A 115,343-nucleotide genomic window follows, 5' to 3' on the forward strand; every position below is an offset into this window, starting at 1 on the left:
CGGCCTCCAGGCCCTCGGCGACCACGGCCTCGGTCGGCGCCTGCGCGCCGCCCTCGATCAGCTCGATGACCTTGTCGGTGGCCTCGGCCTCGACCATCATGATCGCGACGTCGCCGGACTCGACCACACGACCCGCGACCACCATGTCGAACACGGCGCCCTCGAGCTGCTCCACGGTCGGGAACGCGACCCACTGGCCATCGATCAGGGCGACGCGCACGCCGCCGACCGGGCCGGAGAACGGCAGGCCCGCGAACTGAGTGGACGCGGACGCGGCGTTGATCGCCACCACGTCGTACAGGTCGTTCGGATCCAAGCTCATGACGGTGACCACGACCTGGATCTCGTTGCGCAGGCCGTCGACGAACGACGGACGCAGCGGCCGGTCGATCAGGCGGCAGGTCAGGATGGCGTCGGTGGACGGGCGGCCCTCGCGGCGGAAGAACGAGCCGGGAATGCGGCCCGCGGCGTACATGCGCTCTTCGACGTCGACCGTCAGCGGGAAGAAGTCGAACTGATCCTTCGGCGCCTTGCTCGCGGTGGTCGCCGACAGCAGCATGGTCTCGTCGTCCAGGTAGGCGACGACCGAACCGGCGGCCTGGCGAGCCAGCCGACCGGTTTCGAAACGTACGGTGCGGGTGCCGAAGGAGCCGTTGTCGATCAGCGCGACGGACTCGAACACACCCGGCTCGACCTCTACGGCCGAGGACTTGCGTTCAGTTGTTTCGGACATTCTCTTCTCTCAACCTCTCGTCTCGCCGGCTCGAGCGCACAGTGGGCGCGATCCGGCTGTCGTCAGCCGTACCCGGGTACGGACGCGCGGCAACCCTCCTGGCTGCGACGCGCACACCCGGCCGAATCCCCTTGGACACGGCGACGCGGAGGCGGTCATCGATCGAAGCCCGCCGGCCGCTGCGCCGGGAGGCCACTACCGAAGACCGACGCCACGCGACGGGTGCATACGGCTGTCCATGTTGTCGTACGACGGGAAGTGGTCAACCCCTCATACACAAATAGCCAACGGGGAGATTGTACGTCTCCCCGTTGGCGATATGACGACCGCCTCTGGCAGGCAGCGTGTCGCACGTCCGGGCTCATCCCCGCGGGCGCGGGGAGCACGACGATATCTGGGGAGCTGGAGTCCCGGGACGTTCGCCGTCCGCGCCCCCCGATCGTTCGATCGCGGGGCGCGGAAGCCGGGAATCAAGCCGCGCCGTGGGCGCGGCGGGAGATCACCTGCGCAGGCCCAAGCGTTCGATCAGCGAGCGGTAACGCTCGATGTCCTTGTCCTGCAGGTACTTCGAGAGGCGCTTGCGACGACCGATCAGCGCCATCAGACCGTGGCGGGTGTGGTGGTCGTGCTTGTGCTTCTTCAGGTGCTCGGTGATGTCGGCGATCCGCTTGGACAGCAGCGCGATCTGCGCCTCCGGCGAACCGGTGTCCTTCTCGTGCAGGCCGTACTCGGCGAGAATCGCCGTCTTCTGCTCGGTGGTCAGCGCCACGTGGCATCCACTCCTGTTTCTCAGTTCCGCGTTCGAGGGTTCCGGTTTCCCGGTCGGGCGCCGCCGCGGACCGCAGCAAACCCGAGGATCCACCTTACCGGAGCACATCGCGCGAACCGAATCGCGGTGCGGCCGCCGGATGGGCGTGCTGCAATCGAGCCATGGATCCCGCCGTACGCGACGTGCTGGACACCCTGGCCCACCAGGACTACGCGGCCCTGCGCCCCCTGCTGCACCCGTACCTGCGGTGGATCGACGGGGCGGACACGATTCGCGGGCGCACCAAGGTGCTCGCCCACCTCGCCGCGAATCCGACCAGCGCGCCGCCCGTCTCCTACGAGCTGCGCGACGGTCAGATCTACCGCTGGACGGTGCCGAGCGAGGACGAGGACGCCGCGCCCGGCGGTCCTGGGGACACCGCGCCCGGCTGAGCGCGAGGCACAGGATCCGACCGAGATCAGGACGCCGCGTCCGACCCGCACTCAGAACCCGCGCTCCGCCGGGAAAGCAGCTTTCGGGCTCGACGCCGGACCGAGCCCCGTTTCGGACCTGACTCGGTGTCCGGCCGAACTCAGGACTCGCTGCCCGACCGGGCTCCCGCGTCGGCGGCGGCGAGCACCTTGCGGGAGTTCTCGACGTCGCGGCCCATCGCCTCGATGAGGTCGTGCATGGTGTCGAACTTGCGCATGCCGCGCAGGTGCTCGACGAAGTCGACCGCGACGTGCTGGCCGTAGAGGTCGGCATCGCCGTCGATGACGTACGCCTCGACGGTGCGGGCACGGCCGGAGAACGTGGGGTTGGTGCCGACCGAGATGGCGGCCATCGCCCGCTCGCCGGGGGTGACGGTGCCGATCGTCGGACCGGGGCCGAGCACCGTGAACCAGCCCGCGTACACGCCGTCGGCCGGGATCGCCGCGTGCATGGGCGGCGCCACGTTGGCGGTGGGGAAGCCCAGTTCGCGTCCACGTCCGTCGCCGTGCACGACCACGCCCTCGACGCGGTGCGGGCGGCCGAGCGCCTCGGCGGCCGCGGCCATGTCGCCCGCGTCCACGCAGGCGCGGATATAGGTGGAGGAGAAGGTCACCGCGTGCTCGCCGAGCAGCTTCACGCCGTCGACCTCGAAGCCGAAGCGCTCGCCGAGTTCGCGCATGGTCTCGACGGTGCCCGCGGCCTTCTTGCCGAAGGTGAAGTTGTCGCCGACCACGACCTCCGTCACGTGCAGCCGCTCGACCAGCAGATCGTGCACGTAGCGACCGGGAGTGAGTTTCATGAATTCCTGGGTGAACGGCATCACGCAGAACACGTCGACGCCCAGTTCCTCGACCAGTTCCGCCCGACGCGTCAGCGTGGTCAGCTGCGCGGGGTGCGAGCCGGGCCGCACCACCTCCATGGGGTGCGGGTCGAAGGTCATCAGTACCGCGGGGACGCCGCGCGCGGCCGCGGACTTCACGGCCCGGCTGATCAATTGCGCGTGGCCGCGGTGCACTCCGTCGAACACACCGATCGTGAGCACGCACCGTCCCCAGTCCGCAGGCACCTCGTCGAGGGATCGCCATCTCTGCACGTTCGCAGCCTACGCAAGTCGGGGTGCGAACAGTATTCGGGCGTACCAGATGTCACAGAACGCTTGCCGCCCCGTCACGCGGACATGTCCGATTCCTTCAAGACTTCCCGGCCCGGCGTGCGATCGAATGGCAGTGCGCACCACCGCCCGGCCGAACCCGGTTGCGGGCGACCCGCTCGAAATGCCCCCTGGGCATCTACGCCGGTTATTTCGCCGACCCGGACGGGCACCTGTGGGAGGTCGTCTACTTCCTGGACGGCACCCGGCCGGCCTGAACATCGAGCGGGCGCTCGGATCAGGATTCGGCGCGCAGATCACCGCCGGAATCGCTGATGCAACCGACCCGGTCCTGACCCGGCCATCGGCTTTCTCGGTCGTGCCGCACCAGATGGCAGCGCTCGTTCCGGCACACGTCGACCTGCGGTTCCGTTCTGCACCTTGCAGGCGGGCGACATGGCCGCGACCGGCGAGAACACGAGCGGTGAACGAGTTCGCCGCATCCCGGTGTCCGACTGTGTGAATCGGGACCGATGTGCATAAGCTCGGGTATGTGCCTGGTAAACGAGACATCGCCACCCGCCGCGAGCTGACCGACAGCACCGCGCCGGGCGAGCCGAGCGGCAGCACCGCGACCCTGGCGCCGGAGCTGACGTCGGTCGCCCAGGACTACCTGAAGGTCATCTGGACCGCACAGGAGTGGTCACAGGAGAAGGTGTCGACCAAGCTGCTGGCCGAGCGCATCGGCGTCTCGGCCTCCACTGTCTCCGAGGCCGTGCGCAAACTCGCCGACCAGGGCTTGGTCGAGCACGCCAGGTACGGCTCGATCACGCTCACCGAGCACGGTCGCCGCGCCGCGGTCGCTATGGTGCGCAGGCACCGGCTGATCGAAACGTTCCTGGTCAACGAGCTCGGCTACGGCTGGGACGAGGTGCACGACGAGGCCGAGGTGCTCGAGCACGCCGTCTCCGAACTGCTCATGGCCCGCATCGACGCGAAACTCGGCTACCCGGACCGCGACCCGCACGGCGACCCCATCCCTTCGGTGGACGGCGCGGTGCCGACGCCGCCCGCGCGCCAGCTCAGCGACTTCCAGGCGGGCCAGTCCGGCCGGGTCGCCCGCATCTCCGATTCCGACCCGGACATGCTGCGCTACTTCGACTCCGTCGGCATCGCGCTGGACACCACCATCGCCGTTGTCGAACGCCGCGACTTCGCGGGCACCATCGCCGTCCGCATCGGCGACGGCAGCGCCACCACCGACCTCGGCCGCCCCGCCGCCGAGGCCATCTGGCTCACGACCTGACCTACTGCCTCGCAAGCCATTTCGACGCCTCGCAGAGGTGGCACCCGCTGCGAGGTGTGTGAAAGCTCTGCGAGGACCACGTCAGGGCGCCGGATCGTTGAAGCGCAGCGTGCCGGTCGCCACCTGACCGGATTCGGTGACGAACAGCGTGTGCATGCCCTCGGGCACCGGGTCGGTGCCGGGCGGCGGATCCATCCGGAATCGGAAACAGCCGACCGGAACCACGAAGGCGGCCCGCCCGTCGTCACCGGTCACCGCGTCCCAGCGCGCGATCTCGGTGGCGCCCAACGGAATATCGCGCTGGGCCGTATCGCACGGCCGCATCCGGTGCACGCTGACCGGAACGTTGGGTACCGCGACGCCGCCGAGCGTGACGGTCTCGATGATGGCGGTGCCGAGCACAGGTGAGGCGGGCGGTTGCGGTGTGGGCGCGGGCGACGGCGGCGCGGGGCGCGGTCGCGGGGAGTTGGGGGCGGCGGGCGCCTCGGCGATCTCGGGCGTGCGGCCCGCGGTGGTCGCGCCCACGCTCACCGTGGCGCTCGCCGCCGGACGATCCGCGTTCTCGGCGTCCCGGCCGCACCCCGCCACGAGCGCGAACACCGCGCACACCACCCCTACGATTCCCACCGCCCGCATCGCCCTAGCCTCCGGATCCAGCCACTGTTACCGACGTATCGACCGGTGAGAAAGGGCGTTAACGCAGGTCAACCAGGGTGTACAGGGTGTTATGACGGTGCGTCGCGACTGTGACCGGACCGTGCCGTACGACCCGGGCCGACGTCCGCGTCGCCTATCTAGCTCGCCGCATCCAAGACGCGGACGGTTGCGGCGGCCGTGAGGGGGTCGCGGTGTTCGGTGAAGAGTTTGGCGACCAGCTCGCCGCGGCTGGTGACGCCGACCTTGTCGAAGATCGACTTCAGGTGGTCACGGACCGTGTGCGGGGAGAGGAACAGCCGCGCGGCGATGTCGGCGGTGGGCAGGCCGCGGGCGACGAGTTCGGTCACCTCGAGTTCCCTCGGGGTGAGTTCGTAGGCGGCGACGATCAGCTCGGCCACCTCCGCAGGCTTGGCCGGCTCGATCACCAGAGCCGTTGTGCCCGTGCGCCCTTCGGCGTCACGCAGGCAGGTCGCGTGGCACACCAACCAGCGACCGGCGGTGCTGCGCACCCGGATCCGCGAGGCCGCTCCGGTGAGCCGGGCCCGCCCCGCCGTGCTGAGGATCCAGACCGGCAGCGGCAGATCGATGCCGAGCGGGGTCGTCGTGGCGGGACCGGGCGGCATCTCGGCCAGCAGCTCGCGCGCCTCGTCGTTGAGGGACAGCAGCTCGCCGCTCGCACCGAACAGCAGCAGGCCTGGGGCGGCGGCGAGCGCGGACGACGGCGTCGCGCCCGGCAGCGCGAAGGCGCGCAAGCGCTGCGCCATCGGCGTGCAGAGGGCTTGGACGAGGGTGATGTCCTCGGCGCGGAACGGCGGCCTGCCCCGCTCGCGGAACAGGCTCAGCTGTCCCCACGGCTGGCCGTCCACTCGGAACACCGCGCGCAACTCGTCGTCGAACCCGCGCGGGCGCATGAAGCTGCGGTACAGCGGGCTCAACGTCGGCCGGTCCCCCGTCACCTCGCGTAGCCCGGCCACCGGTACCTTCGCCAGCGCCAGATCGCGGAACAGATTCACGTGTTCGGCGAAAAGCTCCGACTCCCAGTACGTTCCGCAGCCGCCCTCATGCAGGTTCTCGACCCGCACCGGGGCCGTGGTGAGCCCGTTGACCGGATCGGTGGCCACCCACACTGCGGCGTCGAACGGCGCGATCCGCCGCAGGCGGGCCGACGCGTCGGCGAACAGCGCGTGTGCGTCGGGCGCGCCGGCGATGCTCGCGAGCAGGGCGTCGAGCGTGGTCGTTGGGGTCATGCCTGTCATCCTCGGCCGTTTGTCGCGCGCTCGCCATCCCACATACGAGGGGTAAGCACCAGGCGCGCGACGAAATTCCGGTGCGGTGGTCGCCGCGCCCTAGTGCTTCCGAACCCCTCGATCGCGGGATGTTCCTCATCGTCGAACCCCGCGACGCTGGGTGCCGCACACACGAAACCGAAGGAGCCCCATGCACATCGGAATCATCGGAGCGGGCGCGGCCGCCGTCGCGCTGCTCGACGCGCTTGCCCTCGCGGACGACAAGCCGAGCGGCGTCACCGTGTTCGGCGGCGCGCCCGCGCTGTGGCGGGGCCGCCCGTACCAGCCCGACCTCGACGCGGTGCGGGTGAACGCACCGCCGCCGATCATGTCGATACGCGCGGGCGATCCCGGGCACTACCAGCGCTGGCTGGCGGATCGCGAAGTAGCCGGCTACCTCGACGAAGGGCTCGGGCAGCCGCTCGTCCCACGCGCGGTCTACGGCGAATACCTCGAAGACACCGCGCGCGACGCGATCGCACGACTGGGTCGCGCGGGCTGCCCGGTCCGCGTGGTGCGTTCGGCCGTCACCGGGTTCTCCCGCAATGGGCGAGCCGTACTGCACACTGCGAGTGGCGATCACGTCCCGGTGGACCGGGCCGTCCTTGCGGTCGGCAGCGGTGGACCACGCGATCACTACGGGCTCACCGGCGCACCCGGTTACATCAACGAGCCCTATCCCCTCGCCCGTACCGCGGCCGGACTCCCGTCGCACCACCACGTCGCCGTCATCGGCAGTGGTCTGACCGCGGTGGACATCGCCGTCACCCTGGCGGCGAACGGGCACACCGGGCCGATCACGCTGCTCTCGCGCAGCGGTCAGCTCCCCTTCGTCCAGCAGCGTCCTGCCCGCCTGGACCCGCTGCACCTGACGCCCGCGGCGGCGCGGGACAAGGCGGCCGAGCACGGCGATCTCCCCTTCGCCCACCTGATTTCGCTCATGCGCACCGAACTCAGCGAGCTGGGGCAGGATTTCGACACCCTGGCCGCCGAGATCACCGGCTCCGAGGATCCGGTGGCCCGCCTGCGCCGCCAACTCGACGCTGTCGACGCACGGCACCACGGACGCCGCCTGCTGGCCATGGTCATCCGCACCGTCGGCCCGACCGCGTGGCCGCTGCTGGCCGAGCGGGATCGAGAGATGTTGCGCACCGGCTATTTCCGCATCATCAACAGTCTCAGCTCGCCGATGGTCCCGCACAACGCGCGCATCGTGCTACGCCTGCTCGACTCCGGACAGCTGCGGTTGCGCGCGGGCGTCACCAAGATCGAGGCGTGCTCCGGCGGCGGGTTCACCGTGCACGACGCGCAAAACTGGTCCGCGGACACCGTGTTCAACGCGGTCAACCCGCCCGCCTACACCACGCCCCCGGAAACCCAGCCGCTGATCGGCGCGCTACTCGCCGCGGGAGCCGCCGAATCGCATCCGGCAGGCGGCCTGCGCGCCGAACCGGGCACCCGCCGCCTGCTGGTCGGCGGAACAACCGATCCCAGCTGGCATGTGCTCGGCAATCTCGCGGCCGACTCGATGTTCATCGCGACCAATCCGCCGGGGCTGGCGGCCGAGGCGGCCGGACTGGTCAGGGGCCTGTTCGGCGGGTGACGAGTGGTTTCAGGGTTCCGGGACCGAGCCGGACGGGATCACCGCGCGAGTTCGTCCAGCAGAGCGCGGAATTCGGCTGGTGAGAGGTAGCCGTCGGCATCTCGGTCGGCGGCCGCGAGCAGGTCGGCGGCGGGGACGTCGATGCGGCCCTCGCCGACGTGCCGGATCAGGGATTCGAGTTCCTCGACCGAGATGCGCCCGTCGCCGTTGGTGTCGAAGACGCGGAAGGCGGCGTCGGCGTCGGTCACCTCCAGGCGTCCGGTCACCAGGGCGGCGTCGAATTCGGCCTTGGAGACGAGGAAGTCGCCGTTGGTGTCGGCCGCGGCGACCAGCCGCTCGACGGCGTCGGAATCGACCTCCAGCCCGAGCGCGCGGATGCCATCGGTGATGTCCTGCACGGAGACGAGCCCGTCGCCGTCACGGTCCCACAGCTCGAACGTATCGACCGGTTGTTCACTCATACCCACTGCCTTCCCACGGCCGCCGACGATTTCGAACGACGAACCCACGACCACTGTACGGTTCGCCCTCGATTCGGTTGTCGGCCTGGGCCTTCGGCGTCCGCCGGGACGCCGTCAGTGGAGGGCTCCAGCGGGCACACCGGCCGCCCGCTTGTCGTCGGCGTCGGCCGTCAGAAGTAGCCGGGCAGAAAGACCGACGCGGCGAACAACCTCAGCTCGATGGGCGTTCGAGCACGGTCACCGCGTCACCGAACGGTTCCGGTGCGTCCGCGTCAGTCGACCAGACCGCGTGGGCGGATCACGAAGACCGGCGAGGAGCGCTTGCCCTTCTCCTCGAGCAACGCGATGGCCGTGCCGTCGGCGGTGAGCGCCGCGTGCACGCCCGCGATACCGATCGGGTCCAACCATCGTCCGTCGCGCAGGGATTCGGCTTCGCGGTCGTCGATCGTCCGGTGCGGGAACGCGATTCGGACCGCCTCATCGATGCCGAGGTTCAGGGTGGAATCCTCGGCGAGCTCGTCCAGCGTCCTGGCGTGCTCGAGGGTGAAGGGGCCGACCCTGGTGCGGCGCAGCGCCGTCAGGTGGCCACCGACCTCCAGCGCCGACCCCAGATCGCGGGCCAGCGCGCGCACGTAGGTGCCGGACGAGCATTCGACAACGACCTCGAGATCGACGAACTCGCCGTCCGCGATATCACGCCGGGCGAGCACATCGAAGCGGGAAACGGTGACCGGCCGGGCGGCCAGGCGCACGTCCTCACCCGCGCGGTGGCGGGCGTAGGCGCGCTCGCCGTTCACCTTGATGGCGCTCACCGTGGCGGGCACCTGGTCGATGTCGCCGGTCAGCGCCGCGACCCGCGCGGCGATGTCGGCGTCGGTGAGGTGCAGCGCGGAGGTGGTCGCCAGGGTCTCGCCCTCGGCATCGTCGGTCGTGGTGGACTGGCCGAGCCGGATGGTGGCGGTGTACGCCTTCGTGGTCAGCGTCAGCAGGCCGAGCAGCTTGGTGGCCCGTTCGACGCCGAGCACCAGCACGCCGGTCGCCATCGGGTCGAGCGTGCCTGCGTGCCCGACCTTCTTGGTGCGCAACAACTTCCGGCACTTGGCCACCACGTCGTGACTGGTCCAGCCGCCGTCCTTGTCGACGATCAGCAGGCCGCCGAGCACGTCGGGCCGCTGCGCCTGGGTGGTCGGTCCGGTCATCAGCCGTGCGCGATCGCGGTCAGGATCAGCCCGTCGGCGATCATCCAGCGTCCGTCGAACGAGGTCAGCGGCAGCCCGCCGTCATTGGTCTGGCCCGGCACCAGCAGCTGGCTGTGGAAGGTGCCCGAACCGGTGCCGTCGGCGTTCTCCTCGACGGTGAAGGTGATGTGCGCCTCCTCGAAACCGAGCCAGCGGGTGGTCAGCGGGAACCACGCCTTGTAGGTGGCCTCCTTGGCGCAGAACAACAGCCGATCCAGGTGCAGACGAGAATCGGTGTCGCGCAACCAGTCCCGCTCGGCGGCCAGGCTCACCGAATCGAGCACGCCGTCCGGCAGCGCGCCGTGCGGCTCGGCGTCGATGCCGACCGAGCGGAATCGCATCTTGTGCGCCAGCGCCGCGGCGCGGTAGCCGTCGCAGTGCGTGAGGCTGCCCACGATGCCGCGCGGGAACATCGGCATTCCGCGCTCGCCCTTGCCGATCGCGACCGGCGGCTCGCCGAGCTGCTCGAGGGCCAGCCGGGCGCAGTGCCTGGCGCCGATGAAGTCGCGCCTGCGCTTCTCCACCGACTTGGCGATGAGATGCTCTTCGGCCGGATGCGGCTTCAGATCCTCCGGGTACGCCAACAGCTCGGCCGAGGCGACATCACTGGGCAGAATGTTCTCGATCATCGGCTCCGAGCCTAGTCGAGGCGGACCTCCGCATTCGCTCCAGCCGTTGGCGAGCCCTGTGATCGACTCCGTCCGACACCGTCCGTCGGGGGCCGGTTCAGACGCCGCGGCGGCGCTGGGCGCGGCTGCGCATCTCGGCCGCGGCCGCCTCCATCTCGGGGGTGACCTTGAAGTGGCCGCCCCACTTGTTCAGCGTGCCCGGCGGGTACTCCGGGGCGGGCAGAATCTGGCGCAGCAGCTTGTCCGGCAGGCCGCGGCGCTGCCATTCGCGCGGATAGCCGAGCGAGACCTCCTCGAAGCGGACGCCGTCGTAGTACGAGGTGCGCGGAATGTGCAGGTGCCCGTACACCGAGCACACCACGTTGTAGCTGGTGTGCCAGTCGGCGGTCAGATCGGTGCCGCACCACAGCGCGAACTCGGGGTAGAACAGCACGTCGGTGGGTTCGCGCACCAGCGGGAAATGGTTGATCAACACCAGCGGCGTCTCCGGCGGGAGCGCGTCCAGCTTGCGCTTGGTGACCTGCACGCGGGCGTGGCACCAGGCGTCCCTGGTCAGGTACGGCTCCGGGGAGAGCAGGAATTCGTCGGTGGCGACCACGTTGCGCTCACGCGCGATGGCCAAGCCCTCGGCTTTGGTGGTGGCGCCCGCCGGGAGGAACGAGTAGTCGTAGAGCAGGAACATCGGGGCCAGCGTCACGGCGCCGCCGTGCGCCTCGCTGCCCGCGCCGCGCCACACCGGGAACGGATCCTCGGGCGTGATTACGTCCAGGTCGCGGCAGATCGACACCAGATAGTCGTAGCGCGCGACGCCGTGCATCTGCACGGGATCCTTCGCCGTGGTCCACAGCTCGTGGTTGCCTGGCACCCAGATCACCTGCGCGAACCGGCTGCGCAGCAGTTCCAGCGCCCATCGGATGTCTTCGGTCTTCTCGCCCACGTCACCGGCCACGATCAGCCAGTCCTCCGGCGAGTCCGGCTGGATCTGCTCCACGATCGGCCGATTCCCTTGATGCCCGACGTGTACGTCGCTCACCGCCATCAACTTGGGTATCACCAGACCCACCTTGTCACATCCGAGGCGACCACCGGCCGCCCGCCTCCATCGACACGATTCGTCCCCGATGCGAACACGCCGGGTGCGCGCGGCATTCCGGCGGGCGGCTTCGCGCCAGGACCTGTCTCGAAGTCCGGCCGCCATCTGTGGCTCAGATCGTCGCCGGGGCTGTATCGACGCGGCCAGGCGACGATCTGGGGCTGCGGAGGCGCCGGATGGGCTTCGAGACAGGGCCTAAGCGTGCGTCCAGTGAATCCGGGCATCCGGCGCGAAACCAGCGGCCACGGTGAGCTTGCCGTTGGGTTCACGACGGCACGACGCCACGGCGATGTGGCACGGGCGCGGAAGATCCGGCGGAACCCGGACGCCGCCGTCGATCTCGTACCGCATATTGGTGACCTTCCAGGCGCGCGCCTCCGGCTCGTCCGGCGAGGCCGGTGGACCGTCGGTGCGCGCCACGACCATCACCTCGGTGATTCCCGTCGGCCAGACGAAGGTCAGCAGACCCGCGCGCTCGGCCAGGTCGGTGACCACGGGGATGCCGCTGGGCATCGGATCGTCCTGCGCGACCGGGGACGTCGTGGCTCGCGGCGTGGTCTGTTCCGGCCGTGCGGCGGCAGGATCGGGTCGAGCGACGCCGCGCGGCTCGATGACCGAGCCGGATGACTGTCCGCCAGCGGGATTCGGCTGGTTCGCCTGCCGAGGCGGGAAGGCCGGCTCGGGCTGGGCGACCGTTCCTGGCTCGATCGTCGAACCGCCGGCGCCGACCGCAGCGGTCCGCGCCACCGACCCGGAACGGTCCGTCGCGCCCGAATGGGCAGCCCGGTCCGCATGCGGCTCCGGAGGGGCGTCGGAACGCACGGCGTCGGAGTAACGGCCGGAGGTGGCGGCGGCGACGGCGTAGACCGGGGTTTCGCCGGGCGGGGCTCCGCCGTCTTCGAGCTCCGTGCCGCGAGTGCGGCCGACCACGCGCCAGGAGCCGTCCGGCTGCAAGCGCGTGACGCGGTAGTCCACCTCGTCGGCCGGTGCGGGCGACCACGCCACCCGCACCGAGCCGTTCGCCATGCGAGTGGCCGTCAGGCGGCCGGGGGCGGGGACTGGGGTCGCCGCCAGCGCCTCGCTGGCCCCGGGGTGGTCGACGCACGCGGCTTGGGCGGCGCGCAGTGTGCGCGAACGTTCCGTGGACGGTCCCGCCGCCGCGGCGGCGACCAGACGGTCGGCCTCGGCGACGGCCCGCTCCGCTTCGGCGAGCAGTTCGTCGAGTCCCGCGGTGGACCCGGTGGGTGGCGGCACGTCGGCGGCGGCGCGACGCAGCGCACGGAGATGTTCGAGCGCCTCGACATAGCGGGTGGCCGCGCGCGCCGCGAGGGCGACGCGCCAGTGCAACGCCGCCTCGGCGAGCACCCGTTCCACGTCGTCGGACACCGAGCGAATGGGCGTTGTGCCCTCGTTGTGCGGGTCAAGACCCCTGGCCTCGGCGATGTGGCGCGCGGCCTCCTGCGGACGTCCGTTGCGCAGCGCGGCCCGCGCGGCCTTGAGCGGCTCCTCCCACAGCCGTCGCGGCGGCGCCGGGCTCGGAGCCGACGAGGCCGGAGTGTGCACCGGCGGCGCGGGGCGCGCGGATCCCACGGCGCGCGAACCCAATTCGACGGCGAGGTCTTCGAGCAACCGGCCCGCGGTGTGCGGGTCCATGCCGAGGGCGATCGCCTCGTCGAACAGGAACTCGTAGTCCTCGCCGACCAGTTCGTCCTCGACGAGCACGGCCGCCCGCACCTTGGGCCGCAGTTCCGCGGTGACATCCGCGACGATGGAGGCGACGTACTCGGCCACCACCGGCCCGCCGGGCTCCAGCAGATCCTGCACGTGCACCAGCAGTTCGTCGAGCACCACCCGCATCCGCCCCGGCGGCAGTTCGCGCGCCCGCGCGCGCAACGCGTCGGCGCGGAGCCGGATCTCACCGGTGTGTGTGGCGCGGCTCGGGTCGAGCCCGAGTAGCCCGAGCAGCGTCGGCGCGGGCGGATCCTCCACCAGCCGCCCCCATTCGGCGAGCAGCGCGCGGACCTGGCCGCGTCTCTGGTCGGTCAGCGCGCCGGTGGCCGCGGGCGCGGCCTGCGGCTGCTCGTCCTCGATGATCCGATGGCGGCGCAGGCGGGCGGCGACCTCGGCGGCGTTCAGTCCGCCCATCGCCCCGATCTCTTCCAGTCCGGGCACTTTCGCGGCGGGCACCCCGCCGTGGCGCTGGACCAGCCGGGAGATCGCGGTGTCGAGCATCTCGTAGCGTTCCGCGTCGCGCTGTTCACGCTCCCGCCGGATCCGGATCGCCTCGGCCCGCCGCGCGGACGCGTCGAGCAGCAGGAAGGACAGCCGGTCGTGGTTCTCCACCAGCAGCCCGACGAGCACGCGGTACTTCGGATGGTCGCGCTGGCGCTGCCAGAAGCCCCACACCTCGGCCACCCGGGCGGAGATGTCGGCGTCGCCGAGGGTCTCGGCCTCGTCGAGCGGAATATCGTAGAGCTCGAACGGGTCCGACTGCTCGATGCCGCCGCGGCGGTCGACCGCGGCGAGCACCCGCTTGCGGTAGTCGTTGGGGTCGAAAGCGTGCATGGTGGCTCAGCTGTCGCGGCGGCGGGAGCGCTGCACCTGGTCGAGTTCCCGCGCGACGTCGGCCTGGGACAGGGTGGCCCCGGTCTGCGCGGACAACGTCAGCGGCAGGTCGGCGTCGACGTGGTGCGCTGTCACGTGCAGCACGCCGTCGAAACCCATCTCGAAGGTGACGCGCACCTCGCTGCCCGCGGGATAGCCCGGCGGAATACCGCGAATCCGGCCCTCCACAAGCACTTTCGTGTCCTCGGGACGCACCGAGGCCGCCTGCCCCTGCTGTTCCACGATGGTCAGCTCGATCTGGTCCTGGTCCTCGCGCACGGTGCCGAACGAGCGACGCACCCGCACCGGCAGCGTCTGATTGCGGTGCACCAGCCAGGCGGCCGCCAACCCGTAGTGCGAATCCAGCGCCAGCACACCGAATCCGCGCGACACGACGGTGTCGACCTGGATCTCCAGCATCCGCCGCACCAAGCTCACCGGCTGGCCGAACGACTCCGCGACCCGGGCGATCGACTGGTCCAGATCCGCGGGTGCCGCCTCGTTCAGTCCGGAGCCGTCCCGCAGCCTGCCGCGGGTGACCAGGTCGGCGACGATCAACCGCTCCATCTCGAGCTTCTCGCCGTAGAGCGCCGCGCCGCGGGCCACCGACAGGTCCGGGTCGCGCAGCTCGCCGACGAGGCCGAGTTCCTTCTCCAGTTCCCGGGCGACCATCGGCATCCGGGAGGAGCCGCCGACCAGCAGCAGCCGGTCGACCGACGCGACGCCGCGCTTGCCCGCCGCGGCGAGGCAGTCCCTGGTGAGGTCGAGGGTGCGGCGCATCAGCGAGGCCGTCATCGACTCGAGCTCGTCCCTTGTCAGCGTGATCACGGCGCGCGCGCCGTCGTGCGCGACCACTACCTCGGTGCTCTCCAGATCGCTGAGTTCGCGTTTGGCGCGCTCGGCGGCCAGCACCAGCATCTGCGAACCGGCCGAATCGTCCAGCGGGTCTTCGGCATCGGGGTTGGCCGCGCAGAACCGCTGGGACAGATACAGGGCGATCCGCTCGTCCCAGTCCGCGCCGCCCAGCTGGTGGTCGCCTTCCACGGCGAGCACCGAGATGCGCCGGTCGGCCAGTTCGATGACGGTGGCGTCGAAGGTGCCGCCGCCGAGGTCGTAGACCAGAACGGTCTCGCGCGCACCGGATTTGCCGATGTCCACGCCGCCGTCGAGCCTGCCGAACCCGTAGGAGAACGCCGCCGCGATCGGCTCGGACAGCACGCCAGCGACGTCGAAGCCCGCGTAGCTGCCCGCCTGGATCGTGGCGCGGCGCTCCTCGTCGCCGAAGTACGCGGGCACCGTGATCACGGCCCGCCGCACCGGCTCGCCGCCACCGAATTCCGCGTCGGCGGCGAGACTCTTGAGGATCAGCGCCGACACGGCGGGCGCCGACCAGGTCTCGCCGTGCGCGGCGAATCGCCACTCCGAGTCGCCCATCCGGCGCTTCACCAGCGAGCACACATGCTCGGGATCGAGCCGTGCCTGCCGCCGGGCGCCCTCGCCAACCAGATGATCGAACGCGGATGCGAACAGCACGACGGAGGGAACCGTCGGTTCCCCGTTCATGCCGATCATTACTTCGGGCCGGCCGTCGGCGTCGATCCGCGCGATAGCCGAGTTCGTTGTGCCCAGGTCGATGCCGTAGACCCCCATGGCAGGCGATGGTATCAGCCGGGTCCGACAGCGGCGCAGCGACCGATGGGCGAATCCGGCTGACGCCCAATCCGATAGCCGCGCGGCCCGGCTATGGTGCGATCATGACGGAACCAGTCGCGCAATCGCTCGCTCATCTCGTCGAACGCGTCGACGACCTGTCCCGGGTCGTCGCCCGCCAGGCCGCCACCATCGAGCGGCTCGCCGACGAGGCCAAGGCCCGTGCCCGACAGGACCGCGCGGGCGCCGATCTCCCGCTGGTCGTCGAGCTTTTCGCGCTGCACGGCGACACCGCCGCCTGTGCCGCCACCGCCGAAACACCGAGGGAGCGAGCGGCCTTCGAGGCCATCGCCACGCGCGTCGAACGACTGCTCATCGGTCGCGGAGCGGCGCTCGTCACGCCGCGGCCCGACGACCCGTTCGACTCGCTCACCATGGAGGCCGCCGACGTCACGGCGACCGCCGACCCGGACGCCGACCGCACCGTCGAGGCGCTGGTGCAGCCCGGCCTCACCGTCGCGGGTCGTTCGGTGCGGCCCGCGGGCGTCGTCGTCCGCCGCTTCCGCGCGACCGAAAAGGCCGCGGAACCGGCGTGAGTCAGCGGACCCGCTCGTAGGAGTGTTCGGGCTGTTCGATGCGGCGGTAGTCGTGCACGACGAGCGTCGGCGTACCGTCGCGGTCGCGGCGGGCGCTGTCGGTTTCCACAACGCCGCGCACCTCGAGCCAGGTGTCCTCGTCGAGCCGCTCCTCGATGCCGGTCACGTGCAGCCGGATGTACCTGGCGTCCGCGACGCAACAGGTGATCACCACGCGGGCCAGGTCGATGCCGTAGCCGCGCATGCGGCGCAGCACGAAACCGCTGACGGTGATCTCGCGGCCGTCCAGCGAGCGCGTGGCATCGAGCGTCGCGCGGTTCACCACCTCGCTGATCGAGACAAAAGGCGCGGCCTCGTCGGGCAGCGGCGGATACACGATCAGTTCCGGTTCCGCCACAACGGGATCCGGCGGGCGGATCGCCGAACTGGTCACGGCGGCCCCCGCGCCGAGCGCGGGCGGGGCGACCAGCAGCAGGGTGGCGACCGGCGCCAGCAGCAACCACTGGACGCGCCCGTGCCCGTGGTCGTGGTCGTGCCCGTGGTCGTGGTCGTGGTCCGAGGACGATCCGCGGCGGTACAGGTCGCCGATGACGGCCGCGGTGCCGAGCGCGACGATGACGATCCCGCTGACCAGTAAGAACGGGAAGAGTCCCGGTTTCACGTAGCGCAGGTAGGTGCCGTCGAAGGTGATGCGCAGCACCGCGATTCCGATCAACAGCACCAGCAGATTCTGCGTTTCCCGCCTCATCGCGCACCCCCGAGGAAGACATAGCCCGCCACCGTCGCGCAGACGATCGCGACCAGGAAAGTCGACGGCGCGAACCACAGCGCGAACCGCCGCCCGAACGCGCCCGCCTGCATCGCGAACAGCTTGACGTCCACGGCGGGCCCGACGACGAGGAACACCAGCCGCGGCAGCAGCGGCAGCGTCGACATGCTCGCCGCCACGAACGCGTCGGCCTCCGAGCACAGCGCGAGCACCACCGCAAGCACCGCGAGCACCAGGACGGCCAGCAGCATCTGAGTGGCCAGTTGCTCGAACCACCACGGCGGGACGAGCACGTGCAGCGCAGCCGCGGTGGCCGCGCCGAGCACCAGGAACGCGCCGGCCTGGAGCAGGTCGTGCCTCGCCGCCTCGGCGAACACCTCGGTGCGGGTGCGGCCGGTCACGCAATGGTCGGGCCCGCCGCGCGGCAGCATCCAGGAGGGGCTGCCGAAACGCGACCACAGCAAACCCATCACGAGCGCGGTGGCCAGCGAACCCGCGAACCGTGCTGCCACCATCCCCGGCTCGCCGGGAAACGCGACCGCGGTGGCGACCAGCACCACCGGGTTGATCGCAGGCGCCGACAGCAGGAAGGCCAGCGCCACCGAACTCGGCGCGCCCTGATCGATCAGCCTGCGCGCCACCGGAACCACGCCGCATTCGCAGCCGGGCAGCGCGACACCCGCGAGCCCGCCGACCCCGATCGCGACAGTCTCGTTGCGGGGCAGCACCTTCCGCAGCAGCGCGGGCGAGACGAACGCGGCGATCGCGCCGCTGACCACCACCCCGAGCACCAGGAAGGGGATGGCCTGTACGAAAACTCCGACGAACATCGTCAGCGCGGTCCGCAATCGCACTCGCGCATCGATCACCGCGGCCAGTTGCGCCTGCCAGACGACGCCCGCCACCAGCAATCCGGCCAGCACGTACGTCGACGACACCCGGATTCGTTTGGGGCGCACCGGCAATTGCTCGAGCATTCTCCCATCTTGCCAGCAATGAAAGTCGTTATCGAAGAGCCTCGCCGAACCGGTCAGGCACGACCGCGCGGGATCTCCGCGCCGACCTGCGCCCAGCGTCCCGACAGCGCCCGCCAGACGACCGCCGCCAGGCGCAGCGTCATGAAGGCCACCAGACCGGACCAGATGCCCGCGATGCCCCAATCCAAGGCCAGCGAGAGCCAGATGGCAGGCAGGAAACCGGCGAGCGCCGCACCGAGTGTCGCGGTCCGCAGGAACGCCGCGTCACCGGCGCCGAGCAGTACACCGTCGAGCGCGAACACCACACCGGCGACCGGGATGATCCCCACGAAGAACCACCACACCAGGTGGGTGCGGTCCAGCACCGCCGGATCATCGGTGAACAGTGTCGGGATCAGCGCGTATCCCGCGGCGAACGCACCGGCCAAGGCCACCGCGAAGACCTCCGACCACTGCGTGACACGCCACGCGAGCCGCCGTGCCGCCGTGGCGTTCCCGCCGCCGAGCGCCGCGCCCACCAGGGTCTGCGCGGCGATGGCCAGCGAGTCCAGCGTCAGCGCAAGGAAATTCCACAGTTGCAGGACCAGCTGGTGCGCCGCGACGGAGGCCGCGCCGAACCGCGCCGCCACGGCCGCCGCCGACACGAAACAGGCCTGGAAGGCCAGGCTGCGCACGATCAGATCGCGGCCGAGCACCAACTGAGCGCGCATCACCGACCAGTGCGGCACCAGCGAAACCCGTTCGCGCACCAAGGCTCCGAGGAAGAGCACGGCCGTCACCGTCTGACCAACGACGTTCGCCACCGCCGAGCCGGGCAGCCCCAGCGCGGGCGCGCCGAGCAACCCGTGCACCAGAACCGGGCACAGCACGGCCGAAAGACCGAGACCGGCAACCACATACAGCAGCGGACGACGGGTCTCCTGGACACCGCGCAACCATCCGTTGCCCGCCATGGCGATCAGCACGAGCGGCACACCGAACAGCGCGATCCGCACCCACGGCAGCGCCGCGGCGGCGATGTCCCCGCCGCCCGCGATCGCGTCGGTCAGCGCGCCGGCGAACACCTGCACCGTGATCAGGATCAGCAGACCGACCGAGACCGCCAGCCAGGTGGCCTGCACGCCTTCGGCCACCGCGCCGCGCACGTCCCCGGCGCCGTGCCTGCGCGCGGCCCGCGCGGTCGTCCCATAGGACAGGAAGGTCAGCTGGGTGCTCACCTGGGCGAGGATCAATCCGCCGACCGCGAGCCCGGCCAGCGGCAGCGCGCCGAGCCTGCCCACGACGGCGAGATCGAACAGCAGATAGAGCGGTTCCGCGACGAGCACGCCGAGCGTGGGCAGCGCGAGCCCGAGAATGCGCCGCGGCCCGGCCTCGACGACGTCGTTCCACACCGGTTCGGCGACGACACCCTCGGCGTCGTCGACATCCTGGCTGGTCATCCGCTATCCCAGCGCGGCGAGCAGCGCCCGCACCACGTCCTCGGGACGTCCGTCGGTGGTGTATCCGGCCGCGTACCGGTGCCCGCCGCCGCCGAGCGCGGTCGCCACCTCGGCGACGTCCACGCCGTCGTGCGCGCCCGGCCCTGAGTCACGCGACCGCAGCGACACCGTCCAGCGGCCGTCGACAGTGCGCGATTCCTTGAACACCGCCGCAACCCCGGCCTCGGCCGTGGTGCGGACGATATCGATGACGCTCTCGATCTCCTCCGAGCGCACCAGGGACACGTCGTCGCGCCGCACGAACGCGTACGCCAATCCGGTGCCGCCGCGCGCGCCCGGCTCCAGCCGGGCGGTGCCGAGAACCCTGGAGAGCATCGGCAGCCAGTCGAACGGATGGGTGTCCAGCAGCGTGCGCGCGATCGCCGCGCCGTCGATCCCGGTGGCCAGCAGTCGCTCGGCCAGCCGATGAGTGCCCGGCCGCACCCAGCGGAAGGAGCCGGTATCGGTGACCAATCCCGCGTAAAGACAGTGCGCCACTTCGGAATCGATCGGCACGCCCCAGGCGTCGAGCAGCCGGGCGATCAGGCTGGTCGTCGACTCAGCGCCGGGATCGATCACGTTGATCGCGCCGAAGCGGGTGTTCGAGCGATGATGATCGACCACCAGAGTCGTCGCGGCGCCGGACAGCCGATCGGCCAGCACACCGAGCCGCCCCGCGCTGCCGCAGTCCACCGCGACGAGCAGGTCCACCTCGCGCGGCACTTCCGCGGGCGGCACCAGATGCTCGATACCGGGCAGCGAGCGCATGGAGGCGGGCAGCTCGGCGGGCTCGGCGAACGACACCCACACCGGGATGCCGCGCCGATGCAGCACGAGGGCCAGTGCCAGGCCGCTGCCGATGGTGTCGGCGTCGGGTTGTACGTGGCACAGGATGGTGACCGATCCGGCGGCCGTCAGTGCCGCCACGGCCGCGTCGAGCTCGGCCGTCTTACCGCTCGTCGTCATCCGGGCCGCGCGTCACTCGTCGCTGTCGCGCTCGACCTTGTACGGGTCGGCGTCGCCCGCGTGCCTGGCGTTGGCGGCCGTCCTGGCCACCGCGTCGTCGGCGGCCCTCGCGCGGGCGAGCAGCTCCTCCATCTCGCGCGCGGCGTCGGGCACCTTGTCCAGCGCGAACGCCAGCGTCGGCGTGAACTTCACCCCGGTCCCCGCCCCCACCTTGGAACGCAGCACACCCTTGGCCTTTTCCAGACCGGCGGCCGCGGCCCCGTAATCCGGTTCGGCGTCGAGGGTTTCACCCATCACCGTGTAGTACACCGTGGCCTCGCGCAGATCACCGGTGACCTTCGCGTCGGTGATCGTCACGAAACGCAGCCGCGGATCCTTCACCTCGTATTCGATCGCGGTCGCCACGATCGAGGAAATCCGCTTCGCGAGTCGGCGTGCCCTGGCTTGATCCACCATGGCCGTTTCCTCCTCACTGTTGTCAGTATTCGGTTGGCGCCGCGGGCCTAGTCCTCGGGCCCGAAGATCCGGCGGCGTACCGCCAGCAACTGTAACTCCGGACGCGCCGCGACGTGCCTTTCACATCTGTCGAGCACCTCGGTCAGGTGATCCATGCCCGCGCTGACCATGGCCACCCCCAGCAACGCGCGCCGGTACCGATCATGTTCCCCGCCCTCGGCCGCGCTCACACCGAAGCGTTGCAGCTCGGCGAGCACCGGCCGGATGACCGACCGCTTCTCCTTCAACGAATGCACGTCGCCGAGCAGGATGTCGAATTCCAGTGCACCTAGGTACACCCACACACCTTCCAGTGTCGAAGGCCGAACCGAACACCGCACCTCGCGCCCGGCGCCCCGCCGTACTGGTGGGGCACCGGACGCAGGTGCGGTGTTCGCTAGCTCGGACCGATCAGTCGCGCGGCTTCTCGCGCAGCTCGTACGCCTCGATGACGTCGCCCTCCTTGATATCGGAGTAGGTCAGCGTCATACCGCATTCGTAGCCCTCGCGGACCTCGGTCGCGTCGTCCTTCTCGCGCTTCAGCGAGGAGATCGTCACGGTCTCGGCGATCACCAGGTTGTCGCGCAGCAGACGCGCCTTGGCGTTCCGCTTGACCGACCCGGAGGTGACCATGCAGCCCGCGATGTTGCCGACCTTCGACGAGCGGAAGATGGCCCTGATCTCGGCGCGACCCAGCTCGACCTCTTCGTAGATCGGCTTGAGCATGCCCTTGAGGGCCTTCTCGATCTCGTCGATGGCCTGGTAGATCACCGAGTAGTACCGGATGTCGACGCCCTCGCGGTTGGCCAGCTCGGTCGCCTTGCCCTCGGCGCGCACGTTGAACCCGATGATGATCGCGTTCGACGCCGAGGCCAGGTTGACGTTGGTCTCGGTGACGCCACCGACACCGCGGTCGATGACCCGCAGGCGCACCTCGTCGCCGACCTCGATACCCATGAGGGCCTCTTCGAGGGCCTCGACGGTACCGGAGTTGTCGCCCTTGAGGATCAGGTTCAGCTCCGAAGTCTCCTTCAGCGCGGCATCCAGATCTTCCAGGCTGATCCGCTTGCGGCTGCGCGCGGCCAGCGCGTTGCGCTTGCGCGCGTTGCGGCGGTCGGCGATCTGGCGAGCGATGCGGTCCTCGTCGACGACGAGCAGGTTGTCACCGGCGCCGGGCACCGACGTGAAACCGACGACCTGGACGGGCCGCGACGGCAGCGCCGCCTCGACGTCGTCGCCGTGCTCGTCGACCATGCGGCGCACGCGACCGTAGGCGTCGCCCGCCACGATCGAGTCGCCGACGCGCAGCGTGCCGCGCTGGATGAGCACGGTCGCCACCGGACCGCGGCCGCGGTCGAGGTGCGCCTCGATGGCGACACCCTGGGCGTCCATGTCCGGGTTGGCGCGCAGGTCGAGGGCGGCGTCCGCGGTGAGCAGGACCGCCTCGAGCAGTGCCTCGATGTTGGTGCCCTGCTTGGCGGAGATGTCGACGAACATCGTGTCGCCGCCGTACTCCTCGGCCACCAGGTTGTACTCGGTCAGCTGCTGCCGGATCTTCTCCGGGTTCGCGCCTTCCTTGTCGATCTTGTTGACCGCCACCACGATCGGCACGTCGGCCGCCTGTGCGTGGTTGATCGCCTCCACCGTCTGCGGCATGACGCCGTCGTCGGCGGCGACCACCAGGATCGCGATGTCGGTGGCCTTCGCACCGCGGGCACGCATGGCGGTGAACGCCTCGTGACCCGGGGTGTCGATGAAGGTGATCAGGCGGTCGTCGTCGCCGAGGTGGGTCATCACCTGGTAGGCGCCGATGTGCTGGGTGATGCCACCGGCCTCGCCCTCGCGGACGTTGGCCTTGCGGATCGTGTCCAGCAGTCGGGTCTTACCGTGGTCGACGTGACCCATGACGGTCACCACCGGCGGACGGACCTGCAGGTCCTCCTCGTCGCCCTCGTCCTCGCCGTAGGTGAGGTCGAAGCTCTCCAGCAGCTCGCGGTCCTCGTCCTCGGGGCTGACGACGTGCACGACGTAGTTCATCTCGCTGCCGAGCAGCTCGAGGGTCTCGTCGTTCACCGACTGGGTCGCGGTGACCATCTCGCCGAGGTTGAACAGCGCCTGGACCAAGGCGGCCGGGTTCGCGTCGATCTTCTCCGCGAAGTCCGACAGCGACGCACCGCGGGCGAGCCGGATGATCTCGCCGTTGCCGCGCGGCAGCCGCACGCCGCCGACGGCGGGCGCCTGCATGCTCTCGTACTCGGCGCGCTTCGCCCGCTTCGACTTACGGCCACGACGCGGCGCACCACCGGGACGACCGAACGCACCGGCCGCACCGCCACGGCCACCGGGGCCGCCGGGGCGACCGCCGCCGCCACCGGGACGACCGCGGAAACCACCGGCCGCGGGAGCACCCGCACCCGCACCGGGCGCACCGGTGCCGCCGCCACCGCCGCCGCCGCGGTAGCCGCCGCCACCACCGCCCGGACGACCGGCGCCACCGGCGCCGCCACCCGGACGACCGGGACGACCAGCACCTGCGCCGCCCGGACCCGGGCGGGCCGAACGCTGCGGCATGGCACCGGGATTCGGACGCGGCGGCATCGAGCCGGGGCTCGGACGCGGGCCACCGGGACGGGGGCCGCCACCTTGAGCGGCGGCCGGACGGGGACCACCCTGGCCGGGACCGGGACGCGGGCCGCCCTGGCCGGGACCGGGACGCGGACCACCCTGAGCCGGACCCGGACGCGGACCACCCTGGGCCGGACCGGGACGCGGACCACCCTGGGCCGGACCCGGACGCGGGCCCTGAGCGGGGGCCGGACGCGGCGCGCGCTCGGGCGCGGGCGTCGACGAATAGGGGTTGTTACCGACGCGCGGGGTCTTCGGGCCCGGCTTCGGACCACCGGGACGCGGACCACCCTGCACGGGCGCGCCGGGACGCTGCTGCTGGCCGGGACGCGGACCACCGGGGGTGGGGCGCGGACCGGACGGCGCGGGCGCGGCCTTGGCGGCGGGCGCCGATTCCTGCGCGGGCGTCGCGGGGCCGGGCTTCACCGACGGACCGGGGCGCACACCGTCACCGGGACGGGCGGTGGTGGCCGGCGTCGGCGTCGCGGCGGCCGGGGTCGCGGGTGCGGCCGGGGACGGCGCGGCGGCCTGCGCCGGAGCCGGGGTACGTGGGCCGGGGCGCGGACCGCCCGCGGTGGGCTTCGCGCCCGGACGAGCCGACGAAGCGGGTCCGGGGCGCGCCCCGGACTTGGAGTCTGCCGCCGGCGCGGACTTCGACGCCAGCGACTCACGCAGCCTGCGCGCGACGGGCGCTTCCACCGTCGAGGACGCCGACTTCACGAACTCGCCCTGCTCCTTGAGCGTTGCGAGTAGTTCTTTACTCGTGACACCGAGTTCTTTTGCCAACTCGTGCACGCGGGCCTTGCCTGCCACTGCTCTCCTCACTGAGAGGTCGAGCAGTGCCACCGTTTCAGGGGACGGCGGCCCGCACGACCTCGGGTTATCTCCGATGGACGTTCATCGTTGGTACTTCACGGTGTGCTCATGAGTGCTCGTGCCTGTTCTCGAGGTAATGCTCCAGGGCTGAGATATCCAGATGTCCGGACACTCGTAGTGCTCTGCCGAATGCTCGGCGCCGTTCTGCAGTGCTCAGACAAGACGAAAGGGGGTGCAACCAGGCACCCCTCCCGGGAAGTCTGCGCCGCGGATCGGGAACGATCACGACGATACGGGATCCGTCTCCGGCGTCCCGATCTTGTGCCACGATCCGCAACAGATCGACGGCCAACTCGCGCTTCCGGCATCCGATACACGTCCGCACCGGAGCCGACCGCCGCGTGGACGCGGGATGCTGCTCGGTGGTGCGATCGGGCAAAGATGCCGAAGGCTCGTGCTGAACCTGGGACCACTGTACCGCTGCCCGGCCCCGAACGCCGAACCCCTCCCCCGCGGACGTTATCAACATGTCATCCCCGGGGCGGGATTCCCTGTTCGCGGTGTGAGCTCCGCTCAACTGCGATGCGCCTCCGTCCGCACGCCGCCGCCCACGTCGGGGGCCGCGTCGCTGCGAATATCGATCCGCCAGCCGGTCAGACGCGCGGCCAGACGGGCATTCTGCCCCTCCTTGCCGATCGCGAGCGAGAGCTGGAAGTCGGGCACGACGACACGGGCAGCCCGCGCGTCGGCGTCGACGATAGTGACGGAAACCACTTTCGACGGCGACAGCGCGTTGCCGACGAAGGCGGCCGGATCCTCGGCGTAATCGATGATGTCGATCTTCTCGCCCGCCAGCTCGCTCATCACGTTGCGCACACGCTGACCCATCGGGCCGATGCACGCGCCCTTGGCGTTGACGCCGGGCACGGTGGAGCGCACCGCGATCTTGGAGCGGTGCCCGGCCTCGCGGGCTACCGCGACGATCTCGACCGAGCCGTCGGCGATCTCGGGGACCTCCAGCGCGAACAGTCTGCGCACCAGGTTCGGGTGGGTGCGCGACAGGGTGATCTGCGGTCCGCGCGGGCCGCGGGAGACACCGACCACGTAGCACTTGATGCGGTCGCCGTGCTCGTAGGTCTCGCCGGGCACCTGCTCGGCGGGCGGGATCAGGCCCTCGGTGCCGTGCAGTTCGCTGCCGATGCGGACCACCACGGTGCCGCGGGCGTTGGCGCGCGCATCGCGCTGCACCACGCCGCCGACGATGTCGCCCTCGTGGGTGGAGAACTCGCCGAACGACTTCTCGTTCTCCGCGTCGCGCAACCGCTGCAGCACCACCTGGCGCGCGGTGGTCGCCGCGATGCGGCCGAAACCCTCTGGGGTGTCGTCCCATTCGGAGATCACGTTGCCGTCGGCGTCGAGTTCGCGGGCCATCACCCGCACCACGCCGGTCTTCTGATTGATGTCGATGCGTGCGTTGGGCTGGTGGCCTTCGGTGTGCCGATACGCGGTCAGCAGCGCCGACTCGATCGCGGAGATCACCGTCTCGATCGAGATCCCCTTATCGGCCACGATCGCGCGCAGGGCTTCGATTTCGATGTTCATTCCACGATCCCTTCGGTCGAATCGGACGCTGTTACAGGTAGTGCTTCGGTATTTCCTCGGGCAGCTGCGGCGTCGTCGACCGCGAGGGCATCGTCGTCGCGCCCCGGCTCGGGACGACCGGGCGCCACCCCGCCCGCCAGCTCCAGCTCCCGCCCGCCGGGCGGGGAGAACTCGACCTGAACGACGGCCTCCGCGATATCGGCCAGTGGCACATGCACCCGGTGCGGATTGCGCTTGCCGCCGAACACCAGCGCCACCGAATCCTGCCCGAGCGCGCCCACCCGCGCCTCGAACCGCGCCGAGCCACCGGGCTCCGGTGGCTCGGCCCCCGGTCTCAAGGTGACGCGCACCTTGCGGCCCTGCGCGCGGCGCCAGTGCCGCTCGGCGGTGAGGGGGCGATCGATACCTGGCGTCGTCACCTCGAGCAGGTAGGGCGTCTCACCGAAATCGCCCGCGTCGTCGAGCAGCAGCGAGAGTTCCGAGCTGAGGGTGGCGATGGTGTCGAGATCGGCGGTGCCGTCGCTGTCGACGGTGACCTTGATTTTGGCTTGCGCGTCCGCGTGCCTGCCTGCCGTCGAGATATCGACGCCCTCGAGGTCGAATCCCCGGCGTTCGACGAGTCCAGCAACGAGCTGGCTCACCCTTTCCTCGGTCGGCATCGGCATGTGGGGCGGCTCCTGGTTCAGTTGTGACGCGGTCGGAATTTTCTGTACCGAAGGTCTAGCGTAACGCGCCACGAGAGTGTAAAGGACCAGCGGCCCGCGACAAGCGTCCCGGGTCCGCGGCGCGCGCGGCGGGTCGCGCGGGCCACGCTCGGGATGGTCGGAGCGGTCGGACCGGTCTGGCACGATAGTGCCGTGCCTCTCCGCCTCCCCGCCCCGCCACGCGCCGGGCGCACCTTCGGCAGCCGGGTCGACCGGCACATATCCCAGGACACCGGCGCGCACCGTGTCCCGCCGGTCGACCGTCGCACCGCGCTGCGGCTCGCGGGCGGCGGCGTGGTCGGCGCCCTCGCGCTCGGCGCCGCGGCGGGCTGCGCCGACGAGCCCGTGCACGAGCCCGATCCGCTTGCCGCACAAGAGGTCATGGCCCGCACCGACGCCGCGGCGGCCACCTCGGCGATCGCGCTCGCCCCGCAGCGGCAGACCGCGCTGAGCACGATCGCGAACGAACGCACCGCGCACGCGGACGCGTTGCGCGCGGAGATCGCCCGCGTGGTCGGCGTCTACGGGGACGGGACCACTCCGGCCCGCAAGACCAGGGACCGGGCCGCGCCGTTCGTCGCGAGCACGACCGGCCCCGAGGCGACCGGTACGGCCGTGCCACCGATCTCGCCGCCGAGCGTCGACCAGTTGCGCGAGCAGCTCGCCCGATCGCGTAAGTCCGCGGCCGATCTCGCCGTGACGCAGTCCGCCTACCGCGCGGGGCTGCTCGCCTCGATCAGCGCGGCCTGTGCCGTCCACGCGGGGGTGCTGCTGGCATGACCGACGCCGAACGCCAAGCCCTGCTCGACGCGCTCGCCGCCGAATACGCCGCGGTCTACGCCTACGGCGTGGTCGCCGCCTTCGCCTCGCCCGAACGCGACCGCCTCATCGCCGAGAACACCGCGGCGCACCGAGCCCGCCGCGACACCACCGTCGACGCGCTCCGTGCGGCCGGAACGCCTGCGCCGCCACCCGAACCCGCGTACACCATCCCGTTCCCGGTGGACGATCCCTGGGCCGCCGCCCGGCTGGCCGTCACCGTCGAGAACGACGCCGCCGTCGCCTGGCGCGCGGTGGTCGAGCACGGCGAGTCCGAGGAGATCCGCCGCACCGGAATCGACGGGCTCACCGAATGCGCGCTGCGCGTGGCCGCCTGGCAGGCGATCCTCGGCGCGAACCCGCCGACTTCCGCCTTTCCCGGTAAGCCGTGAGGCCGTTCCGGTAGGCCGCTCGCCCGGCAACGTGCCAGATCGGACAACCGAATTGGGTACGGCCGAATCGAATCCGGCCGTACCCGATAGGTTTACGGGCGCATTTCGTAGGCGCCGTCGTAGGACGCCACCTGCGCCCACACCCGGTCGAAGCGCTCCCGGTCCACGACCGGGGTGCGCAGCGCAGCGACGGCCCATTCCCGCTGCGCCGAGCTGGCCGACGCCTTGCCGTAGAGCGTGGTGGCGTGCGCGTTGAAGTCGCGGATCTGGAAGTCGAAGATCCGGTCGAGCACGTCGCCGTCCAGACCCGTGATCGCGGCCTGCTCGAGGATCAGCTGGCCGTAGACCACCAGGGAGAACAGGTGGCCGACGGTGAGCATGAAGTCCAGGTCCTGCTGCTGGGCCTCGTCCGGAGCCGCCGTGGCCAGCAGCTCGCGCAGCGCCTTGGCCTGTTCGTAGAAGCGCGCCACGTTCGCGACGTCGGAGTGCTTCTCGTACACCGGGTTCCAGTCCGCGAACTGCACCTTGCCCGCGCCGCGCGCCGGGCCCTGCCGCCAGAAGAACTCGTCGTCGGCCGCGTCCTGACGGGTGCCGACCTCGGGGTATTCCTTGGGGTTGAACAGGTAGTTGGGCAGGAACTTGAGGATCTGGCCGACGTTCACGTGCACCGTGCCCTCGAGCCGGGGCAGGGTGTTGATCAGGCGCTGCACCTCGTTGAAGTAGGTGTTCTTCTCGAATCCCTTGGCCGCGAGCACATCCAGCAGCAGGGTCATGACCACTTCGCCCTCGGAGGTCACCTTGGACTTGGTCATCGGGTTGAACAGCAGGTAGCGCCGGTCGTCCAGGCTCGCGGTGCGGAAGTAGTCGACGGCACGGTCGCTGAACAGCTTCATCGCGACGATGCGGGCGTAGGCGTCCACGAAATTGCCGCGCACGTGCGGGAAGTCGGTGACGAGCTTGCCGTAGAGAACGCGGTTGTTGGCGTGCGTGATGGCCTCGTAGAAGGAGTGCTCCACCATGCCGATGCCGCCGTGGCAGAGGTTGAACTTGCCGACGTTGACGGTGTTCAGCGCCGCGGAGAACGCCTCGGGGCCGGTGTGCAGGATGTCCTCGGCGCGCACCGGGTAGTTCTCCAGCCGGAACGTGCTCACGTACATCTGCTCGGCCACGACGTTGTCGATGAGGTGGTAGTTCTCGTGGCGGCTGTCCGCGGCGAACCAGATGTAGCCCTCGGCGCCCTCGATGTCGCCGCGGCGGGAGAACACCGAGACCATGCTTGCCACATTGCCGTTGCCGATGTAGTACTTGGCGCCGTTGGCGCGGAACAGGATTCCGGCTTCCGCGTCGGCGCTGCCCGGCTCGGTCGGGGTGAGCACCATGTCGGTGTTGTAGATGTCGGCACCGTGCGACTGCTCGGACAGACCGAAGGCCATCACCTGCCCGTCGGCGAGGTCGGCGGCCGCGCGGCGCTTGGCCGCCTCGTTGTCGCTCTGCCAGATCGGCCCGAGGCCGAGGATGGTCACCTGCTCCGCGTACCAGTAGGCCAGGCCGTAGAAACCGAAGATCTCCGAGAGCGCGGCGTTGCGCGCGGCGTCCCAGCGGCGGTTCGGGTCGCCGTCGGCGTAGGCGGCGGGGGTCAGGAACGTCGCGAAGAGCTTCTCCTTCGCGGCGAACGCGAGGAAGTCGGCGGTGAACACGGAGTCCTGATCGTCGGCGAGCAGTTGCCGCTTGCCGCGGCTCTCGAACCACTCGATGGTGGCCTTCAGCAGCCGCTTGGTCTCCGCGTCGAAGTGCTGCGGATCGTAGGTGGCCGGGTTGAACAACAACGCCTCGGTGCTTGTCATGGCGGTTAACTTACCAGCGAGTAACAGCAGCGTGTGGCCGGTCTGCCGATTGGTTGACCAGCAAATTCAGCCTACGGAAGAGTAAGGAGAAAGCTACTGCTCCACCTTCTCACGCACGGAGCTGTGCCTGGTCGTCGGAAGCTCGCGCCGCAGCCACACTCGGATGGCAGTGGCCACGCCGCAGCGCTCTACCGCGCAGGTCCGAATCTCGGGTCCGAAAACGACCGCCGCCCCGGTCCGCGTGCGGGACCGGGGCGGCGGAGGAATGCTCGGGCGGATCAGCCGCGGATCTTCGCGACCACCGTCTCGACGGCGGAGGCGGCAGGAATCTCCTCGGCCTCGCCGGTGAAGCGGTTGCGCAGCTCCACCTTGCCCTCGGCCCAGCCGCGCCCGATGACGAGAACCCAAGGCATGCCGAGGAGTTCGGCGTCCTTGAACTTCACGCCGGGCGAAGCAGTGCGATCGTCGAAGAGCACATCCAGGCCGTGGGCGTGCAGACCGGACACCACGTTCTCCGCGCCGGCGCGGGCCGCCTCGTCCTTGTTGGCGATGACGACGTGCACGTCGAACGGCGCGATCTCCGCGGGCCAGCGCAGGCCCTTCTCGTCGTGCTGCTGTTCGGCGACCACCGCGACCATGCGGGACACGCCGACGCCGTAGGAGCCCATGATCAACCGCACCGGCTTGCCGTTCTCGCCGAGCACGTCGACCTCGAAGGCGTCGGTGTACTTGTAGCCGAGCTGGAAGATGTGCCCGATCTCGATGCCGCGCGCCGACACCAGCGTGCCGCGCCCGTCCGGCGAGGGGTCTCCGTCGCGGACCTCGGCGGCCTCGATGGTGCCGTCCGGGGTGAAGTCACGGCCCGCCACCAGGCCGACCACGTGCTTGCCCTCGCTGTCCGCGCCGGTGATCCAGGACGTGCCAGCGACCACCCTGGGGTCGACCAGATAGCGGATGCCGTTCTCCTGCAACGCCTTCGGGCCGATGTAACCCTTCACCAGGAACGGGTTGGCGGCGAAGTCGGCCTCGGTGATCAACTCGACCTCCGCGGGCTCGACCGACGCGCCGAGGCGCTTGTCGTCCACCTCACGGTCGCCGGGGATGCCGATGCCGACGATCTCGGTCTTGCCGTCCGGGTGGCGCAGCTTGACCATCACGTTCTTCAGGGTGTCGGCCGCGGTGACCGGCCTGCCGTACTGCTCGCCGATGCCCGCGGCATTGGCCCAGTCCACCAGCGTGGCGATGGTGGGAGTGCCCGGGGTGTCGTACACGACGGCCGCGGGCTTGCCCTCGATCGGCTGCGCTTCGGGGGCGGGCGTGACCACGGCCTCCACGTTGGCCGCGTAGCCGGATTCGCGGCAGATCACGTAGGTGTCCTCACCGACCGGGCTGTCGGCCAGGAATTCCTCCGACGCGCTGCCGCCCATCGCGCCCGAGGTGGCCGCCACGATCACGTACTGCACGCCGAGCCGGTCGAAGATGCGCTGGTAGGCCTCGCGATGGGCGTTGTAGCTGCGCTTCAGGCCGTCCTCGTCGAGGTCGAAGGAGTAGGAGTCCTTCATGATGAACTCGCGCCCGCGCAGGATGCCCGCCCGCGGCCGCTCCTCGTCGCGGTACTTGGTCTGGATCTGGTACAGCGTGACGGGCAGATCCTTGTACGAGTTGTACTCGCCCTTCACGGTGAGCGCGAACAGCTCCTCGTGGGTGGGACCGAGCAGGTAGTCGCCGCCCTTGCGGTCCTGCAGCCGGAACAGGCCGTCGCCGTATTCGGTCCACCGGTTGGTGGTCTCGTACGGGTCGCGCGGCAGCAGCGCGGGCAGCGAGATCTCCTGCGCGCCGATGGCGTTCATCTCTTCCCGGACGACGTCCTCGATCTTGCGCAGCACCTTCAAGCCCAGCGGCAACCACGAGTACACGCCAGGGGCGACGCGGCGGACGTATCCGGCGCGCACGAGCAGTTTGTGACTGGGCACCTCGGCGTCGGCGGGGTCGTCGCGCAGGGTACGCAGGAAGAGGCGAGAGAGGCGGGTGATCACGGGTGCACAGCGTAGTCGCCGGCCACAGGGCGTCCGCAACGCGTTATCCATTTGGGCCTGCGCCGGAGCAGTGCCAAGATCACGCCGGTACCGTATCGCGTCGTGCTGGTGCTGCTCCCTCCCTCCGAAACCAAGTCCGACGGCGGCGCTGGTCTGCCCCTCGACCTGGACGCCCTCGCGATGCCGCAGCTCACGCCGGTGCGGCACAAGCTGGCGACCGAACTGGCGGGGCTGGCCGCCGATCCGGACGCCTCCCGCGCCGCGCTCGGGCTCGGTAAGGGGGCCGACGCCGAGATCGCCAGGAATGCGGCGCTGCGCACGGCCCCGACCCGCCCCGCGCTGGAGCGCTACACCGGCGTCCTCTACGACGCGCTGGACGCGAAGTCCTTCACCAAGGCACAGCGCGCCAAGGCGTACGCGCGGCTCGGCATCGGCTCGGCGCTGTTCGGCGCGGTGCGCGCGGGTGACCCGATCCCCGCCTACCGGCTCTCCGGCGGCTCCAAGCTTCCGGGTCTGCCCACCCTCTCGGCGGTCTGGCGCGACGTCCTGTCCGACGCCCTGCTGGCCGAGGCCGCAGGCGACCTCGTCGTCGACCTGCGCTCGGGCACCTACCAGCAACTCGGCCGCGTCCCCGGCGCCATCACCGCGAACGTCCTCACCGAGCACCCCGACGGCACCCGCACCGTGGTGAGCCATTTCAACAAGCACCACAAGGGTCTGCTTGCCCGCGCGCTCGTCCTCACCCGCGCCGAGCCGGCCGATATCCGCGCCGTGGCCCGGGTTGCGGAGAAGGCAGGCCTGCGCACGGAAATCGCCTCCCCCACCGAACTTCTCATCCTCACCTGAGCCCCGCCACGCCAGGCCGTACCGCCGAGCCGGGTTGGGTCAGGCTCGCACGGAACGCTCGACCCACGCGTGAAACGCCGCGGCAAGCGCAAGTCTCGCAGACCTTCCCCACGCCTCGCAGAGGCTAGAGAGGCTGCGAGGCGTATGAAGGACCTGCGTACCGTCAGCCGGGCGGCTCTCTGCGCAATCGGGACGAGCCGACATCCGGTTGTACGGACGACCCTGTCAGCGCTTCGCGGCGGCGAGGGCCGTGCGGATTGTCTCGATCGGGGCGGGCGCGGGGTCGTGCTCCCAGAACGGGGCGCCCGCGGCGTAAGGGGTCCCGTAAACCGGCGTGTCCACCTCCGAGCGCCAGCTTTCGCGCAATGGACCGGCGTCGACGGTGTCGTAGCCGAGCGCGTCGAGCAGGTGCCCGACAGCGGCTTTCGCCTCGGGGTCGTCGCCCGCGATCGGCAGCGCGGAACGGTCGTCGGAACCGGCCGGCCGGGCCAGCGCGGCCAGGTGCGAGAACAAGATGTTGTTGAACGCCTTGACCACCTTGGACGTCGGCAGATGCCGTTGCAGCAGCTCGCTCGAGGTCGCCTCGCCCGCATCGAGTTCGGGGATGTTGCCGTCGCGAGCCGGGGCGTAGTTGTTGGTGTCGATCACGACCTTGCCCGCCAACGGCTCCACCGGCACCTGCCGATAGTTCTTGAACGGCACGGTGACCACCACGATGTCGCCCGCCACGGCCGCATCCGCCGCGGTGGCCGCCCGCGCCCGCGGCCCGAGTTCGGCCACCAGATCCGCCAGCGTCTCCGGCCCCCGCGAGTTGCTCAGCACCACATCCAGCCCGGCGTCCACCGCCAATCGCGCCACAGTTCCGCCGATGTGCCCGCTACCGATCAATCCAATCGTCGTCATGCCGACATGAAACCATCTGCGCCCCAACACTGTTCCACAGCGCTGTGGCTCGGCCAACCTCCTGCGCGGGGTCGAGCTCCACGTCCGAGGACATCCGCCCAGTCTTCTCGCCCGCACGGCTGCCGACAACGCTTCCGGCGGTGGAATTCACCACCGCGGCACCACCACCCGCCGAACGCCCGAGCCATCGCGACACACGAGCGGCCGCCGACATGCTCCCCGCGGTGCAATTCGCCACCGTGCCGCACGAAAAACCCACCGTGGCGCTCGACCGGAAAATGGGATGCGGCTCCCGCCATGGCGCCGGTACCGTTGCCGCAGCGACGACGGGGGGTTACCGAAATCTGGCGTCGCGGAAGACGAATCGAGCGATCGACGGCCGAGTACAAGTGTCGTGGCGCGACGGGGAGAACGAATGACCAAGCTGAATCAAATCATCGCGGTGGAGAAGGGCGTCAAGAGTGGCGCGCTGCGCGAGCTCGCCGAGACACAGAACCTGCTGCAGAAGCCGTCCCTGCTGGCCGGCATCTCGCGCGTCTACCAGCCGAAGGACGAAGAGGGCGAACAGCTTCCGCCGGAGGCGACGCGCGTCCAGGTGAAGTCGGAGGAGGTGCTGCGGCAGACCGCCGCCACGCTGACCCGGCTGTTCGACGTGACCGCCACCAAGGACTGGGCGAACCGCACCGCCGCGGCCGACGTGGTGGTGGACGGCGAGACGCTACTGGACGACATCCCGGTGCCGTACCTGCTCTTCCTGGAGAAGCAGCTCGCCGATCTGCTGGCCTTCGTGAAGCGGCTTCCGGTGCTCGACGCCGCCGAGGCCTGGGGGTTCGACGACTCCTCCGACACCTGGCGCACCGAGCCGGTACGCACCATCCGCACCAAGAAGGTGCCGCGCAACCACGTCAAGGCCGAGGCCACCGAGAAGCACCCGGCCCAGGTCGAGGTGTACTACGAGGACATCGCCGTCGGCTACTGGACGACGGTGAAGTTCTCCGGCGCGCTGCCAGCGCGGCGGGTCAACGAGGTGGTCGGGCGGATCGAGAAGCTGGCGCAGGCCGTGAAGTTCGCCCGCGAGGAGGCCAATGCCACGGAGGTCACCGATCGCAAGACCGGCAAGGTGATCTTCGATTACCTGTTCCGCTGATACCCCACGAACTCCCCCGCGGGTGCGGGGGATGCGCGAGAGCGCAAGCTCAACCTGAAGATCAGCCTGAAGCCACGGGCCGGCCGCCGAGCGGGCGGACCGCGGCGCAAACTCAGACTATCGCTCCAGATTGAGTATTCGCCGCCGACGACCGGGTCCCGAGGAGCGGACGCGATGCGACGAGGTGCGGGTTCAAAACCTGCTCTCCGCGCCCATGCGGAGGTGGTCCAAACGTAGGACGCGTCGCGGTGAGAGTGATCCGCTCCCACCGATCCCGGTAGGCGACATGGGCGGCACACCGAGACCCGGGGGCGGGCAAAGCCCCCGGGTCTTCCATGTTCTGGCCCACCGAAACCGTTCCGCGACAAGCAAATAGAGCCCGGACGCGGATTGGGAACACGCCGGGAATGCGCGGGCGCGTCCGGATGTTTCACCGGAGCATGACCGGTACAGCTGTGCTCTCCGATGACCTGAAGAAGTACCTCGACGAGTCGAAGGTGTTCGCCACCGTGGCCACCGTCGGCGCGAACGGGCAACCGCATCTCACCGTGATCTGGCTGAAGCGCGACGGCGACGACCTGCTCTTCTCCACCACGGTGGATCGCCAGCAGGCCAAGAACCTCACCAGGGACCCGCGACTGACCGTGCTGATCAACCCGCCCGAGAACCCCTACGTCTACGCCGAGATCCGCGGCACCGCCACCCTGACGCCGGATCCGGACAAGAGCCTGCCCAACGAGCTCTCGCGTAAGTACACCGGCCGGCTGTACGCCGACTTCAATCCGGCCTCGGTGGACGACGCCGCCCGGGTCATCGTCCGGGTCACCCCGCGCAAGGTCGCCGGGCGGCTCTGAAACCCGGCGCTCAGGCCCGCTGCGCCTCTTCCTGGGCATGGTGGGCCTGCGCGATCTGCTGCGGCGTGAAGCGCAGCGTCAGGGCGACCAACCCGATCACCACCGCGACGCCCGCGCAGACCGCGAGCACCAGTGTGTACCCGCTGCCGAGCGCGTCGATCTCCGCCGAGGTCATGCCGGAGACATTGCCGGTCTTGCCGCCGAGCGACAGCGTCCGCGACACCGCGATCGGGGTCAGCACGCCGATCGCCAGGGGCGTGCCCAGGTTCATGAACATCTGCCCGACGGCGGCCAGCGGGCCGATGTCGTTGGGCGGCACGCCGACCAGCACACACAGCGGCGCCACCACCATCGCGATGCCGACGCCGAAACCGATGACGATCAGCAGGATCAGCAGCGTCGGCAGGTACGTTACGTCGCGGTCGAGCGTCGAACCGAACAGCAGGCCGAGGGCGAGCACCACGGCCGAGCCCGCGAGCAACCAGCGCGGGGCGACCATCATGGCCAGCTTCGAGGCCAGCGCGCCGCCGACGCCGATGCCGACGGTGAACGGGATCGACGCCACGCCCGCCTCCAGCGGCCCGTAGCCGATGACGTTCTGCAGGAACTGCGCGACGAAGTATGTCATCGCGCCGAGCACGCCGCCGGCGAGCAGGATCAGCAGGAAGGTGGTGACGCGGTCGCGGCTGCCGAACAGCGACCACGGCAGCAGCGGGTCGTCGACATTGCGTTCGGCGAGCACGAACACCACGAGCAGCACCAGGCCGCCGATCAGCGAGCCGATGATGGCCGGACTGGTCCAGCCCATCGCGGGTCCTTCGGTGGCCCCGAAGACGATGGCGGCGCAGGCGAGGGTGCCGAGCACGGCGCCGCGCACGTCGAGGGGGACGCGGTGGTGGTCGGTGTCGGCCAGGCAGTAGACCGCCCCGAGCACGATGAGCAGGCCGATCGGCACATTGATCAGGAAGATCCAGCGCCAGGACAGCTGGGTCAGCGCGCCGCCGACCACGAGTCCGCCCACCGAGCCGATGCCGACCATGGATCCGACGATCGCGATCGCCTGGTTCCGCGCCCTACCCGGCGCGAAAGTCGTTGCCACCAGGGCCAATGCGGCAGGAGCCGCGACGGCGGCGCCAGCGCCCTGGACGGCGCGGGAGGCGATCAGCATCGCGGATCCCTGGGCGAGGCCACACGCCAGCGACGCCACTGTGAAGAGGACGACGCCGGTGATCAGCATGCGTTTGCGGCCGAACGCGTCGCCGAGCCTGCCGCCGAGCAGCATGAGCCCGGCGAAGGTGAGGCCGTAGGAGGTGACCGTCCACGCGCTGCCCGCGCTGCCGAGTCCCATCTGATCTTGCAGACGGGGTAGCGCGAAGATCACCACCGTGCCGTCGAGCACGACCATGAGCTGCAACCCGCTCAAAACTAGGATCGCGAGCCCGAAGGCCCGCTGCGTCACCGGGTACTGCATCGTCGCAGCGGGATTCTGGAGCACAGTGAGTCACTGTAATTGATAGCCGATGGGCTCCGTTCCCACGGGCGCGGCCGGACGAAGCCCCCGGGCAGCGCCGCACGCCGCCACCTTCCCTGCCGGACGAAGCCCGTCGACAACCCCGGTACGCCCAAAAGGCGCAGCCGGAAAGTCCGCCCGAAGACCGCGCATGGCCGGAGCGAAGGCGGAGTACGCACAACAGGCGCAGCCGGACGAAGTCCGCCCGAAGACCGCGCATGGCCGGAGCGAAGGCGGAGGTACGCCTAGTTCGCGGCGACCCCGAGCTCCGCGGAGAATCCGGCGGTCGGGCCGATCACCACGATCGCGGGCGGGCGAATGCCTTCCTCGCGGACGCGCGCGGCCACGGTGCCGAGGTCGGCACGCAGCACCCGCTGGGTGCGCAGCGTGCCCTCCTGGATGACGGTCGCCGGGGTGTCGGCGGGGCGTCCGCCGTCCAGCAGCGCGGTGGCGAACTGTTCGATCCGCTCCACCGCCATCATCAATACGAGTGTGCCGCGCAGCCGGGCCAGCGCGGGCCAGTCCACCAGCGAATCCGGGTGATCCGGCGCGACGTGCCCGCTGACCACGACGAACTCGTGCGTGACGCCGCGGTGGGTCACCGGAATGCCGGCGGCGGCGGGCACCGAGATGGGACTGGTGACGCCTGGAACGACGGTCACGGGAATGCCCGCCTCGACGCAAGCCTCCAGCTCCTCGTAACCGCGACCGAATACGTACGGGTCGCCGCCCTTGAGCCGCACCACGAACTTGCCCGCCTTCGCGCCCTCGATGAGCGTGGCGTTGATCGCCTCCTGTGCCATCGCGCGGCCGTAGGGAATCTTGGCCGCGTCGACCACCTCGACGTCGGGTCCGAGCTCGGCCAGCAGTTCCGGGGGCGCGAGGCGGTCGGCGACCACCAGGTTCGCCCGCGCCAGGAGCCTGCGCCCGCGCACGGTGATCAGGTCGGGATCGCCGGGCCCGCCGCCGACCAGCGCGACACCTGGGGTCACCGGCGACGAATCATCGGTCACCACACCGGATTGCAGCGCTTCCAGCAGCGCGTTGCGCACCGCGGCCGAGCGGCGGTGCTGCCCGCTGGCGAGCACGCCGAGGGTGAGACCGTCGTAGCGGGCCGTGGCGGGGGTGACCGCGGTGCCGAGCCGGGCGACGTCGGCGCGCACGCAGAAGACGCGGCGCCGGTTGGCCTCCTCGACGACGGCGGCATTGGTCTCGGGCTCGTCGGTGCAGGCGATCGCGTACCAGGCGCCTTCCAGATCGCCGTCGGCGTAGGCGCGCAGCGTGACGGTGAGTTGCCCGGAGGTGGCCATACCTTCGACCGCCGGGGTGACCTCACGGCTGATGACGTGCACGTCCGCGCCCGAGGCGATGAGCAGGCCGAGCCTGCGCTGGGCCACCGTTCCGCCGCCGACCACGACGACGCGGCGACCGTTCAGATCGAGCCCCACCAGGTAGTTCGGATCGCCTGCGGGCTGGGCGGCAGCGTGGGATTCCACCTGTTCCTCGGTGTTGTCAGACGTGTTCGGCACAGTGTTCGAGCCTACGGCCTGCCCGAAGGGCGTCGGCACGCAGCGCCGCAAACAGCGCCGAATCCGAGCGATAGCTCACCGCGGCGCGTCACTTCCGGTGCGAAAGTCCAGCGCCGGGACGGAATGGCTGTCAATCCTCGCCGCATGATCGCCCCGCGCCGCGCCACGGGCACAGCACGCACCTTCGCCGTCTGGCAATCGCCCCGGCAATCGGGGCGGCACAAGCGGATCCGCAGCTGCATCGACTGAACGCCGGCATCCGAGCGACCCACCTTCGGCCAGGACCGCGGGCCGTGGCCGAGGGACCGGATTCGTCTGCTGCATTCCCTCGACGCGACCGCGCGACGTGACCAGCGTCACCATTACCACGATGCTTCGTCGAAAGAGCCTGGTCAGCAGGCTGTTCCCATGACGCGAACGATCGGAAGCCTCCGAAAACCGGGTGATTCTTGTCAGTGCTGAGCGGAATACTGGCGCGCGCCCGATGAGTTGAGCCGACCGTTCCCGTCAGATCTCGTGTGGCGCCGGAACACGCACGCTGACTCGGCACCGGGCCACATGTCGTCGCACGCTCACGAACCCCACGGAGGTAACCCGATGCCCGCCGTCCCATCCGCCAGTCCGACCGGACGGCGGACGCCGACTGTCATCATGCTGCTGGTGCTCGCGACATTCGTGGTGATCCTGAACGAGACCATCATGATCAACGCGATCCCGCGCCTGATGACCGACCTCGATGTCACCGAGCGGTCGGCCCAGTGGGTGTCCACCGCGTTCATGCTGACCATGGCCGCGGTCATCCCGGCCACCGGCTGGTTCCTCCAGCGGGTCACGACTCGCCACGCCTACACGATCGCGATGGGCGTCTTCCTCGCAGGCACCGCGCTGTCCGCCGTCGCCCCGGCCTTCGAGGTGTTGCTGCTCGGACGGATCATCCAGGCGGGCGGCACCGCGGTCATGATGCCGTTGCTGATGACCACCCTGATGACTGTCGTGCCCGAGCACGACCGCGGCCGGGTCATGGGCAATGTCACCCTCGCCATCTCGGTGGCGCCCGCCATGGGACCGGTGCTGTCCGGAGTGGTGCTACAGGCAGGCTCCTGGCGCTGGCTGTTCGTGATGGTGCTGCCGATCGCCGGTGCGGTCACCTGGCTGGGGCTGAAGCGTCTCGAGAACATCGGCGAACCGCAGACCGGCGCGATCGACGTGTCCAGCGTGGCGTTGGCCGCGGTCGGATTCGGCAGCCTGGTGTACGGCCTCACCCGGTTCGAGTCCGGCAACGCCACCGCCCCCGCGCTGATCGTCGCCGCCGGACTGGCGCTCATCGGCTTGTTCGCCGCGCGCCAGCTGCGCCTGCAGCGCACCGGCACGCCGCTGCTCGACCTGCGCATTCTGCTGATCAGCACGTATGCCAAGGCGCTGATCCTCATGTCGGTCGCGTTCCTCGCGATGCTCGGCTCGATGATCCTGCTGCCGCTGTACCTGCAGAACCTGCGTGGCCTGAGCCCGCTCGAGACCGGCCTGCTCGTCATGCCAGGCGGCCTCGCCATGGGTCTGCTCGGCCCGACCGTCGGCCGCCTGTTCGACCGCTTCGGCGGCCGTGTCCTGGTGATCCCCGGTGCGGTCGGCGTCACCGCGTCCTTGGCCGGTTTCACCCAGATCTCGATGAGCATGCCGTACTGGCAGCTGCTCGGCCTGCACATCCTGCTCATGGTGTCGCTGGCGGCGGCCTTCACGCCCGTCTTCACCCTGGGTCTCGGCGCGCTCCCGTTCCACCTGTACTCGCACGGCAGCTCCATGCTCGGCACGCTGCAGCAGGTCGCCGCGGCTTTCGGTACCGCGCTCGTGGTGACGATCATGTCCACCCGAAGCACCGAGTTGATCAACGACGGCGCCGACCCCGTCGCCGCCCAGCTCGACGGCATGCGCTTGGCCTTCGGGGTCTCCGCGGCGCTGGCGTTGGTCGTGATCGTGATGGCGGTCCTGCTGCCCAGCCGCTCCCACGCACCGGAAGCGGCGTCGGACGAACACGCGCCGGAGGCGGCGTCGGACGAGGTCAAGGACGAGGAGCCCGCAGTCGAGCTGATGAAGGGCTGATCGGACCCCTCCACTCGCCTGAGGCCGGCCCGGATCAGTCCTTCCGGGCCGGCCTCTTCAGTTCAGGTTCGGGATTTCCTGGATCCAGTGGAATCGCTCGCCGCGCAGCGGGAAGTCGTTCAGGTCGAACTCTTCCAGGGCGAGCGTGACCGGCCGGCCGCCAAGATCGCCGCGCAGGGCGAGCCGGTCGGACTCGGGACGTTCGAAAGTGAAGGTCGCCACCCGCGCCGGCTCGGCGTCCGGTGTGGTCGACGGCGCGGTCATGGTGATGGTGCGCGCGGCGGTGTCGACATCGGTGAGAACGGGCACGAACGTGCCGTCCATGCGCTGATAGCTGGTGGCGAACTTGTCGAACACCAGGCGCTGCCACCGGGTCGGCTCGGTGGTCAACGGCGGGAGCGGATGGCCGTCCACGGTGAACTCGGTGACGTTCCAGATACCGTAGAGGGCGGGTTTCGCTGCGCCGTAACCATATTCGTGCCAGGAGTCCCACGCGGTCCAAGCGGCGCCCGAGCACGTCCACAGACCGAGCGCCACCTGCGACACGGCGGCGATCCGGTTCGCCCGCACGGAGCGGAACAGCGACGGCTGCCTAGCCGGTTCCGAAGGCCTTTCCAGCACAAGCACATTCGCCAACCGCCTGGCCTGCGGCGCCAGCACCACCAGCGAGATCAGCATCAGGTGGAAGGACAGGATCTTGACCGGCACGTCGTAGGTCATGTTCAGCACGAAGACCTGCGCCATGCTCACCAAGCTCAGCAACGCTCCCGCCGTCGCGGTGCGCGGCCAGAACAGCAGCAGGCCGCCGAGCACCTCCGCGATGCCGAGCAGCACCTGGTAGGACGGCGACGCGCCGACCTGGTTCCACAGCACTTCGGTCATGCTGAGGTTGCCGTAGGGCTCGAGCAGTCGCGTCAGCGACGGGTAGGGCATCTGGTTCGGCACCGCCTTGGCGAAGCCGTACCAGAGCATCTGCCCGCCGAGGCAGAGCCGCAGGAAGGTGACGAACCACGCGCCGAGGGCGGCGTAACCCGCGCGGCGGCGGTCGAGCACCGTCCAGATCGCGGTGGTGACGGCCGCGACGACCAGCAGGCAGAAGATCAGCACCCAGATGATGGTCTGATCGCCGCTGCCGCTCTCGTGGATCACCGCGTCGACACCGAAGACGCGCTCGCCCGTCCACCGGACCACCGGCTCGACCATGTTCATCTGCCATTGGATCGCCGATTCCGGCAGCCAGCGCACGGCTACCCCGGTGAAGACGAACAGGATCTGCGCGAACGTCAGACAGAACAGCAGCAGATAGGCGAAGCAGAACCGGAAGGCGATCCGCGCGGGCAGCGACCAGCGAAGCGCCTGACCGGCGGTTTCATCGTCTCGTTCGAGCACCTGCGTCCCGATGCTCACAGCAGCACCTCACGGACACTCGGCGCCGTCGTCGGAAGCATGCCTTCGGTTTGCTCCCCGTCCTTCACGACCCGCTCCTCACTCTCTTTGCCGACCTTGCGTGAGCGAAGGTAACCGCGCGGGCCGCCTCGGCGCTTCCGGCGGCATCCCGATTTCCGGCTCCGCCGCGCGGGGTAGCGGCGATACTCCACAAGGATGACGAAGACCCTTGTCAACCCCGGAGTTCGGTCAGCGAACTATTCCCGACGATTCCCCGCGACACCGAATTAGAACGCGTTACAGTCGCGTATCCCGGGCGGAATTGCCGGGTGGTGGGCGGCCCGCCGCCCGACTACAGGAGGACGACGATGGCCGACGAGCCAGATCCGACCGAGCGGCGCCAGCTCACGATCAGCGAACGCGATCTCCAGGGATTGGCCGAGGATTTGTCACGCTGGCTCGCGGGCAAGGTCTCGGCCGACGAGCCGCCGCGCGTGCACGAGCTGACGCTGCCGCAGGGCTCCGGAATGTCGAGCGCCTCAGTGCTCTTCGATGCCGAATGGCGGGTGAACGGCCGGGACGAGGGCGGCTCGTTCGTCGCGCGGCTGGCCCCGAGCGCCGCCGATTTCCCGGTCTTCGAGACCTACGATCTAGCCAAGCAGTACCACGTGATGGCCGGGGTCGCGGCCGCCACCGATGTGCCGGTGCCGCCGCTGTGCTGGCTGGAGACCGACGAAAGCGTGCTCGGCACAACATTTTTCGTAATGCGCCGGATCGAAGGGCGAGTGCCTGCCGACAACCCGCCATACGTCTTCTACGGCTGGCTCTTCGACGCCGAACCCGCCGAACGCGCGCTGCTCACCGCCAACACGCTCGCCGTGATGGCGAAGATCCACGCCATCCCGGACCCGGCGAGCCGGTTCCCGATGCTGGACGGACCTGGCCAGGCGTTGCGCAGGCACGTGGACTGGCATCGCGCGTGGTACCGCTGGGCGCTGGCCGACGACGGATACCCGGTCCCGCTGATCGAGCGCGCCTTCGACTGGCTGGACGCGCACTGGCCGGACGACCCCGGTCCGGACGTGCTGTCCTGGGGCGACTCCCGGCCGGGCAACATCATCTACGACGGATTCGAACCGGTCGCCGTATTGGACTGGGAAATGGCGGGTTTGGGTCCGCGCGAACTCGACATCGCCTGGATCATCTTCATCCACCGTTTCTTTCAGGACCTCGCCACCCGCTTCGATCAGCCGGGTCTGCCGGATTTTCTGCGCCGCTCCGAGGTGGTGGCGAAATACCAAGAGCTGACCGGCTATACGGTGCGTGACCTGGATTTCTACCTGGTCTACGCCGCGCTGCGGCACGCGATCGTGATGGCCAGGGTCAAGCGCAGAATGATCCACTTCGGCGAGGACACCGACACTCCCGACCGGGACGACTACGTGATGCACCGGGCAAGCCTGGAGGCGCTGCTCGACGGAACCTACGACTGGACATGAGGAACACCATGACCGCACCCGCGCCCCTCGACGAATACCCCATCCATCAGACCCCGCTCCCGATGACCAGGGTCGGCAGCAGCGACCGGAACTTCTACGACCGCAGCTATTTCAACGCCCACGACCGCGACGGCGGCACCCTGCTGATCTCCGGGCTCGGCGTCTACCCGAACCTCGGGGTGACCGACGCCTACGTCGCCGTTCGCCGCGGCGACGAGGTGCGCTCGGTGCGCTTCTCGGACGCACTCGGCGGCCGCAGCCTGGACATGAAGGTGGGCGGGTACCGCATCGAGGTGCTCGAACCGCTGCAGCGGGTGCGCGTCGTCTGCGAACACGACGAACTGAGCTGCGATCTCACCTGGACCGGAGCTTTTCCCGCCGTACAGGAACAGCCGCACCTGATCCTGACCGGTGGCAGGCCCATCATCGAGGCGTCCCGCTTCGCGCAGGTCGGTGCGTGGGCGGGGACGCTGAGCGTGGACGGCACCGACATCACGGTCGACCCCGCGGTGTGGACCGGGACCCGCGACCGCTCCTGGGGCATCCGTCCGGTCGGCGAGACGGAGCCGCCGGGACGCGCCGCCGCCGAGCCGTCCGGCGGTTTCTGGTGGCTGTACGTGCCGCTGCGTTTCGACGATTTCGCGATCGTGGTGATCGTGCAGGAGGAACCGGACGGCAGGCGCACCCTCAACGACGCGGTGCGCGTCTGGCCGGACGGTCGCACCGAACAGCTCGGCTGGCCGCGCGTCAGCATCCAATACCGTTCGGGCACCAGGATTCCCGTCGCCGCACGGCTCGATCTCACCACCCCGGACGGCAAGGCGCTCGAGGTAGAGATCACCCCGAGCGCCGGTGTCCCGCTGCACGTCGGCTGCGGCTACGGCGGCGACCCCGACTGGTTGCACGGCCAGTGGAAGGGCCGCGACTGGTCCGAGGCCCGCCGCTACGACCTCACCGACCCGGCGATCGCGGCCCGCGTCCCGTTCGGCGTCATCGATCACGTGGCGCACGCCCGCTGCGGTTCTGCCGAGGGATGGGGCCTGTTCGAACACGCCTCTCTCGGACGACACGATCCCACGGGGTTCGCCGACTGGTCGTCCGTGGCGCCCTGACCCGCCGCGCCGCGTCCTGGCGTGTGTCTGGGCGCGGCCACAGTCCTGATGCCGCCCTGTTCAGCCGATGCGCGCCATTGCCACGGTGACATTTCCGTGAATCTCTTTGGCTCGCATCAGAACTCCCCCGTTCGACCCGAGCACGGCCGCGGCCTCGGCGACACCGGCCGCGCCCACCGCCGACTTGGTGCGGTCCGCCGGCGTGGGCACCGCGACGCCGTCCAGTTCGGCGGCACTGAAGGTGCGCACACGGACGCCCAGTTCTTCGGCGGCCACGCGAAGGCCCGGTTCGTCGGCGCGGCGGTCGATGGTGGCGAGGCAGACCAGGGTCGCGTCACCGAGCACGTGCCGCACGGCGGCCAGGATCGCGGCGGAGGCCGCGCCCGGTCGCATACCGACACCGATCACGACCGGCGCGCGGAACTCAGTGCGGCACACGGGCGTAGTCGGCCGCCGCGGCGAAGAAACGGGCTGTCGCAGCGGGGTTTCCGGCGGGATGGGTATGCAGGTAGGAGGCGTGGACGTGGCCGACGAGCGCGCCATCGCGTACGCGTGCGCCCGCGCCGTCGTGCCAGCCCCAGGCCGGGGCGTCGGTGGCGGCGGTGACGAGTCTGGTGCGGTGGAACTCGTGGCCGCGCACCCGCTCCCCTGCCCGCCACAGCGCGGAGTCGGCCAGCGCGACGGCGTCGCGATAGCCGAGGGTCAGGCGCGGGCCGAATTCGGCGTCGGCGTCGACGACTCCCGCCATGGCGTGGCCGTCGAGGGATCGGGTCAGGTAGAGCAGGCCCGCGCATTCGGCGTGGATCGGTAGCCCGGCGCCTGCGTGCTCGCGGACCGCGGCGAGCAGCGGCGTGTTCGCCGCGAGATCGGCGGCGTGCTCCTCGGGGAATCCGCCGGGCAGCACCAGACCCGCTGTGCCGGTGGGTAGTTCGTCGCGCAGCGGATCGAAGACGCGCACTCGCGCCCCGGCCGCGCTGAGCAGTTCGCGATGCTCGGCGTAGCCGAAGGTGAAGGCGGGACCACCCGCCATGGCGATCACGGGGCCCGACGAGCCCGGCCGGTCCGTCGAGACGGTTCCGTTCGAACCCGAACCCGGGGCCGCGTCCGCCGCGACGGCCTCCCGCACCGCCGCGACCGGATCCCAGGCGACCCCGTCGACCGCCGGTCGCGCGAGCGCCGCCACCGCCGCCAGATCCACGTGAGCGGCAACGAGTTCCGTCATCGCCGCCACCGCCGCCGCGGCCGCCGCACCGTGCTCGACGGCGGGGATGAGCCCGAGGTGGCGGGAGGGCACCTCGAGGGCGTCCATCCGCGGCAGCGAGCCGAGAACGGGCAGGCCGACCCGCGCGCAGGCGGCGCGCAGCACCTGGTCGTGGCGTTCGCTGCCGACGCGATTGAGGATGACGCCGCCGAGCCGCACACCGCTGTCGAAGGTGGCGAAGCCGTGCAGCAGCGCGGCCAGGCTTTGGCTGTGGCCGCGAGCGTCCACCACCAGCACCACGGGCGCGCCGAGCAGGCCGGCCACCTGGGCGGTGGATCCCTCGGCGACAGGGCCGGTTTCGTGCTCGTCGATGCGGCCGTCGAACAGGCCCATCACGCCTTCGACCACGGCGAGATCGCAGCCCGCGGCGCCGTGGTGGTACAGCGGCACGACCCGTTCGGCGCCGACGAGCACCGGGTCGAGGTTGCGTCCCGGCCGTCCCGCCGCGAGCCCGTGGTAGCCGGGGTCGATGTAGTCCGGCCCGACCTTGAACGGCGCCACCCGATGCCCGGCCTGCCGCAGCGCGCCGATCAAACCCGTTGCGAGCGTGGTCTTCCCGCTCCCCGAGGCGGGCGCGGCGACGACGACCGCTGGTACACCGCCCATCACGCCACCGGGCGGCGCGCGACCACGCCGCGACGGTTCACCATTCGATCCCCCGCTGCCCCTTGCGGCCCGCGTCCATCGGGTGCTTGATCTTGGTCATCTCGGTCACCAGGTCGGCGGCGTCGAGCAGCGCCTGCGGCGCGTCGCGGCCGGTGATGACGACGTGCTGGTTGCCCGGCCGTCCGACCAGCGTCTCGACCACCTCGCCCACGTCGACCCAGCCCCACTTGAGCGGATAGGTGAATTCATCGAGCACGTAGAAGCGATGCTGTTCGGCGGCGAGCCTGCGCGCGATCTCCTGCCAGCCGGCCAGGGCGGCCGACGCGTGGTCTTCCTCGGTGCCGTGCTTGCGGGTCCAAGACCAGCCCTCGCCCATCTTGTGCCACTCCACCGCGCCGCCCGCGCCGGTCTCCTCGTGCAGCCGCCCGAGGGCGCGGAACGCCGCCTCCTCGCCCACCTTCCACTTCGCGCTCTTCACGAACTGGAAGACCGCGACGTCGAACCCCTGGTTCCAGGCGCGCAGCGCCATCCCGAACGCCGCGGTCGACTTTCCCTTACCCGGCCCCGTGTGCACCGCGAGCACCGGCTGGTTGCGCCGCTGCCGCGTGGTCAGTCCATCGTCCGGAACCGTCTCCGGCACGCCCTTGGGCATCGAATCTCCTTGTGCCTCAGTTCAACCCTGGCCAGCGCCGGTCAGGCCGCACGCGCGGACCTCGCCGCGGGACCGTCCACGGAACCCGCGCGGACGATGTCCGCGACTGCCGCGCCGGTCAACTCCGCGAGCCGCAGATATCCGCCGCGCAGCGCGCCCGCCAGCTCCGCCGCAAGCCCGAGCCGCACCATGCCGCGCTCGCAGTCCACCACCATCGCCGTGACCGCGTCCTTGGCGAGCAGGGCGGCGGCGGCGCGGGCCCGCGGCACCGGGTCGACGCCGCCGGTGGCGCGACCGTCGGTGAGCAGCACCAGCATCGGGCGCCGGCGCGGGTCGCGCACACGTTCCCGGTGGATCACCTCGCGCGCCTTCAGCAGGCCCGCGGCCAGCGGCGTCTTGCCGCCGGTGCGCAGACCCGCGAGACGTCGGACCGCGATGTCGACCGAGGAAGTCGGGGGCAGCACGAGTTCGGCGTCCTGGCCGCGCACGGTGATCACGGCGACCTTGTCGCGGCGCTGGTACGCGTCGCGCAGCAGGCTCACCACCGCGCCGGTGACGGCCGACAGCCGGTCCCTTGCCGCCATGGAGCCGGATGCGTCGACCACGAAGACCACCAGATTGCCTTCGCGCCCTTCGCGATACGCGCCGCGTAGGTCCTCGGCTTCGAGGGCGAGGGGCCCCTCGACCCGGCCGCGGCCGTGCTGGTGCGGCACGGCGGCGAAGACCGTGCCGAGCAGATGCAGGCCCGAGCTGGTCTCGGTGGTGGAGCGGACGACCCGGCCATGCCTGGTCTGGGCGCGGGACCGGCGGCCCGGCGCGCCTTCGCCGACACCGGGCACCTCCCAGCGCGGCGGCTTCGCGGCGCTGGGATTCGGTGCGCCGGTGCGTCCTTCGCGCGAAGCGGGACCGCCGCCGGGGCCTTCGGGCGGCGCGTCGGGGCCGTCGTGAGGGTCCTCGGGACCGCGATCTCCGTCGGTGCCATCGGTTTCCGGGCGATCGCCGTCGAATTCCGTTGGCGGCGCTGGCTCCTCCGCGCGATCGGCCTGCGCGGCGGCCTCTTCCATGGCTTGGTCGAGTTGCTCTTCGCTGATGCCGGGCTCGTCGAACGGGTCGCGCCGACGCCGGTGCGGCAGTGCGAGTTCCGCGGCGATCCGCACGTCGTCCTCGGTGACGGCGTCGCCGCCGCGCCAGGCCGCGTGCGCCGACGCGGTGCGAGCGACCACGAGATCGGCGCGCATGCCGTCGACGTCGAAGGACGCGCACAGGGCCGCGATCCGCCGCAGCTCCACGTCGTCGAGCGCGACCTCGGGCAGCCGGTCGCGCGCCGCCAGGATGCGCCCGGCGATCTCCCGGTCGGCGGCGGCGTAGCGGGCGGCGAACCCGGCCGGATCGGCCTCGTAGTCGAGCCTGCGGCGCACCACCGCCATCCGTACGTCCACGTCGCGGGATGCGGCCACGTCGACGGTGAGGCCGAACCGGTCGAGCAACTGCGGGCGCAGTTCGCCCTCTTCCGGATTCATGGTGCCGACCAGCACGAAGCGCGCGGGATGCGAATGCGAGACGCCGTCGCGTTCGATGTGCACGCGGCCCATGGCCGCGGCGTCGAGCAGCACGTCCACCAGGTGGTCGTGCAGCAGATTCACCTCGTCGACGTAGAGCACGCCGTGGTGGGCGGCGGCCAGCAGGCCGGGCCGGAACGCCTGCTCGCCGTCACGCAGCACCCGCTCCAGATCCAGCGATCCGACCACGCGATCCTCGGTGGCGCCGACCGGCAGCTCCACCAGCCGCGCGGGCCGCGCGCCCGTCTCGTCCACCACCGGCGGCAACAGGTGCGCCAGCGCGCGAACCACGGTCGACTTCGCGGTCCCCTTCTCGCCGCGCACCAGCACGCCGCCGATACCGGGATGCACCGCGCACAAGATCAACGCCAGCTGCAACCGCTCCTGCCCGACCACCGCCGAGAACGGAAACCCCGCCTCGGCGTCTACCCGAGCGGAACGGGACGGGGGTTCGGTTTCTACACGGGACAAGGACACGCCCCCAGACTAAGCGCGCCCGGCCGTCCGAAGGCGACCCACCCCGCCAGCGACTCCGATACATGGCCATTCATCCTCCGGCCACCACCCGTACCCCGATGGAGATACACATCGCTGGCCGACGGCCACCGACCCGTGCCCAGACCGAGACATGACCACGGGCCACCTCGAACCCCAACGCACTGTCCGCGCATCCCCGACCACCCCCGGGGCGAGTCTTACGAGCCCGTTCGCGGCCCGTCTCGCTTCCGAGCGGTCGAGACGCATGCGCCCCCGGCGCGAGGCTCGACCGCTCGGAAGCGAGACACCAGGGGGCCGCGAACACGCGCGCGCCAGCGCGCCAAAGACTCAGCCCCGCCGCATGGGCACGTGCATGATCCCGTCGTCCTCGAACTCCGCACCGTCCGGCTGGAAACCGTGCTTGGAGTACATGTCGACCAGATAGGTCTGCGCGTTCAACCGCACCGTCGCCGACCCGACCTCGGCGAGCGCCGCCTGGAGCAGCCGTGTGGTGTACCCGTGCCCACGAGCGGGTACGGCGGTACACAGCCGCCCGATGCGGAACGACTTGACGCCGCCCTCGTGCTCTTCCAGCAGGCGCAGGGTGCAGATGACCTCCCCCTCGTCATCGAGCCAGAAGTGCCGGGTCTCCGGCAGCAGATCGCGTCCGTCCAACTCCGGGTAGGCGCACTTCTGTTCGACGACAAAGACTTCGACGCGAAGTTTCAACAGCCGATACAGGGTCGCCGTATCGAGATCTTGCGCCCATGACCGTTTGAGAGCAACCGTTGACATCATCGCGCCTTGCTATCACACCTACGGCGTCAGCGCGACCCCTGCATGCCTGGACGTGTTCGCGTTGGTGAGGTTGAGCGACTTGTTCGTCCAGTCCCACACCTCGTGGAACAGGGCTTTGTCCTCGGAGAGCTTCAGGCCGAGCGACGGGATCATCTCGCGCAGGCGCGGGGTCCAGTCGGCGTACTCGCGCGGGAAGCAGCGCTGCAGCACGTCGAGCATGGCGGTGACGCAGGTGGAGGCGCCCGGCGAGGCGCCGAGCAGACCCGCGATGGAGCCGTCCTTGGCGGCGATGACGGCGGTGCCTAGTTCCAGCACGCCGCCGATACCCTTGCGGCGGATGATCTGCACGCGCTGACCCGCGGTGATGAGTTCCCAGTCGCGGCCGTCGGCCCGCGGAATGAACTCCTCCATGGTGTAGACCTTGCCGGACTGCGATTTGAGCAGCTCCGAAACCAGGTACTTGACCAGGGACAGCTCGGTGACGCCGACGCCGAGCATGGGCGCGAGGTTACCGGGACGGATGGACTTGAACAGGTCGGTGTTGCTGCCGTCCTTGAGGAACTTCGGGGTCCAGCCCGCGTAGGGACCGAACAGCAGACCCGGCTTGCCGTTGATGACGCGAGTGTCCAAGTGCGGCACGGACATCGGCGGCGCGCCGACGGCAGCCTTGCCGTACACCTTGGCCTCGTGCTTGTCGATCAGGTCCGGGTTGGTGCAGCGCAGGAACTGGCCGCTGACCGGGAAGCCTGCGAAGCCCTTGATCTCCTTGATGCCGGACTTCTGCAGCAGCGGCAGCGCGCCGCCGCCCGCGCCGACGAAGACGAACTTGGCCTCGACCGTGCGGGTCTGGCGGGTGCGCAGGTTGCGGACCCGGACCTTCCAGCTGCCGTCGGACTGCTTGTCGATGTCACGCACCTCGTGACCGAAGGCCAGGTCCGCACCGGTGGCGCCGAGGTAGCCGAGCAGTTCCTTGGTGAGCGAACCGAAGTCGATGTCGGTGCCGCCGTCGGTCCAGTTCAGCGCGACCGGGTCGGAGAAGTCGCGGCCCTTGGCCATCAGCGGCAGCCTGCGCGCGAACTCGTCGGGGCTGCCGATGTACTCCATGCCCTCGAACAGCGGGTGCGCGGCCAGCGCCTCGTAGCGCTTGCGCAGGTACTGCACGTCGTCGGCGCCGTGCACGAAGCTGACGTGCGGGATGGGGTTGATGAAGCGCGACGGGTCGCCGAGGACGCCGTTCTCCACCGCGTAGGCCCAGAACTGGCGCGACACCTGGAAGCGCTCGTTGATGTCGATGGCCTTGGTCACGTCGACCGAGCCGTCGGCGTTCTGCGGGCTGTAGTTGAGCTCGCACAGGGCGGAGTGTCCGGTGCCCGCGTTGTTCCAGGGATCGCTGCTCTCCGCCGCCGCGGCGTCCAGCCGCTCGAACAACGAGATCGACCATTCCGGCTGCAGCTGGCGAAGCAGCGCACCGAGGGTGGCACTCATGATCCCGGCACCGATGAGTACTACATCGGTCTTTTCAGTCATGGCAGCGTTCGGCACGGGTAGATCGACTTCCTTGTCACTTCTGGCGCGGCCACCGGCACGGTGGTTCGGCCTGGGCACGGGCGCTATGTGGTTGTTTGCGACGGGCGCTATGCGGTTGTTGCGACGGCGCCGTGTCGTTGTTCGCGACGGGCGCGCGTGTTCGTTTCGAGCCTGGCGTGACTCGGCGGTCGATAAGGTTACCCGCCGTTCACCTATCGCCAATTGTGCACCTCGCGACGTCGCATTCAGGCAACGAACCCGGTGAATGTGACATAGATACCTCCCCCGCTCCAGGTCGCGAGCGATCTTCTTTCCGGGCCGCACCTCGCCTACATTGGGTCTCGTGACGAACGAAACCTCGCTAGACGTGTCCGATATCACGGAGCGGACCGGAGGCAATTGGCGGCCGGATGTCCTGGGAGCGGGGTACGAGCAGCGTTCCATCCCGCTGGGCGCCGACCCCGACGGTGAGGGCGACATCTCGGCAACCCTGGTGCGCTATCTCCCGGATTCCGGCGCGGCCGCCACCGAGTGCGCCGTGATCTACGTACACGGCTTCACCGACTACTTCTTCCAGCAGCATCTCGCCGAGCACTTCGCCGCGCGCGGTCACCGCTTCTACGCCCTCGATCTGCGCAAGTGCGGCCGCTCGCTGCACGACGGCCAGAGCCCGCACTACGTGACCGACCTGGCCTTCTACGACGAGGAGCTGAGCGAGGCGCTGCGTATCGTCCAGGCAGAGGCCGGGGCGGAGGTGCTGCTTGTCGCGCATTCCACCGGCGGGCTGATCGTGCCGCTGTGGCTGGACCGGCTCAACCGGACCGCGGGCGTCGCCGCTTCGGGCATCGTCGGGCTGGTGCTCAACAGCCCCTGGTTCGACCTGCAGGGTCCGGCCTACTACCGGACGATCGGCACGCCGATCATCGGCATGCTCGGCCGGTTCCGTTCGATGCTGGAGCTGCCGGGCGCCTCGATCAGCACCTACGGCGACAGCCTGCACAAGAGCGCGGCGGGCGAGTGGGACTACAACCTGGACTGGAAGCCGCTGGCGGGTGCGCCGGTGCGCTTCGGCTGGCTGCGCGCGATCCGCCGGGGTCAATTCCGGCTGCATCAGGGCCTCGACATCGGGGTGCCCGCGCTGATCCTGCGTTCCCGGCTGACCAAGTTTCTGTCCAAGTACGGTCCGGCCGCCGACGTGGCCGACACGGTGCTCGACGTCAGGCAGATTCAGCGCTGGTCCGGCTGCCTCGGTGACCGCACCAACATCGTGCCGATCGAGGGCGCCCGCCACGACGTGTTCCTCTCCGCGGCCGAGCCGCGTGCCAAGGCCTTCGAGGAGATGGACAACTGGCTCGACTGGCTGGCGGTGTATCGGCGCAAGGCCGAATCACCAGAGGCTGGTGCGTAGCACGATCTCGGTGGCCATTTCGTGGTCGGCTTCGGTGGCGACGTTGTCGACGTCGACCTGCACCACGCGGAATTCGCCGTAGACGAAACGCCCCGAGCCGTCGGCGACCGTCCGCGGCAACCGCTTGGTGACCAGCACGGTCACCGGGAGTTCCAGCGGACGGCAGCCGGGGTCGGCGACGGTGCCGTCGGCCGCGGGCGACGCGGGATGGCCGCGGTCGGCGACCACCAGGCTGATGAACCGCCCGAACGGGCCGGAGCAGGTCTGCCAGGCCACCGCGGCGCCCGCGCCACGCGCCGCAACGTGCGCGTAGGGGACGCCGAGCTGGTCGAGGATCGCGTGCACCCCGGCCGGGTCGAGTCCTTCGACGGACTCGACGGCGAGGGTGCGCAGGTCGGAGGTGTGCAACCGCGCGACGACCTGGTCGTACACGTCCACCGGATCGCCCGCGTCGGGCAAGAGCAATACCGTGTGCCGCGTATCCGGGCCGTCGACCCGCACGGTCCAGGCCCGGTCACCGACCGTGATCCGCCGAGACTCCATGTCCCAGTACGCTACACCGCCGCAACCCGCCCCGGCGGCGTGTCCGCCGGACCGGCTCACACCGGCGACCGCATCCCTGTGATGGTCGCGGCCGCCGGGTTTCATGGTCACGGTGACATCGCATCCCGCCTCCCGCCCGAGTTGTTCGACGAGCGCGTCCTCGAAGTCGGCTCCCTCGGCGCAACGCCGCAGGGCTTGCCGCGCCCTGTCGGTCCGCTCGACCACGATCTCGGCGGAGGCGAGCAGGCGGAGCACGATCTCGGTAACGGTCTCGGCGTCCAGCCAGGTAAGGAGGCCCAGACGCCGGGTCGCTGCCCCGATTGCAGCCGTGCCGGGCCACCGTCGAGCACCAGGCAGCGGGGCGCGGTTCAGGCCTCCCGGCTGGGGATCGCCGCCGAGATCTGGGCAACCAGTTGCCAGGGGCGGTTGGTGTCGCCCGTCGCTTTGCCACTCGTGAGGATGGCGCCGGAGAGGCCGCGGGCGGGGTCGGCCCAGCCGTACTGGGTGGTGAGTCCGCTGCGGCCGAAATGGGTTTCGGTGTGGCGGCCGAACTTCGAACGGCTGCCGCCGAGTTCGTAGCCCGCTACGCTGACCCGGCCCGCCGCCCCTGGTATCCGGCGCGCGGGACGCACTGCCGCACTGAGCGTCTCCGGTCGCATGATCCGGACGCCGTCCAGTTCTCCTCCGCGCGCGAGGATTTCGTAGAAGCGGGAAAGTTCGTAGGCGGTGGTGATCAGATTGCCGGACGGCAGTTCCGCGGCGAGAAAAGCACGGGTCGCCTCGTCGTTCATCGCCCCACCCATGCCGCCGCCGAGTGCCTTGCGCGCCAAGAACTTCCACACCCGTGACGGACCGGGACCGACCGGCACGCTCGGCACCACCTGATCGACCTCCTCCGGCCGTACCCCGAAGTTGGTCCAGCGGAAGCCGAGCGGCGCGAGGATCTGCTCGTGCAGGTGCTCCCGCATCCGCTTTCCCGTGGCCCGCTGCACCAGAAGCCGCTGGATCAAACCGCTGGTCAGCGCGTGGTAGACGCGGAAACGACCGGGCGGCCAACTGGGCCGGAGATCGGCGAGCGCTTGCACCGCCAGTTCCTCGTCGACCACCAGTTGGTAGCCCCGATACGGCGGGGTCACGAACGGCACGCCCGCCGAATGCGACAGCACGTCGCCGATCGTGATGCGCTCTTTGCCGTTGGCGGCGAACTCCGGAATGTATTCGCACACCGGGTCGTTCAGCGCGAATACGCCCTGCTCGGCCAGCATCACCATCAGCGCCGCGGAGACGCCTTTGGCGGTGGAGAATCCGCAGAACGGCAGGTCCGGTGTGGCGAGCACCCGAGCCACGTCAGGCCCGTCCTCCGGCCCGTTGCCCCACCCGTGCCCGATTGCCCGGTTCAGCAGGATCTTCCCGTCGCGCCGCAGGCACACCTGAATCGCCGGTGTGGTCCCCAGGCGATACCAGGCACGCACCGACTCCCACACCGCATCGATCGCGGCGCGGCTCACCCCGGCATCGGCCGGATCGTCTTCCGGGCCGGTCGTCGTCACCGACTCCAGATCCGCGGCGACTGTCACCAACAAGCCAGCAGGCGCATTCATCCTGTCAAGGGTAGTGATGTCCCGAATTTCTGCGTCTAACGCGCCGACCGGGAACCACGATGGAACGAACGAGCGTGCGATGGCACGGTCTCGACAGAATCGAGGGGACGATGAACCACATGGTTCGAGTGGCCACGCTGCTAGCCGCCGCGGCCGCGCTGGCAACAGGCTGTGGCAACGACGACTCGGCGCAACCCACGCCGAGTTCGCAACGGACAACGGTGCCCGCGTCCGCCACCGGAGGAACGACCACGTCCGCGGGACCCACGCCACAGGCGCCCGGTGACACGGCCACGCCCCCGGCGGCCACACCGGCGCCCGTCACGACACCATCGCCCATCGCGACCGAAACATCGCCGCAGCCCGGCCCGACCACCCCGGTCGACACGAAGCCCGCGCCGAGCGACAACATCAGCGGTCCCGGGCGCTGCGTCGACCCCGCGTCGGCGGGTGTGCGCGCCGCGCTGGCCGGACTGGGCGAAGGCTGGGTTGCCACGCAGGCCTCGGCCAACCAGCCGGGTAGCTGCGAGCAGCTGTTGTGGGTGCGAGCCGTGGGCGGAAATTCGGCGGGCGCGCCGATCCACGTCCTGTTCTTCTACGACGGAAAGTACTTGGGGCCGGCAACTTCCGAGCCCTACGCGTTCACGCACGTGGCGGGCTCGAACGGCAACTCGGTCAGCGTGGCGTACCGGTGGCTGGTCGCCGACGAGCCGTTCGCCGCGCCGCAGGGTGGTCCGGTCACGATTACCTACACGTGGACCGGTTCGAGTCTCGTCATGAGCGATCCCCTGCCGAAGGAGGTCACCCAACCGCGCCGCTAGCAGACAGTCCGCCGGTCAGCGATGTTGGCGGCACCGCCGCGCCCAGTCGTCGCCTCTCCGAGGTGGACCGTCGCGCCGCCATTCGGCGGGATGACGAGCCGAATCGCGGTCAACGACCTAGCGCCGGTCCGCCACGTCGAATGTGACGAGGCTCGAGCTGAGCGTGGGCATTCCGTCGGGCGCGCCTCCGGCGATCAGCTTCTCCAGCAGGTCCGTGTCGAGGTGGTTCTCCATCAGGTCCGCGAGCAGGTCGAGTTGCGCGGTGCGCACGGCGGCGACCGAGGTTCCTTCGGCGGCAAGGAAACCCGCGCGGCCCGCGTGCCGCGCGACCTCGCGCAACCAGGCGCGGCGGAAGTCGTCGGATTCCATCAGCCCGTGCAGGTGCGTTCCCCAGATCGCGCCGCGGACGCTGCCCTCCGATTCCCCCGCCGCCGTCAGCCAGGCCCGGTCGCCGCTGCGCGTCACGCGCCCGTGGTGAATCTCGTAGCCGTGCAAGGCAATACCTTCGGTGCCGATCGACGTCACCGGGCTCGGCGCACCGTGACCTTCGGTGCGGCGCAACACCTTCGGCTCGGCGAACTCGACGTCCAGGTCGAGCAGACCGAGTCCGTCGACCGTGCCCGCCGCCGATTCCACGTCGTCGACGATGCGGCGGCCGAGCATCTGGTAGCCGCCGCAGATGCCGAGGATGGGCTTGCCCGCCGCGGCGCGGTCGGCGAGCGCGGCGGCGATTCCGCTGCGCCGCAACCATTCCAGGTCCGACACCGTCGACTTGCTGCCCGGCAGCACCACCAGGTCGGCATCGGCCAGCCGGGAGGGATCGCGCACCCAGCGCACTGCGACACCGGGTTCGCAGGCCAGCGCCTCGACGTCGGTAGAGTTCGAGATGCGAGGCAGCCGGACGGCCGCGACCGTCAGCCATTCCGTTCCCGCGGGCGCGGCCGGGCGACCGACCGGGGCGTCGGCGATCGTGCCGAGCGAATCCTCGGCGTCGAGCCAGAGGTCCTCGGCGAACGGGACGACACCGAGGGTGGGCCGCCCGGTCAGCTCGGTGAGCCGATCCAGGCCCGGCCGCAGCAGCTCGACGTCGCCGCGGAACTTGTTGATCACGAATCCCGAAACGAGTTGCTGGTCGCCGGGTTCCAGGACGGCGAGGGTGCCGAACAGATGCGCGAGCACCCCACCCCGGTCGATGTCGCCGACGACGAGCACCGGCAGCCGCGCGGCCTCGGCCAGTCCCATGTTGGCGAGATCGGTGGCGCGCAGGTTGATTTCGGCGGGCGATCCGGCGCCCTCACAGATCACCACGTCGAATTCGGCGCGCAGCGAGGCGAGTTCGGCGGCGACGACGGCGCGGAGTTCCTGCCGGTGCTGGAAGTAGTCCGCCGCGCCGACGGTGCCGACGGCCTTGCCGCGCACCACGAGTTGCGAGCGGCGGTCGCTGCCCGGCTTCAGCAGCACCGGGTTGAAGCGCACGCTCGGCTCGAGACCGCAGGCACGCGCCTGCAGCGCCTGGGCGCGCCCGATCTCGCCGCCGTCCATCGTGACGACGGAGTTGTTGGACATGTTCTGCGCCTTGAACGGCGCCACCCGCACGCCCTTCCTGGTCAGCATGCGGCAGATGCCCGCCACCACAACGCTTTTCCCGGCGTCGGAGGTGGTGCCCGCGACCAGCAGCGCGCCCCTCATCGCGACCTCTCCCGAGCGCGGCCGGATCGAGCGCGCGCGGCGCTCACGGCAGGGTGAGGATGTCCGCGCCGGTCTCGGTGACGACCAGGGTGTGCTCGAACTGGGCGGTCCACTTGCGGTCCTTGGTGACCACGGTCCAGCCGTCGTCCCAGATCTCGTAGTCGATGCCGCCCAGGTTGATCATCGGCTCGATGGTGAAGGTCATGCCCGGCTCGATGACCGATTCCACGGCGGGCTGGTCGTAGTGCAGGATCACCAGGCCGCTGTGGAAGGTGGGGCCGACACCGTGGCCGGTGAAGTCGCGCACCACGCCGTAACCGAAGCGGTTGGCGTAGGACTCGATGACGCGACCGATCACGTTGAGCGCCCGGCCGGGGCGGACCGCCTTGATGGCCCGCATGGTGGCCTCCTCGGTCCGCTCGACCAGCAGCCGGACCTCCTCGGCCACGTCGCCCGCGAGGAAGGTCTTGTTCGTGTCGCCGTGCACGCCGTCGATGTAGGCGGTCACGTCGATATTGACGATGTCGCCGTCCTCGACGACGGTGGAGTCCGGAATCCCGTGGCAGATCACCTCGTTCAGCGAGGTGCAGCAGGACTTCGGAAAACCCTTGTAGCCCAGCGTCGACGGGTAGGCGCCGTGGTCGCAGAGGAACTCGTGGGCGATGCGGTCCAGTTCGTCGGTGGTGACGCCGGGTGCGACCGCCTTACCGGCCTCTTCGAGCGCCCGCGCCGCGATCTTGCCCGCGATGCGCATCTTCTCGATGGTCTCCGGCGTCTGCACCCAGGGCTCGCGCCCCTCGTTGACGGTCTTCTTCCACGCGTACTCCGGTCGCTCGATGGAGCGCGGCACCTCGCGGGTGGGCGAGAGCGTGCCGGGAACGAGTGGCTTACGGGTACGCACGGACATGGGACAAGAGTATCCGGACCCCGCCGGTGGCACCCGTCCGCCCGCGCGAGGGCGGAATAGGACCGGACCACAGTCCGTTTAGTCTGGCACAGCAACTACACTACGCACGACAGGACTCGAACTGTGGAACTGGGACTGACGACGTTCGCCGAGCTCTATCCGGTCGGCGACCGGCCCGCGCCGAGCGCCGCGCAACGCCTGCGCGAGGTGGTCGAGGAGGCGGTGACGACGGAGCGCGCGGGCCTGGACGTCTACGGCGTCGGCGAACACCACCGCGCCGATTTCGCCGCGTCGGCGCCCGCCGTGGTGCTGGCGGCGATCGCGGCGCGCACCGAGCGCATCCAGCTGACCAGCGCGGTCACCGTGCTCAGCTCCGCCGACCCGGTCCGCGTGTACCAGGACTTCGCGACGCTGGACGGACTGTCGGGCGGGCGCGCCGAGCTGATGGCCGGGCGCGGCTCGTTCACCGAGTCGTTCCCGCTGTTCGGCTACGACCTGGCCGATTACGACGAGCTGTTCGAGGAGAAGCTGGCGCTGCTGCTGCGGCTGCGCGAGGACGCGCCCGTCACCTGGTCCGGGAAGTTCCGCGCCCCGCTGCGCGGCGCGGTGGCCTATCCACGCACCGACGACCGTCCGCTTCCGGTGTGGATCGCGGTCGGCGGCAGCCCGGAGTCGGTGATCCGCGCCGGACTGCTCGGCCTGCCGCTGGCCATCGCGATCATCGGCGGCCAGCCCGCGCGTTTCGCGCCGCTGGTCGACCTGTATCACCGGGCGCTGGCCGAGGGCGGTCACGAGCGGCAGCCGGTAGCGGTGCACGCGCACGGTTATGTAGCCGACACCGACGAAGCGGCCGTCGCCGACTTCTATGAGCCGTACGCGCTGGCCATGAGCACCATCGGCCGCGAGCGCGGCTGGGGCCCGATGACCCGCGAGCAGTTCGACGCCCTGCGCTCGCAGAGCGGTTCGTTGTTCGTCGGCACGCCGGACTATGTCGCCGAGAAGATCGCCGCCGTGCGCGACACCCTCGGCCTGGACCGGTTCATGCTGCACACCAGCGTCGGCACGCTGCCGCACGAGAAGGTGCTGCGCACCATCGAACTGCTCGGCACGAAAGTGGCGCCGCAGCTTCACTGAGCTACTTCGACAGACGCGCCTCGAACGCGATCCGATCGCCGCGATAGAGGGCGCGTACCCGCTCGATGGGCGCGCCCTCCTCGTCGACACTGCGCCGGTGCAGCAACAGCAGCGGCAGCGCCGTCGTGCATTCGAGCAGCGCGGCCTCGCGCGGAGAGGCCAGCACCGTCTCGATGCGCTCGGTGGCGGCCCCGAATTCCACGCCAGAGGCGCGCACCGCGGCGTAGAGCGAGGTCGTCGGGTCGTAGTGGTCGCGAAGTCCGGCGAAGCGGGTCAGCGGCAGGAAGGTGCTCTCCAGTCCGATGCGCTCGCCGTCGGCGAGCAGCACCCGTTCCAGGTGCATGACAGGCGTGCCCGCTGTCAGCCCGAGATCACGGGCGGTGTCCGCGTCGGCAGGGACGTCCTCCCAGCCGACCAGGATGCGGCCGGGCACCCGACCCAGGCTCAGCGCACCCTCGGTGTAGGAGCGCAGCGACAACGGCTGCACCATCTTCGGCCGCGAGACCACCGTCCCCCGGCCCTGCCGCCGAATCCGGCCCTCCACCAAGAGATCCCGCAACGCCTGCCGGACGGTCTCGCGGGCGACCTCGAATCGCAGCGCGAGTTCGCGCTCCGAGGGCACCGGATCGCCCTCGTCCAGCTCGCCGATCATCCCCTCCAGTTCGGTGCGCACCCGATACGACTTCGGCAAGCGCTCCGGAAGGGCCAATTCGGCGCTCCCGCCGGATGTCTCGCCGCGCCGGCCGCGCGTCACCTCCGTTGCTTCCATGCCCGACAGCCTACCCGCAATTGGTCTATACCAATTGTTAACCCGGCGTTCGCACGAGCAACACCCATCGGTCTAGACCATTGCTCACCATGGGTCCCATGCGAGTGGTCATCATCGGCGGTGGAATTCTCGGCACCGCCCACGCCTGGGCCGCGGTCCGCCGCGGACACGAGGTCGTGCAACTGGAGCGTGAGTCCGAGGCGCGCGGTGCGACAGTGCGCAACTTCGGCCTGGTGTGGGTATCCGGGCGGTCCGCAGCGGAGCTCGACCTGACCTTGCGGTCGCGCGAGCTCTGGGAGGAGATCGGCGGCAAGGTTCCCGGCGTCGGTTTCCGCCCGGCCGGGTCCATCACACTGGTGCGCACCCCCGAGGAACTGGCGGTGGCGACCGCGGCGGCGGCGAGCGACACCGCCGAGGCGCGCGGCTTCGATCTGCTCGAACCCGAGCGGGTGCGCGCGATCAACCCCGCGCTGCGCGGCAAGTACCTGGCCGGTCTGCACTGCGCGACCGACGCCGCAGTCGAGTCACGCCAGGCGCTGCCCGCGCTGCGCGCCTATCTCACGGCGACCGGCCGCTACACCTTCCACGCCGCGACCGAAGCCCGCTCGGTCACCGACACCAATTCCGGCGCAACGGTTCTCGACGACCAAGGCCGCGCTTTCACCGCCGACCTTGCGCTGGTCTGCCCCGGCGCAGCACACACCGGGCTGACCAGGGAGCTGGTCGGTGCGATCCCCGTACGCCGGGTCCGGCTCCAGATGATGCAGACCGCGCCGCTGGGCGAGCCGCTGACCACCGCGATCGCCGACGGCGACAGCTTCCGCTACTACCCCGGCTTCGCGGGTCCCGAGGTGGACGCGCTCGAACGCGAGCAGTCCCAGACCGCCACCGCGGCCGAGCACAAGATGCAGTTGCTGTGCGTGCAGCGCCTGCACGGCGGCCTCACCATCGGCGACACCCACGAATACACCGAACCGTTCGCCTTCGACGTGGACGAGGCGCCCTACGAACACCTCACCTCCGTCACCGAGGAACTGCTCGGTCGCAAGCTGCCGCCGATCGTGCGCCGCTGGGCCGGGGTGTACAGCCAGAGCGTCGATCCCGCCGCGATCGTCACCCGCGCCAAGGCCGACGAGCACGTCTGGGTGATCACCGGTCCCGGCGGCCGCGGCATGACGCTCGGCCCCGCGCTCGGCGAGGACACCGCCGACCTGCTCGGACTCTGAGAGGAGACATCATGCCGCACAACACGATCGACCTCGCCGTCCTGGACATGGCTGGCACCACCGTGGCCGACGGCGGCCTGGTGCTGCGCGCCTTCGACACCGCCGCGACCGCCGCGGGACTGGAAACCGAAGGGCCGCAGCGGGAACGAGCCCGGCGCTACGTGCTGGACACCATGGGCCAGTCCAAGATCGCCGTGTTCCGCGCGCTGCTCGGCGACGAGGACCGCGCGCAGACCGCCAACCGCGCCTTCGAGGCCGCCTACGACGACCTGATCGACGAGGTCGACATCGCACCGATTCCCGGTGCGGCCGAGGCCATCTCGGCGCTGCGGGCGGCGGGCGTGCGAGTGGCGCTGACCACGGGCTTCAGCCGGAACACCCAGGACCGGCTGCTCGACGCGCTCGGCTGGCGCGACATCGCCGACCTCACGCTGGCGCCCTCCGACGCCGGTCGCGGCCGCCCCTACCCCGACCTGGTACTCACCGCGCTGCTGCGCCTGCGCATCGACGCCGTCGATCGCGTCGCCGTGCTCGGCGACACCACCAGCGATATCGCCGCGGGGCGCGCCGCGGGCGCACGCATCGTCGCGGGCGCGTTGACCGGCGCGCACGACGAACCGCGGCTGCGCGCCGCGGGCGCCACCCACGTGCTGCCCTCGGTGGTCGAGTTCGCCGAGCTGATCCGCGCCGAGCGCACCTGAGTCACCGCCTGCCACACCGCCCCTTCGACCCAACAGCCCAAACGAAAGTTGCTCCCACCGTGCGTACTTCTCCCACGCGCCTGTCCCGCGTCCTGACCAGGACCGCCCTGCTTGTGGTCACCGCCACCGCGGTCGCCGCCACCGCGGCCTGCGGCGGCACGGGCTCCGGCGGCTCCGGCGGCCAGACGGTCACCGTCTACTCCGCCGACGGCCTCGACGCCTGGTACAAAACCCAGTTCGACAAATTCCGCGCCGAGACCGGCATCGCCGTCGATGTCGTCGCGGCGGGCTCCGGCGAGGTGGTCAACCGCCTCGAGAAGGAGCAGTCCAACCCACAGGCCGATATCGTGGTCACCCTGCCGCCGTTCATCCAGAAAGCCGACGCCGCAGGGCTTTTGCAGCCGCTGGGCGTGGACACCTCGGCCTATCCCGCCACCGAGAGGGACCCGAACGGCAGGTTCGTCAGCCTCGCGGGCAACTACCTGAACTTCATCGCGAACAACTCCGTCGACGCCTCGAAGCTCACCTGGGACGACCTGCTGAAGCCGGAATACCGGGGCAAACTCCAGTATTCGACGCCGGGCCAGGCCGGCGACGGCACCGCCGTGCTGATCCTGCTGCAACAGCTGCGCGGCAAGGACGGCGCGCTGGACTACTTGAAGCGGTTGCAGGTCAACAACGTCGGCCCCTCGGCCTCCACCGGCAAACTGCAGCCCAAGGTAGACAAGGGCGAGCTGCTGATCGCCAACGGCGACATCCAGATGAACATGGAGTCGATCACCTCGAAGGGCTCCGAGTTCGGCATCTTCTTTCCCGCATCGGCCGACGGCGCAAGGCACACCGTCGCGCTGCCCTATTTCATGGGCTTGGCCAAGGGCGCCCCGCACGCCGAGGCCGCCAAGAAGCTGATGGACTACCTGCTGAGCAAGGAGGTGCAGCAGACGCTCGGCCCGGACGCGTTCGCGGTCTCGGCCCGCACCGATCTCGCCGACGCGCCCGCCACCGGCTCCGGCCCGACCCCGGCCGCGCTGCTGCAAGGCGTCCAGGTCGTGCGTCCCGACTGGACCAAGGTCCTCGCCGACCTGAACGGCGATGTGGCCGCCTACGAGAAGGCCATCGGAGGCTGACATGACCCCCGGCTACACGCTCACCGAATCGTCCACCGCCACCGGGTCGGCACGGGCCGGAACCGATGGCGAACCCGCCATCGTGTTCGACCGGGTCGGCGTACGGTACGGCTCCGGCCGCAAGACCACCGTCGCCCTGGCCGATTTCAGTTTGCGCGTCGCCGCGGGCGAGACCGTCGCGCTGCTCGGCCCGAGCGGGTCGGGCAAGTCGACCGCGCTCGCGGCGCTGGCCGGATTCGTCCGGCCGACCTCGGGCGCGGTCCGGCTGGCCGGGCGCGACGTCACCCAGCTGTCCCCGGCCAAGCGCGGCATCGGCGTGGTGGTGCAGTCCTACGCGCTGTTCCCGCACATGACCGTGCACGGCAACGTGGCCTTCGGGCTGAAGGCGCATCGCGTGCCGCGCAACGCCATCGCGGAACGGGTGAGCGAGGCGCTGGCCATGGTGGGCATGACCGGTTACGCCGGGCGGCTGCCGCGCGAACTGTCCGGCGGCCAGCAGCAGCGCGTGGCCATCGCCAGGGCGCTCGCCATCCGGCCCAAGGTGCTGTTGCTCGACGAACCGCTGGCCGCGCTCGACGCCCAGCTGCGCCAGTCCATGCTCGGCGAATTGCGGCAGCTGCGGGAGGCGTTGCCGGACACCGCGATGCTGTACGTCACGCACGATCAGGCCGAGGCGTTGGCCCTCGCCGACCGGATCGCCGTCATGCGCGACGCCCGGCTGGTCGACGTGGACACCGTCGAGAACCTCTGGCAGCGGCCGCCAAGCGATTTCACCGCCGCCTTCCTCGGCGGCGCGAATCTGGTGCCGTGCACGGTGAATCGGGCATCCGGTGGCGCCGCGCTGGTCACCGCGGGCACGCACACGCTGCGCGCCCATGCGCCGGAGCCGACCGTCGGTAGCCTCCCGTGGGACCCGGATTCGGCTGCGCTGCTGTGCATCCGGCCGCACACCGTCACGATCACCACGACCGCCGAGCGAAACGCATTGCGCGGCAAGGTGCTCACCAGCATGTGGCGCGGCGCCTCGACGCGGCTGGAGGTCGGCGTGGACGGGCTGCCGGATCCGCTCGACGTGGACATACCGGGACATGCCACCGTCACGCCAGGATCGGTGGTCGGCGTGCGATTCCCCGATCCGGCGGGCGTGCTCGTCCCGCGCCGAGTCGGTGACGAATCGGCCACCGCCACAGCTACTCCCGGTGAAACGGAGCGCGGGCAATGAGGGGTCCCGCGGTCTCGCCCCGCCGAACAGCCGCGCGAGGAGGAACACGATGAGCGCGATGCTGCTGGATCGCCCCGCGGCGAGTGCCGAAGCCGCCGCACCGGACGCCGGTCGGCGGACCTGGCGCGCGGTGCTCTGGACGCTGCCACCGGTGTTCGTGGTGCTCCTCGTCGCCGGGTATCCGATCCTGCGCGTGCTCACCGAGTCGACGGTCACCCCGGACGGGCGCGGTACCGAGGTGTGGTCCTCGGTACTGAGTTCGTCCTCGTTCCGAAACGCGTTGTGGCGCACTGTTTCCATCGCGTTCGCCTCGACGGCCGGTTGCCTCGTGCTCGGCGTGTTTCTCGCCGTCGTGCTGGCGTTCGTCCCTTTCCCTGGCTCGGCGGTGGTCGGCAGATTGATCGACACCGTACTCACCCTGCCGTCGTTTCTTGTCACGCTCGCGTTCACATTCCTCTACGGCACCGCGGGTGCGGTCAACGCGCTGATCGCCGATCTCACCGGCCGAGAGACTCCCCTACTGAACTTCCTGCACACCCCGTTCGGCGTGATCGCCGCGGAGATCACCTTCTTCACACCGTTCGTGGTGCGGCCGCTGCTCGCCGCCTTCGCCCAGCTGCCCCGCGAACAGCTCGACGTGGCGGCCAGCCTCGGGGCATCGCCGTGGCGGGTGCTGCGTCAGATCGTGCTCCCCGAGGCCTGGCCCGCCATGGCCGCCGGCGGCAGTCTCGTGCTCTTGTTGACGCTCAACGAGTTCGGCATCGTGCTGTTCACCGGCGCCAAGGGCGTGCTCACGCTGCCCGCGCTGATCTACACCCGCGGCATCGTGACCTTCGACCTGCCCGGCGCCGCGGTGCTCGCTTCGGTGCAGGTGGCGCTGTCGCTCACGCTCTACGCCGCCTACCGCTTCGTCTTCGCGCGCGTGACCGCGCGGAAAGGACAGTGACCATGCTGGTGTGGACCCGAACCGGTCGTGCCGCGGTGCTGGCGGTGTTCGGCTTGGTGGTCACGATCGTGTTCGTCGCGCCGATCGCCACGGTCGTCGCGGCGTCGCTGGCCGGTAGCTGGACCGGTCCGCTCCCTTCGGATCTCGGCTTGGCCAACTTCCGGCAGGCGCTGTCGGGTGACGAGGCAGCCAGCCTGTCGGTGAGCTTGCAGACGGCGCTGCTGGCGGGCGCGGGCGCGCTCGTCGTCGGCACCTGGGGCGCACTGGCCGCTCGGGAGACGCCTGCCTGGTGCCGCAGGCTGACCGACGCCGTGTTCCACCTGCCCGTCGCGGTGCCCTCGGTCGCCATCGGTCTCGGCGTGCTCATCGCCTTCAACGAACGCCCGCTGCTGCTCGGCGGTTCCCGGTGGATCGTCATCCTGGCGCACGCGGTACTGGTGCTCGCCTATGCCTTCAGCGCGGTCTCGGCCGCTCTCGACCAGCTCGATCCCGCTTACCGGCAGGCCGCGGAATCTCTTGGCGCGGGACCGGTCCGGGTGCTCTGCCGGGTGACGCTGCCGTTGCTGCTGCCCGCGCTCGGCGCGGCAGCGGGGTTGGCGATCGCGCTGTCGATGGGCGAGCTGGGCGCGACCATCATGGTCTACCCGGCCACCTGGCGCACGCTGCCGGTCACCATCTTCGGGCAGACCGATCGCGGCGACGTGTTCGACGCGGCGGCGGGGACCACGCTGCTGGTGCTGGTCACCCTGGTGGCGCTGGTGCTGCTCGGCAGGGTGAAAGGCCGCGCGGCGCTACGTTGAGTGCGCCGGTGGCGACGCGACAAACCCACTGCCGCATAGGATCACAGGATGTCGCTGCTCCCCCTGATCTTCACCGCGGGCTGGGCCAGCGGTGTCAATGCCTACGCCGTGGTGCTGCTGCTCGGGCTGTTCGGCGTCACAGGACTTTCCGACGACGTGCCGGAGGGTCTGCAACGCACCGATGTGCTCGTCGCCGCGGCAGTGCTGTTCCTCGTCGAAGCGGTGGCCGACAAGATCCCCTACCTCGACACATTCTGGGACACGCTGCATACCGTGGTGCGTCCCGCCGCGGGCGCCGTGGTGGCGGCCCTGCTCGCGGGTTCCGACGATTCGCTGCCACAGCTCGCCGCGGCGGCGGTGGGCGGCACCGCCGCGCTGGTCAGTCACCTCGTCAAGGCGGGCATCCGGATGGCGATCAACACGTCGCCGGAACCCGCCAGCAATATCGTGACCAGTGCGCTGGAGGATCTCGGCGTCGCGGGCGTCATCACGCTCGCGATCTTCCATCCGGTGGCCGCGGCAATGGTCGCTGGCACGTTCCTGCTGATCGGCCTGACCTTGATCGTCTTGCTGGCCAGCCGGATTCGCCGCTATCGTCATCGGCGTCGGGAGCGGCGCCGAGCCCGCGTTACGGCCGCACAACCCGGCTGAGCCGCGCGACCTTGTCGAACTCGCACCCGGTCGTGCTCGGCCGGGCAACCAGCGGGCGTGCCGCGCCAGTCGACCACGCGGCACGCCGGGCGGGGCGCCCCGTTGCGCCCGCCGTCACTACGGGCGGCGACGTTCACATCCGGGCGGACGCACTGGTCGAATGACAGTCCACCCGGGACGTCGCCGTCGTGGCGGTGGCGCGGTACCCCGCCGGCCGGCCTGGAGCAGCTACTGCCCCGGCAGTCGACGACGGCCTCCGGCCACGTCGGTTACCAGATCAGTGTAGCCGTCAACGAGTTCCGCCAAGTGGTACCAGTGTTTATGGGTGTTGTCACTGCGCGGCCCGTCGACGTCGATCGCCTGGTTCGCGTTCACCCAGCTGCGCGCCATGCGGTCCACCACCGCGCCGAGGCTCTCGGTGTGCAGTGAGGCGCCGTTGCGGTGCTGCGGCACCTCTTGCGCGATCCAGTCGTTGATGTCGTCGACGAGTTCGCTTCGTCGACAATCGATTTCGGCGACCAGGTAAGCGTCACGCACCTCAGCGCGCCGAGCGTGCAGCTCGGCGAGCGCGTGCGCGGACCGCAACAGCTCGCGATCCTGGAAACGCCGTCCCTGAAACGCACACAGAATTTGCGGAGCCGTCGGCAGCACCCCCACCGTCGGCGCGCTCATACCTCCACCTCGCTGACGCTCGGCTCCGGCATGCGCGATGCGCGCTGGCACATGATTCGCTCACCGCGTTCGCTCATCGCCACACCCCTGATTCACCCGACACCAACCCTTTATGTACCAACATCATTGGCTCTCGATTCGGTAATCCCGGTCATCGGCTCGGTTGTTCACACCTAGGCTAGCTGGATCATGCTCTTACAGATGCAAGAACACAATATTGCGTTCTCCTTGCTGCATCTGTTGTGTTCTTACGGCGTGCTGCTGACCAGTCCTGCGCCTTCGTGACCTCGACGGCGCCGTTCGGAGAGGCGGAATGCTGTGTGTAAGAGGGGTTTTCAACCGCTTGTTCCGCCCTCCGCAACCTTTCAGCGGATGGCCCCGCAAGCACGGCCTCCGCTTCCTCTACCGATCGTCAAGCCCTCTAGCAATTCGAAGCATCCGACGGTCGCTCCGATGGAGTTGCGTGCGCTTGATGTCCGGGGCAGGTTGTTGGCGAGGCATGTGCTGACAGCGCTGGGGTGGAGCGCCAGCACTTCCTTGAACTGGAGATTGGAGACAGACCACATCGTTCTGTCGCCATCGGAGACTTCCCGAATCCGCCTGGCAGACGGGCGACTATGGCTACCAGCCGCCGCCCGTCGGCGCATGGGACTCGCGGCGGGCCATCGAGTCGTACTTCTCGCCGACGCGGTCGAATTGGAACTGTCGGTCTACCCCGTCGCGGTGGCCGCGAGCCTGCTGCGGTTGCATTCCTCGGTGGAAGGGAGCGGCAACTGATGAGCACGCGCTCGAGCGCGTCACAGGCCGACATCGCCGCCGCAGCCGCCATTCTCGAACGCTTGAACGTTACCGCGGACGACCTCATCTCGGCTGCGACGAACCCGTCCGTCGTGGTACCGACCTTCGCCGACTACGCGCAGCGGGTGTATGCGGCGATGCCGCCGACCCGCACGCGCGACAACTATCGCTCCTACTGGAACAAGATCGCCGCTCTGTGGCCGCACCGGCGCCTGGACGAACCCACCGCCAGCGAACTCGCCGAACTGGTCAACCAGATTCGTCAGCACCGGGTCGTCAGACGAAGCGACCGCGGTGGCCAAGGCGTCGCTCGTGCGGCCGTCGATGCACTGCGTTGCCTGTACCGGCACGCCGTGCGCGACCGGCTTATCGACGCCGCAAACAATCCGACCCTCGAACTCGACCGCAGCGCACCACCACGTCCCAACCGCCGCGCCCTGCCAGACACCCTGCTCGCTGAGATCTACCGTGTAACCGAACAGGGCCCCGACCCGGAGCTTCATCACGTGCTGATCCGCCTGCATGTCGAAACCGCGTGCCGGCGCGGCGGCGTCCTGGCATTACGCCCGCAGGACCTCGACACCGGCGAGTGCTCTATTCGCCTGCGGGAGAAAGGCGGAACCGAACGCTGGCAACCCATCTCCCCCACCCTGATGACCGCACTACAGCACCTCGACAATCAACGCAGACCCGCCCCAATTGACATCCCTAGCCGCGCCCGCAACGGTCGACCAATCAGCCGCGACGCCAGCCAACGACTATTGCGGTATCGCAACGGACATCCCATCACCAGAGGCTGCTACGACGGACTCTGGCGACGAATCCGCACCGAGATCCCCGCTGCCGACACTCTCGGCATCAGCACGCACTGGCTGCGTCACACAACCCTGAAATGGGTCGAACGCAACTTCGGAGTCTCGGTCGCCAAAGCCTATGCCGGACACGCCGACATCCACAGCCACGGAGCGACCTACATCTACACCCGAGCCGAAATCGAAGAAGTCGCCCAAGCACTGTCATGGCTCACCGGTGAGAGGCACCCCCTCGCCCCACCTGCCGATTACGCGACAGACCCACCTCACCGAGCCTGGGCCGCCTGACGAGTATCCCCGGATGAGGGTACCTCTCATCCGGGGCCTCTCGCGCAGACCCAACTCGCCAACCCGGCGGCCGTCCACAGGCTCGAATCGTCGAGGTCGTTGAGATTCTCGCCGGCCCCGGAGGTCCAGCGCTGCCACCGCACATCCGGCACGCCGTCCGCACGGTCGGTGTTGAGATTCTCGCCGGACCCGGAGGTCCAGCGCTGCCTCATCGTTTCCCGCACACTGCGCCTTCCCCGACGCTGTTGAGATTCTCGCCGGACCCGGAGGTCCAGCGCTGCCGCCGACGACTCGCGCCGTCGAAGAGCAGGCCGCGGCCGTTGAGATTCTCGCCGGACCCGGAGGTCCAGCGCTGCCTGCGCCCGGTAACCGACACGGGCCCATTGAATTTGTTGAGATTCTCGCCGGCCCCGGAGGTCCAGCGCTGCCTGCGTTTGATGACGATGCCGCCCGCGATGGGGTCGTTGAGATTCTCGCCGGACCCGGAGGTCCAGCGCTGCAAGCCCAGGCTGCGGCCGATCGGCTTCTCGCTGAGCAGTTGAGATTCTCGCCGGACCCGGAGGTCCAGCGCTGCGATTCGCGCCGCAAGCAACGTCTATTCGGCCTACCTGTTGAGATTCTCGCCGGACCCGGAGGTCCAGCGCTGCCCCCAAATGTCGAGGTGCAGATCCTCGTAGGAGGCGTTGAGATTCTCGCCGGACCCGGAGGTCCAGCGCTGCATCGAGACCCCGGCGTTGATCAGCTCGGTCGCGTGCGTTGAGATTCTCGCCGGACCCGGAGGTCCAGCGCTGCTCGGCCGGTTCGTCACGGAAGGATCGGCCGATCTCGTTGAGATTCTCGCCGGACCCGGAGGTCCAGCGCTGCCACGTCGGCCGGTGACCGCGTCGAGGCGTACGTCGTGTTGAGATTCTCGCCGGACCCGGAGGTCCAGCGCTGCTCCAGGCCGCTGCGGTGGATCGATCAGACGTTGAAGTCGTTGAGATTCTCGCCGGACCCGGAGGTCCAGCGCTGCTCGGGAGGCGGTGCGGGCTTGGATTTCGAGCGAGAGTTGAGATTCTCGCCGGACCCGGAGGTCCAGCGCTGCTGATAGTCAGATCGAGCTGGTAGATCGTCGGCTTGTAGTTGAGATTCTCGCCGGACCCGGAGGTCCAGCGCTGCTCGTGCGGCGTCTCGGGTCGCTCGAGAGACATGGTTGAGATTCTCGCCGGACCCGGAGGTCCAGCGCTGCCGGCCGGCGCGGCATGACGCGCCGTCGTCTCGATATGGTTGAGATTCTCGCCGGACCCGGAGGTCCAGCGCTGCACCTCCTCACTGTTGGATCGGGAACGCCCACAGTTGAGATTCTCGCCGGACCCGGAGGTCCAGCGCTGCGGGATCGGACGCCGCGGCTTGGACCGCCCCGGCGCAGGCAGTTGAGATTCTCGCCGGACCCGGAGGTCCAGCGCTGCCGATTCCGCGCGCAATATGCGAACACCCGACCAACTGTTGAGATTCTCGCCGGACCCGGAGGTCCAGCGCTGCTCGGGAAGGATGAACGACGGAACCGGGCCAGGGTCGTTGAGATTCTCGCCGGACCCGGAGGTCCAGCGCTGCCAGCGCCAAGGCGTCGGCACTCGCGCACGCCGAGCGCGTTGAGATTCTCGCCGGACCCGGAGGTCCAGCGCTGCCAGCGGCATCGGCGACGGTGACCGAAGCTGTTGCAGTCGTTGAGATTCTCGCCGGACCCGGAGGTCCAGCGCTGCTTTTGGGGTGAAGAAACCGATTTGTGGGGTGAGAGTTGAGATTCTCGCCGGACCCGGAGGTCCAGCGCTGCGAGCGAGAGGCCGAGTACCTGGCGCAAGTGGAAGTTGAGATTCTCGCCGGACCCGGAGGTCCAGCGCTGCCACACACCGCATGTGCCTCAGCAGCCCACGACGCCGGTTGAGATTCTCGCCGGACCCGGAGGTCCAGCGCTGCCCCAGCAGCGTGTCCTGCACCTCCTGCATCTCCCCGTTGAGATTCTCGCCGGACCCGGAGGTCCAGCGCTGCCCACGGATTCCACGGCTGGACGCCCGGCAATGTCCTGTTGAGATTCTCGCCGGACCCGGAGGTCCAGCGCTGCCGTCGATGAAGTCGCTGTAGTGCGCGTCCAGGCTGTTGAGATTCTCGCCGGACCCGGAGGTCCAGCGCTGCCACCAGCCCGCCCGTGGATGGTGCGGTCCCGACGTGGTTGAGATTCTCGCCGGACCCGGAGGTCCAGCGCTGCCCGGTCAGGGTCTCGGCGACCCTGACCGCGTGCCGGTTGAGATTCTCGCCGGACCCGGAGGTCCAGCGCTGCCTCGAGGTGGACGTGTTCACCGTGTTCACCGACAACGTTGAGATTCTCGCCGGACCCGGAGGTCCAGCGCTGCGAAACCGGCCCGGTCGAGCCCGCACCGCACCAGCCGTTGAGATTCTCGCCGGACCCGGAGGTCCAGCGCTGCATCCGGGCGCTGGGGCCGGTGTCCACTTCCCCGCGGTCCGTTGAGATTCTCGCCGGACCCGGAGGTCCAGCGCTGCCCGGTCGTGATGAAGTCCCAAACCGACTGCGCGACAAAGAGTTGAGATTCTCGCCGGACCCGGAGGTCCAGCGCTGCCAGTCCGGCGCGCTGGTCTTCCAGCTCCGCGAGCATCGTTGAGATTCTCGCCGGACCCGGAGGTCCAGCGCTGCCGTCGGCCGGTCGGCCGAAGATGCGCACCAGGTGCTGTTGAGATTCTCGCCGGACCCGGAGGTCCAGCGCTGCCCGACGACCCGGACCGTCCCGCGACGACCACCCCGGTTGAGATTCTCGCCGGACCCGGAGGTCCAGCGCTGCCCGATCGGCTCGCGCGCATCGAGGGCCGGATTCGCACCAAGTTGAGATTCTCGCCGGACCCGGAGGTCCAGCGCTGCGGGACCGTGCCGGACGATTCCGCACCCGCGACGCCGTTGAGATTCTCGCCGGACCCGGAGGTCCAGCGCTGCCAGGCCGACACTGACGACGCCGACCGCGACGACGACGTTGAGATTCTCGCCGGACCCGGAGGTCCAGCGCTGCCACCACCAAGGACCGCGAGCTGCACAAGCGTGTGGTGTTGAGATTCTCGCCGGACCCGGAGGTCCAGCGCTGCCTCAGGCGGGACTTGAATCGGCGCGCACGTCGGCTGTTGAGATTCTCGCCGGACCCGGAGGTCCAGCGCTGCTAGGCGGCGGTCAGGTAGTCCAGCCGTCCCTCATGTTGAGATTCTCGCCGGACCCGGAGGTCCAGCGCTGCCCTGAATGAGCTGCGGTTATAGCCCAGCAGACGAAATACCGACGCATGAACGACAACTCATCGACACGATTTTCCCACGTCGCCACTTCGGAACCCTCCAGGGACTTCCATTGCACCCCACGTTCCGAACTCACCACCAACCGGACAACCATCGCACCACCCCCAACCAAACAGCCCGTGCCATCCAAGGGGTTGAAGGCGACTCCGCTGACGCCTTCGCTGCAGACTGTCAATGCCGCCGACGTCTGCCCTCGGAATCGTATTGGCAGCAGCGGACTTAACGACGCACTCGCTGGCTGAGTTTCCGTGACCACGCCGACCAGAAACTGAATGGAGGCAGCGACGGCGACTGCCTTCGCGCTTGTGGCTGTCGTGACCGTCACCAGCAGGTCACCGTAGGGGCGATCTTGGTTGCTGGTGACGGCGTCACCAGCATTGAGCGGGCGGCGCGTTGCTGATATCCGCAGTCACTTGACAACTACGACGTTCATCCACGTGGAAGGAGTTTGCGCATGCCTCGACTCGCCGAAACCTCTCGACAGCCGGTGGCCGAGGGTGTTGGATACCGCACAGAGCTTTCGTTGCAGGTATCAGCACCACACGCGCGCCGCGCGTGGGAGGGGAACACCCGCATGGACCTCGACATCACGTGCCCACGCTGCGGCCGCATCGACTTCGTTCAGAGTGTGCCCGCCTTGCACGCCGATGGCGTCTCGACCACATATGGCACCGGCCAGTACTCCGGACTGGGTGTCACCACCGCAGGGTTGGTACCGGTTGTCGGCACCGCCACAATCGAACACACCCATAGCACTGTTCTGGCACGAAGCCTGGCGAGCGAGCCTCGTCAGATCCCGTCGGGCCGCCTCACGGTAGTGGGCCTGCTGCTACTGGTTCCAGCGCTGCTTGTTCTCGCCCCAGTTATTGCGGCGATCATGGCGACCGACCCCGAGGTACGGACTTGGGGCACATGGATCGGCGCCCTTTCCATACCGGTCGTGTTTGCCATCCCGGGGGTGATCGTCATGGGCGCGGTGGTCCGCCGCGACGTGCGTAACGCCAGGATCAGGCGTGGCCGTCCGAACGCTCATGCGGTGTGGCAGGCGGGTTTCTATTGCCACCGTTGTGGTGTCGGGTACTGGCCGTATTCGCCTGCTCCGGGCATTCCGGCGAGACAGCCCTTCGCGCCGTCACAGTTTCGGTGGTTCGTCTGGAGCGCCGGTGGCTACAACACCGTGTAAGCCACCGGCTTCGAGGTCGACTCCTCGCCCGGGCGCTGCGGGCGGACTTCTACTCCGGCAAGCCGACGTCGGCGGCATCGATCTCGGTACGCAATCCACGCCAGCTGGGATGGCGAAGACTCCCGGCATATTCGCGGTATTCGACCGTGCCGACGAGCCGGGGCTGCACCCAATGCACTGCGGTGGCCAGCTCGTGCGGCGGTGATCGGTCGAACGGCGGCTCGGTGATTGCCAATTCGGCAAGGCGTTCGCGAAGCTCACCGCGGACCGCCGCACTGAACCCGGTGCCTACCTGCCCGACATGGATCAGGCGACCGCTCTGGTCGTAGGCGCCCAAGATCAAGGATGCGAGTGCCCCGCGATGCCCTCTGCTGCTGGAGGCTATCCAGCCCACGATGATCACGTCAGTACTTCTCCGAAGCGGGGTCTTCAGCCACAAGCGTGATCTGGTTCCGGGCCGGTACGCGGAACTGTTGACCGGACTAGCGGACGACACCCCGCTGCCGATGGCCTGAGTTCCTCTGACTGCCCGGTACACCTCTCTCGTCTGATCGAGGAGAAGGTGGTGCGGAGTTGTTCGACGAGATCGCCCGGGACGTGCGGACTATTCAGGTGCCGAAGCGGGGGCGCGTTGTCGAGGTGTCGGGGCCTGTTCCATTCGTCGTCGTCGATGAGACCGGCGCATTGGTGGCGCCGATCCGCCGGTTCCTAGTCGATTTCGTCGCCCAGGGGAACAGCCCGAACTCGGTGCGCAGCTATGCGTTTGCGTTGTTGCGTTGGTGGCGGTGGCTATGTGCGGTCGACGTCGAGTGGGACCAGGCAACAGCGGCCGAGACCCGAGATCTGGTTCTGTGGTTGGGCTTTCACTCGAAGCCGAGAACGTCGCCGCGAACGCGGTCGCTGGCCACGGCCGGAACGGTCAACCCACTGACGCGGAAGCGGTATCTGGATGATCGCTACGCCGCGCGCACGATCAGGCACTCGAACGCGGTCGTGCGTTCGTTCTACGAGTTCTGGATCGAAGTAGGTGAGGGGCCCCTGATCAACCCCGTGCCACTCGCTCGCGGCGGCGGCCGCGCGAACGCACATCACAATCCTCTCGAGCCGTATCGTCCCGGAGGCCGGATCCGCTACAACCCGAAGCTGCCCAAACGCCAGCCCCGTGAGATCCCTGACCCGCAGTGGCAGGCGTTGTTCGCGGCGTTGCGATCGAATCGTGATCGTGCGGTGCTGGCTCTCGCGGTCAGCACCGCTGCGCGAGCACAGGAGATCCTGGGCTTGCGGGTGGCGGACGTGGACTGGGGTGAGCAGCTGGTCCAGGTGATCCGCAAGGGTACGCAATCGAGCCAATGGCTTCCGGCCAGCGCGGAGGCGTTCGTGTGGCTGCGGCTCTATCTCGCCGAGTTCGGTGAACCGTTGGACCCGAACCAGCATCTGTGGCGGACACTGCGGCGCCGCGACCGTGGTGAGGGACCCCACCACCAACCGATGAGCTACGACGCGCTCCGCAAAGTTCTCACCCGCGCCAACGCGGCGTTGGGGACGAACTGGTCGATGCACGACGCCCGGCATACATGCGCGCTGAGGATGGTGCGTGATGAGAATCTGGATGCCCGCGACGTGCAGATCATCCTGGGGCACGCGCATCTGTCGACCACCGCCGACATCTACCTGGTCGAGGACCAGGCTCAGATCGTGCGGCGAGTGCAGCATCATCTCGCCGATCGACGTGCGACACCACCACCGCTGCCGCCTGCCGGTATTCAGGGCTACGACGACAGCGATCTCACGATCTTGTTCGGAGGACAACTGTGAGCGCCAGTACAACTGCGCAGCCGGGCACGGTGAAGCCCTGGCATGCACGTGCCCGTACCCCCAGTTTGGTATGGCACGAGGAACTCGCTGATCTGGGTGTCGGCGGCGGAAACCGCGACCACTTGGCGATCGAAGAGGTACTCGCGCTTCTACCGACCCTGCCCGGATGGGCACAGAACTCCCTGAAATGCCGGGTCATCGACGGGACGAGAACAGTGCTGGACTGGCTGCACACTGCCCCTGGCGACGGATGGCAGGCCTCGTGGATGGCATCCGGCGCCGATAGAGGCACCGACTGGATCGACGGGCTGATCGCTGCTGAGCACCGACTGAAACCGCGCGATCAGCGCTATCAGATCTTCAGCGGTGTTTCGAGCCTGATCCTGTTGCGGATCGTGTTTCCCAGCTACGAGTTTCTCGTGTCTCACGGCTCGTCACGGATCTACGGCAAATACCGCAGCATGTACCGGCCAGACCTGTTCGCACAGATCGAATCACGGGCAGCAGCGATCGGGGTCGGCGCTGATCATCTCCGTGACGCGCTGACCAGCCTCACCAGAATTTGCACCCGCGTGGGCCGCGACCTCGATGAACTCACCGCCACCGACTTGCTGTCCTATCGCGCCTGGAATCGGCGCCGTGGATATCAGGTTCCTGCCGGATTGGCCTTGGCGTGGACACTGCTGTGGGGTATCGCCGACCTCGGTGAGCACGACACCCTGGAGAAGGCGACTCGCAGAGGCCAGCTCACCAGCGCTGAGCTCATCGAGCTCTACCAGGTGGAACCGGCGCCGATCAGGGAGGTGTTCCGACGCTATCTCGATGAGCGCAGGCCCAGTCTCGACTACGTCAGCTGGGCGGCGAACGCCTCGATGCTGCTGGGCGGATTCTGGCATGACATCCACACCCATGAGCCCGACCTGGCCACGTTGCACCTGCCGCGCGAGGTGGTCGAGGCCTGGAAACTCCGGTTGCGCACGGCTCCGACTCGGCGCGGCGTACCCCGCAGCGACGGCAGCTATCTGGGCACGCTGATCACGGTCCGCGCGTTCTACCGCGATGTTCAGGAGTGGGCGTTGCAGGACCCCTACTGGGCACAGTGGAGTTTTCCGAACCCCATCCGCAAAAGCGATACCGCCGGCTCGGCGAAGGCCGAGAAGAAGCGCACCGCGGCAATGCACCAACGCATCCGGGAGCGACTCCCACATTTGCCGGTGCTGGTCGAGACCGCAGAACAGCACCGCAGTGAGCATTTGGCCCTGCTGAGCGCCACCAGAGCCTGCGCGATCGGTGACACCTTCCAGCACCACGGCCGCGGGTACCGGCGAATCACGCCTGTGGCTGAGATCGATTCCGGCTCGCCGCTGGATGCGCCACTGGATCTCATCGAGGACTTGGCGACCGGGGAAAGCATCGAGATCGGCCGCGCCGAGAACGACGCGTTCTGGGCGTGGGCCTCGATCGAAGTGCTGCGCCACACCGGCGTTCGCATCGAGGAACTGGTCGAGATCACTCACCTCGCTCTGGTCGCCTATCGGCTACCCACGACCGGGGAAGTCGTGCCGATGCTGCAGATCGTTCCGTCGAAGAACAACGAGGAGCGGCTGCTGCTGGTCAGCCCTGAACTCGCCAGCGTCCTCGCCTCGATCATCAGCCGGTTGCGCGCCGAGAACATCGGATCGGTCCCGCTCACGAACCGCTACGACCACTTCGAGAAGGTCATCGGCCCGCCACTGCCACATCTGTTCCAGCGCCGCGACGGATGGAGATGGAAGTCGTTCACCTACGGCCTGGTCCAGAAGCTGCTGAGCGATACCCTCGCCCGCACCGGCCTCACCGACGCGGCCGGACAACCGCTGCGCTACACGCCGCACGACTTCCGTCGGCTGTGGGCCACTGACGCGGTCAGCAACGGCCTGCCCGTGCATATCGCCTCGAAGCTGCTGGGACACAAGTCCCTCAGCACCACCCAGATCTACGTAGCCGTGTTCGACGAGGAACTCGTCCGCTCCTACCGGGCGTTCCTCGACGCCCGCCGAGCGCTGCGTCCCGAAGCCGAATACCGTGAACCCACCGCCGAGGAATGGCGAGACTTCCAGCAGCACTTCGAGCTGCGCAAGCTCGAACTCGGCACCTGCGGGCGCCCCTACGGCAGCCCGTGTCGCCATGAGCACGCCTGTATCAGGTGCCCGAGCCTGCGTGTGGAGACCCGTGCCCGAGATCGGCTCGCCGAGATCGCCGCAAACCTGCGTGATCGGATCGCCGAGGCCCGCGCCAACGGCTGGACCGGCGAAGTCGAGGGCCTGCGTGCCAGCCTCAACGCCGCGGCAGCGAAGCTGGCCAGCATCGACCGGATACACCAGCGAACAGGCGAATCCACGCTGACCGTCCTGGGCATGCCGGACACGAAGAGCTCCGCACCGTCGCAGAGCGCGCCGCCGCGCCCGATCGCGCCGAGCTGAGCTCGGGGCCGTTTCGGCGCCGGTGAACTCGACCCCGACGACTTCACCGACGCCCAAGCCGTCGCCGCGGTCGCCCGCATCACCAGCGGCAACTTCCGCCTCCTGCAACGCCTGTTCGCCCAGATCCAGCGCATCAACGAACTTCACACCATCACCGCTGACGTCGTCGAAACCGCCCGCAGCACCCTCGCTATCGGCGCCACCTGACACTGTGAGAACACCGCCATCTACGGCTGCGAGTCACACACCGCCCGAGGGTCGCGGGGTGTCGGAGAACCGAACGATTTATCGACAGTCTGCCGAGGTCGGTGTTGTGGGCGTTTCGCCTTCAGTTGCTCCTGGTTGCGTTGTTCGTCCTGGGTGGCGGCTTTCGGGCGTGTTGTGGCTGTTCGTCCGGTTTCGGGGTGGGGTGGGCCGTAGTTTTGGCTGGTCAGGTTCTATTCCGAGCTGGTCCGGGCAGACAGGGGTATGGGCTTATGACCGATCTGGAGACGACGAGTACGCAGGAGCGCCTGGCGCAGCTGGAGGGGATGCTGGGCGGCACACGCAGTGATTCGCGGACTGCGCAGGCGTTGGCGGGTGCGGGTAAACGCAACGTGTTGATCGGGGCGGCGTTGCATGCCGCGGACCGGCTGCGCCAGGGCAAGGCGGCGACGGATCTGGAGGCCAAGCTGCTGGAGGTGATGCGGGAGCTGGCGTTGCCGGACGCCGAGATCCGGGATTGGGGGCGGGTCTACCGGGAGACGGTGCAACGGCTGGGCGGGCGGATCGACATCCTGCCCGAGCTGATCACCCGCCGCGATGTGGGGACCGGGTTCAGCGTCGCCGATCTGAAGTCGAACTTTCCCGCGGTGGCCGCCGAGCATGCGGCGCGACCGAACCTGGGGGTGCTCGACCGCCAGGCGTGGGCCGCCGGTGGCGCGTTCGACACCACGGCGTTCACCGACGCGGTCCGCGCCACCGGGATGGGCGCCTCCGCGCCCCGCACGCCACCGACGGTGCAGCCGGTCACGCCGCCGACCTACCGGGTGAAGCTCGAGCTGGAGAACTTCTATGTGCAGCGCGCGGTGGGCGACGCCGGTGGCGGCAAAGACGAGATCTATTGGTGTGTCACCTCTTCCAGTGACAAGACCAAGGGCCCGCTGTTCAAGTCCGAGACATTCGGCGCGGTCCAGCAAGGCCAGACCCGCAACTTCTCGACGTCGAACCGGGTGGTGTTCAACGCCTCGGCCGGCGCGGGCGTGGTACTGCATGTGATGGTGTGGGAGTCCGACCAGTCCAGCAGCGAGTGGTACGACAAGCTGCAGCTGGGGATGCAGAAGCTGTGTGACTACCTGTTCAACAGCTACCAGTGGCAGGTCGGCGGGATCATCGGCGACCCGGGCCTGGGCGGTGGCATGCTGCTGGAGATCTTGGGTATGGCCGCGTTCTTCATCAGTATCTGGCGCAACGAGGACGACCTGTCGTGTGAGCGCGCGTTCATCCTCGACCAGTACAGCCTGGCGGTGCTGTCGCACCTGAAGACCACCCAGTGGAATTTCAACGGCGACGGCTACCACAAGCTCAAGGTCAACTACACCGGCGACCCAGTGCCCTTTCCCGCCGGCACCCTGGAATACATCGTCAAATCCTCCGGGGCCGCCAGCTACAGCCAGCCGATCGCGCTGCCGTGGGAATCCATGACAGCACCCGCTTTGGCCTTCCACAACAACCACCTCTACGCGGCGTTCGTCGAACCCGGCACCAAGAAGGTGATGTGGACCCGGCTGGAGAACGGGACCTGGCGGCGACCCGAGCAGATCGGTGGTGACCAAAGCCTGTGGGCGCCCGCGCTGGCCACGGCCCACAACAGGCTCTACTACGCGGTCACCGGCACGAACAACACCGTGTCCACGCGGATATTCACTGACTCGTGGGGCGGTATCAAGGCCTGGAGCTACCGGTCGAACACCTCCCCGTCGCTGGGGTTGTTCCGAAAACAGAACCAGATGTGGTTCACCCATGTCGGCACCGACGAAGTTCTCTACGAACAGCACCACAACGGCACCGCCTGGTCCGACTCCCGCTGGGACAACCTCGACTGGGCCACCCGAAACCCTGTCGCTCTGTGCGCCGAGGGAGACGCCATCGTGCGCGCCGCCCGCTCTCTCGAAGGCGGCCGGGTCACCTTCGGCTGGAACACCGGAGGCGGGTGGCGCAGCGAGGGCGACATCCCAGGCCTCAGCACCAGCCATGGTGTCGCCATGGTCCAAGCCAACGGCGGCCTACACCTCTTCTTCCGCACAGCAGACGGCTTCCTGGCAACCACCACCAAACCCGAGCCCGTCAACCGCTGGACCACTCCGACCCGCGTCAACGACGCGGGCAAGCCGATGGACGAACCCGCCGCCGCATCCCACGACGGCAACCTGTACGTCATGTACCGCCGCTGACACCCCGCCGCGCAGGTGCCCCACAACCCCGCACCACAAGGCACCTGCGCGGCATCAAACCCCTACGCATGTCGATAAATCGGATTGTTTCTCGACACCCGCTGAAGGATGTCAGCTGTGCCGCAAATCCCCACCGGAGTACGGCGCGCGAGCACAGCCCGGCCGCGAGGTGGGTCGGCGCGATCGGGGGTGCGTAACGCGCGTCAGGACTCCGAGTCGAGTTGTGGGTGGCTCTATCGGTCGTGTAGGTAGACGCCGACCTCAATGCGGCGTGGCACCGCGGTGGCCTCGGTCTCGGGGGTTGCGTCCTCGTCCCGGGTGGTGTCGGTCGAGTCCTCGTCGACCGGTTCGGGCGTGGGTTCGGTGCTGGTCATCGGAACTCCTCAGGCTGGCTGTTTCGTCCACGCTGTCGCTTGAACCGTGCCCATCGATCATCACACCCGATGACCGCCGTGGGGGTGCGAATCTCTCTTGGACGAGTGGTCCTGTCCTGCGGCGGCCTCGCCATGTACGCGCACCGCCACCGCTGACCCCCGACCGGGTAGCCGACGTCAGTGGGTGTCTGAGAATCGATCGGTTCTCCGACACCCCGCCGCCCTCGGCGGTGTGGCCTAGAAGCCCAGGTCACGCAGACCGGCAATGTGTCGAAAAAGATTGGTGCCGAACGATTCTTTGTCGCCCCTCCCACGCCCGCTGGCAGCGCCTCGGCCGACCGCCGACAATTCACCCCGAGCGGATCCGCCCGGCCGCGCAATCCTCACCCGACCGGAGGAGACCGTCTCCTCGGTGGCCCGGCTGCTGGGGTCTCCCGCTCGACGATCTGCAAGTACCTACCCGAGCGAGCTGACCAATCGACTTCGGCGCCACTCGCATTCGCTAGCTGTTCCTCGACTCACCCGGCAAAGACTTCCCCCACACCGAAAACCCCTTAGACCCCAGTGAGCCGCCCGAATTCCCTCCATCACGTGGTGGGGCCAAGCGGAGCCGGCAGGTTCGTGACGCGATCTCGCACCCGCGGATGTCCTCTCGGATCACGGGATACTCCGGTCTGGGACGAGGTTCGACCGCCACCCGCGGGACTGTCGGATAGACGGCACTCAACCACAGGGATCCGAACGCGAACCAGCGCACTGATCATGCTATCTACGCCAGAACCCTTCGTATATTGACGGTCAACTACGAGCAGCTGGCGTAATCCAGTTAAGAGTCGATGCGTTTGCTGACCACGCCTTCCAGTCCGTGGGATGCCGCGGTGTCGAGCATGATGTCGACCGAGATTCCGGTCCAGTACGGCGGGGTCTGCACCGATGGCCCCGACAGCCCCAGATCGGCGAGACGCGCACGGCGATCGACGTAGGCCAACACCATGGTGTTCTCGCCGTCGATGCCGAGGAGGTCGAAGACGAAAAGCTGCACCGGCACGGCGCGTCGCAGTTCGACGCTGGGGCGGGTCAGGTGCATGCGCCGCTGGAGGCGGGCGAACGAGGGCGCTCCGGTCGCCGGGTCGGGAGCGGCGATTTCCCCGTCCAGGATCAGATCCCGGCCAGCGCCCAGCTCGCTCATCGCGGGACCGAGTTCGGGGAAACATGAGGTGACGTTGTTGAGGTTGCGGCTGTAGAAGTCGACGCGACCGCTCCGGGTCCGGCAAATGGTGCGCATGCCGTCCCATTTCATCTCGACCGCCCACTGATCTGCACCTTCTGGCGGCGGCCGTCCCGAGGTCGCCAGCATCGGCGCTGGCACAGACACATGTATCAGCGCATCTCAAGCAAATACCGACCTGTCGGTCCGAAACGTTAGGGTCACCACGTGGAGTTCAACAGCGGTGATCTCGTCCGGATCGGTGTCGGCGCGGTGAGCATGTTTCGTGTGCTCGAAGTCGGTGTCGACGGCGATCCGGGCATAGCAAGGATCGAGGCCGTCGGCGAACCGAAACCCGGTATCTATCCGTGGTCGATCCGGGTAGCTCACCTCGTGCCCGCCGCGAATCAGCCTGGCACGCAAGCCGCCGACTAGGGAGCTTCCTGCCTCTCATCAGATGCGGCGTCCTCGCTGCCGGCTTCCGGCACCACGCTTGGCGACGGCCTCGGTGGGGTGCCCGCTCGGAGGTCCGGTGCCGGAACTGCTGCGTCAGCCGACTTCGACGCCTGTTGTGCCCCGACATCGCTGTCGGTGTTCGCGCGGGCGGCGGTGATGAGTTGTCGCGCTTGCTTGGCGCTGATTTCCAATAGTTCGGCGACGTCGTCGTCGGTCTGGCCTTGGTCCCGGATCGCTGCCGCGGCGAGCGCTTGTTGCGCGCGGTGTGCGGCGATCTGTTCGGCGGCCCGCTGGTGCACGCGAGTGATCTGCTGCCGCAACGCCTCGACCTCGCCGTCGCGGGTGGCTTCGCAGACGGTGATGGCTTCCCAGGCGGTGACGTACTGCTTGACCGCCGCGGTGATGCGTTGTTCGCGCTGCCGAGCTTGCTGGCGGCGCGCGCGAACCCGGTCGCGTGAACGTTCCAGGCGTTGACGGACTTCCGGACGACGCCGTGTGCGGGGGGACCGTTTCGGACGTGAGGTGGGCATGAACGAGCTCCAGTTTCTGGGCCCGTCTGCCTGATTCTCCCGAAACCAGCCTATCGCAAACCCCGTGCCTGGGACATCCACCACGGTGACGACATCGGACCTGCCCGAAAGATGGCCCAGCGCCGCGGGTTCCAGTCTCGCCGGGCCGCGTGCCGCCCCCGCGGCGTCGACCCAAAGCCCCCTGGCGAACTCCATGGCCGTCGCACTCGGACACCGCCGTGCTCACGCCAGGCGCGTCGCCCAGCGGCAACATGAGGCCCTTTCCATTTCCCCGACCGAGGAGGCGGTCAATGACAGCGACTGATCTTCTGCGACGCAGTGATCACGTCGTGGCAGCGGTCTGAGCCGCTGCGTGCAGGTAACGGCTGCGATGTCGCACTGCCACCTGGCCCGGAGCTGCTCAGTTATGAGCACTACCTCATCAGCAACAGCGGCGGGAAGGACAGCCGGTGCTGTCTCGATGCCCTCGCCGAACTGTTCGGTGCGGCCTGTGCCGGGCCTTCTGGCCTCACATCGCGTTTCGCCGCATCCGGGGAGCTGGGGCCCGCTTGTCGAAGGGAGCTATCTCATGGTCGAAGCCGAGGGATTGTTCACTCTGCCTGGGCTTTTCGATGACGACGCCGCGCCGGTGTGCTGGTCCTACGGGATGGGTCTCTAGCCAGTTTTCAGCTGTTGCGAGTTCTCGGTACCCAATCCGCAGACACCAGGCCCTCACTTGCGGGCGTCAGCGTAGGTCTTCGCCGAGTCTGGCGACTGCTGATAGGCGGCCCTATTTCCACCCTTCGTGACCGCGCCGGTGTTATGCGACACCCCGCAGCCTGGACATCGTCACCTTGAGGCGCCGACTCGATAACTCCGTTGTCGCGGGTAGTGCGTGTTCGACCATTCGGACGGTGGCATCGCCGGGATGCTCAGGCTCGAAGCGGACCCCCAACCTACGCGGATACCTGTAATCCGGTCATCCACATCATGAGATCCTGCATCACTTCAACATTCGACTTTCCGCTGCCAGATACAGCCAGATCGTTGAGATTAAGCGTAACTACCCGAGATTTCCGCGGATTCAACAGTGTCACTGCCGCTAAGGTCACACCAGAAGCGTACAGCATTGCCGAATATGTCAAGACCTGCCGGAAATCCTTGCTACGAAAAGGCCTTGCGACGGCCTTGATCTCAATCAGCTCAGACCCAGAAAGGGCATCGGCCACGGCCGAATCAACGATTCCGCAACCCGGAATCGAAGGACTGAATTCGACTCCCTTCTTCCAATGAGTGTACTTGATGATTTCGACAGAAAGTTTATGAGCCTCATCCCACTCGGTTTCAGTCAACGCAGTATGAGCCATCTCGGACCGAGGAAGCCGGGTAACGAAATCTCGAGCTTGCCGCTCTATTTCAGTCTGATCCAGCGCGGCGCCCAGCGTATCATACTTCGCCATGAGAAAGGCTACTTCTGAGATAATGGAATGCCGCCCAGGATCGGACTGACCGCGCACCGGACTCCCGAGCGATCTATAATTTTCATTCGCCCATCTAGATACTTCATCAAGCGTCGGCGCAACACGCTCCCAGATAGAATTCTGGCGAGCGAAAGTACCTGCCGAAATCACACCGGAACCTCCCATGCATTTTCCTGCACCTTTTTGGATGCCCAATCCCGTACAACAAGCTCTAATGTTCCCTCGCCGGGTCCGTTCGCCCGCCTCCAATGCTTACCCTCATCACCGAGAGTGTACGACGCAACCCAGAAGGCACGCCTGACCCACGGGTGCGCAGAAGCAATATAGTTTTTTTGATCACTGAGCCAGTAGCTTGTCCGCCAGCGCGCCAGCGTAAGAACTATGTCTCGCTGTATAATAGGCGCTGGCCCACCTCTAAAGCCATGCGATGAATTGAACAGGTTGATTAAAAGCTGTTCATTCTCGAACGATTTCTTCCCAGCTAAAGTCCTGATCATATAAGCAAGATTTAGGTCAACCTTGGAAATGAAATGAGAGTCTTGCACCATTTCTCTCAGGCGATGGGTGACCTCTTCTGAAAACTCGTCGTCCCCTACCTGATCAATAGCCCCCCGGAGGGCAACCATAACCTGCGGCGTCACTGGAACGAGCGTCTCAAGGTTCTCCAATAGCGATAGTGCCGCTTGACGTCTCGGTATGTCATCTAGGTAGCTGAGAGAGGCAACCAGCCTGCGTGTGAGTGCAGTATGGATGCGACCTTTGTCCATTTCAGCTCGAAGAAGTCCGAGGATGTCAAACTCCTCAATCTGATTCTTCAAGTTTTCGTAATCCTCATCGGCTGTTGCAGAGTATGGATCATAGTGCAAATGTAATCCAAGGAAGCGGGCGGCACTACCACGGACAGCAGCGGGCGGATCCAGCGTTGAGAGATACTCCGCTGACGTCATAATTCGGGTCTTGCTCTTCTGCAGCGAAAGGCCTTCGTTGCGAAGAAGCTTCTCAGACAGGAATCCAATCGCACTGTAGGCAGATTCCATGTCGGGGACGAAGAACCTATAATCATCCGCATATCTGCAGAACGTTCTTGTAGCTGGTTCTGCCAGCAAGAGCCGATCCACCCGGTTAAGGACCAGCTCAGCCATAATCCTTGCTGCCGGTCCACCGACCGGCAGTCCATAAGATGTATTGTTCGACAGCTTGCTAAGGATCTCCATTATTTGCCGGGTTATACCGCCATCGGTATCCACGTCCCGCAACGCGTTTTCGAGCCGATGATGGTAAATTCGAGAGTAGAAATCGGCGATGTCGGTCGCGATCACATAACCCGTTCCGTCGGCAAGCTCTCTCGTCTTCTCCTGGAACTGTTTCCAGCTCTCCTGGGCGAACAATCCCTCACCCGGCGTCGACCGATATCGATAGGAGAAGACGTTCTCCCTGAGCTCAGGCACCCGAGCTGACTCGATCTGGTCAGACATACTCAACACGAGCGCGAGAAGATACGAATTCCACATAGGATCAATCTGAGTGGCCCATCGAAACCCTGCATACCCCACAGGCGCTAGAGTAGAATAGCTGTCTATTACTTCGCTCTTTATTCGAGTGTCGAATGTCCGCTCAACTTGCGACAACAGCGCCGATACTTCTGACGGCATATCGTGCATGACATGATTCTCGAATGGTAGCGGAAAGACATCTGTGTCTCCCCAGTGCGCGACGTTATGAACTGCGCGCTCGATCGCCGCCGAATCCAGAAGAGGCACTTATCTATCCCCTATTTCCTTACTGCTGACCAGGTTGAAGATCATACTCCGACTGACCATCCTCAAGTACACCGGCTCGCGTACCGTTAATTAACCTGCAAGATCACCGACTGTCCAACTTCATCGGGTTGCCGACGGGCTCCGTTACACCAACGGCAGAAGTTCTGCCGTGAAAAACGCTTCAAGCACACAGCTTCCAGTCCGTTTCGAACCGCCCAGGATGTATCCAGGCTCGGCCAGGAATGCCGTCAGCACCGAGACCTTCTCCAAGAGGCGCGCGCTCCCAAGCACACGGGTGAGGGGACCGACAACACCAGCACAAGCCGAGCCGATCCTTCCGGCACGTCATCTCGCAACACGATCACCTCCCGTTAAACGGGATAATCTTCGATCCAACGGGATATGGCGTCAAGTCCGCACGTCAAAGACCCCGCAAACCAATAGGATTCGTCGGACACGTCAAACGCGGATGGCCCATTTCACCGCGCCGCCTCCCACCAGCCTCTCCCGTCTGATGCGACTTCCGAGGGTGGTTGGAGGAGTTCTTCGTCTCGGCCCCGGATGCGCTGACACCCAAGGCGCGCAAGGGGTTCGAAGCCCGCTGGTACGGGCACGCCGAGGATCGGCTCCTCACCCTCGAGGACGCCGCCCACGCGGTGGCGACCGCAGTGCCCGCGGCGGCCTAGACCTCGCCATCCCGAGATCGGCCGACCTGTGGTTTCGCACCCTGGGCCGTAGCTGTTTTCTCTCTTCCCGTCCCCCGTGAACGCCAGCTCGGAGCATCAGCTCCGGTCTGGCGTTCTTTCGTTTCCTGGAAGGTACGCCTGTCATGCCTCACGCCTATTTGTCCACCTATCCGCCGTGCGCGCTCTGTCGGTGCAGCGACGCGGGCGAGCGGCACCAGATCGACGATGAACCCGGTCAGCTGGTCTGCGGCAGCTGCTTCGTCCGGCTCCCCGAGTGCGAGCGCTGCCACGCGCTGGTTCTGACGTTGACCGCGGTCGCCGACGACCGCCAGCTGTGTAAGGGGTGCACCTCGGGGTGGGTGGGGTGTGTGTCGTGCCGGGAGCTGACCGAAACGCACATGCGCACCGACACCGGCGATCCGGTGTGTATGCGATGTGCGGCAGTGTTTTTCGATCTGTGCATCACCTGCTCGCGCTACAGCGCCGCCAGCCGCTATGTCTCCGGGGGTGGTCGCGTCTGTACCCGCTGCGCGGCCATCTACGACTCGTGCCTGGCGTGCGGGACGTTGCTGCGGGCGGGTCGGGTGTGTGATCCGTGCTCTCGCCGGGATCGGGTGTGGAACTACAGCTACAAACCCGACCCGATCTTCCACGGCGACGGACCGCTGTATCTGGGGATGGAACTCGAGGTCATCGTCCCCGACGAGAGCTACACCGACTGCGTCACCGCCGCGACCGATCACCTCGGCGATCTCGGCTACCTCAAACAGGACTCCTCCATTCAGCCGCAGGGGTTCGAGCTGGTGACTCATCCGATGTCGTATCGCCACGCGATCGAGCACTTCCCGTGGCGCCTGCTCGAAGTGCTCGAGAAGCTGGGTTGCCAGACCGACCACACCGTCGGGTTGCATGTGCACGCCAGCCGCGACGGGTTCGACTGCCCCGCTCATGTCTACCGCTGGCTGAAGTTGCTGTACCGCAACGAATCCGCGGTCACGACCCTGGCGCGGCGACGTTCGCACTACGCGCCCTTCGACCGGGCCGCGCGCGCGAAAGCCCGTGACACCGCCAAAAGCCATCAGCACGCGTTGGGGTTGGAGCGGTATCAGGCGATCAACCCCTACCCGCGCAAGACGCTGGAGTTGCGGGTGTTCGCCAGCTCTTTGGACGTCCAGTGTGTGCAGGCCGCGCTCGCGTTCACCGCCGCCTCGATCGACTACACCCGCGGTCTGCGGGTGGCCGATGTGCGGGCCGGGGCGTGGGAATGGTCGGCGTTTGCCGCGTGGGTCAACACCCAGCCCGACTATCAGCCGCTGGCGGCGGAGATGGAGGACCTGGCATGTGCCTGCTGACCTACTACCCACCTGCCAGCACCGCGGACCCGGTCGCGCTGGCGTATGGGGCGACGGCGAATCCGCACGGGCACGGTTACGCGGTGATCGCCGGTCGCGGCATCGTCGTCGGGCACTCGATGGACGCCGAGGCGGTGATCGAGGAGTTCATCCGCGTGCGCGACCGCTACCCCGACGGTCCTGGGTTGTTTCATTCCCGCTTCGCCACCAAAGGCATCCGCGATATCGACAACTGTCACCCGTTCCGCCTCGGTGGTGATCCTCGGACGGTCTTGGCGCACAACGGGACCCTGCCCAAACGCGTGCACCCGCGCGCCTACGATCCGCGTTCGGATACCCGAATCGCCGCCGAGGATTACCTACCTCGTCAACCGTTCGGGTCGATCGATACCCACCGCGGCGCGCGGGGGCTGGCCTCGTGGTTGGGTTCGAGCAAGCTGGTCATCCTCACCGTCGACCCTACCTACCAGCACCAGGCGTATCTGTTCGGCGAGCAGGCCGGGACCTGGGAGGGCGGGGTCTGGTACTCCAACACCAGCTACCTGCCACCGAGCCGGCGGTGGCCAGCGCGCCGACAGTACGTCTGCGGGCACTGCTGGGGCATCGATGTTCAGCGCACCAGCCGCTACTGCGGTGACTGCGGCTGGTGCTTCCACTGCGAGATCGCCTTCCCCGACTGCACCTGCCACCACCCCGCCCCGACCGGCCGCACCACCGGCCGGCATCGAAGGCTCGCGCTGACCCGCCACTCGCCAGCTGGCGAACGCGCGCGTTCGGCTCGCACCACACGCTGAGCCACCCCGTCTCGAGAACCCCGTACCCAGCCGTTCTGGCTCGGTGCGGGGTTCTTTCCATTTCTCCCCCCGAAAGGTCGTGATTGCTCATGCCCGCATCCCTGCTGGCCGACCCGCTGTGCGAGGACTGCTCTGATCCCACCCCCGCAGCGGAGTTGGTGTCCACGGTCGAGGGTGAGCGGCTCTGCGGAGGCTGCGCAGAGGATGTCCCGCGCTGCGATCAATGCGCCAACTACTCCCGCGAGCGGGCGTTGACCGTCCACGAGACCTACCTGTGTGGCGAATGTGCAACCGACTGGCATCGCTGCACCGACTGCGACCTCTACACCCGTCATGTCACCGCGGTCGTGGGCGGTGGGGATGTGTGCCAGGGCTGCGGTGAGAACTACGCCCACTGCTCGGACTGCGGGTATCTGGCCGCCGACACCTCCGAGGTCTGCGGCGGCGGCCAGGTCTGTGCCAGCTGCGAGGACGAGGACTATCACGAGTGCGCCGACTGCTACACCCTCGTTGTGCGCGGGGACATCTATTGCCAAGCCTGCGCCCCCGGAGGGTCCTCGCATTCGAACGTGCACTCCTGGGAGTACAAACCCAGCCCCCGCTTCCACGGCGAGGGTCCGCTGTTTCTGGGGTTGGAACTGGAGATCAAAACCCCCAGCGGTGTTTTCGTCGACGCCGTCGACACCGCCGTCGACCAGCTCGGGGACCTCGGCTATCTGAAAGAGGACTCCTCGATCAGCCCGTGCGGGTTCGAGCTGGTCACCCATCCCATGTCGTATGCGTATGCGCGCGAGCGGTTTCCGTGGCAGCTGCTCAACCGGCTGCGGCTGCTGGGCGCCTACACCGATGAACACGTCGGCATCCACATCCACCTCTCCCGCGCCGGGTTCGACTCCCCCGCCCACATCTACCGGTGGTTGAAGTTCGTCTACCGCAACGAAACCGCGGTCACCACACTGGCGCGGCGGTCCGCGCCGGAATGGGCGAAGTTTTCCACCGACGCGCGTTCGCGGCTGTGGGAATACGCCCACGGCACCCAGGACGTCGCTGCCCGCTACGAAGCGGTCAACGTCCGCCCCGAGCACACCTTCGAACTGCGCGTGTTCGCCAGCTCCCTGCACCGACAGCAGGTCCAAGCCGCACTCGCTTTCGCCGCGGCATCGGTCGAATACACCCGCCACCTGAGCGCAGCCCAGATCGCACGCCGGAACGGCTGGGAATGGTCTGCGTTCACCGCCTGGCTGCGTACCCGTCCCCACTACTCCCCGCTGCTCGCCGAATTGGAGGCCCTCGCGTGTGCATCCTGACCTTCGTCAAACCCGGTATCACCCCCGATGTGGATGCGTTGCGCAACGGAGCACGGGCCAATCCGCACGGCCACGGCTACGCGCTGATCACCGGCGAGACGATCACCGTCGGCCACGGCATGGACGCCACCGCGGTGATCGCCGAGTTCGCCGCGGTACGAGACCAATACCCACACGGTGCGGCATTGTTTCATTCCCGCCTGGCCACCCACGGCCCCCGCAACCTCGACAACTGCCATCCCTTCCACCTCGGACGTGACCAGCGAACCGTCCTCGCCCACAACGGAATCCTGCCGACCACCATGCACCCCCGCCCGGGTGATCCTCGCTCGGACACCCGCATCGCCGCCGAGGACTACCTACCGACTCAGCCGTTCGGGTCGCTGGATTCCTGGGCAGGCCGCGACCGCCTCGAGCGGTGGCTCCGCGGCGACAAAATGGTGATCTTGACCGTCGACCCCGCCTACAAGCATCGCGCCTACATCTTCAACGAACATCACGGCTGCTGGGACGACGGATCCTGGTACTCCAACTACGGCTACCGGCCCTACCTGTGGGCCGATGCAGCCGAGGAGTACTGCGACAACTGCGGCGAACCCGACGACCGCCTCGGCCCGCACTGCCCCGGGTGTGGCTTCTGCACCGAATGCTCGCGCGCATTCCCCAAATGCTTCTGCCCGTCCCTCGACGGGGAAGAACGCTACGCCGACCTGCTCGAACTCGAATACACCTGACCGCTTGCGCTTTCAGCCCCATCCCCCGACCCGGACCCGGACCCGGACCCGCGCATCGACCCGCTCGCCGATGCGCGGGTCCAGTCGTTCTGTCTGGCAGGAGGGTCAAATGCCTGCCCGACGAAGCCTCGACTCGGTGTTGATTCGCACTGCGCGACATCGACGCTGACTAGCTCATCGCCAGCACCGACGGGCATCGGGTGCGGCTGCTGATCCGCGACCGCGGCGACCACGAAACCGAGTGGCGTTACGCCGATCTCGACCCCGCAGCCACTGACGCGCTCGCCGCCGCCCTCGCAGCCCGCCACCACCCATCCCAGTCCCGGCCCGCGGTGCGCTGGCGCACGAACAGGAGGACCCGCTGATGACCGAACCCACCGACCGCCCCCTCGACCCCGAGACTGACGCGGAGTTCACCCGCCGCGTCCTCGAACGCATCGATGCCTGGTTCGACCACCGCCTCGCGGTCGATCGCCGCGTCGACCCGCACGGCGGCACCGCAGCACCCGAGCAGCACAGCGCCGCCGACCCGGTCATGGCGGTCATCGCCGCCGAGCTGCACCAGCTCCACCGCGCCCGAGCGCTTTCGACCGTGGTCACCCGCGGCGGCTACGCCCACTACTCGGTGCGCGTGCAGGCCGTGCATCGCCACCACGTCGTGCTCGCCAGCGACACCCAGCCCGGCGTGCTGCTGCCGCTGAGGTTCATCGAATCCGTCCAACGCCTCACCGCTGCCACCGAACAGGAGCCGAGCTATGCCTGACGACGAGATAAGGCCGCTGTCGCGGGAAGAAACCCTCACCCTGCTGCTGGAGGGCCTGCCCGAGTATCTCGCCTCCGTGCACCGGATCATCGAATTCGCCCGCGGCATGGCCGAGGGCCTCGGCGGCGATACCCGCGTGGTCATGGATCACCTACTGGACCGGCACGAACGCCCCGAGCGGCTCGTGCGCCTGAGCGTGCACGCCCTGCGGACCCCACCAGACTCCGAAGCCGGTGGTGACCATGAGAATTGATCTCGCCCGGTATCTGGCGCGGGTGCAGCTCGACCCGAACCATCAGCGGTATCTGCGCGAGGAGGCGCTCCCGGGCGGGCCAGTGCTGATTGTCGGCCACCACGCCGCCTTCGCCACCAGCCCCCGCCCCGGAACACCCATCGCTGTCTTCCCCGGCATCGAACCCGCCACCCCCGCAACCGATTACCCGATTCTGGCGTTGGTGCGCGTCGAACACGCCACCGGCGTCATCACCGTCGCCGACGACGGCACCAGCCGAATCCACTGGGAGGAGAACGTGTTCCCAGGGTTGCCGACCGGGATCAGCTGGTATCTGCGCCCCGCCGAGCTCGACCCGGCCACCGGTCGTTGGGTTCTCGCTGCCGGCCGGTGGGCCGCCGGAGGCTGCCACGCACAGTTGCCGCGCTCGGTCACCACCCAGGTGCCCGGCGCGCCCAGCTCGGTGGCCATCCACGACCAGGATTCCCACACCGGACGGCGCTGGCCCTCATGATCCGCAGCGCCGCCGAGTTGATGGCCTGGATCCACGCGCATCTCCCCGAACTCGACGAGGACCGCTACGAACCCTGGCAGGCCCAACCTCCCGTGCCGGGGGCGCTGTGCGCGTGGATTCAGGTGCGGATTCACACACCCGGGCGCGCCGACGCCTTCACCCGCCTCACCCTCGCCGCCGCACCCATCCCCGACAGCGACCCCCAATCCCCCGCCACCGCGCTCTGATGTCGCGGCGTCTACCGAATCGAGGTGAACATGACCGACACACCCCTGCCACCACGCCCGCCTCGACCACCGGGTTCCACGCGAGTGCCGGTGCTGGTGCGGCTGTCCAACAAGCCGACGGCGGCGGGCATGGTCGTGCCCTTCGTCACCCTGGCCCACCGTGATCGCTCCCGCCCGGTCTGGGGCAAACTCGACCACACGCGGTTACAGAAAATTCTGTGGCACAAGCTGTGTCAGATCTGCGGCGACCCTCTCACCGAGCGGGTCGTGCTGTATATCCGGCCCTCGGACTACCTACGCGGGCTCACCCCCGAACCTGGCATGCACCCCGAATGCGGGTGGTACTCCACACGCGCATGCCCGATGCTCGCCGGCGCCGTGCACCGCTACAACCCACACCCGCCCGAAAGCTTCGGCCCCTGCGAGGACCCCGAGTGCGGCTGCCGCCGCTGGGTAGTTCCCGAACCCGACCCCCGCGACGGCACCCGGGAGGGCAAACCCGCCGAAGCCTGGTACGAAGCCTGGCTGTACCTGCGCGACTACTAGATCATCACCGACCCCGGCGACGAGAACACCGCACCCGCAGTCGGGGTCGACCTGCGCCCTGCCACGCGAATCCGCAAGCTCCGCAAGGTGCGCGACGCCGCCCCCGGCAGCGAGGACGACCAGCCCGTGGACCTGCTTGCGGCGCTCATCCTCACCCGCGCGATCTTCGGTGAAGGTGGTGGCCTCCGGTGACCGGCACCGCGCAGAAGGTGCGCGCCACGCCGCTGCGTCGCGTGCACCAACCACCCGCGCAGGGCCAACCTGATCGGGGCAGCCCCGATTCGGCCTCGATCTCGCCTTACTCGCCACCACCCGCCGATGCCGTGAAGGACTCCCATGAAGAAACCGATCGACCTGTGGTTCCCGCTGTCGCAGGTGCGTGTCGTGGCCGAGCACGCCCTCGCCGCGCCCGAGCACAGCCAGTCACTGGTCGAACAGTTCGAAGGCACGCCTGCGCAGCCGTCGCTGGTGTGGGTCAAGGATGACGGCACCTACCTGCTCAGCAACGGGTGCCCACGCCAGCCCGCCGACCCCGAGCATCCCGAAGGACCGATCACGGTGGTCTACGCCCACCGCTGGGGACCGGGAACCGGGGGGCGCATTGTTTCCACCGCGGTCGGCGGCGACGACTTCGCCGAGTACCTGCCCCTGCATCAAACCGTCACTCGCGGCACAACGTTGATCGACGCGATCCGCAGCGCGGACCCCGAGGCATGGATGGTCATCACCGTCGAACCCGACACCTATCGCCTCCGGATCACCGACGCCCAACCACGCTGAGCCGTCCTCACCCAATCCCGCCACGCCGCACCGCACCCGGCCAAGGCCGGGAACTCGCGGCATGTCCGGGCGTCACCGCGACGAAACGGAGCATTTGTGAACAGCGTCCTCGCCGAGCCCGCGGCGGGGCTGGTGGCCATCGCGCTCGGCCACGCCCGGCGCGGCTTCCGCATCTTTCCCCTGCACCCCTATAGCAAGTCACCGGCGATCAACCAGTGGGAACAGCACGCCAGCTGTGACCCCTTCCGCATCCGCGACTGGTGGGATCGCTGGCCAGGGAACAACATCGCCATCGCCTGCATGGCGCCACGTCCGCGACGGCCGTGACGTTCTCACCGAACTCGCCGCCCGCGCCAACCAGCCGCTGCCGGTACCGACCTATGCCATGTCCACCCCTTCGGTTATCAGCGGGTGGTTCGGTCACCGCAACAACGTCATCGACGAATCGTTTGTACCGGAACCAATTTCGTTATCGCAGTGCTATCAACAAGGCGGCAACGACGATCACGCCACCAGTTTCGTGCGGCGGCTGGAAGGGATGGTTGTGCGTGTCTAGCCGTGATCTCCTCAAGTTGGCGTTGGCGTTGGCGTTGGCGGCGGCGGCCAGGGGGTGGTGTGTGTTTCCTCTGGTTCCGGGCAGGAAGACGCCGGCGATACGGTCCTGGGAGGATCGCGCAACCTGTGACCCTACGGCGGTCCGCCGGCTTTGTGCCCCCGCAGCGCGCTACAACATCGGTGTTGCCACCGGTAGGTCAGAACTGGTCGTGGTCGACTTGGACGACGACCTCGCTCGTACTTCATCGCAGGAGTCTTCGGCGAAAAGTCACGGCCTCGATACGTTGGCAGCCTTGGCATCTAGTGAAGGCGCAGTATTTCCTGACGACACTTTCGGCGTGGTAACGCCGAGCGGATTCCATTTGTATTTTCGCGTTCCTGCCGGGTTCGAGTTTCGCAACACCGCAGGTAGGCTCGGCCGCTGATCGACACACGGGCGCATGGCGGGTACGTCGTAGCTCCAGGATCGACAGTGGGCGGCCGCCGTTACCGCATCCTTCGTGATACGCAGGTCATGGAGCTGCCTCAATGGCTCACGTATCGGCTGATGCCCGCACCGCCGCCGACAGCAGCACCGCCCATGCAGTTACCGTCCCCGCGCGCGGACGCCTACGTGCGAGCGATTCTCGACGGCGAATCGCGCAACGTTGCACGGGCACAGATCGGTTCCCGCCACGATGCCCTGCTCAGGGCCGCGGTGAAGTTGGGGCGGCTCGTCGCCGCCGGTGAACTGGCCGAATCAACGGCCCATGCAGTTCTGGAACATACTTCCGCTGAACATCTCGGCGTCGCCGACTACACCCAGCAGGAGGTGCGGCGCACGATCGACGACGGCATCGTCTACGGCAAGCAGTTTCCGCGCCGAATTAGGAGCCCTGACCTTCATCGACCCCCAGCAACCACCAAAACGTACGCTAGCAGCTGCTTACCGGACGCTCGACACCTATCTGCTTCGTAGTGCTGTCAGATTGGACGCATTGCGTCAAACCCCGAAAGGTACTTGCCGCTCACTGGGATTCGGGGCTCGGTGAAGATTGACCTCCGGCCTTACTGTCCGACAACGGTATTCACCCCGAGGTACTGCACAGCGGTTAGAAGACGGCTGTGCTCCACGTATTTCGACTGATCGTCCTCGTTGCCGGACGTCCACGTACCGAGGATCTCTAGGCTGGAGCCTAGATGGTAGCCAGCGCGAGGATTGAGGGAGGACGCGATGGTAGCGGAGGAATCGGCACACCAGAGGAACACGCGCATTGACACGCTGCGGGCCGAGATCAGAGACCGACTGCAGAAAGCGGGGTCGGGTGACTGGGAGGCGGTCTTGCATCCAAAGGCATTGGGGCGAGCGCGAGAACTGGCCACTTTGATAGACGACGATGGTGGCGCAGATATCGGGTCGCGGTGGCTGTTGGGTTGGCTGCACTGGCACCGCCACATCCTTTTGCCAAGGGGCCGCGACGAGCTGGACCTGCACACGGTGGTAGAGATGATGACCGGATGTTTCCTCGCCGGAGTTGGGCCACTACCCGAGCCATTGTTGCCCGTTCTAGCCGATCGGGCGGATATTGCCGCCGTCGCCTTCCTACACGACGCGCTCAGTCAAGCTGACCCGCGCCTCATCACCGCCGCGGTGGAGCTGTCGCGGCGCATACTGGGAGCCACCCCCAACGACCACCCCGACCTGGCAGCGCGGATGTCCAAGCTCGGCATCGCGCTGTGGGCTCGTTTCGAGCATCTGGGGGCGCGCGAGGATCTCGACGAGGCCGTGCAAGTAGGGCGCGAGGCGATGGCCGCCACCCCCACCAACCACCCCAACCGGGCCACCATCCTGTCCAGCCTCGGGAACGCATTGGAGACTCGTTTCGAGTGTGTGGGGGCGCGCGAGGATCTCGACGAGGCCGTGCAAGTAGGGCGCGAGGCGATGGCCGCCACCCCCACCAACCACCCCAACCGGGCCGCCATCCTGTGCAACCTCGGGAACGCATTGCGGGCTCGTTTCGAGTGTGTGGGGGCGCGCGAGGATCTCGACGAGGCCGTGCAAGTAGGGCGCGAGGCGGTGGCCGCTATCGGTGCTGATCACCCGGACCGGCCCGCGGTGCTGACCAGCTTCGGCAACACTTTGCAGGCTTGTTTCGAACGTGCGGGGGTTCTCGAGGATGTGGACGAGGCCGTGCAGGTAGGGCGCGAGGCGGTGGCCGCCACCCCCACCGACCACCCCGACGTAAGAGGGAGGCTGTCCAACCTCGGGATCGCATTGCGGGCTCGTTTCGAGCGTGTGGGGGCGCGCGAGGATCTCGACGAGGCCGTGCAAGTAGGGCGCGAGGCGGTGGCCGCCACCCCTGCTGACCACCCCGATTTGGCCGGGTGCTTGTCCACCCTCGGCAGCGTTTTGCTTACCCGTTTCGAGAGTGGGGGCGCGCGTGAGGATCTGGAAGAGGCCGTGCAGACACTGCGTGGCGCGGTGGCCGCCGTCCCTGCTGACCACCCCGCCCAGGCCCGGCGGCTGTCCAACCTGGGGGCTGCCCTGTGGACCCGTTTCGAGCGTGTGGGGGTTCGGGAAGATCTGGACGAGGCCGTCCAGGTGCTGCGTGGCGCGGTCGCTGCAACCCCCACCGACGACCCCAGGCGGGCCACCATCCTGTCTAACCTCGGAATCGCGCTGCGGGCTCGTTTCGGACGTGCGGGGGAGCGCGAGGATCTGGACGAGGCCGTCCACGTGCTGCGTGGCGCGGTCGCTGCAACCCCCACCGACCACCCCGACCTGGCCCGACGTCTATCCAACTGGGGTGCCGCATTGCAGGCTCGCTTCGAGCGTGCCAGCGCGCGCGAGGATCTGGACGAGGCCGTCCAGGTGCTGCGTGGCGCGGTCGCTGCAACCCCCACCGACCATCCTGATCTAGTCTGGCGGCTGTCGAACCTCGGGACCGCCCTGTGGACTCGTTTCGGACGTGCGGGGGAGCGCGAGGATCTGGACGAGGCCGTCCAGGTGCTGCGTGGCACGGTCGCTGCAACCCCCACCGACCACCCCAACCTGGCCTGGTGCTTGTCCAACCTCGGGGCTGCACTGCAGGCCCGTTTCGGGTGCGCGGGGGAGCGCGAGGATCTGGAGGAGGCGGTGCAGACGCTGCGTGGTGCGGTCGTTGCCACCCCAACCGATCACCCCAACCTGGCCCGCATGCAATCCAACCTCAGCAACGTATTGCGGGCTCGTTTCGAGCGTGAGGGGGAGCGCGAGGATCTGGAGGAGGCCGTGCAGTTGGGGCGGGAGGCGGTGACCGCAAGCCCTACCGACCACCCCGACCTGGCCGGATACTTGAGGAACCTCGGGAATGCTTTGCGAATCCAGTTCGATCGTGAGGGAGTTCGAGAGGATCTGGACCAAGCCGTCGAGGCATTGACGCAAGCAGCGAACCTGCCTGGGGCGAGTGCGTCGGATCGTATTCTGGCTGGCTACGGTGCCGGTCTGCTGATAGCTTCGCGGGAGCCTGCGCGCGCGGCAACACTGTTGACTGCAGCGGTGCTTTTGTTGCCGCAGGTTGCACCGCGCCAGTTGCATCGCGCGGATAAGCAGTACGCGCTTGGGGGATTCGCCGGGCTGGCCGCCGACGCCGCCGCGCTCACTTTGAGCGACCCGACTGCACCTGCCGACCAGCGTGCGAGCACCGCGCTACGGCTACTGGAATCGGGCCGCGCGGTGATGCTCAGTCAAGCTCTGCATGTCCGCGGCGATCTCACCCAGCTCGCCCGCAGGCACCCCGACCTTGCCGACCGATTCATCCGGCTGCGCGACCAACTCGACCACACCCCCGACATCGTCGTCCCTGCCACACTCACCTCCCCCACTGTCGGCGCGCCTCCCACAGCGGAGCGCACCGCGCTAGATCGGCATCAGCTAGCCCGCGAGTTCGATGACTTGCTGACCCGCATACGTGGGGTGGAAGGGTTCCCAACCTTCGGGTTGCCGCCCTCGCGTGAGCAATTGGTCGCCCAGGCCATGCACGGCCCGGTTGTGGTACTCAACGTAAGTCGATATCGCAGCGACGCTCTGCTGGTCACTCCTACCGGCGTCGAGAACATGCCACTGCCTGACTTGGCGCTGGGCACGCTCGTAGACCATGTGATTTCCTTTCATGCCGCCCTCTCTGCCGTCAGCAGTCCGGCATCGACCTTTTCCCAGCGACGCAAGGCCCAAGGACAATTGGTCCAGGTCCTGGAATGGTTGTGGGACACAGCCGTCGGACCAGTCCTGAACGCACTCGGCTACACCGAATCCCCGGCTCCAGGCATGCAATCACCGCGTGTGTGGTGGATTCCTGGTGGAGTTCTCGGCCTGCTCCCTGTCCACGCCGCCGGATACCACTCCCAATCCGCCGGGCGAACTGCCCTGGACCGGGTTGTGTCGTCCTACACCCCCACCATCACCGCCCTGCGCCATGCCCGCCGGAGTCTACCCGCCGACCTTTCCGCTACACCCCGACGTGCATTGATCGTAGCGATGCCCACCACCCCTAACCTGCCCGACCACAATCTGGACTACGCGTCCGCGGAAGCTCGTACAGTGGCCAACCACCTCCCTGGCGCGCTTACCCTCACCGGACCCGATCCTGGCGATTACCTTATCGATGCAAGCGTGCCCACCACAGCCGCGGTCCTTGAAGTGCTACCCACCCACGCTATCGTGCATTTCGCCTGCCACGGTTTCAGCGACCCTACCGACCCCTCCCGCAGCCGCCTACTGCTGCACGACCACAGCAGCAACCCCCTCACTGTCGCAGCACTGGCCACTCTCCACCTCGACCACGCCCAACTGGCCTACCTCTCGGCTTGCGAGACCGCGCTCACGGCAAACACTAAACTCGTCGATGAAGCCATCCATCTCACCTCCGCCTTCCAACTCGCTGGCTATCCCCACGTCATCGGAACTCTCTGGGCCATAAACGACCACATCGCCTCCGACATCGCTGACATTTTCTACAGCACCCTCACCCTCACCACCACTGACCCCCATGCCGCTTTCGATACGAACTGCGCCGCCCGAGCGCTCCATGACACCATCCGCACTGTCCGCGACCAGCACCCCACCAAACCCTCCCTCTGGGCTGCCTACCTCCACGCCGGCGCATAACCGGGCCGCATCCTATCCACACAGCACATCAGCAACGCCCGAACGGCAGTGACCGATCCACAGACGCCACCGGAAGTGCCAGCGACACAGAGGATCCAGTGCCCTGCTCAGTCAGCAAGCGGCGACTGGGGATCCCACCGACTCTTTCGCATCAGAGTCGTGACAGCAGCACCGCGCGCTGGAGTGATCGGCCCGGTGGCGGGCCCTTCCAAGCGGGTGAACAGGTCTGCACCGTAGAGATCCATAGCCGACTCAACCAGATCGGTGAGAGTTGTCGTCGCCAGCCGGGCCTTCATCACCCCGGCAGTCGCCGTGATCACGGCGATCAATGCTGCTGGCCACCACCAGACCGCAAGGCCCACATAGAGAACCGACCACCCGACCAGACCGGCAGCTGCGACGAACAAGTCACGGGCAGTCCCGATCTCGGTCCGAGCCGTGTCGGGAAGGATGAGCCACAAGCGAGGCCACGCCGAGTTGAGGTCGAGACCGTAGGTGCGATGGATGCGGATCTCGCACACACGCAACCGATCCCCAATCCAAGTAGGACGGTGGGGCTCAAGAAGACAGATACGATCGGTTCGGGCGATCGCACGGCGAACCTGCGCTGGCGTCGAGATCGGATCGTCGGCTATCTCCTTGGCGCGACAGGAGCGCTTACGCCGCCAGTTGACGAGCCAGCGGGCGGGGCGATGTCTACCGGAACTGACCCAGATCAGTTCGACGACCCGGCCGAGTGCTCCCGCGGCCAGCGCCACGGCCACCGAAGCAGCCAGCACGACCCCCAGAACAAGCACAAGCCCACCGGTCGACCGCAAGACCGAGCTCCCTGCCCAGGCAGTAATCCGATGCCCGACCAGCGAGTACTCCAGTGCATGCCGCTGCCCGAGAATCCCAGCCACCACCACTGCAGCCAGGTACAGCAAGCCCGGCACGGTAAGATAAGCCCCCCACCGCTCGGCAAGCTTCTTGCCGAATTCTCCCAAGACAGCGGTCACAGCGGAAGCGGTCCCGCCTCCAGCGGACGGCCGAGGGCACCACACACCGGCGCCGACTGCGCCGCGAGGACACGCCCCCGCCCAACACATTGCTGTGCCGGGCATACCCACCACCGCGCCCCGGAATCCCGTTCCCCGCCGGGCCACGCCTCGAACGCCCGACTCGAAGGCGGATAGATACCGTCACCATCTGCTTGTCTGAGGGCTCCATCGAGAGCATCCAGGTCAGCTTCCAGTACCGGATCGACCCTACCGTCGCGTACCGCTTCCCGGGCGCGAATGAACCGCGCCTCCACACCGACTCGCCGCATCGACTCGGCCAACGTATCGTCACCAAGTTCACGGCAGAATGCCGCGACCTTGTCCGCCAGGCTCAAACTCATATCCACCACCCCCGAATGACAGATCCCGGATTCACGCGGCCCACGGTATCCGGTGTCCCCGACAGAAGTGAAGCGTCCTAGCTTGGTTGGAGTCTCTATCGGACCCAGGACGCTTCATTACCGGACTGCTCCCGAGCCGCCTCCCGAACCCGGGTGCATTGCCAACCGCTCATGCACCGGTGTGCGTATAGCAGGCCCATAGCACCGGAGTGGTGGGAAAGTCGTCACGCAGGGCGCGGACGGCGTCGTGCAGGGCTAGAGCCGCACGGTCGGTTTCCATTTCGCCTCCCTCGCCGGGCGTGATTTTGGCGTAGAAGGTGTCGGCGATCGTCACCGAGGTTCGATCGTCGATTGGCCACAGGGTACCGACAACATGCCGATATCCGGCGAGCTGGAATGCCGACGCGAGGTGGATGCTCTCATCGATGAGATGGGCGTGGTAAGTGAGTGCAGTCTCGCAGGCTGAAAGGTATGCCAGCCGGGCGTGGTCGAGATGTATCGGTGCGAGTGCATCGACAGTGAAAGGTGAGTCGGCGTGGTCGTGAAGCAACATCCGGCTCTGTGATGGGTCTACCGGGTCGACCACTCCGTGACACGCGAAGTGGGCAATCGTGCATTCGGTCAGTAGGTTCAACACGGTATCTCGGGTGGGTATGGCGGTCCCCGGCGTGATCGGTTCCAGGCTGCTGTCGGGTTCGATCAAAGTCACTGCTGCAGGCAGACGCTCGGCGGCGCAAGCCCGCGCGGGGACTGCTGGCGCACCTGTCTGCTCGGGTGGCACCGCAACCCTCATCGCTGGTGCGGGTACGTCGGACTCGACGGGATCGTCCTCCGCTTCTGCTGCCGAACGAGATTCAAGCGGTCCTCGCCGCGCTGCCTCGGCGCAGAGGCCCTAGCGCGTCAGCATCCGCAACCCGTCTTCGGCAGCATCAAGCTCGGAAGTTACCCTGCGCAGCCACCACAATGCTCCTGGCGCCACCCCCACACTCAGCCCGCATCGGCCGACGACACAGCTCGTCCTGACCACTCGTTTCTCCAATTGCATCAACGTTCTGAGCAGGCAAGATACTGGCCGAACTTCCTCCCTCAGATAACCTCGAGCGGGATGCACCTGCACTACCGTGCGCCCTCGAAACCGCCGTTGCGCAACACGATCGAACGCCTGGGCTGGCGCATCGACAGCCGCGGGGAAGGCGGCTACGTCGTGGCCGCCGGATCACACCTCGACCACGGCACCTACCAGCTGCTCGATGATCGAGAACCGATCACGTTACCGCACTGGCTGATCCCGCTGCTGACGCCACCACCGCCACCACCCGCGCCGTCGGCGGCCGCGGTGTCGATCGCCCATCCCGACGCCTACGTCCACGCCGCGCTGCTCAACCAGGCCAACCGGATACGCACCGCCCGCACCGGTACCCGGCATCGCGCGGTGCTGTTGGCGGCCAACAGCCTCGGCCGTCTCGTCGGCGCGGGACTGCTCGACCACGAGCACGCCCACACGGTCTTGTTCGAGGCATCCCGGATACACGTCGGGGTCGATGATTTCACCGAGGCCGAAGCCGTGCGCACCATCACCGACGGGCTGACCTACGCCGCAGCCCGCACCGCCCCCGCCGGGTCGTGGTCCCTTGTCCGGCCGCCATGGCGGCGGGCGCATTAGAGTGTGGCCAGGGTCGGGGTTATCCAGGGGGTCACACACTCTCTTCCCACCGCGTTTGCGTGGTTCGATCCCGACGCCGCCCGCACCGACTCGTCGTGCTGTGCATGATCCTGTCGGCGCAGAGGCGCGTGGGTGGGCGTTGCTCCGTCCCCTCCGGGCACACCCACCTTCCCTCTCGCGTGCTCCACGCACGATCACACCTTGTCGCCGGGCTCGCATTCCACCCCCCGCGGCATGCTGCCTCGCTTGCGCTCTACTCGTCATTGCGCCGCGGACGCGAGGCATGCCCACCGTCCACCACTGCCAGCTCATCAGGAGGTTCTGTGCCGTCCATCCATGCTCCAGAGAGCTTGATCACCGCGACCCTGACATCGTTGCCGCAGCTGCCACCGCGGTCGCTGCTGTTGTTCGCACTCCGCGAGACCGGCTGCTCTTCAGCCCCGTACAGGATCGACGCGCTGTACAGTCACGATCTCTATGCCGCCGACGGCCAGCTGGCGACCGCGGCGATCCTCGAGGCCGCCCAACACGTCTACGCCTCATGGCGTCCTGATGCAGTAGCGGTGATCATCATCGACGAACCCGCACCCCACCGCCCGGTGCCCATCCCCGACCACCGGGAACTGGCCACACTGCTAGGTGAACGGCTCGCCGAGACGAACACCTCATTGGTCGGGGCGTGGACGATCACCGCAACCGAGCCCGGCAGCAGCTGGGTGAGCCTGCTCGACGACCAGTCCGGCGTGCTGACCAGCCCGCCCCCCGATCCAGCCGCCGCACCGCAGCCAGGCAGCGTCGTCGGCTCCGGCCCCGCCCCTGACGCGGTCGATGGGACGGCACCACGGTCTGCTCCCGGCCGTGACCCGAACGTGTTCGCCGACGATCTCGACCAGGCCCTTGCGCCGGTTCGCAGCCGGCTACGGCTGGTCCTGGCCCTGGCCCATGCCGTCAACGCAGGCGTCGAGCTGCGCATCGAAGTGCTGGCGGAGCTGGCCGAGGCGCTGGAAGACCCCGTGGTGCGCGATGCGCTCTACGCCTTCGCGGTCGGCCCGAACGGACCGATCGCGGTGAAGCTGTGGACGCTGCTGATGCGTGAGCTGCCGATCCGCCGACGCTGCTTGCCCGCGATGCTGGCTGCTCTCACCCACTACACCAGCGGCGAGAGCGCCCGCACGGCCGCCGCGACGATCCAGACCGCGCTCACCGAACGGCCCGACGATCCGACCTTGCAGACGCTGGCGACCGCGATCACCGCCGCTGTACCGGCCGAACTGCTGCGCACCGTCGCCCACGGCGGACGCTGCACCGCCGCCGATCTGGGCATCGACATCGCCTGATGAGGCTACATCGGCGGCAGTGACGTCGGAATTCACCGATACGAGCACATCGATAAACCGGGCGACGCCAGCATCGACCGATCGACGTCACCGCGATTCACCGATAGCGCCAACCAGCCGTGCCACACCGACCACGCTGATCGATATCGCCAACGGCAGCACGGACATCGTAGCTGCCGGATCTCCGCATCGAGGCGATCGCTTTCGCGAATTTCGCATTCTCGGTGCACGTTCGGGCGCGCGCAAGCCTCTACCTCTGTGACACCGAGTTCGAGGAGAGGAACGGAGTCGGATGAGTGTAGAACTCGCCGGTCTGATCGTGGGCATCGTCGGAAACGTCTTGGCGCTCATCGCTGTTTGGCTACGGCTACGGTGGAAGGCCATCGAGCTGCGAGGACACCGTCGGCAGATGGTCGAGCTCGTGCAGGTGCTGCCGCTGAACAGTTGCGTGGACACCCACCATGGCCCGGGCGGGCTGCGCACCCGGTTGACCGTGGGACGAGCGAGGGAGCATGGCGATGATCGACGAGCCTGATCAGATCGGTGGCGCCGACGTGCGAGTTCCGCCGACGATGACCTCGGCACAGGTCACGCCGGATGTCGAGCAGCGCGAAGCGTTTCGGGCGTTCTACCGTGACTTCACCCCGAAGCTCGTCGCGTTCCTCATCCAGCACGGCGCGCGGACGGTCGACGCGGCCGACATCGTCCAAGAGACGATGATGCTGGCGTGGCGGAACTGGTCGACCATCGAACACCCCAAAACCTGGACGCGCACCGTGGCCAGCCGCAATCTGGTCCGCCGCATCGCCAGCATCACCGAGGACCTGATCGCAGAGCCGGAACAATCGGCGCTTCTCGGGTCATCTCATGAGGTCGACGACTGGGTAGCACAGCACGACCTCGTCCGGGAGATGGCTGCCCTTCCCCCGCGGCAACGGCAGATGATGGCCTGGACGTTGGCGGGCTACAAACCGGGTGAGATCGCCGAACAGTTGACGCTCGACCCCGCCACCGTCCGCTCGAACCTGCGGAAGGCTCGGAAGACTCTTGCGATGCATCGGGACAGGAGCGCGCAGCAATGACCAAATCCCTACACCGACGCCGTTCGCGGGACCGGACGATGGCCGAACTGCATCGGGATTTCGTCACCGGTCTGGCCGAGCGGCTCGACATCGAGACCGGCCTGCGCGAGGTGCTTCTCGAGGAGCGGCATGCCGATTTCGTCGACCAGGTACGCGACAACCTCGACATCGAGGCAGGCCTAGCGGCCATCATCCCCCCGGAACTCCCCGCTGAACTGATCCAGGAGCATCCAGAAGACGATGCTGATGCCGGTTCATTGCAGTGGGCTTCGCGCGAACTCGCGCTCATGCCGCTGTCGACACGACTGACCCTGCGCGCCAAGTACGCACCGGGATTGGGCGCGGCGGTGCGTGACGTGCTGACCATCGGTCAAAGCGCTTCACTCAACGAGGGTCATCTTCGTGATGTTCGTGGACACCTCGAGCCGATCTTCAAGCCCCTCAACGTGGGCGTCATCTACGTCAACGCCCCCACAGGACTCGGGCGGACGGAGGCTGTCCGGATGTACGCGGAGTCATTGAAGAACTTCGAGAAGTCGGGAGAGGATGGCGATGCCGACGCATGGTTTTTCGACGCGCTGACTGAGCTCCGCCAACGACCTGGGAGGACAAGCCGCCAAGAAATCGGTGATCAAATCTTGCACCTGCAGATCACGACACCGTTCATCGCAGGGATGGGTCCGACGCGGACCCCGGATCCTGTAGGGCCGCACCAGTGGGTGGCCATGGTCGGGGAGTTCGTACAGTGGATGCTCGATCGTGCCGATGACGCAGTGGCGACCGCAAGCGGCGAGAGGCGAGGCCCCGAAGCCGTGCACCAAGAGATCAGTGACGCCTTGGCCGAGCTGATGAGTCACCTCGGGTGCCTCGAGCAGATGCTCAACGACTTCATCGGTGCCGATCTACGCGACGTCGACCTCGCCGGAGTGCCGCTGAACGGAGTGCGTTGGTCGGCGGCGACCACCCGCTGGCCGGAACACTGGATCGAGCAGATCGAACGCGACTCCGTATCGATTGGCGACGGGGTGTTCGAAATCCATTACGGCACCACCGCCTACACCGACACGCGCGTGTAGAAGCGGCCGTCGGCGCGTCGTCACAACCAGTTACGGTCGATGACGCGCCGATCGCGGCGGAGACCGCGCACGTCGCAGACCAGCACCGAAGCCGACCGCCCAGTCGGTGAACGCTGGGCCTACGCCGCTAGCCGCAGCGCGCACCACACCGGCCGTCACCGGCGCTGGGCCAAGGCACCCGAGCCGCAGCGGAACGACCCAAACCACGACCGTTGGCCAGCGCCGGTGGACACCTTCACCCACTGGTTGTTCGGTGCTTGCAACTCCACCTGAACCTCGACTCGCCGAGGCACACCCTCCTTCAGCGATCGTTCCACTGGGGTTGTCGGGATCGGTGATTGCGGTGGATGCGGACCTCGCTCGCGCCGGCCAACCACCATCTGCGCAACCAGGCGCCCGCCGACTCCCCGTCCGGACCGAAGTACGGCTGTGCGTCCGAATCCGAATCCCACCCACCCGATGCATTCGTCATGACAACTACGACGCAACCGGCGACGGTCCGGTTCCCGTGATCGGCGGCTAATACTTTTCTGGTTGCCCCCACCGGTTGACCGGCCGCTGCGGGAAGGTCACCCCGTCTTCCCTGGCGGCGACGGCCTCTGCTGGCGCGATGAAATCCAAGAAGATCCATTTCTCACCGGACTGCACGGGAACATGCAGACTCGCGATCCACCGACCATCGGCCAACCGATGCCACCCGCGCAGCTCACCCGGCATCCGACCACCCAAACGCAGTCCATGGCTGCGCACGCTGGCCGAGACCTCTGAATCGGTTTCGCTGGGCTCGGTGGGCAGCAAGCGATCGATGTCGACGAAGATCGGCCGCGGCGGACTGCATGGCCGCCACACATTCCACTGCCGATTATCGAACACATATTCGAGTGTCTCATGATGTGACAACCAAGTGAAGCCGCCCGGGCTGGTGTGACTGACCACGCTATCTGTCACCTGAACACGCTATCTGTCACCACGCACCTGGCCGGACTGCTGCTGGCCGGGTTACCGATCCGAGGCATGAGCAGATGTCGATTCGAGCGCTAGACATATAGGCGACGACGGCCCGCATTCGACCGCCTGTCAGGCTCAGTCCTCACCCAAGTAGCGCAGGGCCACGTCTGCGAGTATCTCGTCAGTGAGGTGGGACTTGCACCCATGCGAACGCACATACACCCCTTCGTCGACGATGAGTACAACCTGAATGTAGTCGCCGCTGGGGGTTGCGGCCTCGCCGTCGAGGAGCAGCCAGCACTCACCATCCGGTTCCCAACGGCGTTCGCCGTTGCGGTCGACCGGCTTGTGGATCTTGGTATTGGTGGGCACCCGATGCTGCCTCATTAGATCTGCGAACTTCCGTACGCTTTCGGCCATTCGTGTCGCGTCCTGCTCCGCGTCGGCCTTGGCCTGCCGTGCCCGCCGGAGGGCGTCGTCAAAACTGCTCATGCCAAGGCATGATCCGCCCGAAGGATCCGAATCATCTGATATCGACATAAATTACGGGATGTTCTGGCCACGTGGGCGCTAGGCCGGTCAGCCGTTGCGTAACGCGTTGGTCAGTCACAGCTGGTTGCACCCCTGATCCGGGTCTATCACGACCTTCTCCGGGCTCAGTGGCAGGTGCGCGACAGCCTGAGCAGGCGGTCCGTGGCCACCGCTCGATAACAGTCGAGTTCGCGAACCGACGACCGCCCGCAGTCCGCACGGGGATTTCCCTCCGCTGGAACTGCCTGCCCAGCTGATTCGAGCCAGACGGCGAACGTTTCGGCAACCTAGCGCCCCTCTTCGGCGCAATCTCGCCCTCGCCAGCGATGCGAGTCGTTCTCGCCGATCCCAGAGCCGACTCGTGCCCGCGCTCAGGTGCCTCAGGGAATCCGCAAGCACGGGGATCGGCCCCCGACCGCATCACCGACGCGACACCACCCCGAAATCAGGCGCGCCGTCGCGCCACACCAGAGGCGTCTACCGCTGGCCGCCATCGACCGCGACATCGACACCCCTCACACCCCTTCCTCGGAGGTTCCCATGACCGAAAGCCCCGATCAGGCTGCCGCGCCCACACCTGTCGCACCGATCACCGAGGCGCGGCGGCTGGCATGGGCGATCCTCGCTCGCGCAGCGCTGACCGCCAGCGCCGCAGTCGATGAGCTTCTTGCTGCCGCCGACGGCGACCCCGAGCGGGTAGCCGCACGCTTGACCATCGCCCCGGCTGCGGTCGGTGTGCCTGCCGATCTGGCGGGCTTGGCAGTGCGTGATCTCGAACGTGCTGCCGCGGTCGGGGCGAGGCTGTTGACTCGCGAGGACCCGCAGTGGCCGACGGCTCGGTTTGCTCGCCTCGACGCACCGCAGGTGTGTGGGCATGCCCCGCTCGCGTTGTGGCTGCGCGGCCCGCGACGGCTGGATCCCTTCGCCGAGGACACGGTGGCGGTGGTCGGGGCGCGGGCGGCGACCGACTACGGATCCCGCGTCGCTTATGAGATGGCCGCTACCTTCGCCGAGCGCGGGTGGACGGTGATCAGTGGTGGCGCCTTCGGCATCGATACGGCGGCTCATCGTGGCGCGCTGGGGCATCCGGCCTCCACGATCGCGGTCACCGCGACCGGCATCGACCGCTACTACCCCATCGGCAACCAGCGTCTGCTCGAGCAAATCAGTACCGAGGCGCTGATGGTCTCGGAGTACCCGCCCCAGACCGGCCCTGCCAGAGACCAGTTCCTGCAACGGAATCGGATCACCGTCGCGCTGGCGCGTGCGGTGGTGATCGTCGAGGGCGGCCGTGTCCGCGGTGGCAGCGCCAACACCGCCCGGTGGGCGCGCGAGCTTGCCCGCCCGGTGTTCGCGGTGCCGGGCCCGATCACCTCGGCGGCCTCGGGCGGCCCGCATGCCCTGATCCGCGACGGGCACGCCCGCCTGATCACCGACGCCACCCAGGTCATCGACGACCTGCGCGCCACACCCGGCATCTGAACAATTCGCGTTCGCCCACAACCATTTTTGAGGCTCACCCCAGGCTCGATCGATTGTCAGGAGGTTCGATTCATGCCCGCACCCACCCCCGTTGTCGCGCTGCACACGCTGACCCGCGAGCAGTACGCACGCCTCGAGCAGCGCGGTCTCGCCGGGCCGCTCACGGCGATACCGGACTCCTCGGTGGCCGACCGGTGGCGCACCGACTACCTCGACTGGCGCGGCCGCTACTGGGCCTACGTCGAAGGCAACCACGGGATTCTGCTGCTGCGCCCGGTCAACGTCGCGCGCCAGTCCACCCAGCGTGCCGCCTGACCCAGCGGCGCACGCGCTGAATTGGTGTTTCTCGTTCTGCGATAACCGTTTCCGGCGCGGCGGCTCCACCAGTGGGTGGGGCCGCCGCGCCGTCGTCTATGGAGGAGCCTGTCTTGAGTCCGACCGCACTCTCCGTTGTCACCGATCCCGCCACCGAGCCCGACACCGTCGCGGCCGGCGCTTCGCAAGGCCCCGCGCCCACCGCCGACCCCACTGTGGTGGAGACGCCCGCGGCCGCCGAGGGCGAGGTGCTCGTGCCGCCGCATGCCGAGGCCAAGTACCTGGACCCCGCCGAGTTGCTGATCGCCGAAAACGTGCGCAAGAGTTTCGCCATCGCCGACCACCCCGAGCAGGTGGCGACGATCGAGCAGTTCGGTGTGCGGGTGCCGGTGCTGGCCGAACGCGAGCCCGACGGGTCGATCCTGGTCTATGAGGGTCAGGTCCGCACCCTCATCGCCCGCCACCTCGGTTTGGCGCGGATCCCGGTGTGGGTCACCGACGCTGCCACCGATCTCGACCCCGCCGAGCGACGGATCGTACGCACCCTGGATCAGATCACCCTCAACGAACGCCGGATCCCGACCCCGGCAGGCGACCAAGCCGCCGGTATCGCGCTGACCCTCGAACTGGGCGCATCGGCCACCCGCGTCGCGAAAGCCACCCAGCGCAAACCCGCCGAGGTCCGCAAGATCGCCGCGGTCGGCAAGTCCGCCACCGCCAAACGGTTGCTCGATGACAAGCAGTACAGCCTCGATCAGCTCGCGATGATCGCCCACTACGAAAACCTCGGCGACACCGAAGCGGTGCAGCAGCTGCTCACCGCCTCCCGCTACCAGGTCGACTGGACGGCCAAACGAATCGCCGCCGACCGCGCCGAAACCCGCGACCGGCTCCAGGCGTCCCTGGTCTACGCCGCCTACGGGTTCGGGGTACTAACCCGCCAACCCGACACCAGCACCAGCGAGCCGACGTACTACCCGGCCGAGGAGATCGCCACCGCCACCGGTGATCCCGTCACCACCGAGGTCATCTACGCCGACCCGGCGCGGTGGGCGGTGTTCCTCGAACTCGACCGCGACGCCGAAATCGTCGACAGCGACACCGGCGAACCGGTCGACCCCGACACCGTCGACTGGACCACCCGCGGCGACTCCTCAGCCGAGCCCGGTGAAGGTCTGCGTCACGCCGACACCGTGACTCGCCGTGACCGGTGGACGCCGTTGTACTACCTGCCCGCCGACCAGCTCGCCGACAGCGGTCTGCAACTGCGCGTCGACACCGTCGATGCCAGCGACGAAGAAGCCGTCGCCGCAGCCGAGGCGGCCGCGGCCGAACGTGAGCGCGCCCGCCAGGCTCGGCATCGGGTGATCGAACTCAACAAGCGGGGCGCAGACTCCCACCAGCGCCGCAACGAGTTTCTGGCCAAGCTGGTGTCGGGGGCGCGTCCACCGGCGCAGACCGCTGGGTTCGTGGCCGAAGCGTTGGCGCGTGGGCTCGATCCTGCGGTGCTGCACAAGGTGACGACCATGCTGAAGGTCGGCGGGACGACTGACAAGCTGGTCGACGCGATCCACGCCGCCTCTGCCAATCGGGCGTGGATGATCGTGCTCGCCATGCAGCTGGCCGCGCACGAGATCGAGGTCGGCAAGAGCTTCTGGCGTGACGGTGGTTCCAGGACCCGCCGGTACATGCGATTCCTCGGCGAGGTCGGAGCCGAACGCGATTTCGCGTTGGTCGACGTCGAGCAGGCCGCCGCTGGAGACATCGATTACCACGACATCGACATCGACTAGCGCCGGTACCGCCTGGCCCCATTCCCGGCCCAGGTGATCGCGGTCATCTGGCTCGAAGCCGCTTTTGAAACAACCAGATCACCTGTCTACGCCCGTCCCGCGAGCACCGGCTCGTGGGGCGGGCGTTCGTTTCCCCACCCACAGCAATGCAGGAAGGAACCCATGGGCACCCGAGGATTCATCAGCTTCGTCGCCGGCGGGCAGGAGAAGACGACCTACACCCACTCCGACAGCTACCCCAGCGGGTTGGGGCTGGACGTGCTGGGGTGGCTGCGCACCGCCGTCACCTCCCTCGATGTCCTCACCGAGAGGGCCACCAGCCTGCTGGTCGTCGACCCGGGCAGCACACCGACACCCTCCCAGATCGACCACCTCCGCCAGCACGCCGATCTCACCGTCAGCGATCGCCGCCTCGACGACTGGTACTGCATGCTGCGCGACACCCAGGGCGATCCCGAGGCAATTCTCGACGCTGGTGTGATCGAAGACGCCCGCACGTTTCCGCTCGACTCCCTCTGGGCCGAGTACGGGTACCTGATCGACACCGATACCTCGACGTTCGAAACCTACGTCGGAGCTCAGAGACGCCCCCACGATCGCGGCCGGTTCGCCCACCGCCGCCTCCCGGACTGGGATCCGATCGTCGACAAGTACTACCCCGTCGCCCTCGTCGCGTCCTGGCCGTTGAACGCGATACCGACCGACAAGGCGTTCCTCGACGCCTTCCCCGCCGACTGACACTGCGCACCAGCCCGGCGAAACAGAAATCGGCCTGGCCGCTGACATCCCTGGGCGGCCGAGCCTGATCCGACTGCTCGCGGGCCGTGCGCCCAGCCAGCCCCATCGACACCGACCCGTCACATCCCAAGGAAGACAGGCCGGATTCACCACGGAGAACGCGCTGGCGGCCCACGCGCCGCACCCGCACTCGGAAGGGAGTCGAAAACCCATGTCCGACAACAGCGAGCACCCTCCCCGCTCAGACAGCGGCAAGACCACCCCAGTTCCTGACCAAGCCTGCGAAGACAGCGCTGCGGCCGGTACGCTGCGTGTCGACGAGCCGGGAAACTTGATCGCCGCCCTCCCGGCGATGCTCGGATTCGCCCCACAGCGGTCGCTGGTGGTGATTGTGCTGAGCGATTCGGTGAATCCGGGCCAGGATCCGGTCATCGACGTGGCGCTGCGATTCGATCTGGAGCACAGGAGTCGCCGGTCCCTTGTCGCCGCCTACACGCAGACCGTGGCGCAGATCTGTGCCGCCGAAGGGGCCCGGCAGGTGCTGGCGGTGATCATCGATGATCGCGCGCGCCCATCACGGCGCACCCGCGGAGACAGCGCGGTGAGCACCGGGCCGTGGGCCGCGCTGATCGACGCCTTCGCACGCCAACTCGCCCGGGAAGAAATCTTCCTCGCACACGCGTGGGCCGTGCGCGCGATCCAGCCACAGCGACGGTGGTGGAGCCTGCTCGACACATACCGCCATGGGAGGCTGCCGGATCCGGCAACATCGATCGTGGCGGTGGCCCATGTGCTCGCCGGACACCCGATCCGCCGCGACCGCAGCGAACTCACCGCTCTCGTCACCCCCGACCACGACCTGGTCGCGCAGGTGACCGCACACCTCGACAGCGCCCACGCTCGTGCCCACGAACGCCACGAGACCGCCCTCCGGCACGGTGAGCCCGACCGATACCACCGGCGCGCACTCGAACTCGTGCTGTGGCAGATCGCCGACACCGACTCCGGCGTCGCGCCCACCGCCCCGCAATGCGCACAACTGGCTGCGGCACTGCGGGATCGGACCGTGCGCAACTCGTTGCTCGCCCTGGCCGTCGGTCCTCATGCCGCAGCCGCGGAAACCCTGTGGGCCGCACTGACTCGGGCATTGACCGGCAGCGACTGTGCCAATGCCGCAGCACTTCTGGGCTACAGCGCCTACATCCGCGGCGACGGCCCGATCGCGAGCGTCGCCTTCGACGCCGCCCTGCGGGCCGACCCGACGCACTCGATGGCGATCTTGCTGGAGACCGCGCTGCGCAACGGAATGCGCCCCGAGACCCTGCGCCGGTTGGCCTATCGCGGTCTAGGAACCGCCGCCGACCTCGGCATCGACCTCGAAACCCGCCCACCGACGAGCCCTGCGGCTCCCGATCACACCGCGCCGAGTGACCGTTAACACCGCCGAACTCGGGCAGTGGATCCGAGCGAACCTGCCCGCTGTCGAGGAGGACCGGTTCGGGTCCTGGCACACCACAGCCCCTCTGATCAGCCCCAACGTCGGCTTCTCACGGTGCCTCAGCCTCGCATCAGCGGGGCGACCCCGACTGCCCTGGGAGCGCGACGCCTAGGCGGCCCCCGCACCCGACGCCGCGATCAGCACACACACCAGCGCAGACCACCGTTTTCGTGTGGTCGGGCGCGCCACCCTATTCCGCCAACAGTGAAGGAGCACAGCCATGGCCGGAGACACCGTCATCACCGTGATCGGGAACCTCACCGCTGATCCGGAATTGAGGTTCACCCCGTCGGGTCTGGCGGTCGCGAATTTCACCGTCGCCTCCACCCCGCGGGTTTTCGACCGCACCACCAACGAATGGAAGGACGGCGAGGCGTTGTTCCTGCGGTGCTCTGTGTGGCGTGAGGCCGCGGAGAACCTAGCCGAGTCGCTGACCCGCGGGGCGCGGGTGATCGTGTCCGGGCGGCTCAAGCAACGCAACTGGACCACCGACGACGGCCAGAAGCGCAGCACCGTCGAACTCGACGTCGACGAGGTCGGGCCCTCGTTGCGCTACGCCACCGCCAAGGTCACCCGCACCACCCGCCCTGCGGCGACGACCAACCGCCCCGCCGCGGCGGAATCGGATCGTTCCACCGAGCTGGTCGGTGCCGGAATCGGTGCGGGCCAGGACCCGTGGGCGGCGGCCAGCGGCTGGGGTACCGGTGGTGACGATCCCGGGTTCTGACCCGGGAGGTGTTGTGAGCGGTGGGTGAGGGCTGACCGTCTGGCCGACTGCCCCGCCCGACGAGTGCTACCAGCGCGGTGACCCGCCACGGCTGCGGGCCCGCGCCCGGACACCACCGAATTTCCCCGCGCAACGTCCCAGCCGCACTCCGGCGGTTTGCGTTGTAAGCGCCGGAAATTCGGTGCCGTCCGCCTCGGCGCGTTCCCTCCGCCGCGTCGGGTCCCCACCCTGGTCGACCGCACTCGGGCGGGTCAGCCGACCAGCCGCCCAGCCCCGTGCCGGGGTTCGTGCCATCGTGCGCGTCCCGGTGCAGGGCTGGGGCGTTTCTACGACACGACAGGAACCGGTGATGACTGCTACGACAACTACTCTCGACGTTGCTGATATCGACGCTGTTCCCGCTGTTTCGCCGTTCGCCAGCGCGCTCGGCGAAATCGACTACCTGCTCGACGTCGACCCCGACCGGGCGCGGGAACGGTTCACCGCTGTGCTCGCGTTGGCCTCCCCGCAGGAGCGGGCACTCCTCGACCAGGCCGCCGACATCCTCGCCCGCCATCCGTT

The 115,343-nt window shown here is 68.3% G+C and carries 106 protein-coding genes, 1 pseudogene and 1 CRISPR repeat array (2 of these 108 running past the window's edge); of the genes and pseudogenes, 58 read left to right on the forward strand and 49 right to left on the reverse strand.

What is annotated here, in order from left to right; translation table 11 throughout:
• A protein-coding gene (locus AB0H50_RS01765; protein ID WP_357445119.1) for a polyribonucleotide nucleotidyltransferase crosses the window boundary here: on the reverse strand, positions 1-733 show its start. The gene continues 1,538 nt to the left of window position 1, outside the view; 733 of the gene's 2,271 nt are visible here — the first part of the coding sequence; the start codon lies at positions 731-733; its stop codon lies off the left edge, out of view.
• Between the two features lie 499 nt (positions 734-1,232).
• Positions 1,233-1,502, reverse strand: a complete 270-nt coding sequence (gene rpsO / locus AB0H50_RS01770) for a 30S ribosomal protein S15 (RefSeq protein ID WP_357445122.1) — start codon at positions 1,500-1,502, stop codon at positions 1,233-1,235.
• Positions 1,503-1,663: 161 nt separating this feature from the next.
• Between rpsO and AB0H50_RS01775 the strand changes: the two genes are divergently transcribed.
• Complete coding sequence (locus tag AB0H50_RS01775; protein WP_357445125.1) at positions 1,664-1,933, forward strand: nuclear transport factor 2 family protein; 270 nt, start codon at positions 1,664-1,666, stop codon at positions 1,931-1,933.
• 140 nt (positions 1,934-2,073) lie between these two features.
• On the opposite strand, the gene AB0H50_RS01780 is transcribed toward AB0H50_RS01775, so the two are convergent.
• Positions 2,074-3,066, reverse strand: a complete 993-nt coding sequence (locus AB0H50_RS01780; RefSeq protein ID WP_357445127.1) for a bifunctional riboflavin kinase/FAD synthetase — start codon at positions 3,064-3,066, stop codon at positions 2,074-2,076.
• A gap of 634 nt (positions 3,067-3,700) precedes the next feature.
• Here AB0H50_RS01780 and AB0H50_RS01785 point away from each other — a divergent pair.
• Entirely contained in the window at positions 3,701-4,369 is a 669-nt protein-coding gene (locus AB0H50_RS01785) for a metal-dependent transcriptional regulator (protein WP_357447190.1), read from the forward strand.
• An 81-nt stretch (positions 4,370-4,450) separates the two neighbouring features.
• Here the strand turns inward: AB0H50_RS01785 and AB0H50_RS01790 are convergent, their stop codons facing one another.
• Both AB0H50_RS01790 and AB0H50_RS01795 read right to left on the reverse strand, forming a co-directional pair.
• A complete protein-coding gene (locus AB0H50_RS01790) occupies positions 4,451-5,005 on the reverse strand; it encodes a hypothetical protein (RefSeq protein WP_357445130.1) in 555 nt (184 codons plus the stop codon).
• 158 nt (positions 5,006-5,163) lie between these two features.
• Entirely contained in the window at positions 5,164-6,273 is a 1,110-nt protein-coding gene (locus AB0H50_RS01795; RefSeq protein ID WP_357445133.1) for a LuxR C-terminal-related transcriptional regulator, read from the reverse strand.
• Between the two features lie 190 nt (positions 6,274-6,463).
• On the opposite strand from AB0H50_RS01795, the gene AB0H50_RS01800 reads away from it, so the two are divergent.
• On the forward strand, positions 6,464-7,915 hold the full coding sequence (locus AB0H50_RS01800; protein WP_357445136.1) for an FAD/NAD(P)-binding protein: 1,452 nt from the start codon (positions 6,464-6,466) through the stop codon (positions 7,913-7,915).
• Between the two features lie 38 nt (positions 7,916-7,953).
• Here the strand turns inward: AB0H50_RS01800 and AB0H50_RS01805 are convergent, their stop codons facing one another.
• The 6 genes from AB0H50_RS01805 to AB0H50_RS01830 all read right to left on the reverse strand — a co-directional run bounded on the left by AB0H50_RS01805 (position 7,954) and on the right by AB0H50_RS01830 (position 15,590).
• Positions 7,954-8,376 carry an EF-hand domain-containing protein gene (locus AB0H50_RS01805; protein ID WP_357445139.1) on the reverse strand — a complete coding sequence of 141 codons (423 nt, stop codon included), beginning with the start codon at positions 8,374-8,376 and terminating at the stop codon, positions 7,954-7,956.
• Positions 8,377-8,648: 272 nt separating this feature from the next.
• Positions 8,649-9,575: a tRNA pseudouridine(55) synthase TruB gene (gene truB, locus AB0H50_RS01810; protein WP_357445142.1), complete on the reverse strand. Its 927-nt coding sequence runs from the start codon at positions 9,573-9,575 to the stop codon at positions 8,649-8,651.
• Positions 9,575-10,243, reverse strand: a complete 669-nt coding sequence (npt, locus tag AB0H50_RS01815) for a 4'-phosphopantetheinyl transferase Npt (RefSeq protein WP_357445145.1) — start codon at positions 10,241-10,243, stop codon at positions 9,575-9,577. Before npt ends, truB begins: the two co-directional genes overlap by 1 nt.
• Before the next feature lie 97 nt (positions 10,244-10,340).
• Entirely contained in the window at positions 10,341-11,297 is a 957-nt protein-coding gene (locus AB0H50_RS01820) for a metallophosphoesterase (RefSeq protein ID WP_357445148.1), read from the reverse strand.
• Between the two features lie 234 nt (positions 11,298-11,531).
• Entirely contained in the window at positions 11,532-13,901 is a 2,370-nt protein-coding gene (locus AB0H50_RS01825) for an Ig-like domain repeat protein (RefSeq protein WP_357445151.1), read from the reverse strand.
• Positions 13,902-13,907: 6 nt separating this feature from the next.
• Positions 13,908-15,590 (reverse strand): Hsp70 family protein, encoded by a 1,683-nt coding sequence (locus tag AB0H50_RS01830; RefSeq protein WP_357445155.1) that lies wholly within the window; start codon positions 15,588-15,590, stop codon positions 13,908-13,910.
• A gap of 104 nt (positions 15,591-15,694) precedes the next feature.
• Here AB0H50_RS01830 and AB0H50_RS01835 point away from each other — a divergent pair, with 104 nt between their 5' ends.
• On the forward strand, positions 15,695-16,186 hold the full coding sequence (locus AB0H50_RS01835; RefSeq protein WP_357445158.1) for a nucleotide exchange factor GrpE: 492 nt from the start codon (positions 15,695-15,697) through the stop codon (positions 16,184-16,186).
• Position 16,187: 1 nt separating this feature from the next.
• Here the strand turns inward: AB0H50_RS01835 and AB0H50_RS01840 are convergent, their stop codons facing one another.
• The 10 genes from AB0H50_RS01840 to rimP form a co-directional block, all read right to left on the reverse strand.
• Positions 16,188-16,934 carry a TIGR03943 family protein gene (locus tag AB0H50_RS01840; RefSeq protein WP_357445162.1) on the reverse strand — a complete coding sequence of 249 codons (747 nt, stop codon included), beginning with the start codon at positions 16,932-16,934 and terminating at the stop codon, positions 16,188-16,190.
• Complete coding sequence (locus AB0H50_RS01845; RefSeq protein WP_357445165.1) at positions 16,931-17,932, reverse strand: permease; 1,002 nt, start codon at positions 17,930-17,932, stop codon at positions 16,931-16,933. The genes AB0H50_RS01840 and AB0H50_RS01845 overlap by 4 nt, the downstream gene beginning before the upstream one ends.
• 53 nt (positions 17,933-17,985) lie before the next feature.
• Positions 17,986-19,371: an MATE family efflux transporter gene (locus AB0H50_RS01850; RefSeq protein WP_357445168.1), complete on the reverse strand. Its 1,386-nt coding sequence runs from the start codon at positions 19,369-19,371 to the stop codon at positions 17,986-17,988.
• 3 nt (positions 19,372-19,374) lie between these two features.
• On the reverse strand, positions 19,375-20,376 hold the full coding sequence (locus tag AB0H50_RS01855; protein WP_357445171.1) for a bifunctional oligoribonuclease/PAP phosphatase NrnA: 1,002 nt from the start codon (positions 20,374-20,376) through the stop codon (positions 19,375-19,377).
• A 12-nt stretch (positions 20,377-20,388) separates the two neighbouring features.
• Positions 20,389-20,832, reverse strand: coding sequence for a 30S ribosome-binding factor RbfA (rbfA, locus tag AB0H50_RS01860; protein WP_357445174.1), 444 nt, complete (start codon positions 20,830-20,832; stop codon positions 20,389-20,391).
• A gap of 47 nt (positions 20,833-20,879) precedes the next feature.
• Positions 20,880-21,170, reverse strand: coding sequence for a DUF503 domain-containing protein (locus tag AB0H50_RS01865; RefSeq protein WP_357445176.1), 291 nt, complete (start codon positions 21,168-21,170; stop codon positions 20,880-20,882).
• A 112-nt stretch (positions 21,171-21,282) separates the two neighbouring features.
• The gene (gene infB, locus AB0H50_RS01870; RefSeq protein WP_357445179.1) at positions 21,283-24,309 is read right to left on the reverse strand and encodes a translation initiation factor IF-2; all 3,027 of its coding nucleotides are present in this window, start codon (positions 24,307-24,309) and stop codon (positions 21,283-21,285) included.
• A 109-nt stretch (positions 24,310-24,418) separates the two neighbouring features.
• Positions 24,419-24,751: a YlxR family protein gene (locus AB0H50_RS01875; RefSeq protein ID WP_357445182.1), complete on the reverse strand. Its 333-nt coding sequence runs from the start codon at positions 24,749-24,751 to the stop codon at positions 24,419-24,421.
• 134 nt (positions 24,752-24,885) lie between these two features.
• Positions 24,886-25,914 carry a transcription termination factor NusA gene (gene nusA / locus AB0H50_RS01880; RefSeq protein ID WP_068069413.1) on the reverse strand — a complete coding sequence of 343 codons (1,029 nt, stop codon included), beginning with the start codon at positions 25,912-25,914 and terminating at the stop codon, positions 24,886-24,888.
• Complete coding sequence (gene rimP, locus AB0H50_RS01885) at positions 25,911-26,579, reverse strand: ribosome maturation factor RimP (RefSeq protein ID WP_357445185.1); 669 nt, start codon at positions 26,577-26,579, stop codon at positions 25,911-25,913. Before rimP ends, nusA begins: the two co-directional genes overlap by 4 nt.
• Positions 26,580-26,771: 192 nt before the next feature.
• Between rimP and AB0H50_RS01890 the strand changes: the two genes are divergently transcribed.
• Together AB0H50_RS01890 and AB0H50_RS01895 are read left to right on the forward strand one after the other, a co-directional pair.
• A complete protein-coding gene (locus AB0H50_RS01890; protein WP_357445188.1) occupies positions 26,772-27,398 on the forward strand; it encodes a hypothetical protein in 627 nt (208 codons plus the stop codon).
• The gene (locus tag AB0H50_RS01895; protein WP_357445191.1) at positions 27,395-27,829 is read left to right on the forward strand and encodes a ferritin-like domain-containing protein; all 435 of its coding nucleotides are present in this window, start codon (positions 27,395-27,397) and stop codon (positions 27,827-27,829) included. The genes AB0H50_RS01890 and AB0H50_RS01895 overlap by 4 nt, the downstream gene beginning before the upstream one ends.
• A gap of 92 nt (positions 27,830-27,921) precedes the next feature.
• Here AB0H50_RS01895 and AB0H50_RS01900 read toward each other — a convergent pair whose 3' ends face one another.
• Positions 27,922-29,673, reverse strand: coding sequence for an acyl-CoA dehydrogenase family protein (locus AB0H50_RS01900; protein ID WP_357445194.1), 1,752 nt, complete (start codon positions 29,671-29,673; stop codon positions 27,922-27,924).
• A gap of 278 nt (positions 29,674-29,951) precedes the next feature.
• A complete protein-coding gene (locus AB0H50_RS01905) occupies positions 29,952-31,709 on the reverse strand; it encodes a proline--tRNA ligase (protein ID WP_357445197.1) in 1,758 nt (585 codons plus the stop codon).
• A gap of 102 nt (positions 31,710-31,811) precedes the next feature.
• Between AB0H50_RS01905 and yaaA the strand changes: the two genes are divergently transcribed.
• Positions 31,812-32,555 (forward strand): peroxide stress protein YaaA, encoded by a 744-nt coding sequence (gene yaaA / locus AB0H50_RS01910; protein WP_357445200.1) that lies wholly within the window; start codon positions 31,812-31,814, stop codon positions 32,553-32,555.
• 225 nt (positions 32,556-32,780) lie between these two features.
• On the opposite strand, the gene AB0H50_RS01915 is transcribed toward yaaA, so the two are convergent.
• Positions 32,781-33,458 carry an NAD(P)-binding domain-containing protein gene (locus AB0H50_RS01915; protein WP_357445203.1) on the reverse strand — a complete coding sequence of 226 codons (678 nt, stop codon included), beginning with the start codon at positions 33,456-33,458 and terminating at the stop codon, positions 32,781-32,783.
• A 415-nt stretch (positions 33,459-33,873) separates the two neighbouring features.
• On the opposite strand from AB0H50_RS01915, the gene AB0H50_RS01920 reads away from it, so the two are divergent.
• Positions 33,874-34,605, forward strand: a complete 732-nt coding sequence (locus tag AB0H50_RS01920) for a hypothetical protein (protein WP_357445206.1) — start codon at positions 33,874-33,876, stop codon at positions 34,603-34,605.
• 440 nt (positions 34,606-35,045) lie between these two features.
• Complete coding sequence (locus AB0H50_RS01925) at positions 35,046-35,459, forward strand: PPOX class F420-dependent oxidoreductase (protein WP_357445209.1); 414 nt, start codon at positions 35,046-35,048, stop codon at positions 35,457-35,459.
• Positions 35,460-35,469: 10 nt separating this feature from the next.
• On the opposite strand, the gene AB0H50_RS01930 is transcribed toward AB0H50_RS01925, so the two are convergent.
• Both AB0H50_RS01930 and cobA read right to left on the reverse strand, forming a co-directional pair.
• Positions 35,470-36,930, reverse strand: a complete 1,461-nt coding sequence (locus AB0H50_RS01930) for an MFS transporter (protein ID WP_357447193.1) — start codon at positions 36,928-36,930, stop codon at positions 35,470-35,472.
• A 284-nt stretch (positions 36,931-37,214) separates the two neighbouring features.
• Positions 37,215-38,465, reverse strand: coding sequence for a uroporphyrinogen-III C-methyltransferase (cobA, locus tag AB0H50_RS01935; protein WP_357447195.1), 1,251 nt, complete (start codon positions 38,463-38,465; stop codon positions 37,215-37,217).
• 630 nt (positions 38,466-39,095) lie between these two features.
• Between cobA and AB0H50_RS01940 the strand changes: the two genes are divergently transcribed.
• Positions 39,096-40,595 carry an MDR family MFS transporter gene (locus AB0H50_RS01940; RefSeq protein ID WP_357445212.1) on the forward strand — a complete coding sequence of 500 codons (1,500 nt, stop codon included), beginning with the start codon at positions 39,096-39,098 and terminating at the stop codon, positions 40,593-40,595.
• Between the two features lie 57 nt (positions 40,596-40,652).
• On the opposite strand, the gene AB0H50_RS01945 is transcribed toward AB0H50_RS01940, so the two are convergent.
• Entirely contained in the window at positions 40,653-42,002 is a 1,350-nt protein-coding gene (locus AB0H50_RS01945) for a DoxX family protein (RefSeq protein ID WP_357445215.1), read from the reverse strand.
• A gap of 347 nt (positions 42,003-42,349) precedes the next feature.
• Here AB0H50_RS01945 and AB0H50_RS01950 point away from each other — a divergent pair, with 347 nt between their 5' ends.
• Positions 42,350-43,480 carry a phosphotransferase family protein gene (locus AB0H50_RS01950; RefSeq protein ID WP_357445218.1) on the forward strand — a complete coding sequence of 377 codons (1,131 nt, stop codon included), beginning with the start codon at positions 42,350-42,352 and terminating at the stop codon, positions 43,478-43,480.
• 8 nt (positions 43,481-43,488) lie between these two features.
• The gene (locus AB0H50_RS01955) at positions 43,489-44,592 is read left to right on the forward strand and encodes a hypothetical protein (RefSeq protein WP_357445221.1); all 1,104 of its coding nucleotides are present in this window, start codon (positions 43,489-43,491) and stop codon (positions 44,590-44,592) included.
• Between the two features lie 60 nt (positions 44,593-44,652).
• Here the strand turns inward: AB0H50_RS01955 and AB0H50_RS01960 are convergent, their stop codons facing one another.
• From AB0H50_RS01960 to mqo, 6 genes are all read right to left on the reverse strand, one after another.
• The gene (locus tag AB0H50_RS01960) at positions 44,653-45,030 is read right to left on the reverse strand and encodes a cobalamin biosynthesis protein (protein ID WP_357445224.1); all 378 of its coding nucleotides are present in this window, start codon (positions 45,028-45,030) and stop codon (positions 44,653-44,655) included.
• Positions 45,017-46,459 (reverse strand): cobyrinate a,c-diamide synthase, encoded by a 1,443-nt coding sequence (locus AB0H50_RS01965; RefSeq protein WP_357445227.1) that lies wholly within the window; start codon positions 46,457-46,459, stop codon positions 45,017-45,019. The genes AB0H50_RS01960 and AB0H50_RS01965 overlap by 14 nt, the downstream gene beginning before the upstream one ends.
• Positions 46,460-46,496: 37 nt before the next feature.
• On the reverse strand, positions 46,497-47,111 hold the full coding sequence (gene cobO, locus AB0H50_RS01970; protein ID WP_357445230.1) for a cob(I)yrinic acid a,c-diamide adenosyltransferase: 615 nt from the start codon (positions 47,109-47,111) through the stop codon (positions 46,497-46,499).
• Between the two features lie 41 nt (positions 47,112-47,152).
• Positions 47,153-49,141 (reverse strand): magnesium chelatase subunit D family protein, encoded by a 1,989-nt coding sequence (locus AB0H50_RS01975; RefSeq protein WP_357447198.1) that lies wholly within the window; start codon positions 49,139-49,141, stop codon positions 47,153-47,155.
• A 354-nt stretch (positions 49,142-49,495) separates the two neighbouring features.
• On the reverse strand, positions 49,496-49,945 hold the full coding sequence (locus tag AB0H50_RS01980; protein ID WP_357445233.1) for a GNAT family N-acetyltransferase: 450 nt from the start codon (positions 49,943-49,945) through the stop codon (positions 49,496-49,498).
• 18 nt (positions 49,946-49,963) lie between these two features.
• Positions 49,964-51,472, reverse strand: a complete 1,509-nt coding sequence (gene mqo / locus AB0H50_RS01985; protein ID WP_357445236.1) for a malate dehydrogenase (quinone) — start codon at positions 51,470-51,472, stop codon at positions 49,964-49,966.
• Positions 51,473-51,815: 343 nt separating this feature from the next.
• Here mqo and AB0H50_RS01990 point away from each other — a divergent pair, with 343 nt between their 5' ends.
• Positions 51,816-52,880, forward strand: a complete 1,065-nt coding sequence (locus tag AB0H50_RS01990) for an alpha/beta hydrolase (protein ID WP_357445239.1) — start codon at positions 51,816-51,818, stop codon at positions 52,878-52,880.
• Here AB0H50_RS01990 and AB0H50_RS01995 read toward each other — a convergent pair.
• Both AB0H50_RS01995 and AB0H50_RS02000 read right to left on the reverse strand, forming a co-directional pair.
• Positions 52,860-53,423 (reverse strand): alpha/beta hydrolase, encoded by a 564-nt coding sequence (locus AB0H50_RS01995; RefSeq protein ID WP_357447201.1) that lies wholly within the window; start codon positions 53,421-53,423, stop codon positions 52,860-52,862. The genes AB0H50_RS01990 and AB0H50_RS01995 overlap by 21 nt on opposite strands.
• Positions 53,424-53,791: 368 nt before the next feature.
• The gene (locus AB0H50_RS02000; protein ID WP_357445242.1) at positions 53,792-55,024 is read right to left on the reverse strand and encodes a serine hydrolase; all 1,233 of its coding nucleotides are present in this window, start codon (positions 55,022-55,024) and stop codon (positions 53,792-53,794) included.
• 119 nt (positions 55,025-55,143) lie between these two features.
• On the opposite strand from AB0H50_RS02000, the gene AB0H50_RS02005 reads away from it, so the two are divergent.
• Complete coding sequence (locus AB0H50_RS02005) at positions 55,144-55,845, forward strand: LppP/LprE family lipoprotein (RefSeq protein ID WP_357445245.1); 702 nt, start codon at positions 55,144-55,146, stop codon at positions 55,843-55,845.
• 117 nt (positions 55,846-55,962) lie between these two features.
• On the opposite strand, the gene AB0H50_RS02010 is transcribed toward AB0H50_RS02005, so the two are convergent.
• Positions 55,963-57,534 (reverse strand): cobyric acid synthase, encoded by a 1,572-nt coding sequence (locus tag AB0H50_RS02010; RefSeq protein WP_357445248.1) that lies wholly within the window; start codon positions 57,532-57,534, stop codon positions 55,963-55,965.
• A 43-nt stretch (positions 57,535-57,577) separates the two neighbouring features.
• Positions 57,578-58,441, reverse strand: a complete 864-nt coding sequence (gene map / locus AB0H50_RS02015; RefSeq protein WP_357445251.1) for a type I methionyl aminopeptidase — start codon at positions 58,439-58,441, stop codon at positions 57,578-57,580.
• 123 nt (positions 58,442-58,564) lie between these two features.
• Here map and AB0H50_RS02020 point away from each other — a divergent pair, with 123 nt between their 5' ends.
• Positions 58,565-59,575: an LLM class flavin-dependent oxidoreductase gene (locus AB0H50_RS02020; protein WP_357445254.1), complete on the forward strand. Its 1,011-nt coding sequence runs from the start codon at positions 58,565-58,567 to the stop codon at positions 59,573-59,575.
• A 1-nt stretch (position 59,576) separates the two neighbouring features.
• Here AB0H50_RS02020 and AB0H50_RS02025 read toward each other — a convergent pair whose 3' ends face one another.
• Complete coding sequence (locus AB0H50_RS02025; RefSeq protein ID WP_357447204.1) at positions 59,577-60,227, reverse strand: GntR family transcriptional regulator; 651 nt, start codon at positions 60,225-60,227, stop codon at positions 59,577-59,579.
• A gap of 215 nt (positions 60,228-60,442) precedes the next feature.
• On the opposite strand from AB0H50_RS02025, the gene AB0H50_RS02030 reads away from it, so the two are divergent.
• The 7 genes from AB0H50_RS02030 to AB0H50_RS02060 all read left to right on the forward strand — a co-directional run bounded on the left by AB0H50_RS02030 (position 60,443) and on the right by AB0H50_RS02060 (position 67,017).
• Positions 60,443-61,570, forward strand: a complete 1,128-nt coding sequence (locus AB0H50_RS02030) for a TIGR03364 family FAD-dependent oxidoreductase (protein WP_357445257.1) — start codon at positions 60,443-60,445, stop codon at positions 61,568-61,570.
• 11 nt (positions 61,571-61,581) lie between these two features.
• Positions 61,582-62,271, forward strand: coding sequence for a phosphonatase-like hydrolase (locus AB0H50_RS02035; RefSeq protein ID WP_357445260.1), 690 nt, complete (start codon positions 61,582-61,584; stop codon positions 62,269-62,271).
• Positions 62,272-62,363: 92 nt separating this feature from the next.
• Positions 62,364-63,398 carry a 2-aminoethylphosphonate ABC transporter substrate-binding protein gene (locus tag AB0H50_RS02040; protein ID WP_357447207.1) on the forward strand — a complete coding sequence of 345 codons (1,035 nt, stop codon included), beginning with the start codon at positions 62,364-62,366 and terminating at the stop codon, positions 63,396-63,398.
• Position 63,399: 1 nt separating this feature from the next.
• Positions 63,400-64,620, forward strand: a complete 1,221-nt coding sequence (locus AB0H50_RS02045) for an ABC transporter ATP-binding protein (RefSeq protein ID WP_357445263.1) — start codon at positions 63,400-63,402, stop codon at positions 64,618-64,620.
• 49 nt (positions 64,621-64,669) lie between these two features.
• Positions 64,670-65,566 (forward strand): 2-aminoethylphosphonate ABC transporter permease subunit, encoded by an 897-nt coding sequence (locus AB0H50_RS02050; RefSeq protein WP_357445267.1) that lies wholly within the window; start codon positions 64,670-64,672, stop codon positions 65,564-65,566.
• Between the two features lie 2 nt (positions 65,567-65,568).
• Positions 65,569-66,366, forward strand: coding sequence for an ABC transporter permease subunit (locus AB0H50_RS02055; protein WP_357445270.1), 798 nt, complete (start codon positions 65,569-65,571; stop codon positions 66,364-66,366).
• 48 nt (positions 66,367-66,414) lie between these two features.
• Entirely contained in the window at positions 66,415-67,017 is a 603-nt protein-coding gene (locus AB0H50_RS02060; RefSeq protein WP_357445273.1) for a DUF4126 domain-containing protein, read from the forward strand.
• A gap of 228 nt (positions 67,018-67,245) precedes the next feature.
• Here AB0H50_RS02060 and AB0H50_RS02065 read toward each other — a convergent pair whose 3' ends face one another.
• Positions 67,246-67,605 (reverse strand): DUF4254 domain-containing protein, encoded by a 360-nt coding sequence (locus tag AB0H50_RS02065; protein WP_357447211.1) that lies wholly within the window; start codon positions 67,603-67,605, stop codon positions 67,246-67,248.
• Positions 67,606-68,334: 729 nt separating this feature from the next.
• On the opposite strand from AB0H50_RS02065, the gene AB0H50_RS02070 reads away from it, so the two are divergent.
• The 3 genes from AB0H50_RS02070 to AB0H50_RS02080 all read left to right on the forward strand — a co-directional run bounded on the left by AB0H50_RS02070 (position 68,335) and on the right by AB0H50_RS02080 (position 74,100).
• Positions 68,335-68,466: a hypothetical protein gene (locus AB0H50_RS02070; protein WP_357445276.1), complete on the forward strand. Its 132-nt coding sequence runs from the start codon at positions 68,335-68,337 to the stop codon at positions 68,464-68,466.
• Positions 68,466-69,587, forward strand: coding sequence for a site-specific integrase (locus AB0H50_RS02075; protein ID WP_357445279.1), 1,122 nt, complete (start codon positions 68,466-68,468; stop codon positions 69,585-69,587). The genes AB0H50_RS02070 and AB0H50_RS02075 overlap by 1 nt, the downstream gene beginning before the upstream one ends.
• Positions 69,588-69,685: 98 nt before the next feature.
• A CRISPR array of direct repeats spans positions 69,686-72,859; the repeat unit is 37 nt; unit sequence GTTGAGATTCTCGCCGGACCCGGAGGTCCAGCGCTGC.
• Between the two features lie 632 nt (positions 72,860-73,491).
• Positions 73,492-74,100 carry a hypothetical protein gene (locus tag AB0H50_RS02080; RefSeq protein ID WP_357445282.1) on the forward strand — a complete coding sequence of 203 codons (609 nt, stop codon included), beginning with the start codon at positions 73,492-73,494 and terminating at the stop codon, positions 74,098-74,100.
• A 49-nt stretch (positions 74,101-74,149) separates the two neighbouring features.
• Here AB0H50_RS02080 and AB0H50_RS02085 read toward each other — a convergent pair whose 3' ends face one another.
• Positions 74,150-74,503 carry a hypothetical protein gene (locus tag AB0H50_RS02085; RefSeq protein WP_357445285.1) on the reverse strand — a complete coding sequence of 118 codons (354 nt, stop codon included), beginning with the start codon at positions 74,501-74,503 and terminating at the stop codon, positions 74,150-74,152.
• 170 nt (positions 74,504-74,673) lie between these two features.
• Here AB0H50_RS02085 and AB0H50_RS02090 point away from each other — a divergent pair, with 170 nt between their 5' ends.
• From AB0H50_RS02090 to AB0H50_RS02105, 4 genes and pseudogenes are all read left to right on the forward strand, one after another.
• Positions 74,674-75,915 carry a site-specific integrase gene (locus tag AB0H50_RS02090; RefSeq protein WP_357445288.1) on the forward strand — a complete coding sequence of 414 codons (1,242 nt, stop codon included), beginning with the start codon at positions 74,674-74,676 and terminating at the stop codon, positions 75,913-75,915.
• A complete protein-coding gene (locus tag AB0H50_RS02095) occupies positions 75,912-78,377 on the forward strand; it encodes a site-specific integrase (protein ID WP_357445291.1) in 2,466 nt (821 codons plus the stop codon). Before AB0H50_RS02090 ends, AB0H50_RS02095 begins: the two co-directional genes overlap by 4 nt.
• A 27-nt stretch (positions 78,378-78,404) precedes the next feature.
• Positions 78,405-78,584 (forward strand): annotated as a pseudogene (locus AB0H50_RS02100) (ATP-binding protein); the annotation flags it as partial.
• Positions 78,585-78,853: 269 nt separating this feature from the next.
• Positions 78,854-80,809, forward strand: coding sequence for a hypothetical protein (locus AB0H50_RS02105; protein ID WP_357445294.1), 1,956 nt, complete (start codon positions 78,854-78,856; stop codon positions 80,807-80,809).
• 233 nt (positions 80,810-81,042) lie between these two features.
• On the opposite strand, the gene AB0H50_RS02110 is transcribed toward AB0H50_RS02105, so the two are convergent.
• Positions 81,043-81,183: a hypothetical protein gene (locus AB0H50_RS02110; RefSeq protein ID WP_357445297.1), complete on the reverse strand. Its 141-nt coding sequence runs from the start codon at positions 81,181-81,183 to the stop codon at positions 81,043-81,045.
• A gap of 826 nt (positions 81,184-82,009) precedes the next feature.
• Positions 82,010-82,558 (reverse strand): hypothetical protein, encoded by a 549-nt coding sequence (locus AB0H50_RS02115; RefSeq protein WP_357445300.1) that lies wholly within the window; start codon positions 82,556-82,558, stop codon positions 82,010-82,012.
• Positions 82,559-82,618: 60 nt separating this feature from the next.
• Here AB0H50_RS02115 and AB0H50_RS02120 point away from each other — a divergent pair, with 60 nt between their 5' ends.
• Positions 82,619-82,825 (forward strand): hypothetical protein, encoded by a 207-nt coding sequence (locus AB0H50_RS02120; RefSeq protein WP_357445303.1) that lies wholly within the window; start codon positions 82,619-82,621, stop codon positions 82,823-82,825.
• Here the strand turns inward: AB0H50_RS02120 and AB0H50_RS02125 are convergent.
• The 3 genes from AB0H50_RS02125 to AB0H50_RS02135 form a co-directional block, all read right to left on the reverse strand.
• Positions 82,822-83,571 carry a hypothetical protein gene (locus AB0H50_RS02125; RefSeq protein WP_357445306.1) on the reverse strand — a complete coding sequence of 250 codons (750 nt, stop codon included), beginning with the start codon at positions 83,569-83,571 and terminating at the stop codon, positions 82,822-82,824. The two genes, AB0H50_RS02120 and AB0H50_RS02125, sit on opposite strands and share 4 nt — an antisense overlap.
• Positions 83,572-84,311: 740 nt before the next feature.
• Positions 84,312-85,001 carry a hypothetical protein gene (locus AB0H50_RS02130; RefSeq protein WP_357445309.1) on the reverse strand — a complete coding sequence of 230 codons (690 nt, stop codon included), beginning with the start codon at positions 84,999-85,001 and terminating at the stop codon, positions 84,312-84,314.
• Positions 84,983-86,596 carry an RNA-directed DNA polymerase gene (locus AB0H50_RS02135; protein ID WP_357445312.1) on the reverse strand — a complete coding sequence of 538 codons (1,614 nt, stop codon included), beginning with the start codon at positions 86,594-86,596 and terminating at the stop codon, positions 84,983-84,985. Before AB0H50_RS02135 ends, AB0H50_RS02130 begins: the two co-directional genes overlap by 19 nt.
• A 533-nt stretch (positions 86,597-87,129) precedes the next feature.
• On the opposite strand from AB0H50_RS02135, the gene AB0H50_RS02140 reads away from it, so the two are divergent.
• The 16 genes from AB0H50_RS02140 (at position 87,130) to AB0H50_RS02215 (ending at position 100,211) form a co-directional block, all read left to right on the forward strand.
• Positions 87,130-87,282, forward strand: a complete 153-nt coding sequence (locus AB0H50_RS02140) for a hypothetical protein (RefSeq protein WP_357445315.1) — start codon at positions 87,130-87,132, stop codon at positions 87,280-87,282.
• A gap of 143 nt (positions 87,283-87,425) precedes the next feature.
• Positions 87,426-88,634, forward strand: a complete 1,209-nt coding sequence (locus tag AB0H50_RS02145; RefSeq protein WP_357445317.1) for a hypothetical protein — start codon at positions 87,426-87,428, stop codon at positions 88,632-88,634.
• A complete protein-coding gene (locus tag AB0H50_RS02150) occupies positions 88,622-89,428 on the forward strand; it encodes a hypothetical protein (protein ID WP_357445320.1) in 807 nt (268 codons plus the stop codon). The genes AB0H50_RS02145 and AB0H50_RS02150 overlap by 13 nt, the downstream gene beginning before the upstream one ends.
• Positions 89,429-89,517: 89 nt before the next feature.
• A complete protein-coding gene (locus tag AB0H50_RS02155) occupies positions 89,518-90,735 on the forward strand; it encodes an amidoligase family protein (protein WP_357445323.1) in 1,218 nt (405 codons plus the stop codon).
• A complete protein-coding gene (locus AB0H50_RS02160) occupies positions 90,723-91,469 on the forward strand; it encodes a class II glutamine amidotransferase (protein WP_357445326.1) in 747 nt (248 codons plus the stop codon). Before AB0H50_RS02155 ends, AB0H50_RS02160 begins: the two co-directional genes overlap by 13 nt.
• Positions 91,470-91,833: 364 nt before the next feature.
• Positions 91,834-92,232 carry a hypothetical protein gene (locus tag AB0H50_RS02165; RefSeq protein WP_357445331.1) on the forward strand — a complete coding sequence of 133 codons (399 nt, stop codon included), beginning with the start codon at positions 91,834-91,836 and terminating at the stop codon, positions 92,230-92,232.
• A complete protein-coding gene (locus AB0H50_RS02170) occupies positions 92,225-92,485 on the forward strand; it encodes a hypothetical protein (protein ID WP_357445334.1) in 261 nt (86 codons plus the stop codon). Before AB0H50_RS02165 ends, AB0H50_RS02170 begins: the two co-directional genes overlap by 8 nt.
• The gene (locus AB0H50_RS02175) at positions 92,475-92,978 is read left to right on the forward strand and encodes a hypothetical protein (RefSeq protein ID WP_357445337.1); all 504 of its coding nucleotides are present in this window, start codon (positions 92,475-92,477) and stop codon (positions 92,976-92,978) included. Before AB0H50_RS02170 ends, AB0H50_RS02175 begins: the two co-directional genes overlap by 11 nt.
• A complete protein-coding gene (locus tag AB0H50_RS02180) occupies positions 92,975-93,205 on the forward strand; it encodes a hypothetical protein (protein ID WP_357445340.1) in 231 nt (76 codons plus the stop codon). The genes AB0H50_RS02175 and AB0H50_RS02180 overlap by 4 nt, the downstream gene beginning before the upstream one ends.
• A gap of 30 nt (positions 93,206-93,235) precedes the next feature.
• A complete protein-coding gene (locus AB0H50_RS02185; RefSeq protein ID WP_357445343.1) occupies positions 93,236-93,751 on the forward strand; it encodes a hypothetical protein in 516 nt (171 codons plus the stop codon).
• A 336-nt stretch (positions 93,752-94,087) separates the two neighbouring features.
• Positions 94,088-94,531, forward strand: a complete 444-nt coding sequence (locus tag AB0H50_RS02190; RefSeq protein ID WP_357445346.1) for a hypothetical protein — start codon at positions 94,088-94,090, stop codon at positions 94,529-94,531.
• A 96-nt stretch (positions 94,532-94,627) separates the two neighbouring features.
• A complete protein-coding gene (locus AB0H50_RS02195; protein WP_357445349.1) occupies positions 94,628-94,858 on the forward strand; it encodes a bifunctional DNA primase/polymerase in 231 nt (76 codons plus the stop codon).
• A gap of 58 nt (positions 94,859-94,916) precedes the next feature.
• Entirely contained in the window at positions 94,917-95,087 is a 171-nt protein-coding gene (locus AB0H50_RS02200; protein ID WP_357445353.1) for a hypothetical protein, read from the forward strand.
• Positions 95,080-95,511: a bifunctional DNA primase/polymerase gene (locus AB0H50_RS02205; protein ID WP_357445356.1), complete on the forward strand. Its 432-nt coding sequence runs from the start codon at positions 95,080-95,082 to the stop codon at positions 95,509-95,511. The genes AB0H50_RS02200 and AB0H50_RS02205 overlap by 8 nt, the downstream gene beginning before the upstream one ends.
• Positions 95,511-96,044, forward strand: a complete 534-nt coding sequence (locus tag AB0H50_RS02210; RefSeq protein WP_357447214.1) for a bifunctional DNA primase/polymerase — start codon at positions 95,511-95,513, stop codon at positions 96,042-96,044. Before AB0H50_RS02205 ends, AB0H50_RS02210 begins: the two co-directional genes overlap by 1 nt.
• 255 nt (positions 96,045-96,299) lie before the next feature.
• Positions 96,300-100,211, forward strand: a complete 3,912-nt coding sequence (locus tag AB0H50_RS02215; RefSeq protein ID WP_357445359.1) for a tetratricopeptide repeat protein — start codon at positions 96,300-96,302, stop codon at positions 100,209-100,211.
• A gap of 107 nt (positions 100,212-100,318) precedes the next feature.
• Here the strand turns inward: AB0H50_RS02215 and AB0H50_RS02220 are convergent, their stop codons facing one another.
• Positions 100,319-101,209, reverse strand: coding sequence for a hypothetical protein (locus tag AB0H50_RS02220; RefSeq protein ID WP_357445362.1), 891 nt, complete (start codon positions 101,207-101,209; stop codon positions 100,319-100,321).
• Between the two features lie 552 nt (positions 101,210-101,761).
• Complete coding sequence (locus tag AB0H50_RS02225; protein ID WP_357445365.1) at positions 101,762-102,385, reverse strand: CHAT domain-containing protein; 624 nt, start codon at positions 102,383-102,385, stop codon at positions 101,762-101,764.
• Positions 102,386-102,631: 246 nt separating this feature from the next.
• Here AB0H50_RS02225 and AB0H50_RS02230 point away from each other — a divergent pair, with 246 nt between their 5' ends.
• The 5 genes from AB0H50_RS02230 (at position 102,632) to AB0H50_RS02250 (ending at position 106,750) form a co-directional block, all read left to right on the forward strand.
• The gene (locus tag AB0H50_RS02230) at positions 102,632-103,255 is read left to right on the forward strand and encodes a bifunctional DNA primase/polymerase (protein WP_357445368.1); all 624 of its coding nucleotides are present in this window, start codon (positions 102,632-102,634) and stop codon (positions 103,253-103,255) included.
• 323 nt (positions 103,256-103,578) lie between these two features.
• Positions 103,579-104,592, forward strand: coding sequence for a DUF4192 family protein (locus tag AB0H50_RS02235; protein ID WP_357445371.1), 1,014 nt, complete (start codon positions 103,579-103,581; stop codon positions 104,590-104,592).
• A 292-nt stretch (positions 104,593-104,884) separates the two neighbouring features.
• Complete coding sequence (locus AB0H50_RS02240; protein WP_357445374.1) at positions 104,885-105,127, forward strand: hypothetical protein; 243 nt, start codon at positions 104,885-104,887, stop codon at positions 105,125-105,127.
• Positions 105,105-105,674, forward strand: a complete 570-nt coding sequence (locus tag AB0H50_RS02245; RefSeq protein ID WP_357445377.1) for a sigma-70 family RNA polymerase sigma factor — start codon at positions 105,105-105,107, stop codon at positions 105,672-105,674. The genes AB0H50_RS02240 and AB0H50_RS02245 overlap by 23 nt, the downstream gene beginning before the upstream one ends.
• Positions 105,675-105,712: 38 nt before the next feature.
• Complete coding sequence (locus AB0H50_RS02250) at positions 105,713-106,750, forward strand: hypothetical protein (protein ID WP_357445380.1); 1,038 nt, start codon at positions 105,713-105,715, stop codon at positions 106,748-106,750.
• A gap of 519 nt (positions 106,751-107,269) precedes the next feature.
• On the opposite strand, the gene AB0H50_RS02255 is transcribed toward AB0H50_RS02250, so the two are convergent.
• The gene (locus AB0H50_RS02255) at positions 107,270-107,698 is read right to left on the reverse strand and encodes a hypothetical protein (RefSeq protein ID WP_357445384.1); all 429 of its coding nucleotides are present in this window, start codon (positions 107,696-107,698) and stop codon (positions 107,270-107,272) included.
• 135 nt (positions 107,699-107,833) lie between these two features.
• Positions 107,834-108,190 carry a hypothetical protein gene (locus tag AB0H50_RS02260; RefSeq protein ID WP_357445387.1) on the reverse strand — a complete coding sequence of 119 codons (357 nt, stop codon included), beginning with the start codon at positions 108,188-108,190 and terminating at the stop codon, positions 107,834-107,836.
• Positions 108,191-108,769: 579 nt separating this feature from the next.
• Here AB0H50_RS02260 and dprA point away from each other — a divergent pair.
• The 7 genes from dprA to AB0H50_RS02295 form a co-directional block, all read left to right on the forward strand.
• Positions 108,770-109,711 (forward strand): DNA-processing protein DprA, encoded by a 942-nt coding sequence (gene dprA, locus AB0H50_RS02265; RefSeq protein ID WP_357445390.1) that lies wholly within the window; start codon positions 108,770-108,772, stop codon positions 109,709-109,711.
• A 72-nt stretch (positions 109,712-109,783) separates the two neighbouring features.
• Entirely contained in the window at positions 109,784-110,026 is a 243-nt protein-coding gene (locus AB0H50_RS02270; protein ID WP_357445393.1) for a hypothetical protein, read from the forward strand.
• A gap of 113 nt (positions 110,027-110,139) precedes the next feature.
• The gene (locus tag AB0H50_RS02275) at positions 110,140-111,819 is read left to right on the forward strand and encodes a hypothetical protein (RefSeq protein WP_357445395.1); all 1,680 of its coding nucleotides are present in this window, start codon (positions 110,140-110,142) and stop codon (positions 111,817-111,819) included.
• 162 nt (positions 111,820-111,981) lie between these two features.
• Positions 111,982-112,557, forward strand: coding sequence for a hypothetical protein (locus AB0H50_RS02280; protein ID WP_357445397.1), 576 nt, complete (start codon positions 111,982-111,984; stop codon positions 112,555-112,557).
• A 211-nt stretch (positions 112,558-112,768) separates the two neighbouring features.
• Positions 112,769-113,995: a DUF4192 domain-containing protein gene (locus AB0H50_RS02285; RefSeq protein ID WP_357445399.1), complete on the forward strand. Its 1,227-nt coding sequence runs from the start codon at positions 112,769-112,771 to the stop codon at positions 113,993-113,995.
• A gap of 280 nt (positions 113,996-114,275) precedes the next feature.
• Positions 114,276-114,782, forward strand: coding sequence for a single-stranded DNA-binding protein (locus AB0H50_RS02290; protein WP_357445402.1), 507 nt, complete (start codon positions 114,276-114,278; stop codon positions 114,780-114,782).
• A gap of 349 nt (positions 114,783-115,131) precedes the next feature.
• Positions 115,132-115,343, forward strand: partial view of a hypothetical protein gene (locus tag AB0H50_RS02295; RefSeq protein WP_357445405.1) — the 5' portion only. 1,435 nt of this gene lie beyond the right edge of the window; the window shows 212 of its 1,647 coding nt (coding positions 1-212); the start codon lies at positions 115,132-115,134; its stop codon lies off the right edge, out of view.

The organism is Nocardia sp. NPDC050793, from assembly GCF_040654065.1.
Classification (GTDB): domain Bacteria; phylum Actinomycetota; class Actinomycetes; order Mycobacteriales; family Mycobacteriaceae; genus Nocardia.

Bases quoted from the DNA above. Each gene is read 5' to 3' on its own strand.
- AB0H50_RS01775 (WP_357445125.1), top strand. From the start codon at position 1,664: ATGGATCCCGCCGTACGCGACGTGCTGGACACCCTGGCCCACCAGGAC.
- AB0H50_RS01790 (WP_357445130.1), bottom strand. From the start codon at position 5,005: ATGCGGGCGGTGGGAATCGTAGGGGTGGTGTGCGCGGTGTTCGCGCTC.
- AB0H50_RS01795 (WP_357445133.1), bottom strand. From the start codon at position 6,273: ATGACCCCAACGACCACGCTCGACGCCCTGCTCGCGAGCATCGCCGGC.
- AB0H50_RS01800 (WP_357445136.1), top strand. From the start codon at position 6,464: ATGCACATCGGAATCATCGGAGCGGGCGCGGCCGCCGTCGCGCTGCTC.
- AB0H50_RS01805 (WP_357445139.1), bottom strand. From the start codon at position 8,376: ATGAGTGAACAACCGGTCGATACGTTCGAGCTGTGGGACCGTGACGGC.
- truB (WP_357445142.1), bottom strand. From the start codon at position 9,575: ATGACCGGACCGACCACCCAGGCGCAGCGGCCCGACGTGCTCGGCGGC.
- npt (WP_357445145.1), bottom strand. From the start codon at position 10,243: ATGATCGAGAACATTCTGCCCAGTGATGTCGCCTCGGCCGAGCTGTTG.
- AB0H50_RS01825 (WP_357445151.1), bottom strand. From the start codon at position 13,901: ATGCACGCTTTCGACCCCAACGACTACCGCAAGCGGGTGCTCGCCGCG.
- AB0H50_RS01830 (WP_357445155.1), bottom strand. From the start codon at position 15,590: ATGGGGGTCTACGGCATCGACCTGGGCACAACGAACTCGGCTATCGCG.
- AB0H50_RS01835 (WP_357445158.1), top strand. From the start codon at position 15,695: ATGACGGAACCAGTCGCGCAATCGCTCGCTCATCTCGTCGAACGCGTC.
- AB0H50_RS01840 (WP_357445162.1), bottom strand. From the start codon at position 16,934: ATGAGGCGGGAAACGCAGAATCTGCTGGTGCTGTTGATCGGAATCGCG.
- AB0H50_RS01845 (WP_357445165.1), bottom strand. From the start codon at position 17,932: ATGCTCGAGCAATTGCCGGTGCGCCCCAAACGAATCCGGGTGTCGTCG.
- AB0H50_RS01850 (WP_357445168.1), bottom strand. From the start codon at position 19,371: ATGACCAGCCAGGATGTCGACGACGCCGAGGGTGTCGTCGCCGAACCG.
- AB0H50_RS01855 (WP_357445171.1), bottom strand. From the start codon at position 20,376: ATGACGACGAGCGGTAAGACGGCCGAGCTCGACGCGGCCGTGGCGGCA.
- rbfA (WP_357445174.1), bottom strand. From the start codon at position 20,832: ATGGTGGATCAAGCCAGGGCACGCCGACTCGCGAAGCGGATTTCCTCG.
- nusA (WP_068069413.1), bottom strand. From the start codon at position 25,914: ATGAACATCGAAATCGAAGCCCTGCGCGCGATCGTGGCCGATAAGGGG.
- rimP (WP_357445185.1), bottom strand. From the start codon at position 26,579: ATGCCGATGCCGACCGAGGAAAGGGTGAGCCAGCTCGTTGCTGGACTC.
- AB0H50_RS01895 (WP_357445191.1), top strand. From the start codon at position 27,395: ATGACCGACGCCGAACGCCAAGCCCTGCTCGACGCGCTCGCCGCCGAA.
- AB0H50_RS01900 (WP_357445194.1), bottom strand. From the start codon at position 29,673: ATGACAAGCACCGAGGCGTTGTTGTTCAACCCGGCCACCTACGATCCG.
- AB0H50_RS01915 (WP_357445203.1), bottom strand. From the start codon at position 33,458: ATGACGACGATTGGATTGATCGGTAGCGGGCACATCGGCGGAACTGTG.
- AB0H50_RS01920 (WP_357445206.1), top strand. From the start codon at position 33,874: ATGACCAAGCTGAATCAAATCATCGCGGTGGAGAAGGGCGTCAAGAGT.
- AB0H50_RS01925 (WP_357445209.1), top strand. From the start codon at position 35,046: ATGACCGGTACAGCTGTGCTCTCCGATGACCTGAAGAAGTACCTCGAC.
- AB0H50_RS01930 (WP_357447193.1), bottom strand. From the start codon at position 36,930: ATGCAGTACCCGGTGACGCAGCGGGCCTTCGGGCTCGCGATCCTAGTT.
- AB0H50_RS01940 (WP_357445212.1), top strand. From the start codon at position 39,096: ATGCCCGCCGTCCCATCCGCCAGTCCGACCGGACGGCGGACGCCGACT.
- AB0H50_RS01950 (WP_357445218.1), top strand. From the start codon at position 42,350: ATGGCCGACGAGCCAGATCCGACCGAGCGGCGCCAGCTCACGATCAGC.
- AB0H50_RS01955 (WP_357445221.1), top strand. From the start codon at position 43,489: ATGACCGCACCCGCGCCCCTCGACGAATACCCCATCCATCAGACCCCG.
- AB0H50_RS01965 (WP_357445227.1), bottom strand. From the start codon at position 46,459: ATGGGCGGTGTACCAGCGGTCGTCGTCGCCGCGCCCGCCTCGGGGAGC.
- cobO (WP_357445230.1), bottom strand. From the start codon at position 47,111: ATGCCCAAGGGCGTGCCGGAGACGGTTCCGGACGATGGACTGACCACG.
- AB0H50_RS01980 (WP_357445233.1), bottom strand. From the start codon at position 49,945: ATGATGTCAACGGTTGCTCTCAAACGGTCATGGGCGCAAGATCTCGAT.
- mqo (WP_357445236.1), bottom strand. From the start codon at position 51,472: ATGACTGAAAAGACCGATGTAGTACTCATCGGTGCCGGGATCATGAGT.
- AB0H50_RS01995 (WP_357447201.1), bottom strand. From the start codon at position 53,423: ATGGAGTCTCGGCGGATCACGGTCGGTGACCGGGCCTGGACCGTGCGG.
- AB0H50_RS02000 (WP_357445242.1), bottom strand. From the start codon at position 55,024: ATGAATGCGCCTGCTGGCTTGTTGGTGACAGTCGCCGCGGATCTGGAG.
- AB0H50_RS02005 (WP_357445245.1), top strand. From the start codon at position 55,144: ATGGTTCGAGTGGCCACGCTGCTAGCCGCCGCGGCCGCGCTGGCAACA.
- AB0H50_RS02010 (WP_357445248.1), bottom strand. From the start codon at position 57,534: ATGAGGGGCGCGCTGCTGGTCGCGGGCACCACCTCCGACGCCGGGAAA.
- map (WP_357445251.1), bottom strand. From the start codon at position 58,441: ATGTCCGTGCGTACCCGTAAGCCACTCGTTCCCGGCACGCTCTCGCCC.
- AB0H50_RS02025 (WP_357447204.1), bottom strand. From the start codon at position 60,227: ATGATCGGCGAGCTGGACGAGGGCGATCCGGTGCCCTCGGAGCGCGAA.
- AB0H50_RS02030 (WP_357445257.1), top strand. From the start codon at position 60,443: ATGCGAGTGGTCATCATCGGCGGTGGAATTCTCGGCACCGCCCACGCC.
- AB0H50_RS02035 (WP_357445260.1), top strand. From the start codon at position 61,582: ATGCCGCACAACACGATCGACCTCGCCGTCCTGGACATGGCTGGCACC.
- AB0H50_RS02045 (WP_357445263.1), top strand. From the start codon at position 63,400: ATGACCCCCGGCTACACGCTCACCGAATCGTCCACCGCCACCGGGTCG.
- AB0H50_RS02050 (WP_357445267.1), top strand. From the start codon at position 64,670: ATGAGCGCGATGCTGCTGGATCGCCCCGCGGCGAGTGCCGAAGCCGCC.
- AB0H50_RS02055 (WP_357445270.1), top strand. From the start codon at position 65,569: ATGCTGGTGTGGACCCGAACCGGTCGTGCCGCGGTGCTGGCGGTGTTC.
- AB0H50_RS02060 (WP_357445273.1), top strand. From the start codon at position 66,415: ATGTCGCTGCTCCCCCTGATCTTCACCGCGGGCTGGGCCAGCGGTGTC.
- AB0H50_RS02070 (WP_357445276.1), top strand. From the start codon at position 68,335: ATGGGACTCGCGGCGGGCCATCGAGTCGTACTTCTCGCCGACGCGGTC.
- AB0H50_RS02075 (WP_357445279.1), top strand. From the start codon at position 68,466: ATGAGCACGCGCTCGAGCGCGTCACAGGCCGACATCGCCGCCGCAGCC.
- AB0H50_RS02080 (WP_357445282.1), top strand. From the start codon at position 73,492: ATGGACCTCGACATCACGTGCCCACGCTGCGGCCGCATCGACTTCGTT.
- AB0H50_RS02105 (WP_357445294.1), top strand. From the start codon at position 78,854: ATGACCGATCTGGAGACGACGAGTACGCAGGAGCGCCTGGCGCAGCTG.
- AB0H50_RS02110 (WP_357445297.1), bottom strand. From the start codon at position 81,183: ATGACCAGCACCGAACCCACGCCCGAACCGGTCGACGAGGACTCGACC.
- AB0H50_RS02125 (WP_357445306.1), bottom strand. From the start codon at position 83,571: ATGGAGTTCGCCAGGGGGCTTTGGGTCGACGCCGCGGGGGCGGCACGC.
- AB0H50_RS02130 (WP_357445309.1), bottom strand. From the start codon at position 85,001: ATGGGAGGTTCCGGTGTGATTTCGGCAGGTACTTTCGCTCGCCAGAAT.
- AB0H50_RS02145 (WP_357445317.1), top strand. From the start codon at position 87,426: ATGCCTCACGCCTATTTGTCCACCTATCCGCCGTGCGCGCTCTGTCGG.
- AB0H50_RS02150 (WP_357445320.1), top strand. From the start codon at position 88,622: ATGTGCCTGCTGACCTACTACCCACCTGCCAGCACCGCGGACCCGGTC.
- AB0H50_RS02155 (WP_357445323.1), top strand. From the start codon at position 89,518: ATGCCCGCATCCCTGCTGGCCGACCCGCTGTGCGAGGACTGCTCTGAT.
- AB0H50_RS02165 (WP_357445331.1), top strand. From the start codon at position 91,834: ATGACCGAACCCACCGACCGCCCCCTCGACCCCGAGACTGACGCGGAG.
- AB0H50_RS02170 (WP_357445334.1), top strand. From the start codon at position 92,225: ATGCCTGACGACGAGATAAGGCCGCTGTCGCGGGAAGAAACCCTCACC.
- AB0H50_RS02175 (WP_357445337.1), top strand. From the start codon at position 92,475: ATGAGAATTGATCTCGCCCGGTATCTGGCGCGGGTGCAGCTCGACCCG.
- AB0H50_RS02180 (WP_357445340.1), top strand. From the start codon at position 92,975: ATGATCCGCAGCGCCGCCGAGTTGATGGCCTGGATCCACGCGCATCTC.
- AB0H50_RS02185 (WP_357445343.1), top strand. From the start codon at position 93,236: ATGACCGACACACCCCTGCCACCACGCCCGCCTCGACCACCGGGTTCC.
- AB0H50_RS02190 (WP_357445346.1), top strand. From the start codon at position 94,088: ATGAAGAAACCGATCGACCTGTGGTTCCCGCTGTCGCAGGTGCGTGTC.
- AB0H50_RS02200 (WP_357445353.1), top strand. From the start codon at position 94,917: ATGTCCACCCCTTCGGTTATCAGCGGGTGGTTCGGTCACCGCAACAAC.
- AB0H50_RS02215 (WP_357445359.1), top strand. From the start codon at position 96,300: ATGGTAGCGGAGGAATCGGCACACCAGAGGAACACGCGCATTGACACG.
- AB0H50_RS02225 (WP_357445365.1), bottom strand. From the start codon at position 102,385: ATGAGGGTTGCGGTGCCACCCGAGCAGACAGGTGCGCCAGCAGTCCCC.
- AB0H50_RS02240 (WP_357445374.1), top strand. From the start codon at position 104,885: ATGAGTGTAGAACTCGCCGGTCTGATCGTGGGCATCGTCGGAAACGTC.
- AB0H50_RS02245 (WP_357445377.1), top strand. From the start codon at position 105,105: ATGGCGATGATCGACGAGCCTGATCAGATCGGTGGCGCCGACGTGCGA.
- AB0H50_RS02250 (WP_357445380.1), top strand. From the start codon at position 105,713: ATGGCCGAACTGCATCGGGATTTCGTCACCGGTCTGGCCGAGCGGCTC.
- AB0H50_RS02260 (WP_357445387.1), bottom strand. From the start codon at position 108,190: ATGAGCAGTTTTGACGACGCCCTCCGGCGGGCACGGCAGGCCAAGGCC.
- dprA (WP_357445390.1), top strand. From the start codon at position 108,770: ATGACCGAAAGCCCCGATCAGGCTGCCGCGCCCACACCTGTCGCACCG.
- AB0H50_RS02270 (WP_357445393.1), top strand. From the start codon at position 109,784: ATGCCCGCACCCACCCCCGTTGTCGCGCTGCACACGCTGACCCGCGAG.
- AB0H50_RS02280 (WP_357445397.1), top strand. From the start codon at position 111,982: ATGGGCACCCGAGGATTCATCAGCTTCGTCGCCGGCGGGCAGGAGAAG.
- AB0H50_RS02285 (WP_357445399.1), top strand. From the start codon at position 112,769: ATGTCCGACAACAGCGAGCACCCTCCCCGCTCAGACAGCGGCAAGACC.
- AB0H50_RS02290 (WP_357445402.1), top strand. From the start codon at position 114,276: ATGGCCGGAGACACCGTCATCACCGTGATCGGGAACCTCACCGCTGAT.